Below are 92,705 nucleotides of genomic sequence, written 5' to 3' on the forward strand. Positions count from 1 at the left end.
TATTGATCACGGTCGCATTATCAACATGGACATAAACCACGCCACGAATGTACGAACCGGCATCAGGAACACTATTACCATAGACTAAATTACGCTCGGCCAAACATCCCTCGCCTTCAATGAACGATATCGCCGGACCGTTACCGCCCTGATTACCATAAAAGACATTGCCGACAACTTCGACCGTACCGTTACCTGTACCCAAACGAGCAAATAATCCCGCACCTGTTATCGGAGTGTAATTATTGCGAATCACGTTATCGTGAATCCTGGGGGCGCAATACTGGATAAACAAACCGCCACCGTCACGAGAACCAACACCATTCTGAATAATACACTCACTGATCAAAGGATCGGACTCAATACATGATATACACTGAACCGAATTATTACCATTAATCGTGAAACCGATCAACTCCGTCGTCGCGTCACTACCAGATGTAAAAGACACGACCGGTGATCCGGCACTCAGTGACTTCTGTGATAAATAATCACGTGCCTTCAGCGGGGCCGATAAACTATCAAAATCCAACGGAAGATCATAAACTCCACTGGCTGAACTCGGAGATAAGATTGTCGTCTCTAATGCCCCCGACGCGGATAAGACAACAATGCTTTTACCACCAAAATTAATACTCTCTTCGTAAACACCAGATGCCACTAATACCGTATCACCATCAACTGAGATATTAATTGCCCCCTGAATTGTCGAATACTCGGATGGAACATGATGAATAGATGCGAAAACTGAAGCCCCAAATAGAAATACAAACAGCCCCACAATTATCGAAATCTTACTTGTCTTTCCCATTGCTATCCTCCAGCCCCAGTTTTATATTAAAATGCGTAAATTAAAATCACCATAAAATTGAAAGTAACGCTTTTACTATATGTAGAATAATAAAATATTGTGTTATGTCAATAAAAATAGTCTAAAAAAGCAATTATTCGCTGAATTATTCATAATTCAAGCTTCAAAGTGACACTATATGCCACTTAAAGGGGATAACAGATTTTACTGAGCAAATAAGATCACATATTTACAAATTCTGTACTCAAGTCTTGCTATCAGTCATTGGTAATATTATATTAAAAGCTCAAATTCGGGGAGAGGAATTCTGATATGATGTGCTTTCCTATTTACAAATCAATAAACAAATTGGAATGGAATATTCATAGCATCACGCATAATCTAATTAGATATAAATTTTTGGGGTAATCATGGGACATTTGAGACTTGGTGATATATATAAAACCCGTCGCTGGAAAAAAGTAATAGAGTTACTTAAAGCCGGTGGCGATATTTCGACTATAGCTGAAGCCAGCATGTTAGCGGCCCAATCCGGTCTTGGCCGTATCCCCAATGATGCCGGATTCACTCATACTCTTACGACAATATTCAAGTTCCTCGAATCTGCCGGATCAAAAGATTTCATATCAAATCTTAACGGGCAGGGTTATTCACTATCCAACGACGCATCCTTATTTGATATTGTTAGCGCGTTAAAATCCCGAATCGATTATGACCTTAACAGCCTGCACATAAAATCTGATGCCAGCGAAATCGCCCAGAATGCATTTACCGAAGCATTAATAAAAAACGTCTCGACCGAAACAGGCTCTCTATTTGAAACTACATCCGAATCCATGCAGAAATCAATCTCAAAGTATGCGACCGGCAAGCGGTTGGCCGAGTTGATGCATAACTTTTTGTCTTCGTTTACCAGCAGGTATCTATCATATCATCTGGATCGCGAATTGCCCAGCCATATCGGGCAGGGTTTGAGATTTCAAGATATTAATGACCACGATAAGTTCAATGAGGCATTTAATACTTACATACGAGAAACAGTTCGGATATCAAAAGAGTTTACACCCGGATGGTTCGGCAAGGCGAAGTTTAATCAGGACTTATCCTCTGAATCGGTCGCCAAGTTCGCCCATGTAGCCTTCAAAAAAATCAGCAATGAGTTTGCGCGAGGAGGGGAGTAATATTTCTAAAAAATCTCTCATCCTGTGCGGGCCGTATCCTCATGATAATGTGGATAAATCGGGCTTCAAAAAGATAATTAACCTCGATACGTCATCCATAAGTACGCACAATGTAAATCTGAAACTGTTTGATATAAGTAAGAGACTCGCCCAAAATCCATCTCCCTTGATTCTGGATATGCTGGAAGTTGGCAGCTACGTTTATTGCGCCGATCAGGCTATCACACGCGGCGGGAGAACATGGAAACAGGATGGCAAAGACTGGAACAGGGATTTTGTTTTACATATCCCGGTCCGAAATCCCGAGAGATGGAATGATTCGAAAACTAAAGAATTATTGGAGCAGGCTCTCGGGTTTCTATCGGATGACATGTATGAATTTCATTTTAGCAAATTGAAGGATGAGATACCAATAGATCAGTATTTCGATTTTCAGGATACGATATACTGGTCAGACGCCGAAGAGGTGATTCTCTTCTCAGGCGGTCTTGATTCGCTGGCCGCGACAGTTGATGTTTGCTAAGTTTCTCAAATCGGCCATCGCCATGTTGACCGGTATATTCTGTGGTCGCGCATGCCTTTCCAGCTACAGGGCTCCCACATCGTTTTTCCGTTAGTGAATTTGGCAATTTTGTTAAGCCTTTTGTATACGGAATCTGTAATCCAAGTAGGGTAGTCGGGAGACAGATTGCATAGCTTGGCAGCATAGTTTGCAGCACGTCCCACCCAGACAAGATCATTAGAGCCGCGGATTCCCGTTCGAGCAACAAAGAGCGAACTCGTATCGATTCCTACCGTTTGTTGCATCAAGTACTTGATGTTAGAGTACTGTGCCTGAATTGCAGGATTTATGATCTTCTTTACTGCATAGTTAATCTTTAGTGCGGCACGTACTGCCGATGTGTTCTTGCTTCCTCCAATAAAGATAGACATTATACGATCGCCATCGTATGCTGTGATTATTCCATCTTCAGATCTGACAATTTTCGCAGTGGTGTGAAGATAAGATTTATAGATTTCTGCTGCGAAATAGGATTTGTAACTGTCTACCAACCCAGTGGATTCTGTTAAATCTGCGTATAGTACTGTTGCGTCGAGTTCCACAGCGTCATTGCTGAGTTTGAGTTCTTCGGGTTCGGGTACTTTTTGACCGTTGCGAGTACTCCAGGAATTGCGTAAGATAGTTGCGACCTCCTGTTTGAGATCATCATTTAAAGACATGTGCTTTTTATCCCCCAATGTTGTATAGCAGGTAAAAACCATGGGGCAATAGAAAGATATAATGCAACTATGCCAAGAACCACAATAAAACCCAGCGATTACTCGATAAAGCCTATGAAGATAAAATCAATGGAATGACTACGGATGAATTTTGGCAAAAGCAGCATGAGAATTGGATAGTTGAGCAGAATGCAATTTCACTACGGATTCTTAGACTTGAATCAGCCAATGCCAATTACTATCAAGATAGTGTAGAGTTTTTAGAACTCGCTCAAGGTGTTTATTCGCATTATGTTATGCAAACCGCAGAGGAACAGGGAAAACTATTAAGGAAACTACTTTCGAACTGTACGATAAAAGGTTTAACTCTATATCCCACATACAGAAAACCCTTCAACATGCTCGTCAAAGGGGGCGATTCTGATTTTTGGCTGGGGGACAGGGATTCGAACCCCGATTCTACGGTCCAGAGCCGTATGTCTTGCCATTGGACGATCCCCCAGCGGGATATTATTTTCTATCGGTCAATGCAAAAATCAATTTAAGTGTCTTACTCAATCGAAGCATAGAATATATTGATATTTTCACCGCTGTCAAGATTGATTTCTCAATATAATACAATCAACCGCACAAAAAAAAGCCCGGCCATTTCACCGGGCTTTTCAATTTTTTCTACAACCTAAACCGTTATTTAAGAAGTATCATTTGCCTGGAGGTGCTTTGATTATTTCCCGTCAGGCGATAGGTGTAAACGCCGCTGGGTAATTTATCACCGGAGAATATATACTCATAAGTTCCCGCCGGTTTGTTACCCAGTTCAATCTTGTCAATCAATTGACCGGCAAGGTTAAATATTTCAAACGTATATTGCCCTGTCTTTTTGACCGTATAGGAAATGGTCGTTGATGGATTGAAGGGGTTGGGATAATTCTGTTCCAATACAAATTGAACCGGCAGCGCACCGGGTAGATCATCCGCTGATAATGGGATGAAAGTTATATATCCATCTTGTAGTGTTACGCTTAAAGGATCGCCAGCTTCATCGACCAGTTCAATATTCCCGGAAAATTTCACAAAAGCCGAATCTGCGGCATCGGCCGCCGCCTGAAGATTAAACTGGAAAAGCGGTTCCCCGGCCGGAAGCGTCAGGGGCGATGATAAATCTTCCCATATAACAAATATTTTCCCGTCGGTCACATTGGTTGTCCATGATTGAATATATGACGTCGCCATCGAATGAAACTCAACTTTGGATGTATCAAATTCAATAAAGATTTGAACTCCGGCTACATCCGTGAAATCTTCCGTCATAAGTTTCATCTGGACGATATCCGAAGGCGCCGCCGTCGCATTGGTGATTTCAAGCGTGACCGCGAACGCCGATGATGGGACTACAAGCAGGAGAGCGAAGAGCAATCCCCAAAATTTACGACCCATCTTTTTCATAAAACCTCCACAGGACAGAGAAATTTATTTTCAAGAGGACCGGCCCCATACCGGCCCTCCTTACTTTACAAAAGTTTTATTTCAAAAGCATCATCTTTTTTGTCTGATTGAACGATCCTGACGAGAATTTATATAAATAAATTCCCGAAGTAACGTTCATATCGTTGTCGTCGGTGCCGTCCCAGACAAATTCGATAATACCGGCTTCGTGATAGCCCTGATAAGTTCTAATCTTCTGTCCCATAATATTATAGATCTCAAGCGAATATTCCCCGGCCTCTCTCATGGAAGCCATTATCGTAGTTTCCGGGTTGAAAGGATTGGGGATATTCTGTTCGAGACTATATTGGGCAGGGAGTGTAGTTCCGCCCTTGGTCAGATGACCGTTGATTATATTCAACCGATAGCTGTTTCCATCGGAATCAGCTAATTCAGCATCGGTTACAATAATTTCACTGGATTCATTAAACTCTCCGGTAATCCTGAATGAGATTTCCGCGATTGTATGCGAGCCGGTAAGATTCAAAGGCGCTTCAAAATCATCCCAGATAAGATGGAAAGTATTATCGGCGCCGTTCAAGGTCGTGCCGGATAAGATATCAGAATCGGTTCCAACATATTGAACTTCATTGCCGTTAAATGAAACGTGAAGTTCAATACCCGCCAGATTCTCGACGTCGGCGATATTTATTGGTACCGTGACAATGCCGTTGGGCTGCGTATAGGATTCGCCCAATTCGATTGTAATCGGATCCATCGCGGCAGCAAATAAGGGCTTGGCCGCCAAAGGTGACCAGGTGGCGTTGACATCGCCCAATCTGACGCCGTAAAAATGCGGTACAACGATATCTTCGTTGACAATTGAGATATTCTTGGACCGCGGCGCCAATTGCCAGTTATCAACCGTCAACGCATATTCGCCGTCGATGAAAGTCCAATTGCCACCCGGAAGAGTGCCCAGCATTGCAAGGAAACGGCGGATTGAAATAACATCGGAGACGCTGACCGTATTGGTGAGGTTTACATCCGCAGCGATCAATTGATAACCGAGATCAAACCTTTCGACATAGGCTATGTGACGGCGAATTTTAATTACGTCGGCTACGGATACGCCCGGAGCATCATCATCAAACCACGGAGTTATGGTATAACCGCCGATTTCAAGGTTGACGAAACTGTATTCACCGGCTCCGTCGGTTATATCCGAACCGCTGGCTTGTCCGCCAAAATCGACATTAACACCTTCTATCGGGATATCATTTCCGTAATATACAACGGTTCCCGAAATATCGAAGATCGGATCAATTATCGTAACTTCACCGTCACAGAAACCGAGCGATAAATTCGGATTGCCAAATTCATCGACAATCTCATTTCCATCCAGCCAGACAATCGGAGACGTTTCGCCGACGCTGCCGATCGAGGTGAACCAGAAAGTCATCAAAACATCGCCGTCCGGAACGGTAATTGGATTGCTTAAATTATCCCAAATGTAGTGAATATAACCGTTTCCATCGATATCGGATAAGAAACCGATGGTTGCTCCAATCATATAATTTGAAGTAACCGAATCGGCCGCCAGAACGGCGTTTAAATAAGTAAGATGCAATTCCACTCCGGCCACATCGGCAATCTGATAAGCATACACCGGTACGCCAACCGCCAGTCCCTGAGGCCCGTTAACCTCGGCGATATCAATAGCGCATTCATCACAGTTCGCGATATTGAATGAGAGAGTTAATACTTGAGGTGAATTCGCGGCATCACCGGCGTCGACCGTGATAGTCGTCTGCTGTGGTCCAAAATTAAGATCCGCTGTATTGACCTCAAACGACACGGTTGCGGGTGCCGAGCCTGATGTAGCCGAAAGAGTAACTCCGGTACCGGTGGTCGCCGTCCAATCCATCGCGCCGGTGCCGACATTAGATATATCAAAATCACCGGTTACGATGGTACCCATACACGTGTTGCCGAAATTTATTGAATTTGTCGATAACGCCAATTCAGGCATTCCAAAAACATCGAACAATACTGGAATCTCAGTCGGGCTAATCAGCGAGTTAGACGCGAAGGTAGCGGTCGCTATGTGGACTCCTTCAGGCAATCCGGCCGGATTGACGCTGAATTCAATGAAATCCTCCTCGGTTCCGGAGATCGGGGCCAGCGCCAGCCAGAGGGCATCGTCAGTAACAGACCACGTGAGATTGCCGTAACATGAATTTGTAATTTCGAAAGTCTGAGGCGCGGGAGGTGTTCCAAGTTCAGCGCTGAAATATACCGTGTCAACCGGGAATGAGAAACACGGCAATCCGGTTATATCGATACTGCCGGCGAAAAATTTAGTCGCGCGAGAAGACGCATCCGATTGAACAAATAGATATTCGAATGATGGCGGAATAAAAGCGGAGTCTATCGGAACGTTTTGAGTCGCCGCGGAAGGATCAATCGAAAAATACATTTTTGCCAGCAATCCATTGCCAGTTTCCAAATATGGCTGAGTTACTCGCAATCCCTCGACATTGATAGTCTTGGCGTCATTATCAATAGTCGCGAGATGTTCTTCCCAGGCTTCGACGCGGCTTCCCACAAATGATACGGAATCGCAAATCAGATCGGTTCCGTCATACCGGAGCGGAATATTGAAATGGCCGATTTGGACAAAATTTTGATAATTTAAATCAACCACGACCTGTTCGCCCGCTGTGGCCGATACATTGGATACCCACAAAGTATCAGCGGCCGGAGTGTCATCTATAACGGTCAAATTAATCGTGACATCCTGCGGCGCATTTTCTGTACCCGGATCAGCTGAGAAAGTAACCACATCGCTGTAATCACCGGGAGCCAGTCCGGTAAGATTGGCGAAGAAATTAATCGTCCGATTTCCGGTGCCACTGGTTGGGTTGGCAGATAGCCAGGATTCGTCTATACCGGTGATAGTGAAATTAAGCGTTGGCCCGCCGCAATTGCTGACGTTTATCGCACTATTTAAAATATCACCGGGAAATCCGCTGAAATTAATCTCGTTGGCTGAAAGCGCCAGACAGGGCGGGGGTGGGTCTAAAATCAACGTCACCGCCACTTCCTGTGGTGAATTGGTTGCGGCCGGGTCGCTCACAGTAATAGTACCGTTGTGAGTGCCCGCCAATAATCCGGTCAGGACGATATCGACCGTCACCGTTGCCGGGCCGGCACCCGCTGTCGGATTTAAAGTAATCCAGCTATCGGCCGTGGCAGTCCAATTTAATGTCTCATCGCCGGTATTAGAAATATTAAATGATTGCGATGCGGGAGGAGCGCCGTCCTGAACTGCGGTAAAATCAAGCGAAACCGGATCCAATGCAATCGTCGGGCCCGATACCGGGTCTCCAATAGTTATCGTTCCCGTTTTATACTGCGGCACAAAAGTTGATCCGCCGGTTAGTGTCAGGATAAAAGGTGAAGCCTCGATATACGAAGTAGAATCCAACGTGATCACTTGATCTGCGGCCCCGGGAGCCGGGGTAAACCACGCAGTAAATATATTACCTCTTCCGGCCTGCAAATAAGCTTCCGAAAAGATGATCATACCAACCTGGAACTTCTGCTCGGCGTTATTGATTTCTATAGGTTTGATAAGCACATAGTCAATTCGTGAGCCGCCAAAAGTAACTGAGTCAGCGGTTATGTCGGGAGAATCCCATAAAAATGGTAAACCAAAACCGCCCAGTTCTTCATCATTATAAAGATGAATTGGAACGGAAAAAGGATCGGTGCTTCCGGATGGAATACTAACCGATTCGACCCAGACCGTATCCGCGATACCCGGATCGGGAACCGCATATACGGACGCGCCGAGGGTAAAGATAGCAACTATGACGAATAAGACAATTTTATTCCCCATCGCCCACCTCCGGTGAAAGATTAACGGTTATATCCCCTAAATAAACGAAGGGGGAGTGGCATCCCTGCATGTATTTTTTCTTAAGACATATCTACCAATAATATAAGGAGGTTTTTTTAAATGTCAACATGCAAAAGTTTGCGGATGTCATTTGATAAGATAGGCTTTGGGGAAATTCAATAACCAGATTTCATTGTGGCCTTTCGCTTTGACTGGATATAGATCGACAAAAGTACAACAACGATTCCAATGGTATCGGCAATAAAGTCATAAATATCTGAAAATCTCCCCGGAATATATGCCTGATGCCACTCGTCCAACGCCGCAAAAACTACTGAAATTACTAATACCCAAGGATATAATTTTTTTCGATTCTTAAACGCTGACAATTGGCCAAGCGATCTCAATGCCAAAAATGCGAAAATTCCATATTCAAAAAAATGAGCGATTTTGTCGGCGAATACAATTTCCATATCGGGAGGTTTAAATTGAGGCAAAGATGAGATGCTGAGGATAAGCGCCGCAAATAGATAAAAAGGCAAATGATATCGGACGAAATTATTGGACATTGTCAAACCCTTAATAATATAGACGCGGCAATTTAATTCAACCTGATTAAAACCACAATACTTTTTGAAAGATATAGACTTGCCAAATCGGTGCAAAGTTCGTAACCTGAAGCCTAATTATTCCAAAATAAGGATTAGAGCTGATGGACTCAACTATATTAAGCAGCCCGATTGCGATTATTGTCGTCCTGGCAGGTATCCCTGCGCTTTTCTTCTGGCTGGAGAAAAAAACCGGTTGGCCAATTTTTAATTATTTCCCTCCGCTGATTTTCATTTATTTGCTACCCGTTTTACTCTCTAATACCGGGGTAATTCCCAACGATTCACCGGTTTATGATTTTATGGGAGCCAATATTCTCCCAATGTTTCTGACGATTATGCTGCTTGACGTAGATATTATGGCTACGATTCGAATTATGGGACGGGGCGTTTTTGTAATGCTGGTCGGTACTCTGGGCGTCGTTATCGGGGCTCCCATCGCTTTCTTCCTTGTCAAGACAGGCTTGACGGCCGAGGCCTGGAAAGGATTCGGAGCGTTAGCCGGCAGCTGGATTGGGGGAACCGGCAATATGCTGGCCGTTGCCCAAATGATTGATCTTGATGATGCGTCGCTTTATTACGGTTACGCCGTCATAGCCGATAATGCGGTGTATCTTATCTGGTTGCCGATAATGCTGGCATCCAAGAATTTGGCGGGATGGTTCGGCCGATTCACAAAGGTTTCCAAAGACCGTTTGGAACGCATGGAACGAATGGCCAACGAAATTTCAAAAGATAAGGGGAAAATGCAAATGCGGCATTTTCTGTATCTTATCTTTATCGGATGCGCCGTGACGGCTCTTTCCGCCTGGATATCGCAAATGATTCCGGAGCTGAAATCTTCGGAGGGCACTACGATTTTTTCGGCTAATACTTACAAGATTTTGATAGTGACAATATTGGGGGTCAGTCTTTCATTTACGCGAGCCAGTGGGATTCCCGGATCGCATGCCTTCTCAATGGCCCTAATTTATATGTTTGTCGCTCGTATGGGCGCTCGCGCCGATTTATCGAATCTCGATATGTCGGTTTTCTGGTTTTTACTGGGAGCTTTTATCTGGATATTCATTCACGGCGGGCTTTTGGTAACGGCCGCAAGAATATTCAAAGTCGATGTTCATACCGCCGCGATCGCGTCAGCGGCAAATATCGGTGGAGCTGCTTCCGCTCCGATTGTAGCCGCCTATCATAATAAAAGTCTGGTACCGGTTTCAATTCTGATGGCGATGTTAGGATATGCCGTTGGAAATCCGGCCGCCTTTTTGGCTGCTATGCTTTGTCGGATGATCGCCTGATATTATTGAAGCGAAGCGTCGATAGAGCCGGTGATGCACAGACTATCATAGGCCGGAGTTTTACCGAGCGATAGATATTGATTAAATAATAACCGATGTTTTTCCTTAAATGTCGAATTGCCATAGTCCAGGGGGCAATACCAACGCAAATCGGCGCCCTCCCCGACGAAAATTCCGAGACCTGTTCGCCGCACAGTATCACTCCAGGTCCCGGCCACTCCCAGGGTATCTCCCGGTTCGACTCGCGTTGCCTCCAAAACCTTAACATCCTGAACATGATCATAGACAATCGTATGCTTTGACCCCGGAAGGGCGGTTACTCGTATTTCGAAATCGCCTTCTTCAACCGGATTGGCAATAATTTCTGATATTATTCCAGTCGTGACTGCCTTTACTGCGGCACCGGGAACGGTAAAATAATCGATATATGGCGATAGCTTATTATCCTCAACAAGCGAACCAAAAGATCGGAATACCGGCGAAAGCTCATTGAATGAAATGTCACCCATAGTCTTCATTGCATCATTATATTGGCTCGCAATCACAACCGGAGTTTCTTCAAAAACAGGAGACGTAGACGTGACCGGGTCTTCTTCATCGGAACATGAGAATAATACCGATCCCATCACCATCAGGAAGATACTTGAAAAAATTAATTGGATGTCTTTTAATCGTATCATGATCGTTTCTATTGCCTAATTATTTGATGAACCGGTTGGTTCGTCACTCGCGGCATATTTTCTGAATATCTTAAAAGTCTGATCTTCATAAACCTTTTCCCAATGTTCCATAATCGTTTTAAATCCGTTTTGATTCACGTCTCGGCCTCCAATTACGGCAATCTTTATATTATACTTACGGCAAATTAAATCGACTAATTCCGGTTTTCCCGCAGCCATAAAATCGTTATAATCTCTTAGCATTTCGTCGGCGATTCTGGAGTTTAATTGAAAATATTCCCCGGAATGATGAGCAACTAAAGCCCGAACAGGGAAATAGGGCATAATAAAATTTCTGTAAGTTAAAGTACTCGCCAGAATATAGTCATTCACCGCAACAAAATCAGGCAAATTATCTTTAAGGCCGCGACCGATTTGCCGGTAATTCAAATAATTGACCTTTTCATTTTCCAAATTGATATAAGAGCGATACAAATGTTCACCAATCCCGAATAATATAAAAGCCGTGATAATTCCCAAAGAAACCATTTTGATATTTATGAAATCGCGTAAGTGCCTAATCAAATAGCCTGTTACTAAAAGACCAAAAAAGAAAAATATTCTCGGGCCATACTGATAGGCGTTGTAATGATACGAAGTAAATAGGTAGGCGGTCAGGAAAATATAAATCAGGAAATGGGTTGAACGCGATTTTCGGATTCCGATAATTCCAATAACGAATATCGCCAGTGTGATCAGTACCTGCCAATGACTTATTTTCCCGTCGGCCGGATACAATAAATATCCAATAAATGTCTGAAACCATTCCCAATCGGGCCAGCCCCGCCAGAATGAAAATGCTGAAGTGCCCGCCATTTGATAGCTGGATATGGTGTATGTGTGAATAAGGAAGGGAATGATTGAAATAAGAAAGACGCCAATCAATATCACTATCTGAGACCACTGCCGTTTCCAAATTATTTCATAGATAAATAAAAATCCAACGACAAACAAATAAACCGGAGAAATTATAAATGATAATCCTAATAGAAATCCTGTTAAGGCTCGAGTTAAAACTGTTTGTTTTTCTCTTAGATAAACCCACAATCCGGCAATGAAAATGGGCAGTGAGAAATAGAATGCCGTCGCCAGGAATATATTCCCCGGACCCATATATTGATTAATGTAGGGAATCATAGCAGTCGTCAACAAAGCTGTCGTCTTATCAAAAATCCTACACAACATTAAATATGAAAAGATTAACAAAAGGCATACATTGATCATAGCCATAATCAGGGGAATAATCTCAAGTGAAATTCCAATAGATGCCAGCCACGATAAAAATAAATGATAATACGGCGGATGAAAGGACGGGAAACCGGTGACTGGGTCATCATATAAATTACCGCTCATAACCGCCAGCGTCTTGGCTTTCACATATTGAATATCAGGCGTATGGAAGTATGGCGGAGATTGAAAAATCAAAAGAGGGCCGACAATCACTATAATTATCAGCCCTAAAAATACCTCGTGAGTATATTTATTCATTTAAGCTCGCGTTTGATACCAATCATTATTTCATCCCGCAGCATTTTTTATATTTCTTGCCCGAGCCGCAGGGGCAAGGATCATTGCGTCCGATTTTTGGCTGGGTTCTTTTAATCGGCTTTTGTTTGCCTCTCTCGCTTGCTTCCGCCATCGGGCTAGTTCCCATTCCGCTTTCGGCACCGCCAGCGTTTTGTTCAGCTGAAGCATAACCCATCCCGGTCGTGTCGGCGTGGCTGGCGACAAGATGAGGCATGGGACGTACGGCCTGTTGTTTTTGTTCCGCCGATTGTACCTGCAAGCGAAATACTCTGCCGACCGTATCCCGATCAATATTATCGATCAAAGCCGTAAACAGGGCAAAAGCTTCTTTTTTATATTCCATCAAGGGATCGCGCTGCCCGTATGCCCGCAGACCAATTCCGGTGCGAAGCTCATCTATCTCATTAAGATGATCGCGCCAGTATTGATCGATAGTTACCAGTGCGGCATAACTTTCCAATCGACGCATTAATTCAGATCCATAAGCTTCTTCTTTGCTCTGATAAATTGCCATGGCCGCTTTTTTAATCTGCTCGGTTAGTTTTTCGCGAGTCAAATCCGGGATATCATCGTCTTTAAATTTCAAATCGAGAAGAAATGAATGCAACACCTGACGGCGCAATTCTTCCAGATTCCAGTTTTCAGGGTATTCTTTTTCGGGACAGTTGGCGTCTATGATTGTTTCAATATTGATATCGATCATCTCAATAATGGTTGACTTAATATCCTCATTTTCCAAAATCTGCAGCCTCCGTCCGTAAATCACTTCACGCTGCTGATTCATGACGTCGTCATACTTTAAAGTATGTTTGCGGATAGAGAAGTTTTGCGCTTCGACTCTTTTTTGGGCTCGCTCAATCGCTTTTGATATCATGCCGTGAGTAATGACTTCGCCCTCTTCAACGCCGAGTTTATCCATTATACCGGCGATGCGATCCGAACCAAAAAGGCGCATGAGGTCATCTTCCAACGACAGGAAAAACTGAGATGAACCGGGATCGCCCTGACGACCCGACCGTCCTCGCAACTGGCGGTCAATACGTCGCGATTCATGTCGTTCGGTTCCAAGGATATGCAATCCTCCGGCCTCTATGACCGCCTCACTGAGCTTAATATCCGTGCCTCGTCCGGCCATATTGGTCGCGATTGTCACCGCCCCGGTTTGTCCCGCTTCGGCGACAATTTTCGCCTCTTGCTGATGACGTTTGGCATTCAATACATTATGCTTGACGCCCGTTTTCTGGAGCATTCGCGACAGGATTTCGCTGACCTCGACCGATATCGTACCGACCAATACCGGTCGGCCGATTTTATTCATCTCGATCATCTTATTTATAATGGCCGCGTATTTCTCCCGTCGCGTCCGGTAAATTTCATCCTCCATATCATCACGGATGACCAAGCGATGAGTTGGTATTACGACCACATCCAATTTATAAATATCAAAAAATTCAGACGCTTCCGTTTCGGCGGTACCTGTCATACCGGCCAGTTTGTCGTACATCCGAAAATAATTCTGGAGCGTGATGGAGGCCAATGTCTGGGTCTGGGCCTCAACCCTAACGCCTTCCTTGGCCTCAATCGCTTCGTGTAAACCATCGCTGAAACGGCGCCCCGGCATGAGCCGCCCGGTGAATTCATCGACGATAACAACCTTACCTTCCTGAAGGACATATTCATTATTTTTCTCATAAAGAGAATAAGCCTTCAAAAGCTGGCTGATATTGTGAACTTTTTCAGACCGTTCCCCGTGAATCTTATAAATCGCGTCCGATTTTTGCGCTTTTTCCTGGCCCCCCAGCGATTCATCCCCCTCAATCATGGATAACTCAGTAGAGAGATCCGGAATAACAAATAACTCTTGTACCTCATCGGGAAACTGAGCACGGCCGTTATCGGTCAAATCGATAGAATGTTCCCTCTCGTCAATGACATAGTAAAGCTCTTCATCGAGCTCAAACATTTTTTTATCGCGCAACAACGCCGCCTCGGTTTGCTGAATCAGCTTTTTGATGCCTGATTCTTTTTCCATGCGCATAAGCTTTTTATGCTTGGGAGCGCCGCGTTCGGCCGACAATAACCGCAAACCGGCTTCGTATTCGTTACTCTCCTTGAGAAATTTCTCCGCCTCAGCGATGAATTGTCCTACCAGCTGATTTTGCTTCCTGACCAATTGATCCACATACGGTTTCATCTCTTTGTAACGCCCGGTATCGCTGGACTCAACCGTCCCGGATATAATCAGCGGCGTCCGCGCCTCATCGATTAGAAGCGAGTCGACTTCATCGACGATGGCGTAATTATAACCGCGATGTACCCGATCTTCGGCTGTTTGAACCATGTTATCCCGGAGATAATCAAAACCGAATTCGTTATTTGTGCCGTGCGTTATATCACAATTGTATTCTTTTTTTCGTTCCGCCGGGGTCATGTCATGCTGAATACATCCCACCGCCAGTCCCAGAAATTCATATATTTTGCCCATCCATTGACTATCGCGCAAAGCCAGGTAATCGTTGACGGTGACGATATGGACGCCTTTGCCGGTCAGGGCATTGAGATATACCGGTAGTGTCGCTACCAGCGTTTTCCCCTCACCGGTCGCCATTTCTGTTATTTTACCCCGATGAAGCACAATTCCGCCGATTAGCTGGACATCGTAAGGAATCATATTCCATTCGGTCTCGATTCCGGCAACTTCCCACGATTGCCCATATAGCCTTGTGCAAGCCTGTTTGACTGCCGCGAACGCCTCAGTGAGAATATCATCGAGGATTTCGCCTTCCGCCATCCGTTTCTTGAATTCCCCGGTTTTAGCCTTTAATTCATCATCGGATAGAGAATCAAACTGGTCGAAATAGCCGTTTATCTCTTCAACAATCGGTTTCAACTTTTTTATATCGCGATCGTGCTTGGTCCCGAACACTTTTGTAATCAGACTTCTCATTCAAATAATCTCCCAAAATGTAATCATACATAATAACTACCGCGAGAATGACAGACAAGTCTTTTAAATCGTTGCTATTTTATACAAGTTACAACCATTACAATTCGATAATAGAGAAAAAAAACGAGACTTTTTGTCCAAATTCTCGTACACGAAATTATAGAGTGCATTAAAATATTAAGTTAAACCGATAAATTCTGTCGAACGAGATCGACATCGTCTTTATGGCATGAATAACCTAATTGAGGAGTTTTTTGATGTTCAAGAATTATTTCAAAATTGCGATCCGCAATTTATTGCGTAACAGGTTTTACACCTTTGTCAACGTTTTCGGACTCGGAGTTGCGATGGCTATATGCGTAGTGGGATATGTCAACTACCAATTCAGCCAGGGCTTTGATTTCAATCATGCTAATATCGAAAACATACATTTGGTCCTGGGGTATGATGACAACGCCAAATGGGCGCATACGCCGTTTCCCCTTGCCCAAAATATCAAAGAGCAAATCCCTGAAGTGGAAAATATCTGCCGAATGTCAAATTATGGGGGGCATCTGAGATACGGCAATAGAGTTTTTGGGGAAGGGCTGCATTTTGTAGATAAAGAATTTTTCGATATATTCTCGTTTCCGCTCATCAAGGGAACCGGGACATCATTCCAATCCCGGGACGGCATAGTCTTAAGTGAACGACTGGCTCAAAAGTACTTCGGGGACGAAGACCCGGTTGGTAAAGAAATTATATTAAGCCTCGACGGGGACAAGGAACTGACTCTGAAAGTACAGGGGATAATCTCTACGCCTCCGTTAAATTCCACTCTTCAATTAGATGCGGTTACTTCAATAGAGAATTATGAGTATCTTCGAGAATTTGATTTCCAAGAATGGGATAAATTCGCGCGCGCCACCATCCTTGAATTGAAAGACCCGTCTTTACAGGGCACGGTACAGGATAAACTACAAAAATTCGTCGAGATGCAAAATACGAGTAATCCCGATTTCCAGGTCAAGGGGTTCCAGGTCATGCCATATTCTGATTTAGCCTCAATGAATCGAGAAATAAGCAGCAATCCCTTTGACCAGGGAATGCATCCGGCGGCGATTATGGCCCCCTCGGTGATTGCTATTTTGGTTTTACTATTGGCCTGCTTCAATTTTATCAATACCGCCATCGCCTACGCCAATCGCAGACTCCGCGAAATTGGAATCAGGAAAGTACTCGGGGGTTTGAGATGGCAATTGATTCGTCAATTTATGGGTGAAAATTTGCTATTATGTTTTTTGGCCCTAATCGTTGCGGCGTTACTTTCTGAAATTTTTGTTCCTGCCTACGATAATCTTTGGCCTGAGCTTTCATTGAGAATGAATTATTCCGAAAATTTGGGCCTGGTTGGTTTTTTCATTGGCTTATTGTTATTCACCGCGGTCGCGGCTGGAGCTTATCCAGCCTTATATATCAGTAAATTCCGCCCTGTGGAAATCATCAAAGGTAATCTGAAACTTGGCGGAACCAATCCCTTGATTAGAATTTTATTAACGATGCAACTGGCCATAGCCATGACAACTATCATTGGAGCGGTTGTATTAAGCCAGAACGCCAATTATATCGCCGAAATGGATCTGGGATACGATATGGATAATGTCATCGTGGTTCCGGTAAACGGCGAGCAACAATACTTACTTCTGAAAAATTCCCTTGCAACCAACCCCAATATTACAAGCATCGCCGCCACTCGCCACCTGATGAACAGATTCTTTTCGGGGCGTGATGTTATAGTAGACGGCGAGGAAAAATATGTCCATCTCTTTGAAGTTGGCGAGAATTATTTCAGCACTCTGGGATTTGAATTAACCGATGGCCGGATTTTCAATACCGGCCTCGGAAATAATTCCGGCAATGAGGTAATTGTTAATGAAACACTTGTAAAACAGTTTGGTTTTGAAGAGCCTTTAGGCAAACAGATTTCTCTGAAAGGTTCGGATACCACAGAAGTATGTACAATCATCGGAGTCGTTAGAGATTTTTATCCCAACGGTCTCTGGTCGCGCCTGAGGCCGACCGTGATGCGTCCGGTCGACCCCGAGCAATACGCCTATATGGCCATAAGATGTCAGGATGAGAATCCTGGGGATATTGCCGGAACTATTGAGAGTCTATGGAAAGAATCTTTCCCGCATTTGCCGTATGAGGGATTCTGGTTTGAGGACACTTATGCCGAAAACAACCAAGTCAACGAAAGTATCAAACTGGTTTTTCAATATATCGCCATGATGGTTCTTATCATATCCTGCATGGGGCTCTATGCTCTGGTGTCTCTAAATATTTCCAAACGAACCAAAGAAATAGGCATCCGAAAAGTTTTGGGCGCGACAGTGACGAATATCGGAGCTCTGATGTCACGCGAATTTGTTGTCCTGACCTTGATTGGCAGCGTTCTTGCTTCAGCGATGGGATATTATATGGTGGATATGCTGATGAGCAGTATCTGGATGTATTATACAGACTTCGGCCTTATACCGTTTATCCTTGCTCCTCTTTTGGTGATAGTATTGGCGCTTTTGACCGTAAGCTACAGGATTTATTCAGCCGCTTCGGCCAACCCGGTCGATGCGCTGCGATATGAATAAAATAATTAAATCCTTATTGCGTTATAGAGTGGACAGTAGATTGATTGTTTCGGAAATGTCATTTCCGGTTACTTTATATCAGTAAGAACCGGTAAAGTTGTGTTAATGGCCGGCTTTTTCAAATATATCCTTTAAGGCTTCAGCTTTGACCCAATAATATCGCACATCAGCTTTATTGTATGGTATTCCAATCATTCTTACAAAAAAGAAATATTTACCATCTCGTGAGAATGAGGGAAATCTCTGGATATGTTCAGAATTTATAATGGGTCCCAGATTAACGGGCTTTCCCCAGGTTTTGTCATCCAGCTTGAAGCTGATAAATATGTCGGTAAGTCCAAGTTTCTCTTTGGTAACAATTGAAGAAAACATTACAAATTTCTCGTCCGGATCAACATATACATCTGATTGCTCGCTAAATGATTCGATATCTCCCTTTAGGGGAACCGGCTCCTTGTATGCACCCTCATCGTATTCGGATATGTAAATTATTGGTGAGGAATCGTCTGGGCCTTTGGCGACTAAAAATAGATCGCCTTTTTTTGTCGCGCACACGCTTTTATAAGATATGGGCGAATCTAAATCCGAGAATATCAATTCTGGCTGACTCCAGGAATTATTTTGTCGTTCCACGCACCAAATGCCGGAATACTCTTCCATAATAGTATCACCGTGAGGTTTGTTAGACCAGAAGTAAATTTTCTGACCATCCCATGAATATGATGGGCCACCATAATAAAACGTGTCCGCGAAAGGGGCAAATTCCGGAATTGATAATACACCATCATCAAGGCGGGAAGAAAATATTGCTCTTTTATATTTATCATTTGTGAAAGCCTCCCAATATAATTCAGTATTATCGGGACTAAACGTCATCCTGCCATGAGGACGATATTGGTTAGTTAATATATCATGGGCAAAGGGAATCGGCTCTAAGCCCGGAATTCGTTGGCCAAAAAATGTCTCCGGTTTATAATCACACGCTCCAATTATTGCCAAACATAGAAGTAAAGAAATCGCATGAATTAAACCTCGGGCATTTTCCGATATTATCAATAATCCTAAATTTCGTCTCATATAAACCACCTCCGCAAACGGTGAAAGCATCCGATAATTTTTCGGTTAATAAACTAAACCCAATGTATAGACGTCGTCAACGTAAAAAATATCCATTTTTTATAATTTATAAATCAAGTTCTTTCTAATTCAATAAAATTACCGGATTAACTTCTCTTAGTAACCAGAGCCGGATACAAATACTCACTGAACATGAGATAGCCATTGCAAATAACGTTATTCCGGCAGTCTGATGTATCTATCTTTCATAACATTTTCATGGTATGCCTCGCTATTGACCGAAGGGATTGAATATGATATATTTTCCAGATAAATATTCTCAGGGAGAATAAACACGGACGAAAAAACGGAAAAAAAAGAAGGGATTGTTACCCGGGGGCATGGAAACCGCTTTATAGTTTACGCTGACAACGAATATATTCCCTGCCAGCTAAGAGGTAAAATTAAACACAAGACTTTTCAATCGACTCCGGTCGCGGTTGGAGATAATGTCATAATATCTCTCGTTGAAGACGGCGAAGGAGTTATCGAAGAAGTACTGCCAAGAAAATCAGTTCTGTCTCGACCGGTAATCGGTCGCGAAACACACGAGCATGTATTGGCTGCCAATGTTGATTCACTTATAATCGTTACTTCGATAAAACAACCGCTTCTCAAAACCGGTTTAATCGATAGATTCCTGATTGCCGCTCACATTGGCGATTTGTATCCGGTCATTGTCATAAATAAAATCGATTTCGGCCTTGAACCGCATATTAAGGAAATTATCGAAACCTATCGTGAATTGGGATTTGAATTATTTTTGACGACGGCGATTGAAAAAAAGATAAAACCGGAGAATGAAACTAATTTATTGGGCGAGTATTTAAATAACCACAAATCAATATTGGCCGGTCATTCGGGCGTCGGAAAATCTTCGCTATTGAATCTCCTCATGCCGGATTTGAATTTACCGACGTCAAGTGTATCTAAGGTGACTAATCGCGGACGTCACACGACAAATCGGATGGAGTTAATTCATCTGCCGGGCGGCGGTTTCGTTATTGACAGCCCCGGTATAAAAGTCCTCGGTTTATGGCAGGCTGAAAAAGACAATATTTTCGAGTATTATCCTGAGATGCGGCATTATCAGGACGATTGCCGTTTCACTCCCTGTACGCACACTCATGAGCCCGATTGCGCCATAAAAAAGGCGGTCGAGTCGGGCAAAATAACGAAATTTCGCTACCGTAATTATCTTCAGATTTATGATTCACTCGACACCTAATTTGGTATAAAGGGGCAAAGGATTCATATTTTAGGCCGAAATATTACATAAGGATTTGCATGACCTCAAAAAACGTAGAACTTAAGGTTGGGTTGCTGGTTATCGTCGGAGCGGCGATAGTCGTGTTCGCCATCTGGTTAGCCAGAGGTTATCGCTACGGGCAGGATTACTATCCCGTATCAGTTGTGTTTCCCGAAGTCGGCGCCCTGGCGACCGGCGATCCGGTCGCGGTGTCAGGCGTGACTAAAGGAAAGATTAAAAAAATAAGCCTTTATGAAGGGCAGGTTTTGACGGTTTTGGATATGGCTACCGATGTGCAGTTAAAGGAAGACGCGACTTTTATCGTGAAAAATATCGGCCTGATGGGCGAACGTTTCATTTCGGCCAAAACCGGTGTATCCGATAGACCTCTTGATCTCAGCCGTCCCGCGGCAGGTATCTTTGATCCCGGAATACCTGAGGTTATGAGCATGATGGGTACTGTTATATCAAATATGAATCGCCTCGTCAACTCTCTTGAACAAACGGTAATTTCACCTCAGACTCTGGATAAGTTTTCGCTGACAATTGCAAATTTACAATCTTTAACCGCCAGGCTCGAATCAGCGGCCGAGAATGAGCTGCCCAAAATTGATACCGCCCTGGATAATTTTGTTAGCCTGTCGGAAACATTGAAAGCAGGCGTTGATCGCAATCAACCTCATATCGATTCCGCCGCGCAAAATATGAATGAGGCCGGAAAAAGATTTCTAACCCTTCTCGACGATATGGAAGAGGCATCAAAAAGACTGAAATCATTCGCGACCGATTTAGATAATTCCGACGGTACCCTGCGGATGCTGATGGAAGACCGGCGGCTTTACGATGATCTGCGGGCGACGTCAAAAAAACTCGACAGCCTGGTGTCCGATATTCGCGCCAATCCCAAAAAATACGTTAATTTTTCGCTGGAGATATTTTAATAATGAAATTCAAACTGGCCTTTGCTCTGCATAATCATCAACCGGTCGGTAATTTTTCGGCTGTTTTCGAAGAGGCTCACACCAAATGCTATGACGCATTCATCAGCGAGTTGAAAAAGTATCCCGAATTAAAAATATCGCTGCATCAGTCGGGAATCTTATGGGATTGGCAGAAGCAGCATCATCCCGAATTTTTCTCAGATATTGGGGAAATGGTTGACCGTGGTCAGGTTGAATTATTATCGGGGGCTTTTTATGAGCCCATCCTGACGGTGATTCCGGACAGGGATAAAATCGGCCAGTTAAATTCATTAAACTCATTTTTGAAAAGTCATTTTGAAGTACAGCCGCGGGGTATGTGGTTGGCCGAACGCGTATGGGAGCCGCATTTACCCAGGGTTATAAATCAATGCGGTCTTAGCTATCTTCCTCTCGATGACACTCATTTTTATTATGCCGGGTTACGCGAGGATCAGTTGTATGGCTCGTATATCACCGAAGAAGAAGGACACAGTATTACTCTTTTACCGATTCTGAAAGAACTACGGTATTTAATCCCCTTCGGTACTCCCGAAAAAATCATTGAATTTTTGCGCGACGCCGCGGCTCATCATCCGGGTGGAATGGCCGTCTATGCCGACGATGGCGAGAAATTCGGAGTCTGGCCGGAAACCTATAAGCACTGTTATGCCGATGGGTGGATGGAAAGATTTTTAAATATTCTAAGCGAAAATTCTGACTGGCTGGAAGTCGTCAGTCTGGGGCAGGCCGTGGAAGAAAATCCGCCTCTCGGCAGAATCTATCTGCCGTCGGCTTCCTATTCGGAAATGCTTCATTGGGCGCTACCCGCCGATGGAGTGGAGGCCTATGAAGAATTTGAAAACCGGCTTAAAGAGTGCAATCTGTTTTATGAAAACGAGCGATTCGTCAGGGGAGGGCACTGGCGCGGCTTTTTGACCAAATATCCCGAATCGAATCTGATGCACAAAAAGATGCTGGTCGTTTCAAAGGTGTATGAAGAGGTTTCAAAAATCGACAGCATAGATCCTGAACAATTGGCCAAAGCCAGAAATTTTCTATACGCCGGACAATGTAACTGCGCTTACTGGCACGGAGTATTCGGAGGACTCTATCTGCCTCATTTACGATGGGCTATATATAATAAACTGATTCGAGCGGAAAAAATATTGCGTCAATTGTGCGATCGTGAAATTTTTTATGATTTCGAAGACTTTGACTATGACGGCTTTCGAGAAATAAGACTGGGTAATAAAGAACTATCAATTACTGTTTCGCCCCATAAGGGCGGGCAGATAATAGACTGGTCTTGCCACAACAGCAACATAAACCTCGTTGATTGTATGGCCCGACGCCGCGAAGGCTATCATAAAAAACTATTGGAATTGCATTCCTCGGGACAAAACGAGGAAACACAATCGATTCATAATTCGGTTTCGGCTAAGGAAAATGGTCTGGAAAGGCTTTTGGCACAAGATGATTATTTAAGACGTCCCCTAACCGAGCATTTCTATCAGGAAGGTTTGGAACTCGATTCATTCTTTGGCGGAAACTGTAAAGAGCTCGGAGACTTTGTTAACGGCGCTTTTGAACCGAGTTTCGTAGAGTCAGACGAAAGTTACCGGCTTATTTTATCAAGGCGGGGTCACGTCTGGTATGGGGATTTTCATTGTCCCCTAAAATTGGATAAGGAGATCATCTTTCCCAAGCATGGAAATTCGATTCAGGTAGTATATCGCCTGCTGCAAAACAACCTTGAGATTATGCCGGTCAATTTCGCCGTTGAATTTGACTATAATCTGCTGGCTCCCGAAGCCGAAAACCGTTATGTGAAAATAGACGGCCAGCGCCCCTCCGAAAGATCAAATCTGGGCGCTATCGACGCAGCAGGTCCCGCTTCGAGTATTTCACTTAATGACGAGAATCAGCAAGTGGGTATTCAAATCATCTCCGACCAATCCGGCAAAATTTGGCGCGTTCCCATTTATTCTGTCTCCATCTCCGAGAGCGGATTTGAGAAAGTCTACCAGGGGACGTCGGTGTTATTCTTGTTTGATAATTCCCTTGTTTCCGGCCGGGAACATATTATAAAATTCGATATTTATACCGGTCCGTTGGATTCAATGCCCGCTTTGAATCTATCAGAGCAACCGGCGGTTACCGAGGCAAAATAGTCTGGAATGATTATCTCAGTTTAAATACATCGCTTATATTCCAAGCGTCTATTTCCCCGCCATCTACTTGAATTTTTCAACTTTATACCCAAGCTTTTTGAGCTGGGCGATTACTCCCTCCTCACCCAATAAGTGGGCGGTTCCAACCAGCACGAATTCTGTTTTCGAGGTGTTTAGATATTCCTCGATTTTTGGCATCCAGTCCATATTTCTATCAACAATAATCGACTTAAAAATTTTTGGAAAGAGCTGTTTAATTTCCTTTATAAAAAGATCATATAGAGTTACCTCGTCCCCGGCTTTCCATGCCGTTAACATTTTTGTAAATTTTTCTTCGATCTTTTCCATATCATCAATACTATAAAGAATAAAGGCATTCTCGTTACCATCGCCCAGTGATGTCATCATCTTGACCTGCTCTTCGATCGTTTCCAATCCTTTTATGGATTTCTTGTCGGCTGTAGCCTTACCGTGATAGAAAGCATCAATGCCCTCCTGATCTGCGCCCAGTTTTTTCAATTCCATACCCAGCAGTGTTATTATAATCAATGATGGCTTCAATTGGTTCATTGAAGCCAGGGGAAGGCCGTTTTCCGTGCAGCACTCATCCAATTTTTTATATACTTCCGGGGATAAGACCTTATCCAGTGTCCGGCCATCGGTATACATTGCCTTAGCCATGACAGCCTGCTGGGTTTCAATACTTTGCAATTGGGCAATATCGGTTTCAAAAACAAGTATCTCAGATGCGTTATACGCCCGGTCAAATTCAGGCGGGAAGGGGCGATCAGACTCGCGCAAAATGTGAATGGTGCCGCCGATATACATTACCGATGAATCCGTTTTGGCGATCCAGACCGACGTTTCGCACAAAGCCGGTACCGCGATGAGCAGACTCAGGACCAGAGAGGCAATCATCATCTTCATAATTAGTTTCCTTTTTTCAAAGTTTTCCAAACTAAGGGTTTTAAAAACACGATTTACCCCCTGCAACATTTGAAAAATACAATAGTCTCAATATGTTGTCAATAATTCTCTCGTTTTCTTGAGTGATCGTTCCAATGACTGCAAAAACGATGGCATTTCGCTAAAATATTGCGTATATGTTTATTAAATTGGATTGCGGTTTAAATCGGGAAAAGGAATATTTAATGAATTCATTCGAAATGTGAAAATATATAAGGAGACGTGGAATGCAGAATTTTACATTTTATCTGCCTACAAAAATTATTTTCGGCGCCGGGGCTATCAATCAGGTTGGAATCGAATCGGCCACGCTGGGTAAAAGGGCTTTGATTGTTACCGGCAAACGATCGGCTTCGGCTTTTGGGATAATTAATCGAGTAACCGATTATCTGGAAAAAGAAGGTGTCGAAGCGGTCGTCTTTGATAAAATCGAGCCCAATCCACGGACGACTACGATTGATGAAGCTGGGCGGCTCGCTCGCACCAATAATTGTGATTTTGTAATTGGCCTGGGCGGCGGATCGCCAATGGATGCCGCCAAAGCGATTGCCGCGGCGGCGGTGGAAGCAAAACCGATCTGGGAATTTATTCCTCATGGCACCGGACCGGTAAAAACCGTAAAAAAAGCTCTGCCGATTCTGGAAATACCAACTCTGGCGGCGACCGGTTCCGAAGCCGATGCTGGAGGTGTCTTTACTAATTGGGAAACCCATGAGAAAGCCGTATTATTCAGTCCTTTGTTATTTCCCAGGGTATCAATCATTGATCCGGAGCTGACGATAACAGTGCCGAAAGATTATACGATAGACGGCGGTATCGACATCATCTGCCATGTCATTGAAGGATTTTTCACGGGAGCCGACAATACCCCGATTCAGGATCGATTCGCCTTATCAATCATCAGGACCGTTATGGAAAATCTGCCTAAAGTTGTCGAAAACCCGAAAGATGTTGAAGCCCGCGCCAATCTATCCTGGGCGTCGGCGGTGGCTTTATCGGGTATGGTCAATTCCGGCCGCGGGGGTTCTTACCCCATCCACGCGCTCGAACACTCATTATCGGGACATTATGATATATCACACGGATTGGGTTTAGCCTTGCTCCTGCCGGCCATAATGGAATATGGTTATAAAGCCAGACCGTCCAAATACGCCATGCTGGCACAAGAACTTTTTGATATTCATCGCGACGGACAAACCGATGAACAATTGGCCGAAAAGGCTATTGAGGAAATGAAGAAATTCCTCAAATCCGCAGGAAGACTGCTTTCTCTCAAAGATATTGGTATTGAAAATGACTCCAAATTGACTAAAATGGCCGATGACGCTCTCAAAATCTACGGAGTTGACGGCCAGTATCTGGCCAATCCGAAGAAACTGTACAAAGATGACATTCTTGCGATTTTCGCAAAGCTGGCGACTCAAGGAGCGAGTTAAAAGCCTTTTAGTAATGCAATGGACTATTATATATGGAGATAAGAAGCCGGATTACCGCCCAGAAAGTTGTGAAAAACGGTTGCCATCGAAAACTTTTTAGCGTATTTTTTGTTATATAATGCCTGGAGCGTGATGCGAAGTTCGCATTTACCGATAAAAAGGAGTAGGGATTGAATATACCGATATTGTTGACCAGCCCGCCTGCGGGAGGCGAGGGCGGGGCAGGATCAATGCTGGTGTCGCTTGGGCCGATTGTATTGATCTTTGTGATTTTTTATTTGCTACTTATAAGGCCCCAGCAAAAAAGACAGAAAGAACATAAAAAACTGATTGCGGCTCTTAAAAAGGGTGACAAAGTCGTAACCAACAGCGGTTTGTACGGAGTTATTTCCTCTATTAATGATGAAAAAAATATCGTTGTCCTTAAAATAGCCGAAAATGTGAAAGTTGAGTTTACACGATCTTCCGTTGCGGGTAAGGTCGAATAATTGAATTTATGGAGCAGTAATGGCGATAAGACCAATTGCTAAATATGGAGACCCGGTCTTACGAGAAATTGCGAAACCGGTGGAACAAATAACCACCGAAGTTAAAGAATCAGTGGCCAGTATAAAAGCCACACTACAAGATGCCAAAGGATTGGGATTGGCGGCGGCGCAAATAGGCAAATCGCTGCGTGTTTTTATTGTTGATTTATCGGCGGTAGATATAACCGCGGAAACAACCGTTTTTATTAACCCGGAGATATTAGAAACATCCGGCTCGATTGAGTTTGAAGAAGGATGCCTGTCTTTCCCGGGGATTTACCAGCGATTAACCCGTCCGGAACGGATAAAAGTCAAAGCACTTGATGAAAATGGCAAAGAATTTTTCCTGGAAGCCGACGGACTTGCCGCTCGGGCTATCCAGCATGAATACGATCACCTTGAGGGGGTTTTATTCATAGACCATTTTTCCGCCATAAGCCGGGCATTAATTGACCGCAAACTCAAAAGACTGGCTAAATCCGCATAGATTCCAGTCTTATCGCGTTACTGACAATTGAATGAAAATAGTATTCATGGGGACGCCGGAGTTCGCCTGTGAAGGACTCGTGGCTTTGGCTAATTCCCCTCATGAGGTGCTGGCAATTGTCACCGTGCCGGATAAAAAATCCGGTCGCGGTCAAAAACTGTCGCCCTGTGAAGTAAAAATCAGAGCGCTCGATATGGGCTTAAGGGTTTTCCAGCCGGAAAACCTGAAATCCGGGCCTTTTCTGGAAGAAATGAAGGCGATTGGGGCCGATTTATTTGTCATTATCGCCTTCCGAATTCTCCCCAGGAAACTCTATTCATTACCGCCTCTGGGAGCAATAAATATTCACGCCTCAATTCTGCCCAAATATCGAGGAGCGGCTCCGATTAATCATGCCATTCTCAACGGCGAAACGGAAACGGGATTAACTTCATTTTTCCTGGCCCGAAAAATCGATGGCGGCAAGATTATAGACCAGGAAAGAGCCCAAATTCTACCCAAAGAGAATTTTACATCCCTCTACAATCGCCTGTCACAATTGTCCGGTCCCTTTCTTTTGCGGACATTGGATAAAATCGAAAGGCAGGATTTTTCGCCTATTGAACAGGATAATTCCCAGGCCTCTCCTGCCCCGAAAATTACATCCGAGGATTGCATGATCGATTGGAATAAAAAAGCGAAAGACATATATAATCAAATTCGGGCATTTTCGGAAAAACCGGGAGCGTACTCATATTTTGAAAATAAAAAACTCAAGATATTGGAATCCTGTCTTGAAATCGAAGAGGAGATTAAAAAATTACCGCCGGGTCAGATTGCGGCGAATATGAAAAATCTATACGCGGGTACCGGAGACGGTCTCCTGCGCATACTAAGACTGCAACCGGAGGGGAAAAAGATTGTCGATGCGCCGGCATTCATTAACGGTTACATGACAGCAGAACCAAAACAATTGACTGGCAAGAGAAAGGAGGTGATTTAGATGAAAAAGGAAATTATTGTCAATTCCACCCAGTATGAAACCAGGGTAGCGCTTCTCGAAGATGAAAAGCTGGTTGAGCTCCTGGTAAAAGGAGCCGACGAACATCGCTATGTCGGAAATATCTTCAAAGGTCGGATTAAAACCGTCCTGCCGGGGATGCAGGCGGCCTTTGTCGATATCGGCATGGATAAAGCTGCCTTTTTGCATGCCTCGGATATAGGCAAAATCGGCGGAGGTTTTTATGATGTCGACGATGACGAAGAAGCACCCGCGGATATTGTCCGTAAAACCAGATTCGCAGGTATCGAAACGGTTGTCAAAGAAGATCAGGAGATACTTGTCCAGGTCATTAAGGAACCGATATCCACTAAAGGACCGCGCGTCTCATCGGAAATTTCCATTGCCGGGCGATACGTCGTTCTCGTACCCGATGATCAAGGTGTCCGGGTATCAAAGAAAATTTTCGATTGGGGAGAGAAGAAGAGGCTTCGCTCTATCGTTAGAGAACTGCGGCCGGAAGGATTTGGATTTATCATCCGTACCGAAGCTGAAGGACGAAGCGAATCGGATTTTAAATCCGATATCAAACGACTCTTGAAATACTGGCAGCAACTCAAGAAGCGAGCCGACCGACTCGAACCTCCGGCACTATTGCACCAGGAAATGAGCATGATAACCGGAATTATTCGTGACTTATATTCCGATGAAGTTGACGCGCTCGTAGTGGATAATCGTACGGTTTATCGCGAAGTTCTTTCGTTCGTCCGGGAAATAGCCCCGGCCCTTAAAGGACGGGTAAAACTATACCGTGACAAAACTCCGGTTTTCGATCATTACAATATCGAGCCGGAAATCGAAAAAATGATTGACCGCAAAGTCTGGATTAAAAAAGGCGCGTATCTGATAATTGACCAGACCGAAGCGATGGTCACGATTGATGTTAATACCGGCCGTTTTGTCGGCCGTAAAGATCAGGAATCAACGATTCTAAGAACCAATCTCGACGCCGCCCGCGAGGTCGCGCGCCAAATAAGGCTGCGCGATATCGGCGGCTTGATAGTTATCGACTTTATCGATATGTATAGCCGTGAAAATCGGCGTAAACTTTATGATCATTATTGTCATCAATTAAGAAACGATCGAGCCAAACGAGCGGTCAGTCCGGTATCGGATTTTGGATTGATTGAAATGACGCGAGAAAGAATCCGACCGTCTTTGATGACGGCGCTTTCCGATCCATGTCCGCATTGCGATGGATTGGGCCGTGTTTTGTCGAGACAGACTATGTCTACCAAAATCGAGCGATGGTTCCAGAGAGCCAAAGTCGGAAGTTCTCAAAAGAGATTCAATCTCATTGTCAATCCCATGCTGGCCGATTTTATAACCGATGGTGAGACCAATCGCGTTGCCAAGATGGCTAATCGTCATCGTTTCCATATTAATCTTGTCCGCGATACCACCATCTCGCAACAGACTTTTATGGTCACGGATGTCGAATCCGGTGAAGACTTAACTGAAGCCAACGCGGCTTAGATTTTATCATCAGATAAACAATAAGGGAAGTCCCAAAAGGACTTCCCTTTTTTTCTAACAGCCTTATTTCTTTTTCTTCTTAGTTGGCTGTATTCTAATTCGTTCTTTTTCTGTTTCTCTTGGACGCCTTTCGGCCTCGTTTTGGGTGATAAATTCTCCAGTAACAGAATCACGATAAACAGTTTTTGTTTTTCTTTTACTCATTTATTTGCTCCGTTCATATTGCCAATTAGGCAGTTATAGCTTTCCACTTGACTTATTTAACAGGAAAGCCGATATTATATTAACATAGCGGGCGACCGGGCTCGAACCGGCAATTTGAAAATGGGTAGTCTCACGGTTTACCAATTAGCCTACACCCGCCATTGATATTGTAGAGGCTCAGGCATGTACAACCTGAGCCTTTTTATAGGCATTTTTTGGATTATCTTGGTGGCGGTCGAGCCAGATTAAGGCTTGACAAAATTTTCAATATATCATATAATGTCATAGACCCCTTCCTTAATCACAAAGTATCGGGTTTAAGTTTTGAGCCGGGATTACTTCAACTAATCTCGGCTTTTTCTAAAAGGGCAGATCGTCATCGTCAACATCAGGTATAACATCTCCTGATTCCACCCATGACCAAGAACCATCTTCATTGCGCCTTACTCTTTTTTCTTTTAATAGTTGTTTCAGGGCGCGTCTTATGGGGGCATCACGAAGCCTACGGGGTTTATTTTTCTCAGTCCAGTCCATAATCATTGAAATACTAAGAGCCTCAACGCTTTGCATGGCCTCAATAACCCATTTTTTGGGCACGCCGGGAGAAAGGCGCGGTAATTTCGATTTCTTGGGGGTGGACTTTTCTTTATCATTTTCCACACCAAGTTCGTTAATTAAGGCATCTTTTATTTCTTGTAATTGCCGAATATCTTTCTCAAGGGTGGTGATTCTATCGTTTAACTCTTTGATTAAGATGCGCTTATGTTCGTCGTGTAAATTAACCGTCATACTATAAACCTCTTTCTTTATCTTTCATGTGAATAATATAGTAAAGTTTTCATATTGTTGTCAAGGGAAATCGAAGAAATAATTGCTTGGGGTAGCTATTTTTTTCAATGGGGGGAAGGATGGTGTTAAGGTGGACAAAATTGAACAAAAATGGACAGATTTGGCAATTCTAGACTATTTGAAATTAGGATGCGACCCGATCTCTCATATTTATAAAATTCCCCGAAACTTCTTGACTATTAACAACTTTCGATTAAATTTCCTCAATGAATACCCTGATTTATATCTTTCTCTGTATTGTTTGGGGCACCACATGGCTGGCGATGAAAATCGGACTTCAGGAAATGCCGCCTCTTCTCGGCGCATTCGTGCGGATGCTCCTGGCGGCGCTGATTTTAATAATCTATAATCAAATAACTGCCCAATCACTTCAGGGAAACTGGAAGGACAAACTCAAAATCGCCTGGCCCGGATTATTTATTTACGGAGTTCCATATGCACTGATATATTACGGCATGCAGTATGTCAATTCCGGGATGGCGGCCATTTTCTTCGCGACGCTGCCTTTATTTGTTGTTCCTTTTGTGCCTCTAATGGTAAAATCCGAAATAATAACATTTCAATCCGTAATCGGTGTTATTATCGGCTTCGCAGGAGTTATCGTTATTTTCAACGGCTCCATATCTTTAGATGAAAATTCAATTTTGGGGGCGATTCTCCTTTTGATTGCCTCATCCATTTCAGGATTTTTCACGGTATACCTCAAAGCCTATTTATCAAAAGCGCCTATCGCACCGATGCTTGCCTGGCATTTTGCGATTGGTGGAACGTTTTTATTATTACTTTCGACTGCGACCGAAAACTGGTCGGGCAATTATTTTAATTTCACCGTTATAGGAAGTATTTTGTATTTGACGGTTTTCGGCTCTATTCTGGGATTTGCAGGATTTTACTGGCTTATCCGGCGAATCAGTACTTTAAAAATATCTATGGTCGCGTTTATTACGCCGATAACTGCTCTGATTGTTGGATACTTAATTCTGAATGAGACGCTTGGCCTTTATGACGGCCTGGGATCAACACTGGTATTGGCCAGTATTTTAATTGTCAATCATAAGAAAAATTAAGGTTTTGACAGGGGAAATCGTTCCTTAGACATCATCACACCGTTAGTCCCGCCGATAAAAATTTTACTATCAGTGATACAAACCGTTTTCAAATCCGTCTCAACCCCACACTGGCTTACCGTAAACCGATCGCCGCTATCATTAAAGTATAAGATCAGTCCGTCTTGACCAACGCCGACTCCGGAATATTTATCAAATACCTCGACAGCGAAAAGACTCCTGGTTATTCCCATATCGACTTCTTCCCAATTACGGCCATGATCGGTCGTTCGGGCAAAAAACCCCTTTCTCCCAACTATAAATCCCCAGTCATCAATAAAATCAAAACCCCAGGCTAAACGATTACCGCTATATTTGCCGGGGAAGAAATGCACCCCCCAGCTTATTGAGTGAAAAGCCTTTTTGGACGCCAGAAGATAGACTTTTCTGGGCGGTTGAACGACGAGGTCGGTATAGCCGTTGCCAAGATGTTTCTTCTTTTTCCAGGTTTTTCCGGAATCAAAAGTTTGATAGGCGACACCTACGGTTTTTGACATACTGTTTTGGTCAGTACCGCAGACAATCGTACTGGTATCGTTGACCATCCCGACCGCGATAAATTTGAATTTTATATTTTGAGACATATCGACCCAGGTTGCGCCTCGATTGCCTGTTTTCATAATAAGTCCGCGGTCGCCGGTTAAATACCCCACCTGCCCCCTCATATCTATATCTTTTATCGTGCGCTTGGAGATTTTTTTCCCCTGCCAGGTTTTGCCTCCGTCCCAGGTTGACAATAATTCACCGTCAGAGGTTACCGCCCAGCCGTAATGAGCCCCATCGAAATAAATTTTATTAATGGTTGCGGTTGTGGGAACATCAATCTTTTCAAAGTCGGCTCCGCAGGATAATCCGTAAGAGATAACTACAATTAATGTCGTTAGGATTCGAATGATATTCATGCTTTCTCCATTTTAATCTTGAAAACCGTGCGTCGGTTTATTAACATTTCTAATAATGTAGTACATGTATCCGGCTCTGTCAAATCTCAAGGCTTGCGGCCGTGATTTAACCTGGTCGTCATATACATGTTATACAAAAATTATCGGCCGAGATTGCCGTTTTTTTCGGCTCCACTGCAATATCTTTGTAGAAAATATCGGATATTGAACTGGGGATAGGCCAAAGCAACAATATAGGGGATTTTTACTTGATAAGCATAAAAGATGTATACTTTTCATTTGGTCATCAGGAAATTTTTTCAGGATTGACCTTTGAATTAAAGCGAGGGAATTATTTGGTAATCTCCGGCCCTGATCGATCCGGAAAAACAACTCTGGTGAAAATGCTCACCGCCATGATTCTTCCCGATTCCGGGGAGATTATAATTGATGGTCAGTATCTCGATGAAATCGCCCGTTCCAAGGCCATGATTCGTCATCTGCGCCGGAAGATTGGGGGTGTTGGAGGCGTTTTTTCGCTACTTAATGACCGTACGATCCTTGAAAATGTCGCGCTTTCGGCCGAGATCTGCGGTATTCCGACCCGTAAGGCCCGCAAATTCGCCGTCAAAGCATGCGGTAAATATCGCCTCAGTCATGTTATGTCATATTATCCCGATGCCGTCTCAAAAGTCGAACAAAGGATGGCGCTTATGGCCCGTGCCGCCGCCGCCCGCAAGGAATTGATTATTGCCGATGCCCCCACCGACGGTCTTGATGAAAAAGCGGCTGATTTTATACACGAACGATTACAGTCACTAAGGCTTTCCGGAATTTCGATTTTGTATCTTACGACCGGCATTGGCCCCCCAAGCGGCCCCGACCAATATTTGCGTCTCCGCGAGGGGAGGGTCGAGAAATGAATAATCTGGGGAGATTAATAAGGCAGATTTATAAACATGCCGGACGTGAAAAAAGGCTATCGCTCGGCTCTTTTCTTGTCATACTTATTGTCCTGATGATGGTAGATATCTTTTGGATCGCGACGATTAATATTAACAGCCATTATGATTCGTTGCTGAGAACAGTCAGAATGGAAGCATTTGTTTCCGATAATTATCCTGACAGCCTGCTCTCAATGCTGGAAATTACGCTATATGAATTGACCGATGTCGCCGCCACAGAATATATATCTCGTGAAGACGCTGCCCGGATTCTGGAATCCGACCTGGGATGGGTATTTATGGAGGGACTCGACGAAAATCCTCTTCCGCGTTCATTTATAATTTATTTTCAGGAAGGAAAAACGCTGTCTAAACTGGATGAAATCGCGGCGGTATTGAGCCGTTTGGAAAGCGTGCAGGCGGTCGATTTCGGGCGCGCCTGGATTGAAAAGGTCGAAAACTTCGGCCGCAGTCTCAGCCGAATCGGCTATATCATTGGAGGACTAATCTTAATCGTAGTGTTGCTAACAATGGCCAATACCAATCGCCTCACCGCTCGAACCAAATCGAGCGATTTTTTCCAGTTAAAATTATTAGGAGCCGGACCATCATATCTATTATATCCCTTCCTGGCCGAAGGATTCTTTTCGGCCTTAATCGCAGCGATGATGGGATGGTTGGTAATAATCTATTTATCCCAGCAGATTACTTTTCAGGAATTTGATTTGATCTTTCCCAATCTTGAACAACTGGCGATTTATTGCGCCGCGGCCGCAGGAACCGGGATGATAGGCGCTTATCTGGGTATTCGCAGGTTTTTGCTGTTATGATTAAAATTACCCTTTATATAGTTGCCATCTTTTCCTTCTTTGGCATCACCTCAGCCTTTGCCGATGATGATAATTCACGAATTCAGGATAATAAAAAGGAACTCGACGATTTAAAACAGCAAATATCCCATACCAGGAATAAAATCGACAGCCTGCAAAATATTGAATCGAGTATTTCCAAGACAATCTCATCTTATGGAGACAATGTCAGCCGCAACCGAACTTTGGTCAATCGTATGGGTCAGGAACTTAGAACTGTCCGCGGAGAACTGGCCAAAAATAAGCAGGATTTGATACTGACCGAAGATCGCCTGAGGCGCATCAAAGAAGGATATGTTGGGCTATTAAAAGACTATTATATTCATCGACGAAGCGGGGCCGATTATGCGGGTTGGGATTTTGAAATGCTTTTGTCCAAAAATCGCCTCTCAAGGTATCTGGCCTCGATTTCAAATGTATCAACTCGTGAAATTATAATGGCCGATGATTCTGTCAGACGCCTGACCGATCAGGTCGATAGTTTATCCCGTCAGGGTTCTCAAATAAATCGCATGCGAGAGGAAAAGAAATCAAAGATTAATCTTGATCTGGCCCTAAAGGAAAAAGAAGAAAAAAGCCTCAGTATCGTTCGCCAGCAAACCAACATGATGCGCGACCGTTATGAGTCCCTCTCTGAGATGGCTCAGCAAATGGAGGAGATTATCGCTCAACTCGAGAGAGAACAGGAACAAAAACGATTGGCAGGTAAAATGACTCCTCGATTCGCGTCCGGTTCTTTTGCTTCTTTGAAGGGAAGAATTAATCCCCCTATAAAAGGCCGCATTGTCTCAACGTTTGGGTGGAAAGTCAACAAAACCACGAATCTCAAATCTTTTTCCCCGGGAATTGATATCGATCCCGGACAAGGCCATAAAGATATCCATGTCGTGGCACCCGGCAGAGTCGCCTATGTCGGTAATCTTCGAGGTTATAGCAATTTTGTGATTATTGAGCATGACGACGGTTATTATACTACCTACGCCGGAATGATATCGGTCACAGTCGAAACCGATGATATTGTCCTGAGCGGCGATAAATTGGGCGTGTGCGGGAATAATAATATTCATTTTGAACTACGCCGGGGTCGAGAACATCTCGACCCGGTAGTCTGGTTGAACCTCGATGAATTTTAATAAACTCCTGGGACAGGATAAGGTTCGTGAAATTCTTTTAAAAACCGCCAAAAACGGACAATTACCCAATAGTTATCTATTCTCGGGTCCCGAAGGAGTCGGCAAATGGTCCGCCGCCCTGGGCCTTACAGCTTACCTTAATTGTCAAAAACCCGGTGAAAGCGAAAGCTGCGATACATGTCCCTCCTGCAAACAAATTTCCAAATTGCAGCACCCCAATTTATTTATCGCCATCCCGACTCCGCCTTCGAAAACGGAAAAGGAAGAATTGGGCAATTATTGGGCAATTCTGGAAGATAAAATGGCCGAGCCGTATTCATTAATAACGGGGCAGAGGCAAATGTCTATTCCGGTCGCGACTGTGCGCCAAATTAAGCAGAAGCTGAATCAAAAAGCTGAATTGACCGGTACGCGAGTGATAATTATTGACCAAATGGATCGTATGCTGTCCTCCTCGGCTGACGCTCTCCTGAAATTGGTTGAGGAACCTCCGCCGAATACCCTAATTATAATTACCAGTTCAAATCTCGAAAAACTTCTCGATACAATCGTATCGCGATGCAGGGTGATTTCGTTTCCCCGATTGCCTGATGAAATAATATCCTCTTATTTGATTGAGAAGGAAGTTGCCGCCGATAAAAAAGCGATCCTTCTTGCGAGGTTATCGCAGGGTTCCATCGGCAGAGCTCTATATCTTTCAGATGATGACATTACCCAGGACAGAGAAGTCGCCAGACTAATTTTCAAGGGGATATTCGTCGAACCCTCGATTGACCTGATTACCGAGGCAGGAGATTTACTTCCCTATCGGGATAGATTCCGCATTACCCGAATTATAAGTTTTTGGCAGTCGCTTTTTAGAGATCTAATTCTGATCAAGAATGATTCCGATAATGATAAGCTAATCAATATTGATAATGTCGCTGAACTCGAACGCCTTGCCGCCAAAAATATAGAAGTTGAACATTTGTTAACAATCCCTGCCTATCTGAGTGAAGTTATAAGTGATATCGAACTCAACGTCGATACTCAAACCGCGGTGGCGGCGCTTTTAATTGAGATTCAAAGCCGATTGAATTTACGGGCTAAATAAAATCATCCAATAAAAAATCCGCCTTTGAAGGCGGTTCCAGACTTTTGACAAAGTCAGTCGACACCCTTTTTAGTTGATCGATGTTGTTTTTCCTTCATTATTAGAAACAGTCTATATTATAATTCAGATAAATTAAGGAGTGTAATGTTTCAACGGCAGGAATCGTCTCAGAGCCGGATGTGGCAATCTTTTAAAATTGTTTTTTATCGTCAGTTCACACTCCTCATATGTCGAACCAAGAACTGACGGAACAAATTTAGATCACCACGTCGTCCGTCTTACGCCGGACTCCTCGCGATGACTGGTTTTATTCAATTTTCCAAAAATTATCCACATTTGCATTTTTGAAAATCCCTTGTAATTGCATATTTTATTTTGAGTTGCGGGGAATTGGGTTCGTTTTGTCCTTTTTCGTTTTTGTCCTTTTGGCTCCTTTTATTTTGTGGCATATATGATGCCTCTCCCGATTAAGGTGAATGATCTACGGATTTCCCTTTGTACCGATAATGGCACTGGTTATCGCAGCATATTTCTACCTGCGTTTCCGCTCAAAAATCAAGGTGAAATCGCTCAATGTCTCAGCCATAGTGCGTCAGGCTTCCGACCAGATCGGACCTATGAATCGAAACGAGTATCTCACGGCGGCGGTTCTGATTATCGTCATAGCTCTTTGGATCGGTGCCAGCGATACTTTTGGCATGGGCGGTCCGATCATTCTTGGACTGGTTGCCTTGAATATAATGCGAATACTCAAATGGCGTGACTTTACTTCAATCCACTGGGAAGTGATCGCCCTGTATGCCAGCGCCAGCGCCTTGGGCAAAGGCTTAGCTGAAACAGGCGGAGCGCTGTTCCTGGCCGACAGCTTCCTCGGTATTCTACCGGAATTCATGAGCGAGGGAACAGAATTAGCGATGGCCGCCAGCCTGTTCAGTGGGCTCGCCACCAATTTCATGAGCGACGGAGCGACAGTTTCAGCGATTGGTCCAATTACCGTGCCGATGGCGACTATCAGCGGTACACACCCCTGGATGGTTGGCTTTGCGAACGCATTCGCTTCGTCATCTGCTCACATGCTTATAATCGGTACACCCTCAAATGCAATTGCTTATGCCATGGCTAAAGATCCGGTGACCGGCGAGCAATTAGTAACTCTCTCCGATTTCCTCAAGCATGGCGCTGTTGTGCTAATATTATCGCTTGCGGTTCTTTGGGGATGGACTATATTTGGCTATTGGCGATATATAGGGTTTTAGGTAAAGGAAGGAATGATCCATGTCAGATAAAATCAGGTTGTTGATTGTGGACGACGAGGAAAAGTCCATCGAATCCATCGCCAAGCGATTGGAAATGAGGGATTTCGAGGTCCGTACAGCTACACGCGGCGCGCAGGCTGTCGAGATCGCGCGCGAGGAGAAATTCGATCTTGCTTTGTTGGATCTCAAGATGCCCGGCATGGATGGGAAACAAGTGCTTGAAATACTAAAGCAGGAACACAAGCATATTGAAGTAATAATCTTAACCGGTCACGGATCTGTCGATTCCGCAGTCGACTGCACCAAGCTCGGAGCTTTCGGCTATCTACCCAAGCCATACGAACTGGAGAAACTGCTCGACACCCTGCAACAAGCTTATCAAGTACGTATGGAGAAGAAATTCCAGGTAGTTCAGGAGCGGATGGACAAAATCGCCAAACTGGCACCGGCTCCAGTGCGCTTGCCATCCTGCGGGAACTCAAGAAGCTGGATGATGAAGAAAAGTAATCTCAAGCAATTCAGTGGGATGAATGTACAGCTGTAAACGTCAAACGACGATAAAGCAATATGCATGAATTGGCTTATCTCCAAGACCTCGTAATAATACTCGGTTTCGCGATTATTATAGTAATCGTATTCCATAGGCTAAAGTTACCACCCATAGCTGGTTTCATCCTGTCAGGGATACTCGTAGGTCCCCGGGGTTTTGGGTTGATCAATGATGTTCACCAGGTCGAAGTGCTGGCCGAGATCGGGGTCGCATTACTTCTGTTTGGAATAGGAGCGGAGCTTGCGCTGAAGAAACTACGGCGTTTGTGGAAGCTCGTTGTGGCAGGCGGTTTTCTACAAGTGGGGCTTAGCACAGCCGCTGCCTTCGCAATAGCCAGAATGGCTCATTTGTCAAGCAGCTCGGCCATATTCATCGGCCTTGTTGTGGCATTATCCAGTACTGCTATTGTCTTACGAGGATTGCAGCAGCGAGGGGAAGTTGACGCACCACACGGTCGCTTGATATTGGGGATTCTTGTATTCCAGGACTTCAGCGTCGTACCCATTATGCTGGTTATCCCACTACTGACCGGAACGGACTTGAATGCCGGAGTGTTCTTTGTCACGTTGGCGAAATCTGTAGGAATAATTGTTGTCGTCTTGCTCCTGGCTATACTCATAGTGCCCCGAATCCTAAGCCTTGTTGCCAGGACCAGGCAAAGACAATTGTTCATCCTTTCTGTATTTCTGATTTGTCTGGGAACGGCATGGCTGGTTACCAAATCCGGCGCTTCTCTTGCGGTAGGGGCGTTCCTGGCGGGATTAGTTGTTTCAGGAAGCGAATATAGACATCAGGCACTGGCGGACATGATATCGTTCAGGGAGATCTTTGCCAGTCTGTTTTTTGTGTCGATTGGGATGCTGCTGTCACCTTTGATGATTCTTGACAATCTTGTACCGATCTTTGCCATTCTGGCTGCAATCCTGCTTGGCAAGTCTGTGATTGTCTTCATTACCGCGGCAGTACTGCGCATGCCGATGAGAGTATGTTTAATCGCGGCCGTCGCATTGGCACAGATGGGAGAGTTTTCTTTCATTCTACTGTTCTCCATACAGGGTACAGGGTTGATTGCAAAATCTCTTGAGAGCAGTTTAGTCTCAGCGGCGATTCTCTCTATGTTCTTCACTCCTTTCGCCATGTCTTATGGTCCTCAGCTTGCGGCCGGGCTTGGTAAGTTCAAGCGCCTTAAGAGCCTGCTCAAGGTTGATTCAGCCGAGGACGCACCCGATGCCGTCGGTAAAATGCGCGACCACATAATTGTCAGCGGGTACGGTTTTGCCGGAAGGGAATTATCACAGGTTCTTGAGGGATACAATATCCCATATGTGATAGTGGATCTCAATATTGAGAATGTAAGAAAAGCATCTCGAGAAACAGGAAGAGCAGTATTCGGCGATGTTACAAGCCAGGGTGTGCTCAATAAGTTGGGGATTGAAAACGCTCGAGAACTTGTTCTCCTGATAAACGATCCCAGCGCTGCCGAGCGGGCAGTACGAGTTGCTCGTGGGCTTGCTCCCCGCTTATTTATAACCGTACGAACTTTCTACTTGCTCGATATCGAACCTCTTCTCGCAGCGGGCGCCGATGAGGTCGTACCTGCTGAAAGGGAAGCTGCAGTTCAGGTTGCGATTCAGCTACTGAAGAGGCATCGGGTAGACAATCAACAGATTGCCAAACAGGCATTAGTTATCCGCGACCATTCCGAAGACAGCAGTTCCTGATCCTGGTCACAGCGACTAGCCAGCTTAGCTCGTAAGGATTAGGGCGTTAGTCCCAACTGATTGTTTATCGACACCTTTTTTTCGATCGCCGCCAACTGCAATGGACGCCTGAATCCTGGGGTGAGCGTGTACTATTGATAAGCGGATTGATCGCGGCCATATCTCTTCTTACACTTTTCTAACAGGCCGATCCAAAACAGTAGAATCGCCAGCCAAATAAATAGCTCCACAATTGCAGAATGATTGTGGAGCCAATATTTCAAAATATAAACTAAATGACGCCTATTTTTACATCAATACTCTACCAGGCTATATCACAATCGTCACACGTACCCGGGCCACCTTTGAAAACGACATTAATTATATACACGGCGTCACCCACATTGGTATTTCCATCGCAGTTGGCGTCGCCCTTTCCAATTGGATTCGGAGGCGGTCCTCCCTTAAATATATGACTGATTAGAAATACGGCATCGCCGATATTTACAATTCCATCATTATTGGCATCACCACAATGATTACCCGGATTGGGGTATATATTGATAACATACAGGCAGTCGTAATCGGGTTCGCCAACTGGTTTAATCCGCCAATAATACGTAGTTGTGTCCGTCACATCCAACGGTTCATCGGTGGTGAATTCGTTTCCGTCAATTGTCAAATCATAGAGGATGTTATTGAAATCATAATCACCGGCTAATTGGAAATCAAACTGCCCATCTCCCAGCCACATAAAAGTAGGTGGATTTATATGGGTAATTTTCCCGGGACGAGGTACGGCTGGAAAGTGATCGCCTGCGTAAAACGTAAATTGATAACCTTCCGGTCGCATCGGCATATCTTTGGCCAGACGATAGAGACGGCCGTTAATCGTAAATTCCAATGTGAAACTCTCACCTTCCGTCACGTTTGGTTTGGGAAGGGCGTCAATTGTATATGCTTCATTTTCAACAACGCCCAGGACGAGATAATCATCGATAATATCATTGGGATCGACATTGCGCCGGTAATATTCTCCCGATGGCATTACATTTTTTATCCGATTGAAAACTTTACCATCCGAAGAATTAAGCTCGATTGAGGCGTTATCATATGCTGTCAATGTAAGCGATTGCGGCAAATAACCGGCTGGATTTGTTTGATTTTCCAAATAATATAGCGAATTGCCTTGCATAACAGAAACCGACGCTGCCATTAAATCAAGATCACCATCCAGATCGGCGTCAAAACAATCAATATATTGCGGTACATGGTTGGCGATTTCATATCTCATTTCATTTGAAAATGAACCATCTCCTTCCCCAAATAAAATTCCGATGTATTTCTGGGAACCGTTGACAAAGGCGATATCGAGCTGATTATCGTTATTGAAATCACCGACACAATTACCAAAAACCTGGCCTCTGATGTCATGAATCACATGCTGACTGAAGGTCCCGTCGCCGTTGCCAAGATATATGACTATCTCACTTCGCTCCCCGCCAACAGAAGGTGTGGAGATACACAGATCGTAAATATTATCGTCATTAAAATCGCTGCCATTGTTGGTTATTTCAACATCCAGAGTGGCGTACACTTGTGAATGAAATTCTTCCTCGGTAAATCCGCCGACACCGTCGCCCAGATATATTTTTATTCCACTTTTGGTTCCAATGGCCAGATCATCGACTCCATCCTCGTTAAAATCGGCACAGTTTACGGTAACGGCTGAATCGAAAGTGGGAATTATAGAGATGTATGAAAAATCGCCCTGTTCGTTTCCGGCATAAATCCGAACACCGTCATGCCAGGTTGAGGCGGCATCTATATAATTATCACCCGTAAATTCTCCGCAAATAATATTGCGGGTCACATGGCCGTCATTTGAAAAACCTGATAAAGAAAAAGAATTAGCGCCATCTCCTTCAGCGGTGAGAACCCGATAAGGCCCGTTTTCAAATCCCATCAATAGGACGTCCAAATTGCCGTCATCATTATAATATCCGGTTTGAGAACCAAATTTCGGTTCCATATCTTCGTGAGCAAATACTCTCTGCCAGCCTTCTGACAAATTCAAATCATATAGCGCCATCGTTGGAGTTAAATTACTACCTGTTCCGCTGATAAATAATTCAGGATTGTCATCATCATCGAAATTGCCGTGAGCCAGACCATTGGCATTACAAACACCCGTTATTTCATCAATATCCATATCAACCAAATAATATAAACTTTCGACAACCTGAATCACAACGCTGTTGACTTCACATAATTCTTCTGTGTCACAGATTCTGAATACGGCTGTCCAGACCCCAATGTCATTGGCTGTGACATCCCATTCAAAGAGTGCCGGGTTCGCCTCGCTGAGAGTTGGCGTGTTTTCCGGTAATCTTGTGTCATCGTCGTAACCTGCCAGCTCAATCAGTTCAAGTGTAATCTGTAAATCTTCGGGTGAATACCCCTCAATTTCAAAACCGACGGTTTGACCGGCAATTGAGGAAATATAACTATCGGGAACCGTTAATTCAGGAGGTAATGTTCCCTCGATGATTTCAATCGTGGTTGAAGTAAATTGAGGTGTATAGCTGTTAATGTAATCCCATCGTTGTAATGCAAATGGAGCTCCCGGTGGAAAATAGGAGGAATCAATAGTAATATGGCCGGTACTGATGCCCGTGAAATAAAGAAGAAGAATCGGGTCATTTCCCGGAGGTAATGGATTTCCAAACCATGTGCCATTGACAACATGAAGACTATCGTATCCAATACAAGTTTCTTTTCGCGACCTTATCAACCGAAAATCCATAACAGATGGGTCATTTTGGCGATTGATATAAACGACCGAATCATATTTGGCACAGCCACCGTCATCCGAAAAAATAATAAGACCAGATGTATTTCCCCTGACTAATTCATCGTTTACGACTGTAAACGTGAGTGGAATTGATCTTCCGACAATCAGCGGTCCTCCCTCGATCTTAACGGTATCAGGAAGTCCCGGATCCTGAGCCAAACAATTGGCCCCGGCCACGACAGTTAGAATACATATGACGATATTAATAAATCGTATCCATGATTTCATAACGCCCTCCCGGACAAGTCTCTATTATGGCCGAATGATTAATACTCTGCTATGCCCACAGCCTGTGATTAGTACTCCTGAAATCTGCCTATGTCCCTTATTACTTTCATGATTCAAATACAAATTTAACTGTCAGGTGCCCCAATTCTATCGCACCATAAACGATAGAATTTCATTTGGTGAAGGCAGGCGAGATGGTTACCTATCCAAAGATAGGCATTTGTAAAAATCATGCAACATATTTTTTGAGTCATTATTACTAACAGAAAAATTCTGTTAAAATTAAAAAAGCCCTCTCCAACGCGAGGGCTTTTTTAAGAATATATCGTCTATTCAATTTCCAACGTCATTGGATTACGTAAAGGCAGGATGGTAATTTCGCCAAAATCGGCAAAGCTATCATCGTGCTTGTCTGAACCCTTTTGAACCGCTTCAGGGTCGCCGACTACCAGAAATACTAATTTATTAGGATGCAAATATTTTTGGGCGGCGGCCAGAACATCATCCGGTGTAACCGCTTCCATGTTTTTCTTATAATTCTTCCAGAAATCCCCCGGACGGTTAGTATATTCATCATCGGCAAAAGTGTTGACAATCGTATTTTTATTGGTGAATGGATTGACCATGCGACCTATAAAGCTGGCCTTTGCATTTTCAACAATTTCCGCATCGCATTTTTCGGTGCGAATGCGATTAATTTCCTTGACGATGATACCGGATCCAAATGCGGCCGTAGAATGCTTGGTCTGAAACCATGACCGGAATGTTCCCGGATACAAAATCGGCCGGCCAAAAGCGCTACCGGCATTATATGCCAATCCCTCGTCGGAACGAATTCGCCTGACAATACGAGACGTAAATCCGCCCCCGCCAAGAATATTATTCATCACCCGCAAGGCATATTGATCGGGTATATCGCGTTTAACCCCGAGATGGCCAACCCTGATGCGAGACTGGTTGACGTCATCTTTCTTCACTATATAAACGCCCGGTTTGGCTTCCGAAATCTGTTCCGGAATTTCCGGAAGAACTAAATCCTTATCCGGCCAAATGGTAAAAAGATTATTAAGTTTGGCGAGAATTTCATCGGTTTTGAAATCACCGGACACGGCGATAATAAAATTACCGGGGAAAAAGTATTTTTGATGAAAAGCTGCTAAATCCTCGCGGGTAATGGTATTTACCGATTGCTCAGTACGTCGATAAGGTGTCGTGTGGGGATGATCGCCATATAATAAAAATTGCCATTCTCGTGATTCAATCGCCGAAGTCGAAGCGTTGCGCTGCTCCAAATCGGAAAGGATATCGGTGCGATAGAGATCCAGCGCCTCCTGGTCAAAGACCGGGTAACGGAGAATTTTCTTTAGCAATTCCAGACTTTCATCTATATCTTTGGACAGGCAAAAGAGATTGGCCGAACCGCGCGTGTTGCCAATATTAACCGACAGATCACCGGCCAAGAAGGCGAGACGCTCATCAATTTCTTTCGCCGTCATTCCTTCAACCCCGCCGTTGCGCATTAAATAGCCGGCCATGTCGGCCAGTCCGGCCTTTTCCAACGGATCATAAATCGAACCGGTACGAACAAAAATCGTTAGATCAAAGGTCGGTACTTCGTTATTTTCGGCGATGTACGCGGAGGCGCCGCAATCCAATTTATGATGATATTTTCCCGCGTCAGGAGGCTGATAGTTTAGGTCATCGTATTTAAGTTTGTCGGGATGGTCAACGATATCATCAGCCCTTACGATTGAACCAAAAATTATGACGGCCGTCAACGCCAAAATCACCACAAGCGTGACCGACCGATATAAAAACAAGTTTGATAATCTTCTCATTTTCGTATCTCCTATGGCGTGCGCCTTATTTCTTTTCGGCCGCCTTTAATTCTTTAAGATGATCATTGGCGATTTTCAATATTTCTTCCATCTGGGCTTTCTCATCGGGATTTTCGGTTTGATCGATCCTCGCAGAGAACATACCAATCATTTGACCGAGTCGGTCGGTGTCTGTCATTGATTTTATCATCTGGACCATTTGGACAAATTGCGTATCGCGCGCCCCTTCAGATCCTTCGGTAGCTTTGGCGTTGATTATCAAGATATTTTTCTGATCATCGGCGAAATATATATTGGCCACTCGCTGAATATCTTCGGCCGTAACCAAATCGCACATTTCGGGATTATTATTAACTTCTGTCCAGTCGCCCATAGCCGCATTCATGCCCAGAGTGAATAGAATACCGATACCGGACATGATATCCATGAATTTGATTTTATCTACCCGCATCTGGTTCTTGACTTTTTGCAATTCCTCTTCAGATACGGGATTTTCCTTCAGGTTCGCAATTACTTCATACATCGCCTGTTCGAGTTGTTCGGCATTGATACCGGATAATCCTTCGGCCGATACATAAAACGCCCCGGCGTATTTTCGTGAATCCTGAGTAGCATTAACAGCTAAGCCACTTCCACCAAACATACCGCCTCCGCCTCCGGAACTTTTGGCAATGCCTTTTTCTTCGACCAATTTTTTGTATAGATGCCCGGTTTTGCCGTTTAAGATACCGGCCAGGACCTCAAGAGCATAGCTATCCGGATTCTTCCAGGCAGCGGTATGGTACCAGATTTGAGCTTGCGGATTGGTTTCGGCCTGAGCTATTAGCCGTTTTTCACCGTACTGTTTTTCCTCGAGAGTTATCACGTCGGGAGGTTCGGTCGTCCCGCGGGGAATGCGATCAAAATATTTCCGAACCATTTTAATCATATCGTCAGGATTTAAGTCACCTACCAGAATCATTGTCAAATTATTGGGCGCATAATAAGTGTCATAATAATCCATTGCCTGAGCCCTGGTTATACTTCCCAAATCAGACGGCCAGCCAATAACACCCCAATGATACGATGATGATTTCCAGAACATGGCCTGGAATTCCTCTTCTATCAGTCCCGTGGGAGTAGATTCAATCCCCAACCTTCTCTCCTCACGTACGACATTCCGCTCCGAATAGAATTCCCGGAAAACCGGTTTTTTGAAACGGTCAGATTCCATCCACATATACAGTTCAATTTTGTTTTTGGGGAGTCGAACAAAATACCCGGTGACATCCTCAGAAGTGAAGGCGTTTAGAAAAAATCCACCGTGCTTTGAATATTGTTCATTTAGCTGGTCTTTAATAATAAGTTCTCGCTGTTCGAGAATAAGGCTATCAAACACTTTCTCAATTTCACGGTAGCGCGGGGTTTTGGCGTCTGGGTCCAGCATATCCGTAATTTTTCCCCGTCGCAAATTCTCTCGCATGATGCATTCTTCAGCCTGTAACAATACTCGCAGTGAATCGAGCCGCGCCATAATTTCCCGATCGCGCTTGATGTCTTTGGTTCCGATGATTTCCGTTCCCTTGAACATCATATGCTCAAATAGATGCGAAATTCCCGTTATGCCCGGTACTTCATTGGCCGACCCGACCCGGGCAAATATCGAGGCCATGATAGTCGGAGCCTCGTGTCGCTCGACCATCAAAACCTGCATTCCGTTATCGAGCCGGTATTCTTTGGCGTCAATGTTTTGCGCGGCCGCCGGCACGACGGCGGCAAAAAGCAATAACGCGCCGATAAGAATAAATTCAACATGGCGTCTGATCATGAACCACTCCTTCCTGGATTTATCATTTCCTGGATCAATCTATGCTTCTCCTGCCCCTTCAAGATTTGGAAATTGAAATATAAGTCTAACTCGTCATAAAAATCAAGAGGGCGAGACGATTTTTGAGGATTATCAATTATTTGCTTTAACAGTTGACCTCTTTGGAATAACCATCTATTATCATAATGATATTATGCGATGGTGGAAGATTATAAAAATGATGTTCCTGGTTTTCGGCGGTCTGTTTATTTTAGGTCTGATTGTATTTATCATTTCAACCGATAATCTATCACAATTTGGCGCAAACCCAGCCGGCGTCCGGTTGGAACGAATTAAAAACTCACCCAATTTTGATGGTAAAGGCTTTATCAATCCCAATAAATATGTTGAAGAATTCACGGCCCTTGAAACGATTAAAATGACTTATCGATTCTTTTCTTATTCAGAGGAAAGGGAGCCGTCGGTGGAACTACCCGTTAAACATATCGACTCCGCTACAATTGCCAATAATCCCCAAAATGAATTACGGGTTTCCTGGATGGGCCATTCCACGGCATTAATTGAGATAGATGGTAAACGAATTCTCACCGACCCCATCTGGAGCGAAAGAAACTCACCATCAACCCTTTGGGGACCCAAAAGGTTTCATCCTGTACCGATACAACTTAACGAATTGCCGCCTCTTGATGCGGTAATTATATCACATGACCATTATGATCATCTCGATAAGCCAACCGTTGAATCTCTCTCTCAAACCGGGGTTCATTTTTATGTTCCTCTTGGTGTAGGCGCACATCTGGAAAAGTGGAATGTTCCCTTATCTCAAATTCATGAATTGGATTGGTGGGATGAGATTGATTTACCCGAGTGTTCCGTAAAGATATTGGCCGTACCGGGTATGCATTTTTCCGGACGCCGTCTGCCCGGAAAAAATCCAACCCTCTGGGTATCCTGGATAATTATGGGTACAAAACAAAAAGTCTTCTTCAGCGGCGATACGGGAGAATACTCTGAACACGCTGAAATCGGCCGGAAATACGGTCCCTTTGATTTTACTCTGATTTCAATTGGAGCTTACGGAAAATTATGGCCCGCTATCCATCACACTCCGGAGCAAGCTGTAGCGACTCATTTGGCCTTAAACGGAAAAATATTCCTTCCGATTCACTGGGGAACGTTTAATCTCGCCTTTCATGAATGGTTCGAACCGCCGGAAAGATTGTTGAATGCCGCCGAAGCGGCCAATATTAAGTTCGCTATTCCTAAACCGGGTCAAACAATCACCGATTCAGATATTCCCCCGCATGAAACTTGGTGGCGCGACTACAAATAAATCAGCAGCCCTCACATGGCGCCGGGCCGCCTTTGAAGACATGATTTATAAGATATACGGCGTCTCCGACGTTTGTCGCGTCATCGCAATTGGCATCACCGGCTTCAATTGGATCGGGGGCCGGCCCACCTTTGAATACGTGGTTGATTATGAATACAGCGTCACCGACATTGACGTCGCCGTCGCCGTTAGCATCACCGCATTTATAATCGCATAAATCCCCAATCCCATCACCGTCAGTATCCTCCTGATTGGGATTAGGCGTTGCTGCGCAATTATCACACCCGGCAAGAATCCCATCGGTATCGGCATCACCGAAAGAATAGACATAAACCTTACCGGCGTCACTACCGCTCTCATTATCAAATCCTTCAGAGCCAACAATTAAATCTCTGACTCCATCGCCATTAATATCTGATGAGCCTGAAATGAAGCTTCCAAACCACGAAAAGTGCACTTCCGAGGATAACAGATACAACAAACTACCATCTATGCCTGAATGGATATAAACCCTATGGGCCTGGATTTCGCTATAAGCATAGTCATCATATCCGTCATTATTAAGATCACCCATGCCGCAAACTCTCTCCCCAAGAAGCCCCTGCCAAATTCCTTCATGTGTCCGAAATGTAGAAAGATCATTGGCTGAAATAATATATACTTTTCCGCCATTATTTAATTTTCCCTCAAAACTACCGGCGCCAATAATAATATCATCAAGCGCATCTCCGTCCACATTGCCGACTCCTGCAACAGAACAACCAAACCGATCGCCTGGATTTTCCCCAGTAAAAAAATGTAGTAATGATCCATCGCCTGAGTAAATATAAACCTTCCCGGAGTGGTATCCGTTGTCGCTATTGTGTTGAGCGCCGACTACAAAATCAGGCATTCCGTCATTGTTAAAATCCCCGGCAGATGACAGAGATACTCCAAAATTTTGACCAGTCGCTTCACCGTAAACACTAAAAAGAAAATCCCCGCTGCTCCCCGAATAAGCCGATACCATACCAAGACCGCTGCCGTTTATTTGCAGTGAACCGATCAAAATATCGGATACCCCATCCGAATCAATGTCACCAATACTGGAGACTGAGTATCCCATTAGTTGATCGATAGAACTTCCCAAGAAAGTATGAATGACAGAACCGTCAGCCCCGGAATATGCATAAGCCTTGCCAGCGTTTGCGGCACCTTGGTCATTTCTATAAGCGCCAACGAGGAAATCGTCAATCCCGTCATCATCAATATCTCTAATTCCGCACAGGCTGTAACCAAATCGGTCTACCGCATATTCACCTTCAAGGGCATACAGAGTATCAAAGTCTTTACCTGAAAAGATATATACTTTTCCGATTTCATTGTCGGGCCCTATATCTTTGTAGGGTGATCCGATACCAATATCATCAAAACCATCGCCATTCACATCTCCAACGCCACTGACACATTTTCCTAAATAATCACCGGTAAATTCACCTTCAAAAGAAACTACTTCTTCAAAACACTGGCAATCATCACCAATTCCATCTCCATCACTATCCTGCTGGCCCGGATTATAAACAAGCGGGCAATTATCCAATCCCGATATCAAGTCATCGTTATCATAATCTCTCGAGAATTCAAACATGGCAGCTTCTATGTAACCAATCCCACCGTTCCATATATTTGTCAGAATAATAAATCCTGTGCGCTCTTCAGGATCAAAATACATTCTTGTATCAGCCCCCCAAGACTGCCCTCCATGTCCCCAGGAATCATTATTCAGGAAAAGAAATTCGTACCAGCCCAAACCTTGTAAACGGGTGCTCCCTGCATCTGTATCAGGATAATGAATCGTTCTCATCATTTCTACAGTAGTACTGTCAAGAATTCTGTTACCTTCAATTTGACCGTATTGCATAAAAGCAATCATATGACGGGCCAATTGTTGCGCACTGGAGCGAACCTGCATGCATGGGTAAGGACCGATTCCATAATGCCCAAAGGGTTCATTAGCGCTTCCTGTCCATTTATAGGGAATAGCAACATTATCCTGGTTTAGATTGGAAATAAACCAGGATGTTTCATCCATTCCAATCGGTTGAAAAATAGAATCCTGGCAATATTGCCCCAGCGACATCCCCGATACATTTTCTATAACGCACCCGGCCAAAGCGAAGCCAAAATTGCTGTACCAAAAATATTCACCGGGGCGACGGCTTATGTAATTTAAGACTGAATATCGAGATCCTCCCGAAACCAAAACAGATTCCATATAATCACAATTTGATATTGGAAAATCACTGGTCGTATTGGTGTCAAGCTCGGAAGTCCATATGTCGTTCCTATTGTCAAGGCCTGAGGTATGCGACAAGAGTGTCCGCATTGTAATCGCATCATCCGGGTACCAGGGATTAATAACATCAAAGGGCAGATAATCATTGACATTTGCATCAAGGTCCAAAAGCCCATCCTGCCATAAATGGGCGGCGGCGTTGGCCACAAATGTTTTGGAGATTGACGCCAAATAAAATAGAGTTGTATCTGAAGCTGGTATGCCTTGTGCCAAATCAGCATAACCGTATGATTTGCTGAATACAACCTGATCCTCAAGTATCGCAAGGATTACAACTCCGGGCATATGATACTCCGCCATAGCTGCCTCGACAATTGAGTCAAGCACAGTCTCGGTGAATTTGGATAGTACTTTAAATGCCTTTATACTACCCGTATCGGGTAGAGGACTATCTAATAATCGCTGCTCAAATTCCGAGTTAAAACGAATATAATCCTGCACTGGTGTAAATGGGTCGGGCTCCAATTGCGCCAAACCATTTGCCGTTAGGATAGATGCAATAACTGTACAAAAAACCAGAATCTTAGCCAATTTTTTCATAATTTACTCCAAATTCATCCAAAACATTCCTTTGAGATTACCCACACCCCGCACATGGCACCGGACCGCCTTTGAAGATGTGATTGATCATATAAACCGCATCTCCGACATTGCAGTCTTCATCACAGTTGACGTTGCAGCTTTCAATCGGATCGGGGGCCGGCCCACCCTTGAAAACGTGATTGATAATAAAGACTGCATCGCCGACATTGACGTCACCGCCGCCATTAGCATCACCGCATTTATAATCGCAAACATCTCCAATATTGTTTCCATTGAGATCGATTTGATCCGGATTATACGTATCGGGACAATTATCCAATGCATCGGTTATGCAATCGCCATCACTATCAGGGAAAACTCCCCGGGCCAGTAGGGTTGCGTCGGCGAGAGCGGGATCAAGGTCGTCAGAACCGGTACCGGAAAATATTATCGCCGCCTGGAAAAACTCAGTTTCACCCGGTTCCAGGATTACTTCACCGAATGATATTAGTGTTGATACATCAGTTGAATTCAGCGATCCCGTGCTGCTGGCGGAAACCAATTCACGATACGCATCGTTATCGGTCAAGCCGCTATTGGGATAAATTAAATCCGGGTTGGAGATTATGCGTAAATTTGGGCCAGAACCGCAACTTTGCAATACGGTTAGGGCCACCGATTGAGAGGCGCCATTGGTACCATCTGTCGCGATGACCATGTCACCGCTGATAAAGGCATAGTTATCGCCCGAATTGTCAATATCAAAATCACAGAATATTCCGGCGACTATATTCAGAGCGGTATCGCACGGATTAGAAATAGTATAGTCGATTTCCAAAGCCGAACAACTGTCAAGGTCCAGGTTATTATAACCGTAATGATAGCTCACCGAACCGTGCAGCCTGTTATCATTAGTCACATATCTAATCGTCTGAGTATTACGACCGGCCGCGTCAATATCGCTCACATAAGAATCAATAACAGAAAAATCTTCCGCGCCATACGCATCCATGTATGTTGTCGTATCGGTCCCATCAATGACTCCAATTAGAAGAGAACCGTCGTAGAGAATATTGCCAAATCCGGCCGGTACAAAACCGGTGCCGGACAGATCAGATATTCCCGGCGTGTTGGGTACCGTAAATGTCAGACATGTGGAACCGGTCGTGAGATGCTCGTTGGTCGGAACCGCGTACACGACCGCAGGCGTTATCGGAATTGACGCGATTGTCACTTCGGAGTGAGTTGTATTGAAGATGACAGTATCTTCTCTGGGCCCAAGATCGCATTCACCGGTTAAGGCAGAAGCATTAAAACTGACGATATAAGACACTGTATCATCCTGATTCAGGGTAACTGGTACGGTACCGGATACATTGATAATTCCGATTGAGGTGGAAAAGGATATAACATCAAATGGTGTCTCCGAACTGTTAATAATCTTGATTACCGTATCGGAAGTTTGTCCGGCAAGGGTGGGCAGCGTTTCAATCACGCCCGGCAGCACAATAAAACCGTCGATACTAAAGGCTAACTCGGATCGTAGAGTCAGAAGCGTTGTTCTGAATTTTTCGATTTGCATGTCGCTATGGAAATCACGACAGGATTTCCGGGAATATGACATTATATTTTCGACCTGAGGATTATACGTTTCAGAACCGCATGACGCGGGAGATGTATCAGTTCCGGTATAAGTACAGGTGGCATCTACGAGACCCGAAAGAGTCGGATCAGCGGGGGTGTCGCAAATCAAATCGCCAGCTTCGATACAATTACTTCCATCAGGACATTCATCACCAAAGGCGGTTTCATGAGTATGATAAAGATTAAAATAATGGCCGATTTCATGAACCAGAGTGGAATTTATAATAAGCTCTCCGGCGCAATTATTGCTCATGATTATACCCTGCGTCCCGGAAAACGAAAACGACGAAAGACCGCAATAAGGAAAATCCGATTCATCGGGTAAATAGTAAATATTTACCGCTTCGGGAACGACATTGACGCTTCGGAGTTCATCGTAGCGGTGTCCATCAAAGAAAAATACGTCATCATCGATATAATCCAGCGAATACTGATAAATGCTGACATTCAAGGGCGCGAAAAGTACATTTGCGCTATCAGTCGAAGCGGTCAAATCGGTTAAAGAAAAGCCGCCGGTACCGTCTGAACGACGCACAATATGATAGGCAATCGGGATTTCTATATGAGTGGTCGTGCTTAGAGTCTTGGAAGCAAATTGCATCTCGCGCTCTATTCTCAAGGCCTGCTCAACCTGTTCGGGATTGATGACTGTCCCGCAATCGCTGTCTTGCGCCTGAATATTAAAAGCGGCAATCAAAATAAAAAATAATCCAAAAAAGCTAAAAATTCTCATAATGGCCTTCTGCTGTTTGTAATTTTTGTACATTAGTACGTAAAAAACGTGTAATCATGCAGCCCCATAAGTCAGTATTGGCTAAATATAACGAATTTTGGGAATTATAAAACTCCTTTTTAAGTCCTTCATACCGGGAAAATATTAAAAAATATCTGGAACCGATAAAATATTGGGAAATATAATTCTTATTTAACGGGATAGGGTCGTTGAAGGAGCGGAGGTAGCCTTAAGTCTGTCGGCCTTGACAGATTGGCTTTAGTTGTTTATAATCCCAATCCTGACCGATACAAATTTAATTAGATAATTAACTGTTTGGATTCGTGTGTGAGGTAAATTGATGATAAACGGCAATGATAAACCAATGATTGAGGCGCGAAATCTATCCAAATACTTCGGAGAATTCGTGGCCATCAAGGATATTTCCTTCTCGATTCCAAAAGGACAAATTGTCGCCTTTTTGGGACCCAACGGAGCGGGAAAAACTACCACGATGAGGTTATTGACCGGGTTTATGCGTCCCAGTCAAGGTTCCGCTTTCATCTGCGGGCATGAAGTATCCGGAAATCGACTGGGAGCTTCTCGCTTTTTGGGTTACCTGCCGGAAAACGGCCCTCTCTATGAAAATATGACTCCGCTGGAACTATTACGATTTTTTGGAGAAGTTCGAGAGATGGAGGAGAAATATCTGAGTCAACGAATTGATACCCTGGTTGATCGCTGTGCACTGCAAACCGTGCTCGAAAAACCGATCGGAAAATTATCCCGGGGTTATCGACAGCGGGTCGGGCTGGCCCAGGTTCTTTTGCACGACCCGGATGTCCTGATTATGGACGAGCCAACAGCGGGCCTTGACCCCAATCAAATTCGCGATTTCAGGGATAATATTTCCGAGCTGGCCAATACTAAAACGATTTTACTTTCGACCCATATTCTTCAGGAAGTTGAAGCCGTTGCCGCCCGGGTACTGCTGGTGCATAACGGCCGACTCGTCTTCGATGGTTCTCCGGGAGATTTGAGAAAACAAAACTCCATGGAAGAATCGTTTTACAAAATGACAAATTATGGCCGTTCCTCAGAATTAAATACCGAGGGGGGTATGCTATGATGAAATTGAATCTGAACTGGCGAGTAATTTCTGTCATTAGTAAGCGAGATCTCAAACTGTATTTCAGCAGCCCGACCGGATATCTTTTTATAACGGTCTTTATTTTCCTGAGCGCCGCGGCAGCCTTCTGGCAGGAAAGATTTTTTGCCAATAATCTGGCCAATCTTGATCAATTGAATTCCATGTTCCCGTTCTTGCTGCTTTTATTTATTCCGGCGGTAACGATGAACGTCTGGGCCGAAGAGCGAAGGCAGGGCACAGATGAACTTCTTTTAACTCTGCCAGCCACAGATATCGAAATCGTGTTGGGCAAATATCTTTCGGTTCTGGGAATTTATTCAGCCTCACTTATTTTATCATTTAGCCATATCATCGTTTTGTTCTGGTTGGGTAGTCCTGATTTGGGATTGATGATTGTCAATTATTTCGGCTATTGGCTAATCGGAGCCGCCTTTTTGGGAATCGGGATGCTGGCCTCACTTCTCACCTCCAATGCGACAATCGGTTTTATTTTGGGAATGCTGTTCTGCTCGATATTTATTTTTATAGGCAGTCTCGAATGGCTCACCGGTGAATGGCTGCAAAGCATTTTGGGGCGTATTGCGATCGAGAGATATTTCAAGGATTTTGCCCGGGGCATTATCAGTTTTTCGGGATTATTTTATTTTATCGGTGTCACCGCGATAATGCTGTTTTTGAATGTCATTATTCTCGGAAAACGACACTGGCCCGCCACCGCCGGCGGTTATAAAATGTGGATTCATTATTTTATCCGCACTGTGGCTTTGACAATCGCGGTCTTTTCGTTTGTTGCGATCATCGTAACGATGGCGCTGCGAATCGATGCCACGGCCGAAGGACTGCATTCACTATCGGATACATCAAAACAACTATTAGAGGATTTACCGGAAGGCAGGCAGGTTCTTATTCAAGCTTATATCAGCCCCGAAGTCCCACGCAATTTTGTCGAACCGCGCGCCAATATCATCGGCAAACTGGAAGAAATCGCGGCCGTTAGTGGCGACCAGGTTCAAATTCTTATAAAAGATACTGAACCATTTTCCGAGGAAGCTCGTGAAGCCCGCGAAAAATTCAACATTTTCCCGCAGGAATCTTTTGTGAATGAAGGCGGCCGTTCCGGTAAAGCCCAGGTGTTTTTGGGCGTAGCCTTTACCTGCGGCGCGCGGGAGGAAGTTATTCCGTTTTTTGACGTTGGGCTGCCCGTTGAATACGAATTAATAAGAAGTATCCGATCGGTTGCTCAAAGTAACCGCAAGAAAATTGGGATTCTAAGCACCGGTGTGAAACTGTTTGGAGATTTTAATTACCAGACCGGACAGCAAGTACCTCCCTGGCCGGTAGTGGGAGAACTACGCAAGCAGTATGAAGTTCTCATGGTCAATCCGGAAGAATCGATCGAGCAGGAGATGGATGTTTTGATGGCGGTTATGCCTTCTACTTTGGGTCAGAAAGAATTAGATAATTTGAAGGATTATGTACAAACCGGTAAACCGACTGTTTTGTTGATCGATCCTATGCCGCTTATTGACATATCCCTCTCCCCCATCCTGCCCAGCGACGCTCAGGTTAGCATGTTCCAGCAAAACCAGCAGCAGAAACAACCCAAGGGAAACATGGAACAGTTCATGAAAGAAATCGGCGTCCCGTGGAAAATGTCTGAAGTAATTTGGGATGTGTATAACCCCCATCCCGATCTTTCGGTTCTGCAACAGGAAATTATTTTCATCGGCGAAGGGAATAAGAACAAAAGCGCTATCAACCAGGACAATCCGGTCAGCGCCGACTTACAGGAAGTAGTATTTATGTTTCCGGGATATCTCGAATATCCTCCTGAACCCAATCTGGTATTTGAACCACTTTTGCAAACTGGGTTGGTTTCCGGCGTTCATCACTGGTATAGTCTCGTTCAGCGCGGATTTTTCGGATTGACTCTTAACCAACGGCCCAGACGAATAGCGACACCCGACTTATATACCGTGGCCGCGCGTATATCGGGAACGACATCCGGCATTCAGAAAGAAAACGATCCGGAAAATAAATCCGGCAATTTGATAAATCTGCTGGTTATCGCGGATGTCGATTTTATCTCGCAACAGTTTTTTGAAATCCGCAATCGAGGTATTGCCAATCTCAATTTCGATAATATCAGCTTTTTCTTAAATAGTATCGATTACCTGGCCGACGACGAATCTTTCATCGAGCTGCGTAATCGGCGCGTTAAACATCGCACCCTCACCGCCGTTGAGGCCAAAACTCAGGAATTTATTACCCGACGTCTTGAAGAAGAACGCGAGGCTGAAGAAGAAGCGCGGCAGGCGCTTTCGGAAGCTCAACAAAGGCTTACTGAAAAAGTGACAGAAGTGCGCAATCGCACCGATGTCGATGAACAAACCAAACAAATCATGGCCCAGAATATGCAGGAAGTGGAAAACAAGAGGTTTGAGGCAATTCGAGCCAACATTGAGGCTAATCGTGACGCGACGATCGCTCGCAGTCAGGAAAACACCGAAATCGCTATCCGGGCTATTCAGGCCAACATAAAAACTCTGGCCGTGCTACTCCCGCCCGTCCCTATTTTTATCCTGGGAGTAATGATATTTATCCGGCGCCGACGCCGGGAGCATGAAGGAACTATTGCCGCGAGAAGATTGAGGAGTTAGCGCTATGAACGAAAATAAAACAACATTATGGTTCGCCGTTGCCGCCGCGGTACTTCTTATTATAGCCGTGATCGCCTCTCCCGATCGAATAACCCCCTCGGCGTTCCAGGATCAGGGTGAACCGTTCTTTCCGGATTTCAACGACCCCAACACTGCGGCCATCCTTGAAATAGTAGAATTCGATAATAATACAGAAACGGCTTTACCGTTTAAGGTGACATTTACCAAAAATCGGTGGAGTATCCCTTCCCATCATGATTACCCGGCTGATAATAAAGACCGTTTGGCTCGCATCGCTTCGGGAATTATCGGCATCACTAGGGACGATTTTCGTTCGGATAATATCGCCGATCATGAATCCTGCGGCGCTATCGATCCTCTGGATGAATCCAATTTGGCATCGTCGGGATACGGCACCCGGGTAACTATCAAAGATATTCACGACAATATCCTGGCCGATTTGATTATCGGTATTCCGGTTGAGGGCGGTCAGGGATTTAGGTTTGTGAGATTACCTGACGAGAAACGAGTGTATGCCGTCAAAACATCAATTGATATTTCAACCAAATTTGAGGATTGGATTGATACCGATCTTCTGCAGGTCGACAATAATAAAATCAACCGTTTGTCGCTTCATGATTATTCCATAGATGAGAGATCGGGCCGCCTGAACGAACATGATAAACTTATTCTCTATAAAAAAGACGATGACTGGACGGCGCGGGATATCGGATATGGGAAAAAGGTCGATTCGACCAAGTTAAGTGAATTGAAGACCGCGATTGATAATTTGAAAATTGTCGGAGTACGCCCCAAACCGGCCGGCCTTTCTCAAAACCTGAAAAAGATGAATCAGGAAGGGCAGGAAATAAATCGTGCGGACCTTATGAACCTTCAGGGTAAAGGATTTTATTTCACACGCGATGGCGAGCTCAAATCCAATGAAGGTGAATTGATCGTCAGAACCGATGAAGGCGTTGTTTATACTCTACGGTTCGGTGAAATTCTTTATGGTACGGGATTATCTGTTACCGCCGGAACCGAGGAAGGCGACACCGGTGAGGGAAGCGCCGAGAACAGATACCTTTTTATAACAACCGAATTTGATCAGTCGGCCTTTACCGAACCTCCCAAACCGAACAACACTGATTTTTTGACGATTGATGACAGTCTGTGGACAAATGCCGACCGTGAAAATAAAACCAAATATGACGTCCATGAAAAATGGCACAAGAATGTAACCGACGGCCGGATCCTAAGCGAAACTTTGAATGCTCGCTTCGCCGACTGGTATTATGTGATATCATCGGAGAGTTTCGACAAATTGAATCTGTCCCGAAAAGATCTGATAACCAATAAAGAATAAGTTTGCTAATGAGATAAATTTCTTGAAGACGAGAGAATTTTCACTATCGCCTGTTTTATTCTTACGGAAGATCAGGGGAAGTGTATATATAGAAATAGTAATTATAGGGCAGATTAACCCCCGTAACGCTCCGTACGTCCTTCGAAATTCCGATGCACATCATAATAGCAAATTCAAAGCGTGCGAGTTTGACAATCACTTTGTTGCCATCGCATTCAAATGTCCCCCCAAATCCGGGCCCTATGTCAATCGTCTCGGAGGAAATACTCTCGCAATCAACTTCGTCTGAAAATGTAATTATTATTGAATCTGTTATAAGCAATTCACGATCATCGGGATACAGGGAAATTACGCCAAACTCATATTCGCCGGTATCTCCAGGAGGTGGACCATTTCGGAAAATGTGGTTGATAATATACAATACATCGCCGACATTAACATGGCCGTCCAAATTGGCATCTCCCGCATAAAAAGGAGACGGCGCCTGGCCATCACGAAAAATAAAATTAATAAGATATATGGGATCGCCAACATTTATACGGCCATCAGAATTGGCATCGCCAATCGTATAATTTGCCTCAGCAATTTGAGGCATAAATACTAACGCCCATACCAAAACAGCAATAAATCCTAAAAATTCTGGCATGCCTGCCCGTAAACAGCGCAGGAATAAAGAATGAAACATGGCATCCTCCCGGCTAAATATCGAGTATATCTATAAAAAAGGCGTTAGAAGTATGACATATGATATATATATTACCGATATTAAAATGTCAAGCAATTAAACTTATAGCCGGGTTATTAGCATCGTTCTGATAAGGAATGATTTTTAGCGAATTTGTACAAATAATTAAATATTCGGTCGAATCAATCCCTAAATTTCTTCAAATTTTATTTGCCTGTAATTTTTCCTTTTTCCGATAAATCAATAAAAGGATAGACGTTATGACTAACAAAATGATAACGCCAAATGTAAATTTGACTTTATTGAATCCAACCACATATCCTTGAAAAACAGTTTGACCACCGGCCTGTTTGTGGGGCATAGAAAGATTGGAGATTGTATCTTTCACCAATCCGCACTCGTATAAATATATATAGCCATCCTCAAGTGAAGGCGGATTCCAGATGGGATAATATCCCATATTTCCATCATGTATCCCTTCACTAAAAGGCTTTTTACCGGCATAAAAGGGCGGAAATAAGATCATGATTATCAAGACTATTAACGCCAGGATTAGGATTATTTTTTGCATGCTCTCTTCCTCTTACTTGATGTTTATCGTTTTATCGAGGATTGATTTCTATCGTACTATATTTGCTTAGCGGATAATCCCCGACTCTGCAGGCGCATCTTTTCCCAGGCGGGAAAATTTTCTGGAGGATGTACAATCTCTTCTTCCGGTTTCGGTTCCAATCGAGCCGCGTCTTCGGGACAACCGGTCACGCACAGACCGCATCCGATACATTTTTCGCGGATTACAAAAGAAATGTCTTCACGAGTTTCAATCGCGCCAATCTGACATCTCTCCTGGCAAGTACCGCAATCGGCGCACAAATCGGGATCAATCACGGCATAATAATTGGCATATGCCACCGATTTTTCAACTCCCCATTCGGTAATCCCCCGCAAAATAGCGCAGCAGCAGCCGCAGCAATTGCAGATATATCCAATTCCCGAAGCGATATTACTTACGGTATGGACTAGCCCGGCTTCTTCAGCCTCGTCCAGAAGTTTGAGAGCTTCACTTTGAGTTATGGCATCGTATCCGGGAGGCATTTTGGTCAGGTTAAAAACCAGACAATTATGAACCGGACGGTCACAGGCGTGTTCCAGTTGAGCTCGCTGAACACGGCAAATGCAATCGTGCGTAGCGAATGATTTGGCTTCCTGAAGGATTTTCTTCACGTCATCGTATGGCAAAACCCATTCGCCGTGAATGGCGCCCCGAACTGGAATAACACGATGCAGGGCCGGATCGTATTTCATTATCCCGGCCGCTCCTCCATCGGCCAGATATTCATCGACTAGGCCGGCTAATTCCTCATCCATATTGTCAAGCTGCGATTCATATAATCCGACTACGAAAGGCGCCAGTCTGAATTTCAACATATCCGGAGTTTTCTCAAACCAGATTAACCCACGTTTGGCCATACTTATAAGATTCTCTGACGTAACTTCAGACGGCAAAGATGCCCTCTTCGCGATTTCTGAGGCGGGCTCCATATCAATTGTCAGATACGAAGCCAATAACGCTTCATCCGAGGTAAATATCTTTTTAAGAAGCGGTATCTCGACGTTGGAAGGCGTCCGCGGAAAACCATTGGGAAGCCGGTCCAGCGCTACGGCCAATTTTTCATATATGGCATCTGTCATAATCGCTCCCTCACTAAAAATTCCCTCAACGAATCCAAGGAACGATTATTTAAGCGAAATGTCAAATGACTATTTTTGGATGCCAAAGTGTTTGACTTTTAACGTAAAATGTATATCTTCATATAAGATGACGGGTGGAATTAGCGGGTCGGCATTTATAAAATACAAATCTTATATTTGATTTTGCAGTAACAACAGTAATTCATCCCGGGGGCGGGGGGATTATCCGTTGAATAAATTATAGCATTGTAACTCATTTGCGAATTTGGGATATTTTATCGCTATGGGTTTATTTAAATTTCGGGGAGGTTATATGAAAGACAAGGCTAATGTATTTATTATTACGATGACAGTTATATGTTGCGGTATTTTGATGCTGTTATTGGTGCCTGATGTAAGCACCGAAAATGTTCCGACGGCAAATACTATCATAGGGAAAATCCCTCGATTAATCGATAACGAGAAGAGATTAATGGGAGAGGATTTGTTACCGGGGGAAAAATCTTTATCACCGGATAATATGTCTTATTGTGAGTATCAGGCATATTATTGCAATATGTATTATTACTGGCCTATTCCCAATGCGTACGGCGACGATTTTTTTAATATGCGGTTTACTGCGCCTGATGTTTGCACTCTTGTCTCGATTCATATGAAGTTTTATGAATACGGCAGTACTAATGATTCCGTAAACGGAATTAATGTGCTAATTTGGGATAACGATGAATACGGATTTCCGGGAGACACAATTGATATTATTCATGTTCCGGGATCTGATATTATTTGGTTTCCAAATTGGACAACGATTACTCCATCCGAGCCAATAATTATTTCCGGAGATTTCCACGTCGGATATACAGTCGTTGATCAGGTAAATGACACGATATCAATAACGTCAGACGACGGTTCCTGCGGAACTGGGCGCTCATATGAATATTGGAATAATGTATGGGGCACAATGTTGGGTGATTGGGCAAACGATGTAAACTTTTGTATTGTTATCAATTATTGTTGCCCCGATACGAACGAGGTGCCTTATGTTACCAATCACCCAGAGTTATTACAACGTAGTTTTTGTTCCAATATGTATTATGATTATTTTGGTGAAGACCCGGAGGGAGACGAGATATATTTTGAACTAATCTCCGGACCGGGAACGATGATTGATTCTACCGGTGAATGGATATGGGAACCCGGACCTGAAGATATCGGGACTCACTATATAACCTACCAGGTATGTGATCCGACCGGATGCTCGGAAGAACTAATTACCGAAGTTATCATAGATAATTACCCCCCCGATATGATAAGTAATTGCGATATAAGTATTGAGGCCGAGGCCGGCGATCATATACTGCATATATTTACGGCTATCGGTCCGGAACGTTGTGATAATGTCATCTATACAGTAGTCGGCCCCGGAGACATTGACTCTGTTACGGGAGTTTACGATTGGTACACAGCGCCGTCAGATTTGGGTATGTATGAAGTTATGGTAACGGTTCAGGATATTTTTGGGCAAAGCACTGACTGCGGAATATTAATAAATCTGACTGAAGCCGTAGTTTGCGGAGATGCCAATGGAGATGGCACTACAAATGTCGGCGATGCCGTTTTTATTATAAATCATGTCTTCAAAGGTGGCCCGCCACCCGAGCCGTTATATGCCGGTGATGCCAATGATGATGGTTTCGTTAATGTCGGTGATGCCGTGTATGTCATTAATTATGTTTTTAAAGGCGGCACTGCGCCATGTACAGATGAAACTCCGGTTTGTTGTAATGCCCCAGCCTGTTCACCCAACCCGGCCGTACCTGTTACTTACACGAAAATACCCAGCAAAGTCGCAAATTGCGGCGGTGATTTCGGACTATGGGAAGGACATCCGGTAACAGCTGAATATGACGCTTGCTGTCTTGACGGAGATAATTGGGAGATGCGAGTTAAAAAATGTCTATCAAATTACTCTATTTCGGTCTGTACTCAGGGGAAGACCGATATAACCGGTGTTGGTGCTGTTCCGAATCTGGCGACATGCAAATTAGTCGTGGCCGATTTAGCATTTACGGGAGCCCCTGCTCCTACCGGTCGCCCTACAAGAGCCACCTATACTTCGACTAGTGCAACCCTGGCTCATGAACAAGTGCATCAGGCTGAATGGAAAGCGGCTTTTGACGCACAATGGATAGCGGATGAACCCAAAATTGAGACCCTGACCACCGCATGCATTATACCGGAGGTTGATACCCCAGCGGAAGCCGTTGCCAAAATGAAAGCCGCCGCTGACGCTCTGGTAAAGGCCGCTGATGCCGCCGCATGGGCCAATACGCCTAATCATGGCCCTCCGGATACCAGCGGAGCTTATCCCGCACATAAGGTAAATCATAATGCTTTGATAGCGGCTCTTAAGGCGGCATTTCCGGGATGTTAAGGAAAGAGAATATAATATTCCGGCTTAATGCGAAGTTTTCTAAATCGTATAGGGTGGTTTCTATAATCACCCTATATTTAATTTTTATAGTGATTCCCACATACGCAGATGTTCCTCGGCGGCCAAGTATTGAAGATTATCTGCTGCAAATGGGTTATGAACCTACTCAAGAAAGTCTGACCAGGGCATTTAATAGCGGAGATGCATGGGCTCAAATTTATTCTTTAATGTGGCTTCAGGAAAACAACGATTCTGCATTTTTGGATATGATTCCTTCATTATTAAAGTCCAGTTCAATTAAGGTTCAACTCGAGACCGCCAAACTTCTATCGCAATTTGATCGTAGCGACGGAATTGAATGGCTGCAAAAATGGGAAAATATAGATATTAACTGGGAATCTCCCTACGTCGATACTGCCAATGCCTTATTGGACGCCGCCAGCGCGTTGGCCAAAAAGGGCGATGAAAGACTGGCCAAATTTATTCTCCCGGCTCTGAACCATAAATTTTGGGCCATCCGAATTCATGCTGCCCGCGCGTTGGGAGATTTTAGAAATAATGAAAAGCCGGAATTGAAAGCAATTTGGATTGCTTCTGTCGATGTCGCCCTGGAAGCTTTGAATAACAGTACCGTTCGTGAAGATTTTGTCGAGCTTTATCTGACTTGGCTGGTAAACAGCCTTTTCGAGCAAGAAAGTATATCTCAGGAAATAACCGCTAAGTTTGTAGAATTAGCTTCAATGGAACATCCGGTAATTTGCCGTACGTTTGGCGTAAGAATTTACCAGGAAGATATTCCATGTGAAGAAAAGGATGCAGAAAAGTAAAAATTACTCTGACCTTGACCTGTCTGTTCAGGAATTGAACACCAAAAGCACGGCAAAATTAATCCTGAAAATTTATTTATTGATTTACAACAAGTTACAAAATTTTCCTTGACAAATTCTTTATCTCTGATATAATAAGTGCAAGGAGTTTGTGAGAACAATGAATCAGATCTCGAAATATTCGACTTCATACGGTTTTTACTTCGGTCGCTATTGGTGGTGGCATTATACCACCGGCCGATAGTGGATTCGTTGTTGTTTTAGATTCCCCCCAAAAGAAGAAACAAGGCGAGCCCACTATCAAAACGATGGTGGGTTTCTTTTTAGGGCAGAAAAATGAAGCAATTGACAGACAAGAATAACATATCAAACGAAGTTATCAATCAGGATACCTTCTGTTTTGGCTATTCCTACAGCTATTACTGGTGGTGGTATACCACTTTGCCTGATAGTGGAAGCGAATAGCTAATTAGAAAAAGCATTCCAGCCCGCTATCAGCCGATGATAGCGGGCTTTTTTTGTGTAAGGATTGGAAAAATGGTTGAACACACGAAATTGAAAATTTTGTCGCGAGAAATGCCGGCCGATCTGGAAACGCCCGTCTCGGCGTTTCTAAAGCTCCAAACCATTGGAGCGAAAATTCTTTTGGAGAGCGTTGAGAGCGCAACCAGACTTGGCCGTTACTCCTTTATCGGGATGAAGCCGGAATCAAGAATTACCGTTTATGATAATCGTATTTCCCTTCAAAACGGAACCAAAAGCGAATCATTATTATATACCGAGCCTGATGCTCCCTTAAGTGGACTGCGTTCAATTCTCAATCGCTTTTCGGTAGAAGAGATTGACGACCGTCCTCCCTTGCTCGGGGGAGCGGTTGGGTTTATCAGCTATGATTTCATTCGCTTTTTTGAAAACATTCCCAATTACTCCGGCGACACCCTCCATCTGCCTCCGGCAATGCTGTACCTAATAGATACTCTCCTGGTTTTCGATCATGTCCGGAGAAACATAAAAGTCCTGAGTCTGACGACGGGGGATAAAGATTCTGCCGCCGCGAAAAAGATCGATAGCGTTATCAATACCCTGCGTTCTCCTTTGATTCATCCATCCGGCAATGGAAATATTACCTCGAGCAAAAAACCTGCCTCGAATTTTACGCAAGATGATTTTTGCCGGGCAGTCACCGAAGTGCAAAAACATATTATAGCCGGGGATGTTTATCAACAGGTTATTTCCCAGAGATTGGAAGGCGAAACTGAGGCCGATCCGTTTATGATTTACCGGGCGCTGCGAATGCTTAATCCCTCGCCCTATATGTACTTTTTGGATTTTGATGATATCAAACTGATCGGTTCTTCTCCCGAGGCTTTAGTCAGACTGGAAAATGATATCGCGACGGTACGTCCCATCGCCGGTACTCGCCCCCGTGGAAATACTCCCGAAGAGGATGATAAAATGGCGGTTGAATTATTTAATGATGCCAAGGAACGCGCCGAACATGTTATGCTGGTTGATCTGGGGCGTAATGATTTGGGACGTTGCTGTCGCATCGGTTCGGTCAATGTCACCGAATTTATGAATATCGAACGTTATTCGCATGTCATGCACATGACCTCCAATGTTACCGGGAAATTGAAGGAGGATATGGATCAATTTGATCTCTTCAAAGCCGCCTTCCCTGCCGGAACCGTGACCGGCGCGCCCAAAATCAAATCGATGGAATTAATCGAGAATATTGAAACCACCCGGCGCGGTCCATATGCCGGCGCGGTAGGATATTTTAGCCTCTCGGGCGATATGGATTGGTGCATTAATATCAGGACAATTCTGATGAAAGACAAAAAATATTACCTCCAGGCCGGCGCCGGAATCGTTGCCGATTCAATTCCGGAAATGGAGTATCTGGAGACCAAAAACAAAATCGCCGCCCTCCAAAAAGCGATTGAAAACGCGGAAGGAGGTATCTGATGATTTTGATTATCGACAATTACGATTCATTCACCTACAACCTGGTGCAGTATATCGGGGAATTAGGCAAGGAATGTCATGTTGCCCGCAATAATGAAATCACCCTGGAGCAGGCAATCAATCTCAATCCGACCCACCTGGTTATATCCCCGGGACCGGGACGACCCCGGGATGCCGGAATTTCCCTTGAGATGATAAAGTACTTCTCGGATAAAATTCCCATCCTCGGAGTTTGCCTCGGGCATCAATGTCTCGCGGAGGCGTTCGGGGGAAATATTGATAACGCCGAAATTCTAATGCATGGTAAAATATCCAATGTTTATCACACCGGCGATGGACTGTTCCTGGGAGTTCCATCTCCTTTTGAGGCAACCCGGTATCATTCATTGATTGTCCGTGAGGAGTCTCTGCCCGACTGTTTACACGTCACTGCTCATACCGATGATGGTGAGATTATGGCCGTTCGTCTTTTAGATAAGCCTGTGGTGGGTGTACAATTTCATCCGGAATCGATTCTTACCACTCACGGTAAAAACCTGATATCAAATTTTCTCAGCGCGAGGTAATCATGATTAAGGAAGCGATCAAAAAAGTCATAGAAGATCAGGACTTATCTATCGACGAAAGCCGGGGAGTAATAAATCAAATCATGTCCGGAGAGGCTTCTCCGCCTCACACGGCCGCGTTTTTGACGGCCTTGCGATGCAAAGGAGAAACCGTTGACGAAATTTTAGGGGCGGCGCAGGTGATGCGGGAGAGAGCACGGCGCATTCCTCATAAGCAGGAAATGATTTTCGACAATTGCGGTACCGGCGGCGATGGAGCGGGGACGTTTAATATTTCCACGACGGCTTCTTTTGTCATCGCCGCTTGCGGAATTCCGGTCGGCAAACACGGCAACCGATCAGTCTCCAGTCAATGCGGAAGCGCCGACCTGTTGCAGGAATTGGGAGCCAATCTTGATTTAAGTCCCGAGCAATCCGGGCAAAGCATCGATGAGATTGGAATCGGTTTTCTTTTCGCTCCGGCGCTGCATCCGGCCATGAAAGCAGTCGTTCCCATAAGAAAAGAACTCGGATTCAGGACAGTTTTTAACCTATTGGGCCCCCTGACTAATCCCGCTTTCGCGACTCATCAATTAATTGGCGTTTTTGACGGAGCCTATACCGATAAAATCGCTCAGGTCGCTCGCGCGATCGGGATTAAGTCCACCATGGTCGTGTATAGCCAGTGTCACATTGATGAATTAACCACTGCCGGGCTCAATGAAGTCAGTGTGGCCCAAAACGGCACATGCGATCATTATCAGTTGAATCCTCAAGCCCTGGGATTTGCCTCGTGCGACATGAAGGAACTTGCCGGAGGTGACGCAAGGGAAAATGCCGGTATTACCATTTCAATATTAAAGGGCGAAAAAAGCCCCCGGCGGGACACTGTTTTGCTCAACGCGGCCGCAGCCCTGACTATCGCCGAAAAGTCAGTCAATTTAAAAGAGGGCATCAAAATGGCCGAGGAATGTATCGATTCCCGACAGGCCCTGAGGAAACTGAATGACTTTATAGAATTCAGCAGGAGCTTTGGCGATGCTTGAGCAAATTATCAAACATAAGAAAGACTGGCTGGATCAGCTTAACAGTCGTTCAACCATTGATGATATGGCCAAATCCGTGCGGAATATGCGCCCTGCCAGAGGCTTGCGGACAAATCTCACAAAAGACAACAAACTTGCGCTGATAGCTGAGATAAAAAGAAGGTCGCCGTCGCGAGGAATATTAAACAATACTATTGAGGTGGACCGGTTTGTCAGGCTTTACGAAGAAGCGGGAGCGTCGGCTGTATCAATTTTAACCGAAGATCAGTTTTTCTCAGGTTCCATCGATGATTTGAAAATGGCCAGAGAAAATACATCGCTGCCGATTCTGAGAAAAGATTTTATTATCGAGGAATCACAAATCTGGGAAAGTCGCGCGATAGGAGCCGATGCCGTGCTTCTCATCGCGGCCATTCTGAGCGATAATCAGCTTTATGATTTGCATGCCCTGGCCCGTGAAATCGGGCTGGAAACCATAATTGAAATTCACTCCAAAGAAGAACTCGACCGCGCCTGGCGCCTCAAACCGGAAATTATCGGGATTAACAATCGCAATCTCAAAACTTTTCAGGTCAGCCTTAATACCGTTGAAAACCTATATCCTTTAATCCCATGCAATGCCATTTGCATCAGCGAGAGCGGGATTAAAACCCGTGATGATATGCTCAGGGTCCAGGAATGTGGCGTTGATGCGGTTTTAATCGGCGAAGGCATAGTTACCAGTGAAGATCCATTTGGCAAAATCCGTGAACTCCTGGGAGAGTCGGAATGACAAGAATAAAAATTTGCGGAATTACAAATTATGATGATGCCGCGTTTGCGGTTGTGTCCGGCGCCGATGCTCTTGGTTTTATATTTGCCGAAAGCCCCCGAAGGATAAGTCAGAAAGCAGCAAAGGAAATTACTCAAGCTCTTTCTCCCTTCGTCAATAAGATTGGAGTTTTCGTAGATGAGCCGATTGGAGTCATTGCTGAGACAATTATAGATTGCCGTCTTGATGCTGTGCAGATTCATGGAGATATAAATTTTGATGATCTAAAACAATTACCAATCCCCTTCATCAAAACATTCAGAATTTGCGATGAACGAGACCTTGATATAATTCAAACCAGCAATCTATCATATTTTCATCTCGATACCTACCAACCCGGGAAAATGGGCGGAACGGGAAAACAGTTTGATTGGAATATCGCTAAAGAAGCTTCGCGTTACGGCCGGGTAATTTTATCCGGAGGATTAAATCCCGAAAACATAAGCCAGGCATTGGAAACAGTTCAACCGTATGCTGTCGATGTTTGCGGTGGAGTCGAAGATAAACCGGGGAAAAAAAATCACGAAAAAATAAAGAAATTCATAAATGAGGTACGATCATGGGACAACCGAACAAATTAGGATATTTCGGTCGTTTTGGCGGACGATATGTTCCCGAGACATTGATGGCGGCGTTGATGCAATTGGAAGAAGAGTATCATCTTGCCCGACGCGATCCCGAATTTAAAAACGAACTCAATAATCTACTCAACAATTATGCCGGTCGGCCGACGCCGCTGTATTTCGCCGAAAGAATTACTCGCAAATGGAAAGGCGCGAAGATTTACCTCAAGAGAGAGGATTTGACGCATACCGGCGCCCATAAAATAAACAATTGTCTCGGTCAGGGTCTTCTCGCAAAAAGGATGGGAAAAAAGCGTATAATCGCCGAAACCGGCGCCGGGCAGCATGGCGTCGCGGTTGCCACCGTTTGTTGCCTGTTCGGAATGGATTGTACTGTTTATATGGGGCGCCAGGACATGGAACGCCAGGCTCCCAATGTTGATCGAATTAAACTCCTCGGGGCGAAAGTTATTCCGGTAGATTCCGGGAGCCGGACGCTGAAAGACGCCACCAATGAAGCCATCCGCGATTGGGTAACCAATGTCTCATCGACACATTATATAATAGGTTCAACCGTCGGTCCTCATCCCTATCCGTTAATGGTTCGTGATTTTCAATCGGTTATCGGGAAGGAAACGAAAAAGCAAATCAAGAAAATCGCGGGCCGTCTTCCCGACGCGATCGTCGCCTGCGTCGGCGGCGGCAGCAACGCCATCGGAATGTTTCATGAATTTGTAAAGGACAAAGAGGTCAATCTATTTGGTATCGAGTCGGCCGGAAACGGATTATCTACTCATCTTCACGCGGCAACATTAAAGAAGGGCAAACCCGGAATTCTCCATGGAGGTTTTAGTTATCTGTTGCAGGATAAAGATGGTCAGGTTATGCCGACTCATTCTATTGCCGCAGGGCTGGACTATCCCGGTGTCGGTCCGGAACATAGCCAGATGAAAGATTCGGGCCGCGTATCCTACGAGGCTGTTACCGACGCGCGGGCATTGGAAGCATTTAAGGAATTATCTGTTACCGAGGGTATTATCCCAGCTCTGGAATCATCTTTTGCTTTGGCCTACGCCAAAAAGCTCGCTCCCAAATTGAGCAAGAACGATATCCTGATTATCAATCTCTCCGGCCGGGGCGATAAAGACCTGGCCAATCAAGATGTTATAAATCTGCTTCGAGACAGGGCATCCTCAATAAAACGTAATTTGAGACCTTTTGCATTGGAAAGAGAATTTAATGAAGTCTCTAACGGAAACTTTTGCTAATTGCCGGCGGTACAGCCGGAAGGCTCTGATGCCCTTTTTAACCGCCGGTTATCCGGACGAGAGAACATTTCTCAAGTTGTTATTTGAATTTCAATCGTCGGGAGCCGACATGGTCGAGATCGGCATACCATTTTCTGACCCGCTGGCCGACGGCAAAACAATTCAATATTCATCGCACCGGGCACTTCAGCAGGGAATTAATGTCGTCTCAATTTTCCGTCGTCTGTCTCAGTTGAACGGCAGCTTCAGATTGCCTTTAATAATGATGAGTTATTTCAACCCCATTTACCATTATGGTGTCGATAAATTTATATCTCGCGCTTCCTCTATCGGAATAAAAGGATTGATTATCCCTGATATAATTCCGGAAGAATCCGGAGACCTTGAGTATCAGTGCCGGCAAAATAATATCGATCTGATATATCTTCTGGCTCCTACGTCAAACGCGAAGCGTACCAAATTGATTCTCCGAAGAAGCCGGGGATTTGTTTATTTGGTGACGATCGCGGGAGTAACCGGAGCTCGAGATAAATTGCCTGCGGATCTTGTGCAATGGATCAAAAAAATAAAAAAACAGAGTGATATCCCGGTCTGCTCCGGATTTGGAATATCCCATAAGAATCAGGCCGCGACGGTCTCGCGGGTCGCCGATGGCGTCATTGTCGGAAGCGCCATTATTGATATAATCAGAAATTCGGCCAATCCGGCGCAAGCTGTCGATGAAACCGGAAAATTTATCAGGCAACTACGAAAAGGAATAGACTATGTCAAAGGTTAGAGGCATCCGCGGAGCGATAAGCATCCCGAAAAACACTGAAAAAGATATTCTTGAGGCAACGACAATATTACTGCGAAAAATAATTGAATCCAATCAAATCCAGACTGACGATATCGCCAGCATCTTTTTTACCGTTACCGATGATTTAAACGCGGAATTTCCGGCTTACGCTGTCCGCAACATGAATATGCGCATGGTCCCTTTATTATGCGCTCGCGAAATGCATGTGGATAAGGGTATGCCAGGCCTGATTAGAATTTTAATGCACGTCAATACGGATAAATCACAAAATCAGATAAAACATCAATATCTGGGCAAAACCAAACACCTCAGACCTGATCTGAATGAAGGAGAAAGTGAATGATGATTGTAGTAATGAAAGCAACGGCCACCGCGAAACACACCGGCGCGGTTTTGAAGAAAATTCAGGAACTGGGATTTAAGCCCCATTTATCTTCCGGTGAGAAGAAAACTATCATAGGCATGGTCGGCAACGGCAAAAAAGTCGACCCTGAAATTCTACTGGCGCTCCCCGGGGTTGAAAATGTCGTGCCCATCCTGAAACCGTTCAAGCTGGCTGCCCGCGAATTCAAAAAAGAATCAACGGTTGTATCCATGAACGGCATAAAGATTGGCGGTCGTGAGCTGGTCATGATGGCCGGACCCTGTGCCGTCGAAAATCGGGATCAGATAATGGAAACCGCTGAAGTCGTCGCCAAGGCAGGAGCGAAAATACTGCGTGGTGGAGCATTTAAACCGAGGACCTCGCCTTATAGTTTTCAGGGTCTGGGTGAAGAGGGATTAAAGATTATGCGCGAGGCCGCCGACGCACATGGCCTGGCAATGGTGACTGAAGTAATCTCGCCTCAGTACGTTGACCTGGTTGGAAAATACACTGACATACTTCAAATCGGCGCACGCAACATGCAGAATTTCGCGCTTCTTGAAGCGGTCGGTAAAGCCGCTCGACCGGTGTTGCTCAAACGAGGATTAATGTCAACTATTGAAGAATGGTTGATGTCGGCCGAATATATCCTGTCTAACGGAAATCCCCATGTCATCCTGTGCGAACGAGGAATCCGCACCTTTGAAACATATACGCGCAACACCCTGGATATATCCGCCGTCCCGATAGTCAAGGAACTGAGTCATCTGCCCGTAATTATCGATCCCAGTCATTCCACCGGAAAACGCTCATTGGTCTCGCCTATTTCCAAATGCGGTATCGCCGCCGGGGCCGATGGTTTAATTGTAGAAGTTCATCCCCATCCCGAAGATGCCTTATCCGATGGCCCCCAGAGTCTCCATCCTGAGGAATTTGAAGCATTGATGGACGAATTAAAACCAATGGCTCAAGCCATGGGCCGAGATATATGATACGATTGAAACATTTAAAAGTCTTAATCATTGGCCTTGGACAGATTGGCGGATCTATGGGCCTGGATTTGATCAATCGAAAAATCGTTCGCGAGGTAATTGGCTATGACATAAATTCCCACACCGCGAGAATGGCCAAAAATATCAGTGCTGTTAATAGTATATCCCTCAATTTGACTCACAGCGTTCCCACAGCCGATCTGGTCATTCTTGCCACCCCCATCAGACAAACGATCAAGATACTGCCCTTGATATTACCGGCCGTAAAATCAAACGCCTGCATAATTGATACGGCCGGGATAAAATCAGAAATCCTCAATACCGTAAATTCCTGCTCTCCGTCGGTAAACTATATCAGTTGCCATCCCATCGCAGGTACGGAAGGACAGGGCATCCAGGCGGCACAACCAAATTTATTCGCAGATTCTTTTTTTGCGATGACGGAAAAAAATAAGACCTCACAGGAGTGGATCGAAGCTATTAAATTATTGATTAAAAAATTGGGGGCCGAACCGTTTGGGATAAAGGCGGAGACGCATGATAGAAATATTTCTCTAACTAGCCATCTGCCTTATCTTATGGCCATTTCTCTAACCAATTTAATCGGACATCAAAGTCTCAATGCTAAAAATCTAAAAAAAATGATAGGGGGAAGTTATAAAAGCGCGACCCGCGTCGCCCAATCATCTCCCGAACTTTCTCTCGACATGTTTATGTCGAATCGGGAAAGCGTAATAACGGCGATTGACCGATTTTCATATGAGCTTATGAAAATCAAACGCCTCATAAATTCCGGAGATGAAAAAGAATTAAAAAAAATAATCAGCGCGGCCAATAAACGAGCCACAAAATTCCACACATAGATATTTTTTCATCATTTAGCTTGCGCTTATCAAAATCATCCTTATAATTTATTTCCTTGAAATTTATTTCACCAAAGGAGAACATATGTTTAACCGAATATTACTCGCGGGACTGGGATTGGTGATAATTGTGTCGCTAATCGCCTGCGGCGAAAAAGAAAACCTACCAGGAGCGATCTCAACAACTAATTTATTACCTGACAAATTAACTGAGATTGAAATTACTCGTGCGGGCGAATCCTCCCTTTTTGTTGGTGACTCTCTATATGAGTATATCAACGGCGGGGCGGAAATATATCATCAATACGATTTTGTCGAAGTCGCCACGGCGACCTATACCTATAAACAGATTGAAATCATTGCCGATATATATCGATTCACCGAGAGCAATGGAGCCTACGGATTATATTCGGTTTTGCGACCCGAGGAAGAAGAGTATTTATCGCTTGGAGTGGAAGGTTTCGGTTCGGAATCAAGCCGCGATTTCGTAAAGGGTGAATATATGATTAGAGTTATCGGATACGACGCATCCGATGATACCAAAACGGCAGTAAATGCTCTGGCTGGTTATTTTGCCAAAACCATCCCCGGCACAATTGAAAAACCGAGCATGTATTCGAATCTGCCTACAGATATGATTGTCCCCGGTACAGATAAATATATTATCGAATCTTTTATGGGGCATACTTTTCTTACCCGGGTTTATACTCAAAATTATGATTTGAACGGCAATATATTACAGATTTTTATTTCCACCAATCCGGAGGATAAATTCGCAAAATGGCGAGGTGCCATCGAGGCATCAGGAACTGAATTTTCCGTTGATGATACTATTAATATCCCCCCGGATCGGTCTTTTGTTTTTGAAGACGGATTTTACGGAAATATTGTCGTGGGAATCATGGGAGATTATCTGGTTGGCGCCATTGATTACAAACCGGAACAAACTGAATTTATAAATTCCTGGCTTACTGCCTTAAATAAATAATAGCTATAAAAAAAGGGCCGCCCTTTGAGGGTGGCCCTGACAGATTTCCGAGTATAAAATTTATCCGTAGATAGTCTTCAACTCACTGATATTGTCTCTAATCCTAACCGAATTGGCGCATTGGGCCGTGCACTGATCACACGAACCACATGCATCCAGACTGCTTCCCCGAGGAATATTATTTAATACCCGTCGCGCTTTATAAAAATCGCCGTAACTGGCGGCGTACATATGCGTGCGCATCAGTGTCGGGATATCAGTCTTATGAGGGCAGGAAGCCAGACATTGGCGGCATTGATGACAGAACCCCATACCCAACTGAATAGTCGAATCCGAAAGCAGTTTCTCTTCCTCGGGAGTATATTCGAGACTGTAAGCGATTTCAAAATTATCATTTAGAAAATCATAGTTGGCAATTCCGGGGATAGAGGTCTTAATCTCAGGCATGCGCATAACCCAGCGGAGCATAGCGTTATGTATAGTCTTGTTGGGGTAGCCGGCAATTTGATCGGCTGACAGCCGGGAACCACCCGCCTGGGTTTTCATGGCAACAAATCCGATGCCTTTATTGGCGGCGTTTTTCACGGCCGCCATTAAATCGGCGTTATCGCCCAGAGAAATATTCATTGACGTCAGGATGACATCATAAAAACCGGCCTCGACTGTGTCATTAATAACCGCGGCCATATTACTATGAGTTGAAATTCCGGCGGCCAGTATTTTTTTCTGCTCTTTTAATTCGGCAAACCCCTCCTGTAAACCCGGATTGTTTACGAAGCCTAAAGTAGCGACGCTGTGAATGTAAAGGATGTCAACGTAATCAGTCTTAAGTCTTTTCAGACTTCCTTCGCATAATTCAATCAACTTCTTTTTTACCGCCGCGGGATCTTCTACTCTTTGCCCGGGCGTATAAACTTTCGTACCGATATTGACTTTATCCCGCACCTTCAATTTGTTGACCACTCGTCCAACCATTTGCTCATTTTGCCCATACTGGTAAGAAGCAGCTGTGTCGAAATGCCGAATTCCTTTTTCATAGGCGGCTTGAATAATTCCGGGATTATTAGCGCCACCAGCCCCCATGCTGACGATTGGAACCTTCATTCCGGTTTTACCCAAAGTTCTATAGATTATTTCTGGCTGTGTCGCTTGGTCAGTGTGTTCACCCTCCTGGGCCAGAGATAATTGCGGGGTCAGTCCGGCCAGTCCCGTCGTTGCCAATCCCGCAGCCGCTGTTGATAAAAATTTCCTGCGCGACAAATTCGATTTAGATTTATCCATCTGTTGCCTCCGCATGCAAAATGTATGTTAGTTTTCTTCTATTTGGCTCAAAAAATTCTCGGCTATGTTTCTTAGCTGTTGCCTAAAATCTTCGTTGGCCGACGTATCGTCAGGTAAGGCCTCCAATACATTTTTATAGCACTGGATCGCCATAGTCGTATCGCCCGCAACCAGGCAGGCATCCGCGTAGCTATCCCATGAATTGGCGACATTAGGATAATTATCCGCGACTATCTTAAAAACTCGCAAGGACTCGTCAATTCGATTTTGCTGCAATAGTTGATAACCAAGGACATTAAAATTCTGCATGGGGATATTGTACATATCCGGATACAAAGCAATGAATTTATCATATAAATCCAGACCGGCCGCTATCTGACCGGTGGTAAATAAAGCCATCAATTGATTCTGTGTGGGGGGTAAATCCTCAGCTCCCCTAAATTCACGCCTGACAAATTCTAAATCATAGCCATTGTGTAAAGGCATATTCTCGATAAAAGCCATACTCGCGGAATCATCATTTAAAAAAGCGTCAAAAAACCTATAGACATGATCCGCGATCATTTTGTATCCGTCCAATCTTTGCCGATGCATTTGCTCCGTGCTATCGCTCAACATACTTAATATTGAGCGTCCCATGTTGAAATCCTGATAAGAATTTGACGGGAAAGCAAAAGAATATCTTGACGCGAATATCAAAGAATCGAGCAAAGAAAAATCAGGCTCATGTTCTCCGGTAGGATATAAATTCATTAGCGGACCGCTTAATCTCTCAGGGGAATAGGCAGGGTTTTGCCTTACCAATTCCTGAAGCATTCCAAAAGTAAGCGAACCCGCAAGCGTGGCTGTCGCTTTGACGTTTTGATTTCTCAGCTTTACCAAAACAGCCGTAGCGCCTCCGGCGCCCGAACCTAAAATCCCTATTTTATTATAGTCGACATTTGGAAAGTCGTGCAAGAAGCCAAGTACAAATTCCGCGTCACGCGCGGTCGATTCGAGTCCTATCTGATTATATTCGGGAGTAGCCGACATCTGCCCGAGAGGATGGGTGGTAGCAACGATAAAACCATGACTGGCCAGGTACTCGCACAAGACAGCATTTTCGCAATAACTCGATTCATAGCGGGGACAGTATATTACCAGCGGAAACGAACCTTCTTCAGGATCAGCGTCTCTGACCGCCTTCAAATCTTTGCCCATAATTTCAAGCGCAAAACCAGCCGGTTGTTGGGTTGCGTTGACAATGTAACCTATTTCGCGATTATGCAATTGAGTCAAAAGATTAATAAACTCATCGTTCTCAGGATACGAATATGAGTATTCTCCATAAACCATCGTAATAGAGTTTTCCATAGTTTTGGCCGGATACCAAACACATATTTGTATCGGACGAGCGGTTTCTCCTTCCACCGGATTGCCGAAGTAATCCAATCTCGCCCGGTAAACTCTCGAGTAATCATATCGTTCGAAGGATTTGAATCCGATGCCGTGGGGCCCCGGTTCCAAATTTCCCCAAAGCGTAATATCCTGAGCCGAAGTTGCATTTACACAACAGATCAGGAAAAACGTGATAATAAGATTTGAAATGCCCTGACGGAAGAATTTTGGCATATCTAGGCTCCCTGCAAAGAATTAGTCATTGTAGTATCCAAGATAAAACAAACCGTCGCGTAAATCAAGATGTACTCAATGCTAAGAGAGAGCCGTAATATCAATTAGCGCGATATGTGACATAATTTTCAATATATGTATGCCGAATGAAACCTAATATCCCGATTCATGATCATGACATTCAGTACACAACATTTCTTTCCAGGCTTCATCTATGTCCTCAGGGTGCTCAAAATCGAGACCAATAATACTGCCTGCGATTTCATCCAAATTACTCGACGGTCCTTGCGCAACAATTAGATGACAGGTATTACAGGCATATGATAGTTTCTCGCCCCGCTCATTTTCCTTGACCCGATCATGACAGCGAAAACAACCATCATTTACAAAATGGCTAAGATAGTTGTGTCGAACCCGGTAGTCGGTTTTCATTTCGGGGAAGAAATTTTGTTCGTAAATTTCCAGTAATGCCTTAGAAGCTTCAAATATTGCCGGCTTCATGGTTTTGGCGATATCCGGATATTCAACCTCATAATATTTAGTCAATCCGGATAAAATTTCTGTTCGCGCCTCTTTCATATCCATGTATTCTTTTACCAATATTTCCAGACCTGCTGCCCTGACATGTGGCAAATCTGAAGAAATCCTATCCGCCGAAAGGGCCAGATTGATCGCCTTGGCAGGAGGCATGAACAAATGGCTGGGGCGGTTATGGCAATCCATGCAGTCAAAATGGCGAATTTCGATATTGGGGTCATCAATATCTATCGGTTCCGCATCAGGATCGGTATATGTCAATGTATCGCCATTTTCCTTAATCAGGCGTATCCACGGAATATCATTACGTTTTTCATCAGTGGCGATATATTGAACCTTATTGGACCCAATCATATGCCAGTGAATACCTTCGAGTTTTCCCGTACGGGGATTTCCACCGCCAATCTTAACCAACATTTTAATAGTCCAGGGAGAATTCTCTTCATCCGACTTGTAATAAGTATGGGTCACCATTTTCTCGCCATAGAATTGTTGCGGCCAATGACAACTTTCACAGGTTTCCTGAGCGGGGCGAAGATTATGGACCGGAGTTTCTATCGGGCGCGAATATGAATTATTGGCCGTGGCAAATAACTGCCGGATTCCATCAAATTTGGCCTTAACCCAAAATGACGCTCCCGGCCCAATATGGCATTCAACACAGGCGACGCGGGCATGAGGCGAATTGTGATAGGTTACGTTTTGAGGCCCCATCACTTCATGACAGGTCTCACCGCAAAACCCAACCGAGTCAGTGGCTTCATATGCCCTTGTTCCGCTATAGATCAAAAGAATAATTAAGGTCGAAAAAATACCCAGAAACAACCACAGGTTTTTCATATAGCCGGGATCAGAAGGGTCGATTGATAAATTGAATTTTACATTCTCACCCTTTTTCCGGGCTATGCGAACCTGAAGCCATATCGATATCAGGAACAGGATGAATCCAATCAGCATGATGGCGGGGACGATTACGAATGTCACCAGCGACCGGTAAGGATTTTCTGTTCCTTGCGTAAAATCGATTAAAAGTAAAATTAAAAACAGCGCTCCGCCCGATGTAACCAACGCGCCACCGAGAGCGGCCAGCGGATGTCTGAATAATGTCCGACGACGTCTTCTTTTGGTATTCATTATTACCTTCCTTATAAAATCAAAAGATAATAATCAAAAATTGCGGAAAAGTCACCAAAATTAGTCTTAAATTTCTTGTCAAAAAAGAAATGGTTAGCTTTTTTTATCAATCTCTTTTAATAAATTCTTAAAAATCAAATTATGAAATGGCAATATCATGTACCAATAGAATCTGCCCATAATGGTCAGGGGATCATAATAGGCCCTCAAAGTAATTTTTCTCCGACCGCCTCGTTCCCTGACTGAGAATTCAAGCCACGCCCGGCGTAAGGTTTTCATTTCCGAGCGTAAAAGCAACCTTTTATTGGGCCTAATATCCTCAATCCGCCAAAAATCGATGACGTCATTTATTTGCAGGTGCCCATAACTCTTTCTACCCCTTGATGTTCCCACGCCGGCAAACAACCTGTCAACAGCTCCTCTCAAACGCCACATCCAGGTATTATAAAGCCATCCTTCTTTTCCTCCTATCCGGCAGATGGATTTGAAAATTGAAGTAGCCGACTTTTCACTGAAAATGGCAAATTTCGCCTTAAATCTTTCCCGACCTCTCAGCTCGTGCAGCTTCAGGGCGAGCTCGTGCGCAGGTGGAAAAGCGTCCGACCAACGAGTCGAAACCCGGTCCTGTTGTTCTCTCGTCATAGCGTTTAATAAAGCCTGCCGATACGATACCGGCTCAAAAGGCAAAATCGACTTAATGGCCATATCCTCGCAAATTACCTTATCCTTCAAACCTTCCATCAAACATTGCGTTATGGCATTGGGTACGGGCGTAATCTGACTGGCTAAATAGGCATAGAACTTTATAGAAGAAATTGGGCAATTAAAGTAGATTGTCTTTTTATTCAAAATTTCCGAGAAAATTTTTAGCATTTCCAAATAAGTCAGAATTTCTTTTCCCCCAATTGAAAAACTCAGCCCGACCGATTCGGGAATTTCCAGCACACCAACCAAATACTTAATGACATCTCTGATTGAAATCGGTTGACAATTATTCTGCGCCCATCTCGGTACCGGCATAATCGCCAATCTGCGAATCAAATGCTCAATAATTTCATAAGAAGCGCTGCCCGAACCGATTATAATTGCCGCTCGCAAGATTGTAACCGGAACCGTCCCTTGCTTCAACTCTTCGGCTACTTCCATCCGATTGCGCAAATGCGATGATAAAGGGCTACTGATATCGCCCAGTCCGCCCAGATAAATAATCCCTCTGATGCCTTTTTCTTCAGCTACCAAACGGAAATTTGCCGCAGCCTTGATATCCGCCGCCTCAAATTCTTTGGGACCGAGATACAGGGAATGGATTAAATAGTAGGCGGTATCAACTCCCTCAAGAGCCTTTTCGAGCGTACGGGGCAGTAATGCGTCAGCAACCACAACTTCAACCTCCGGCCACATCTTTCTGTAAACCGAGGAGGCTCCCCTTACCATTGCCCGAACCCGATATCCCCGAGCAATTAATTCGGGTATTAACCGCCCTCCTATATACCCGGAAGCTCCGGTTACTAAAATCCGTCCCAGAAACGGCAGCGGGTTAGTTGGCAAATCGTGACAAAACAAATCATCAGGAGTCGGAATCTTGCCTTTTGGATTTTTTTCTTGCTTATGCATGACAAAAATACTTATTCAAGATAGATGATGTCCTAATTTAATGATTATCAATCGGTATAACAAGACTAAATACATCTGTTATAAAAGATACTAATCGAGGGAAATTTGACCCAGAAGTTCAATCAATCTAATTTTGCCTTCGACGACGAGATCCCGTATTTTTTCATTCGATATATCAGCACGTGCCGGGCGATGTGTAAATATTGCGCCGCCCTGGTTCGATTCCAGCCGCATGTATTTAGGGCGTTGATTATAAGATTCTTCTCGGCTTCATGAAATGTTATATGCTCCGCACCGACTTCGGTATATTTCTTAGTAGCTTTAGTGTCTTCAGCATTGAAGTCATCAGGTAAATCTTCCGGCATTAAAATATCGGAACTTCGCAGGATTGTCATCCGCTCGATAATGTTTTCAAGTTCGCGGACGTTTCCCGGCCAGGAAAATGCTTTCAATTCTTCAATTAAATCCGGCGAAAGAGACAGATTTTTATTACCTCCGGCACGGCGCAGGAAGGTTTCTGCTAATAGCGGAATATCTTCTTTTCTCTCGCGAAGGCTTGGGACTTTTATCGGGATGACATTCAATCGATAAAATAAATCTTCACGGAAGCTTCCTGCGAATATTCTTTCCTTTAGATTGACGTTGGTCGAAGCGATTACTCTGACATCTATATCCTTCCGATGCTCGGAACCTACCGGTTCAATCTGTCTTTCCTGTAAAACCCGAAGCAATTTAACCTGAAGATCCAGGGCCAGATCGCCTATTTCGTCCAACAAAATCGTCCCGCCTTCAGCCAGTTCAAATCGGCCCCGTTTATCTTTGATAGCTCCGGTAAACGCTCCCCTGACATGGCCGAATAACTCGGATTCGAGCAAATCCCTGGGAATAGCGGCGCAATTGACTGCCACAAATTCGCCTGCAGCCCTAAGGCTTTTTTCATGGATTGTCCGAGCTATTAGCTCTTTTCCTGTGCCCGATTCCCCGGTAATCAAAATGGTCGCATCTGACGGCGCGACCTTCTCAATCATCGACATCATTTCGCGAAACGCATTAGATATCCCCACCGGCTCAGAACCTTTGCGGGCGTTTTCGAGTTGATTCTTCAGATTTTGGTTTTCCCGTTCGAGCTTTTCGAATGCCAATGCCTTATCAATCGTAACAAATAATTCATCATCTTCAAACGGTTTGGTTAGGTAATCAAAAGCCCCCTTCTTGACCGCCTGGACCGCCTGAGAGACCTCCCCGTGCGCGGTTATCAGGATTGTTTTTAAATCGGGAATCACTTTTTTTGCCTGCTCCATCAATTGCATTCCATCCAATCCGGGCATTCTGATATCAGATAAGAGCAAATCAAAACGTTGGCTCTTGAGAGCATCCAGAGCTTTTATCCCGTTTTCTACCGCCATCACAGTATATCCGCGCTTTTCCAACTTAAACTGAATTACGCGTCGCACGGAATGATCGTCATCGGCCAGCAAAATTCTCATATTCCCGTTTCCTGTAGAAGCGGCAGAGTGATTTCCACGCGGGTCCCCCGGCCGGGAGTGCTGAAAATATCTATTTGTCCATCATGGCTCTCAACTATCGATTTCACGATCGCCAGTCCCAAACCGGTGCCGTTGGATTTGGTCGTGAAAAACGGTTCATAAACATTTTCCAAATCGGCTTCATTGATTCCCGGTCCGCTATCTTCAAAAACCAGATGCGCGAATTTTCCCTTTATCTCCTCAAGAGTAATTTTGATTGTCTCACCCGATTTGGAAACCTGAAGGGCATTGAGCAGAATATTCAAAGCCATCTCATGCATCTTCAACCGATCACCCTTGATATAGATTTCATCCAGAATATCCTGAAATAGATTAATTCCCTCCCGAGATGCATGAGTCTCCAATTGCCTGATGCTGGCCCGGATCGTATCGGACAAATTCAGCATTTCCAATTTCGGTTGAGGCGGGCGCGCGAAAGCCAAAAATTCGGTAATGGTTCCATCCATTCGCTTTATCTCGCTGAATAATATCTGACGAAATTCTTCCTTCTCTTCCGAAGCGGCCTTTTCATCGGCCAAAATTTCTACCGCCCCCTTGATCGAAGCCAATGGATTTTTTATTTCATGAGCGACTCCGGCCGCGATCTGGCCGACCCGAGATAATTGTTTTGATTTCTCCAGTTGAAGGCGCATATCCTCTTGTTTCTTCCGACTACTTAATTCGCGTTCCGTCAATCCGCCGGATAAAAGTGCAATTCCAAAATAAAAAACAATCTCCACAACTTCTGCGGCAAAATCATGCGGTCCCACGCCGGATGACAATATTAAGGGCAAAATCAGAAGGGAAATTAACGCCGCCGTATACAAGCCGCCTCTCAAACCATACCAGGCCGAGGCAATTACTATGGGGATATAACAGAAACGGCCGTGAACCGCGTGAATCCAATGAGCGTCTCCAAAAATCGGCTCAAGAACCCAACCATAATGGATTCCCAGAGTCAAAACCGAAACTCCGCCGATTATTGATAGCCTGAAATTATTATTCTCCAAAAACTGCATATTATTATTCATCCTCTATCAAATTTCATTCCAATCTTAATGCCTTCTTCAATATTTTACGCCAAACCTCAAACTCAATACATTACAGCGTCTTAGAAATCACTATCGTCATGTATTTTAAATTCATTATATATAATACGCAAAAATTGAATAAAATTAAAGAATATTATTCACCATTGAACAATTTTATTCAAAAATATAAAAACTTGGAGAGCTTCCTTTTTTAAGTTGTTGATATAAATAATCATAGATTTTTGGCATACTATATGATATGGTTGAAATAGGAGAATTGAATTTTGATGAATTTAAATAGAAAAATATCCGGCTTTGTGTCTCACCTTCTTTTGGTGTTCGCACTTTATGTAATTCCTTCGTCTGTATCGGCGGATGAATTTGAACGCTCAAAAAATAGTGCGGATTCGCTAAATTCAGTATACCAACTTTCGAGCGATTTGATTTACAAAAATGGGACAGGCAATAACCTCCCCGATTTGCTCAAATTGGGATTGAGAATTAACCCTTCCATAAAAGAATCATTCTATAACTGGCGGGCCGCGATTGATAGAGCCTCATTTGCCGGAACCTTGCCTGATCCGGTTCTTTCGTTTGGATATTTCATGGAGAGGGTCGAAACCCGGGTCGGCCCGCAAAGATATAAAATCGGACTGAGGCAATCGCTGCCCTGGTTTGGAACCTTGGGCACTAAGAGTGATGTGGCTCGAAGCGAGGCGCTGGCATCCGAGATGAATTACGAATCAAGAAAGCAATCGGTTACTCATGATATCAAAACCGTGTATTATGAGCTCTACTATCTCGGAAAACTGAAATCGCTGACGCTCGCCAATTTTGAAATTTTGAAATTCTGGGAATCGGTCACTCAAACAAAATATAAGACGGCACAAGTTTCACATCATGATTTGATAAAAGTCCAGATCGAACTGGGCATATTGGAGGATCGGTTAATCGGAATTGATAAAATGATCCCGCCTGTTAAATCAAATCTGGCGGCGCTGCTGAACTCATCCGACATATCTGAGATATCAATTCCGGATACGATTTATATTGAAGATATATCAACCGAGATTCAGTTTATTTTGGATCGCATTATTGATGGAAATCCGGCTCTTAAAAGCATAGCGTATGGAGTCCAAAAGGGAAAAGCGGCCGTCCGACTGAGCGGGAAAATATCGATGCCGGCCTTTACAATTGGAGTTGATTATATCGAGACCGGACCGGCCCTGATTCCGTCAATGCCGGAAAGCGGCAAAGATCCATTGATGTTGAACGTTGGCATGACTCTCCCGATCTGGTTCGGAAAAAATAAAGCCGTTAAGAATCAATCCAGAGCCCGCCTTATGGCCGAAGAGAACAAACTTGCCAATGCCCGAAATACCCTGATTGCCAGGGTGGAAAAAATATTGTTTGAATATGACGAAGCAAAAAGAAAATTGGTTTTATATAGAGATGGTCTGATCCCTCGAGCGGAGGAGGCTTTGAATGTCGGCTATGCCGCTTTTCAAGCCGGTCAAATCGATATTGTTAGCCTGCTCGATTCTCAACGCCAACTCCTTCATTTTCAGGAAGTATATGAACGGGCCAGAACTGACCTTGCCATCAAGATTTCCAAAATTGAAATGTTGATGGGTAAACCCTTAACTTTTGAAGAACACAATTAACCATAGGAGTCATTATGAAAACTCTTACAACCATTTCAGTTTTTATCATCGCCGTGCTATTTATGGCGTCTGTAGCTTTCGCCGGTGAAGCCGAAAAAGAGCCGGCGAAAAAAGAATTTAAGAAGCAAACGCATTGTCCGGTCATGGGCGGAAAAATTAATCCCGGAGTTTACACAGACATTCAAGGCCAGCGCGTGTATCATTGTTGCGTCATGTGTACAAAGAACATTAAGGCCGATCCGGATAAGTACTTCAAGAAAGCTGCTGAGGAGAATATCCTTTTTGAAAGTGTCCAAAAGGTATGCCCGGTCTGCAAAATGGAGCTAAAAGATAAAACGCATTTTACTTATCATGAAGGCCGCGGCATTTATTTTTGCAATGAGAAGTGCCAGGAGCAGTTTGCCTCTTACAAGGACAAAAGTAAACTGTTGAGCGAGCTTGATAGTAGTAAACCGGATGAGCCCAAAGAGCGTGAGCATTAATACTCTTTGTTGTCTATCAATGAGTAGGAAATAAAAAATGAGCAAGAATTCTGTCAGGAACATAATAAATCATTGGATGCCTCAATCATGGGCGGCACGGATAGCATTGTTGATTATTATAATCGGAGCTTTCTTCCTGGGATCAATGCTATCGGATGGTGTAGCGCCTGATGGACATGAGCACGCTACCGCCGAATCAGAGTCGACAACCTGGACTTGTTCAATGCATCCTCAGATTAAATTGCCTAAATCCGGCAAATGTCCTATCTGTTTCATGGATTTAATCCCTCTGGAATCGGGATCGGCCGACGACCTGGGGCCTCGACAAATCCGAATGACAGAATCAGCGAAAAAGCTTGCTAAAATTGCGACTACTCCGGCGATCCGGGCTTTTGGCGAGGCGGAAATAACTATAGTCGGCAAAATCTCCTACGATGAAACCAATCAGGCAACAATCACCGCCCGGATGCCGGGGCGGCTCGAACGGCTTTACGCGGACTATACCGGAATTAAGGTAAATCGAGGCGATCATATGGTTGAAATATATTCGCCGGAGCTTTTAACGGCTCAGGAGGAATTGATTCAAGCCCGAAAAACATTGGCATCGACGGATAAATCTTCCAATTCCATTCTTCAACAATCGGCACAGCAAACTCTCGAGGCGGCTCGGGGAAAATTAAAGCTATGGGGATTGACCGACGAGCAGATTAATGAAATAGAGAAAAGCGATGAACATTCCCACACCCTGACGCTTACTGCTCCGGTTGGAGGTGTTGTGGTTGAGATGAACGCGGCCGAAGGCGAATATGTCAAAACGGGAACGCGCATCTATACAATAGCTGATTTATCAAAGCTTTGGGTACTTCTGGAAGCGTATGAATCCGATTTGCCCTGGCTGCGCTACGGTCAGAAATTGACCTTTACTTCGCTGTCATTTCCGGGTGAAGAGTTTGACGCCCTTATCAGTTTCATCAACCCGATTGTTGATCCCGCAACCAGAACCATAAAAATAAGAGCCATTGTCGATAATTCCGACAACCGTCTCAAACCTGATATGTTTGTCAGTGCGGTTGTCAAATCAAAAATCGACAACAAGGGGAATGTGATTTCGGAATACCTGGCGGGAAAATGGATCGGTCCCATGCACCCCGAAGTAGTAAAAGACCGGCCCGGTATCTGCGATGTCTGTGGTATGGACTTGGTCCCCACCGAATCATTGGGCTATTCGGGAAAGAAAGCAAGTATTAGCGAAGCGCCCATTTTGATTCCGGCTTCGGCTCCCCTGATTACGGGAAAAAGAGCTGTTGTTTACGTCGAAATGCCGGGAGGCGACGGGCCTCTTTTTGAGGGACGTGAAATCGAACTGGGGCCTCGAGCCGGTGATTTCTATATTGTTAAATCCGGAATTGAGGAAGGCGAAGCTGTCGTAACCAACGGCGCTTTCCGCATCGATAGCGAACTTCAGATTCAAGCCAGGACGAGCATGATGTCTCCGGAAAGCGCGATTCAGGCCCAATTAACAATTGATGAAATAGTCAACTCCCCGGTTAAATATATCCACGAGGAAAATCCAGCTCTTGAAACGCTGGCACCGGTGTATAATGCCTATTTTGAAATTCAAATGGCTCTCGCCAACGACAATCCCGAATTGGCGGCAACCGGTTTTGGAAAATTGGGGGACATGACTCGGCAGGCAAATATGTCGGTATTTTCACACGACGGACATGAACGATGGATGGAACTTTCCGCCAATATGCTGAAAGCCAGTGAACGCGGTAAAACCGCTGAAAACCTTGAAGATGCCCGGGATGCCTTTTACCATTTATCAATTACTGTTATCGATTTGCATAAAACTTTTGGCCATTTGGAAAACCGGGATTATTATCTGACCTATTGTCCCATGGCCCGCGATAACAAAGGCGCTTATTGGCTACAGACCGAAGACATTGTCTGGAATTCATTTTATGGCGATCTTATGCTCCGATGCGGCGAAATAAAAAAACCATTGAAGCCTGAAAGTTCAACGGAAAGATAAATGACTAACGGAATTCAAAATCATGGCGGAGAAAAATATTCAATAATTGATCGCCTGATAAAGTATTGCCTCGATAACAAGCTCATTGTAAGTTTATTGACTCTGATTATCATTGCCTGGGGTGTAATGGTCGCCCCGTTCGACTGGAATCTGGGAGGTCTTCCCCGCGATCCGGTTCCGGTTGACGCTATCCCCGATATTGGCGAAAATCAACAGATCGTTTTTACCAAATGGATGGGCCGTTCGCCGCAGGATATGGAAGACCAGATCACATATCCCTTGACGGTTTCGCTTCTGGGAATTCCCGGAGTAAGGACTATTCGCAGTTACTCCTTTTTCGGATTTTCTACCATCTACGTCATTTTCGAGGATGATATTGAATTCTACTGGTCGCGATCTCGAATTCTCGAAAAATTAAATTCCCTGCCTTCAGGCTCATTGCCTGACGGCGTTCAGCCGTCTTTGGGCCCCGATGCCACCGCCCTGGGTCAGGTTTTCTGGTACACACTGGAGGGGCGAGATAAAAACGGAAATCCGACCGGAGGATGGGATTTACATGAATTGCGCTCAATCCAGGACTGGACCGTCAGATACGCTCTTATGTCCGCCAAGGGAGTCTCCGAGGTCGCTTCGATTGGCGGATTTGTTCAGGAATATCAAATCGATGTAAATCCTGACGCCATGCGAGCGCATAAGATTGCTCTAACTGACGTCTTTAATAGTGTCCGTATGTCGAACGTCGATGTTGGAGCGCGCACTATCGAAATAAATAAAGCCGAATATGTCATTCGCGGAATCGGCTTTATTAAAACACTCGCTGATATTGAAAATGCGGTCGTCCGGCAATCCGATAATGTTCCTATTCGCATTAGCGATATAGGAATAGTTTCACTGGGGCCGGCCATGCGGCGAGGAGCTCTTGATAAAGGCGGAGCCGAAGCGGTGGGAGGCGTCGTCGTTGTCCGCTACGGTGAAAACCCCCTGGCCACAATTAAAAATGTTAAGCAGGTTATTAAAGAAATTTCGCCCGGTCTGCCCAAAAAGACTTTACCGGATGGCGCCGAATCACAGGTTAAGATAATTCCATTCTATGACCGCACAGGATTGATTTACGAAACCCTCGGTACGCTCAACACCGCCCTCATTGATGAAATTCTGGTAACGATAATAGTCATCCTGATTATGGTAATGCACCTGCGAAGCTCTCTTCTTATATCCGGACTTCTCCCCCTGACAGTACTGATGGTTTTCATAGCCATGAAAGTATTTAAGGTTGACGCCAACATCGTCGCGCTTTCCGGGATTGCTATCGCCATTGGAACCATTGTCGATATGGGGATTGTAGTCAGCGAAAACATATTAAAACATCTTGATCGAGCCGGCCCCGAAGCGGATTTGAAAAAGACTGTGTTTACGGCGGCATCTGAAGTTGGCGGGGCGGTTCTGACTGCCGTATCGACTACGGTTGTCTCATTTTTGCCGGTTTTCACGATGGTCGCCGCCGAAGGGAAACTATTTAAACCACTGGCATATACAAAAACATTCGCCCTGATATCCTCCGTTATTATCGCTCTGGCGATAATACCACCCTTTGCGCACTTTCTTTTTACTCGGAAGAAGTCAAAAGGGCAAAAGACGTTCGTACCGTTTTTACTACTCGCTGTGGCAATTTTTATGTTTGTCAACTCTTTCTGGCTGACCGGGATTCTTCATATTTTCATCGCTGCCTATCTTGGATTCAAGCATCTACTCCCCCAAAAAATACAAAAACGTATGCAGCAGGCTAATATCTATCTTATCGCCGCTTTTGTTGCCTGGTTTCTTGCATCCCACTGGATGCCGCTGGGAGTAGGAGCCGGAAAATTCTTTAACTTTATATTTACCGTCATGCTTCTCGGCGGGATATTATTCCTGTTTCAGATGTTTATGAGAGTCTATGAACCGATATTGCGCTGGTGTTTGGATAATAAAAAGCTGTTTCTTGCATTTCCCGCACTTTTGGTTCTCATTAGTTTATCAATCTGGCTTGGATTTGATTCTATTTTTGGGCATGCGCCCGACTGGGTCCGTTCAACGCGATTATACACCTCTATCAATCACACTTTTCCCGGTTTGGGAAAAGAATTTATGCCGAGTCTTGACGAAGGTTCATTTCTGTACATGCCGACTACTATGCCTCATGCTTCTATAGGAGAAGCTCTGGATGTTTTGCAGACTCAGGATAAGGCCTTTGCGGCCATACCCGAGATTGAATCAGCGGTCGGCAAAATCGGTCGCGTCGATTCACCGCTCGATCCGGCGCCGATTTCGATGGTGGAAACTATTATCAATTATAAATCCGAATATATCGTCGATGAAGACGGTCAAATAAGAAAGTTCAAATTCGAAAACGATGAGTTTGTCAGAGATTCGCTGGATAATCTTATACCGGATGAAAGGGGTAAACCATACCGCCAGTGGCGCGATGAAATATCATCTCCGGATGATATCTGGAATGAGATTGTCCGCGCCGGAAAAATGATCGGAACGACCTCGGCTCCGAAGCTTCAACCTATAGCCGCCCGGTTGGTTATGCTGCAATCAGGGATGAGAGCCCCGATGGGCGTTAAAGTCAAAGGAGCAACGCTTGAGGATATTGAAAGAACCGCATTGGATATTGAGCGTTTTCTAAAAGAAGTTCCTTCGATAGAGCCTGCCGCGGTTATCGCCGATCGTATCGTGGGTAAACCGTATCTGGAAATTGAGATTGACCGAGAAGCGATTGCCCGTTTTGGAATTCATATCCGTAATGTGCAGGATATCATCGAAGTAGCAATCGGCGGCAAAAAGATCACCACTACCGTCGAAGGCCGAGAACGTTATCCCGTTCGCGTCCGGTACCAAAGAGAATTGAGAAACAGTATCGAGTCTTTGGAAAAAATATTAATCCCCACTCCGGGTGGCGCCCAAATTCCATTGAGGGAACTGGCGACAATTAATTTCGTACGCGGACCGATGGCAATAAAAGCCGAAGATACTTTTCTTGTGGGATATGTGATTTTTGATAAAAAGCCTGAATATGCCGAGGTTGAAGTTGTTGAAGACGCCTATTCTTATCTCCAGGCAAAGATTGAAACGGGTGAACTTGAGCTTCCCGCCGGGGTTAGCTTTACTTTTGCCGGAAGTTATGAAAACCAAATCCGTGCGCAGAAAAAACTGATGGTGGTCTTACCCCTGTCTCTCATTATTATCTTTTTGATTCTCTATTTTCAATTCAGAAAAGTACCAACCACGTTATTGGTTTTCTCGGGAATATTCGTTGCCTGGTCGGGCGGGTTTTTGATGCTCTGGCTTTATGGTCAGGACTGGTTTATGAATTTCTCGCTTTTTGGCGCTGATTTAAGAAATTTGTTCCAAATCCAAACTTATAATCTATCGGTCGCCGTTTGGGTCGGATTTCTGGCTTTATTTGGTATTGCCACCGACGACGGCGTTATAATATCCACATATTTAAAACAGGTATTCGATGACAAACAACCAAAATCAATCAGAGATATCCGTGAAGCAACTGTTATGGCAGGAAAACGTAGAATTCGCCCGGCTTTGATGACCGTCGCGACAACCATATTGGCATTATTACCGGTGCTGACATCTACCGGTAGAGGCGCGGATATTATGATACCGATGGCTATCCCCTCATTTGGCGGAATGATGGTGGTTTTGATTACTGTATTTACGGTTCCGGTTCTATATTGCGCTTTGGCAGAGCGGAAAATCCGGAAAATTAAATAAATTATTGTCGAAACCACAGTGGTGGATTAAAGCACGTGTGGGGCACCACTACCTCCGGTCCCATCGATAGTCTCAGTACCTATGGGCTACCCGTGGGAATATCGTAGATTTTACCCGATGAATGTACTGATTGACTGGCAGCTCTTAGATTATAAATAAATACTTAACAATCTCATCTTTCAATCGTCAATAGATTAACTATTCGCGTGTAATATTTTGCCTATTTGGTATTTAAAATTTGGCTGTATTTCGGAGACGGTAATTATTCTTAAGGAGGCATTAAAATGAATCGCAAGTTCCCAGTTTCTACTTTATTGATAACAATTGTACATATATTTATGGTCGTCGCTCCAGGCTCGGCTCAGGACAATCAAAACCCGGCTGATCTACAGGGTCCATATTTTGGGCAGGAACCGCCCGGAATCGTTCCTCAATATTTTGCTCCCGATATTCTGGGGTCCACTATTCATAGCTGTCCAGTTTTTACTCCGGATGGAATGGATGCATATTGGTCAATACTGACAGGTTCATTAACTACTATGAAGTTTTCTGTCGCGGCTGATAATCAATGGACTGCCCCGGCATATTTTGAATTTCCGCTAGAGTTCACTACTTCCGACTCTCCACATATCACTAATGACGGCAATCGTTTATTTTTTATAGCAGTGCTTTCAACTGGTCCGGGCCAAAATACCAAAGAAAATATTTGGTACATGGATCGCATTGGTGATGGTTGGGGCGAACCACAGCTATTGGGACCGATAGTTAACAATGCCGATTTGCACTGGCAGATATCGGTCGCAGATAATGGAAACTTATATTTTAGCGCGTTTCCAGGTGATATAATGTTATCCGAATATATCAATGGTCAATATACTCAACCCCGGATATTAGATTCAAATATCAATAAGGGAGAATTAATATGTGAAATGACGCCATTCATTGCGCCAGATGAAAGCTATTTGATATTTTCCAGGCATGAAGAAAACAGCGCCAATCAGTTTTCAGATTTATTTATCAGTTTTAAAGAATCTGATGGTTCCTGGACTGAAGCCATGGCAATAGAGGAGCTTAATACACCTAAGTGGCACGAAAATTGTCCAAATGTTACCAGAGATGGCAAGTTATTGTTTTTTGTCAGGGATTATACTCATTGGGTCAGCGCATCAATAATTGAAAATTATCGATCTAAGGCGAAATGAGGAGATGCTAATGATGGTTCACTGTATATAATTATTCACCAGGAATAATATTTAATTTAAAAAATAATGATATATCAACCATGTAAGATAACCAGCAGTTGTATATGCAAATTTGTATCCGGCCCTGTCATGATTTTTGTGTAAACAGTTAAATTGGTTTTTCATATCTTCGGTACTCTTTGGCCGAATCGAATAGCAAATTGATGGACTGCCAACGGCCAGTTCCTAATCGGCATGGTCCACTTTT

General features: G+C 44.3%; 70 protein-coding genes and 2 tRNA genes. 43 read left to right on the forward strand and 29 right to left on the reverse strand.

All coding sequences use genetic code 11. The features are described 5' to 3' along the window. On the reverse strand, positions 1-811 hold an 811-nt coding region (locus V3V99_13765; protein MEE9443726.1), incomplete at its 3' end, for a hypothetical protein. Positions 812-1,221: 410 nt separating this feature from the next. Between V3V99_13765 and V3V99_13770 the strand changes: the two genes are divergently transcribed. Both V3V99_13770 and V3V99_13775 read left to right on the forward strand, forming a co-directional pair. After that, the gene (locus V3V99_13770) at positions 1,222-1,992 is read left to right on the forward strand and encodes a hypothetical protein (GenBank protein MEE9443727.1); all 771 of its coding nucleotides are present in this window, start codon (positions 1,222-1,224) and stop codon (positions 1,990-1,992) included. After that, a complete protein-coding gene (locus tag V3V99_13775; protein ID MEE9443728.1) occupies positions 1,967-2,515 on the forward strand; it encodes a hypothetical protein in 549 nt (182 codons plus the stop codon). Before V3V99_13770 ends, V3V99_13775 begins: the two co-directional genes overlap by 26 nt. A gap of 5 nt (positions 2,516-2,520) precedes the next feature. Here the strand turns inward: V3V99_13775 and V3V99_13780 are convergent, their stop codons facing one another. The 5 genes from V3V99_13780 to V3V99_13800 all read right to left on the reverse strand — a co-directional run bounded on the left by V3V99_13780 (position 2,521) and on the right by V3V99_13800 (position 9,111). Continuing rightward, complete coding sequence (locus V3V99_13780; protein ID MEE9443729.1) at positions 2,521-3,213, reverse strand: adenylate/guanylate cyclase domain-containing protein; 693 nt, start codon at positions 3,211-3,213, stop codon at positions 2,521-2,523. A 428-nt stretch (positions 3,214-3,641) separates the two neighbouring features. Next, positions 3,642-3,715: transfer RNA gene (locus tag V3V99_13785), tRNA-Gln, on the reverse strand. A gap of 185 nt (positions 3,716-3,900) precedes the next feature. Then, positions 3,901-4,659 carry a T9SS type A sorting domain-containing protein gene (locus V3V99_13790; protein ID MEE9443730.1) on the reverse strand — a complete coding sequence of 253 codons (759 nt, stop codon included), beginning with the start codon at positions 4,657-4,659 and terminating at the stop codon, positions 3,901-3,903. Between the two features lie 76 nt (positions 4,660-4,735). Beyond that, positions 4,736-8,542 carry a cohesin domain-containing protein gene (locus V3V99_13795; protein ID MEE9443731.1) on the reverse strand — a complete coding sequence of 1,269 codons (3,807 nt, stop codon included), beginning with the start codon at positions 8,540-8,542 and terminating at the stop codon, positions 4,736-4,738. Positions 8,543-8,718: 176 nt separating this feature from the next. Then, on the reverse strand, positions 8,719-9,111 hold the full coding sequence (locus V3V99_13800; protein MEE9443732.1) for a VanZ family protein: 393 nt from the start codon (positions 9,109-9,111) through the stop codon (positions 8,719-8,721). A gap of 143 nt (positions 9,112-9,254) precedes the next feature. On the opposite strand from V3V99_13800, the gene V3V99_13805 reads away from it, so the two are divergent. Beyond that, a complete protein-coding gene (locus V3V99_13805; GenBank protein ID MEE9443733.1) occupies positions 9,255-10,445 on the forward strand; it encodes a DUF819 family protein in 1,191 nt (396 codons plus the stop codon). A 2-nt stretch (positions 10,446-10,447) separates the two neighbouring features. On the opposite strand, the gene V3V99_13810 is transcribed toward V3V99_13805, so the two are convergent. Genes V3V99_13810 through secA form a run of 3 tightly spaced genes read right to left on the reverse strand, consistent with a single transcriptional unit; the run spans position 10,448 to position 15,638 of the window. After that, entirely contained in the window at positions 10,448-11,125 is a 678-nt protein-coding gene (locus V3V99_13810) for a hypothetical protein (GenBank protein MEE9443734.1), read from the reverse strand. A gap of 15 nt (positions 11,126-11,140) precedes the next feature. After that, entirely contained in the window at positions 11,141-12,652 is a 1,512-nt protein-coding gene (locus V3V99_13815) for a hypothetical protein (protein MEE9443735.1), read from the reverse strand. Positions 12,653-12,677: 25 nt separating this feature from the next. Next, the gene (secA, locus tag V3V99_13820) at positions 12,678-15,638 is read right to left on the reverse strand and encodes a preprotein translocase subunit SecA (GenBank protein MEE9443736.1); all 2,961 of its coding nucleotides are present in this window, start codon (positions 15,636-15,638) and stop codon (positions 12,678-12,680) included. 257 nt (positions 15,639-15,895) lie between these two features. On the opposite strand from secA, the gene V3V99_13825 reads away from it, so the two are divergent. After that, positions 15,896-18,265 carry an ABC transporter permease gene (locus V3V99_13825; GenBank protein ID MEE9443737.1) on the forward strand — a complete coding sequence of 790 codons (2,370 nt, stop codon included), beginning with the start codon at positions 15,896-15,898 and terminating at the stop codon, positions 18,263-18,265. A 102-nt stretch (positions 18,266-18,367) separates the two neighbouring features. On the opposite strand, the gene V3V99_13830 is transcribed toward V3V99_13825, so the two are convergent. Further along, positions 18,368-19,342, reverse strand: a complete 975-nt coding sequence (locus V3V99_13830; GenBank protein MEE9443738.1) for a hypothetical protein — start codon at positions 19,340-19,342, stop codon at positions 18,368-18,370. A gap of 364 nt (positions 19,343-19,706) precedes the next feature. Between V3V99_13830 and rsgA the strand changes: the two genes are divergently transcribed. From rsgA to V3V99_13845, 3 genes are read left to right on the forward strand one after another with little or no spacing between them, the layout of a single operon-like run. Next, positions 19,707-20,609, forward strand: a complete 903-nt coding sequence (rsgA, locus tag V3V99_13835) for a ribosome small subunit-dependent GTPase A (GenBank protein ID MEE9443739.1) — start codon at positions 19,707-19,709, stop codon at positions 20,607-20,609. A 59-nt stretch (positions 20,610-20,668) separates the two neighbouring features. Further along, positions 20,669-21,571 (forward strand): MlaD family protein, encoded by a 903-nt coding sequence (locus V3V99_13840; GenBank protein MEE9443740.1) that lies wholly within the window; start codon positions 20,669-20,671, stop codon positions 21,569-21,571. A gap of 2 nt (positions 21,572-21,573) precedes the next feature. Next, complete coding sequence (locus V3V99_13845) at positions 21,574-23,763, forward strand: alpha-amylase/4-alpha-glucanotransferase domain-containing protein (GenBank protein ID MEE9443741.1); 2,190 nt, start codon at positions 21,574-21,576, stop codon at positions 23,761-23,763. Between the two features lie 63 nt (positions 23,764-23,826). On the opposite strand, the gene V3V99_13850 is transcribed toward V3V99_13845, so the two are convergent. Then, positions 23,827-24,690 (reverse strand): TraB/GumN family protein, encoded by an 864-nt coding sequence (locus V3V99_13850; protein ID MEE9443742.1) that lies wholly within the window; start codon positions 24,688-24,690, stop codon positions 23,827-23,829. 266 nt (positions 24,691-24,956) lie between these two features. Here V3V99_13850 and V3V99_13855 point away from each other — a divergent pair, with 266 nt between their 5' ends. From V3V99_13855 to V3V99_13875, 5 genes are all read left to right on the forward strand, one after another. Next, a complete protein-coding gene (locus V3V99_13855) occupies positions 24,957-26,165 on the forward strand; it encodes an iron-containing alcohol dehydrogenase (GenBank protein ID MEE9443743.1) in 1,209 nt (402 codons plus the stop codon). Between the two features lie 170 nt (positions 26,166-26,335). Beyond that, complete coding sequence (yajC, locus tag V3V99_13860) at positions 26,336-26,653, forward strand: preprotein translocase subunit YajC (protein MEE9443744.1); 318 nt, start codon at positions 26,336-26,338, stop codon at positions 26,651-26,653. Positions 26,654-26,672: 19 nt separating this feature from the next. Further along, entirely contained in the window at positions 26,673-27,179 is a 507-nt protein-coding gene (def, locus tag V3V99_13865) for a peptide deformylase (protein MEE9443745.1), read from the forward strand. A gap of 31 nt (positions 27,180-27,210) precedes the next feature. Continuing rightward, entirely contained in the window at positions 27,211-28,161 is a 951-nt protein-coding gene (gene fmt / locus V3V99_13870) for a methionyl-tRNA formyltransferase (protein MEE9443746.1), read from the forward strand. After that, the gene (locus V3V99_13875; protein MEE9443747.1) at positions 28,162-29,694 is read left to right on the forward strand and encodes an Rne/Rng family ribonuclease; all 1,533 of its coding nucleotides are present in this window, start codon (positions 28,162-28,164) and stop codon (positions 29,692-29,694) included. It begins immediately after the preceding gene. A 63-nt stretch (positions 29,695-29,757) separates the two neighbouring features. Here V3V99_13875 and V3V99_13880 read toward each other — a convergent pair whose 3' ends face one another. The 3 genes from V3V99_13880 to V3V99_13890 form a co-directional block, all read right to left on the reverse strand. After that, positions 29,758-29,898, reverse strand: coding sequence for a multidrug transporter (locus V3V99_13880; protein ID MEE9443748.1), 141 nt, complete (start codon positions 29,896-29,898; stop codon positions 29,758-29,760). An 86-nt stretch (positions 29,899-29,984) separates the two neighbouring features. Beyond that, positions 29,985-30,057: transfer RNA gene (locus V3V99_13885), tRNA-Gly, on the reverse strand. A gap of 201 nt (positions 30,058-30,258) precedes the next feature. Beyond that, positions 30,259-30,687: a hypothetical protein gene (locus V3V99_13890; GenBank protein ID MEE9443749.1), complete on the reverse strand. Its 429-nt coding sequence runs from the start codon at positions 30,685-30,687 to the stop codon at positions 30,259-30,261. A gap of 266 nt (positions 30,688-30,953) precedes the next feature. Between V3V99_13890 and V3V99_13895 the strand changes: the two genes are divergently transcribed. Next, complete coding sequence (locus V3V99_13895) at positions 30,954-31,814, forward strand: DMT family transporter (GenBank protein MEE9443750.1); 861 nt, start codon at positions 30,954-30,956, stop codon at positions 31,812-31,814. Here the strand turns inward: V3V99_13895 and V3V99_13900 are convergent. Next, positions 31,811-32,755 carry a YCF48-related protein gene (locus V3V99_13900; GenBank protein MEE9443751.1) on the reverse strand — a complete coding sequence of 315 codons (945 nt, stop codon included), beginning with the start codon at positions 32,753-32,755 and terminating at the stop codon, positions 31,811-31,813. The two genes, V3V99_13895 and V3V99_13900, sit on opposite strands and share 4 nt — an antisense overlap. Before the next feature lie 248 nt (positions 32,756-33,003). Between V3V99_13900 and V3V99_13905 the strand changes: the two genes are divergently transcribed. From V3V99_13905 to V3V99_13935, 7 genes are all read left to right on the forward strand, one after another. Continuing rightward, positions 33,004-33,657 (forward strand): ATP-binding cassette domain-containing protein, encoded by a 654-nt coding sequence (locus V3V99_13905; protein MEE9443752.1) that lies wholly within the window; start codon positions 33,004-33,006, stop codon positions 33,655-33,657. Next, positions 33,654-34,508 carry a permease-like cell division protein FtsX gene (locus tag V3V99_13910; GenBank protein MEE9443753.1) on the forward strand — a complete coding sequence of 285 codons (855 nt, stop codon included), beginning with the start codon at positions 33,654-33,656 and terminating at the stop codon, positions 34,506-34,508. Before V3V99_13905 ends, V3V99_13910 begins: the two co-directional genes overlap by 4 nt. After that, the gene (locus V3V99_13915) at positions 34,505-35,680 is read left to right on the forward strand and encodes a peptidoglycan DD-metalloendopeptidase family protein (protein ID MEE9443754.1); all 1,176 of its coding nucleotides are present in this window, start codon (positions 34,505-34,507) and stop codon (positions 35,678-35,680) included. The genes V3V99_13910 and V3V99_13915 overlap by 4 nt, the downstream gene beginning before the upstream one ends. Further along, the gene (locus V3V99_13920) at positions 35,670-36,773 is read left to right on the forward strand and encodes a DNA polymerase III subunit delta' (protein ID MEE9443755.1); all 1,104 of its coding nucleotides are present in this window, start codon (positions 35,670-35,672) and stop codon (positions 36,771-36,773) included. The genes V3V99_13915 and V3V99_13920 overlap by 11 nt, the downstream gene beginning before the upstream one ends. A gap of 476 nt (positions 36,774-37,249) precedes the next feature. Beyond that, positions 37,250-38,029, forward strand: coding sequence for an SLC13 family permease (locus tag V3V99_13925; protein ID MEE9443756.1), 780 nt, complete (start codon positions 37,250-37,252; stop codon positions 38,027-38,029). Positions 38,030-38,048: 19 nt separating this feature from the next. After that, entirely contained in the window at positions 38,049-38,573 is a 525-nt protein-coding gene (locus V3V99_13930; protein MEE9443757.1) for a response regulator, read from the forward strand. A gap of 23 nt (positions 38,574-38,596) precedes the next feature. Then, entirely contained in the window at positions 38,597-40,300 is a 1,704-nt protein-coding gene (locus tag V3V99_13935) for a cation:proton antiporter (GenBank protein MEE9443758.1), read from the forward strand. A 301-nt stretch (positions 40,301-40,601) separates the two neighbouring features. Here V3V99_13935 and V3V99_13940 read toward each other — a convergent pair whose 3' ends face one another. The 3 genes from V3V99_13940 to V3V99_13950 form a co-directional block, all read right to left on the reverse strand. Continuing rightward, positions 40,602-43,361 carry an FG-GAP-like repeat-containing protein gene (locus V3V99_13940; GenBank protein MEE9443759.1) on the reverse strand — a complete coding sequence of 920 codons (2,760 nt, stop codon included), beginning with the start codon at positions 43,359-43,361 and terminating at the stop codon, positions 40,602-40,604. A gap of 329 nt (positions 43,362-43,690) precedes the next feature. Then, positions 43,691-45,199 carry a pitrilysin family protein gene (locus V3V99_13945; GenBank protein ID MEE9443760.1) on the reverse strand — a complete coding sequence of 503 codons (1,509 nt, stop codon included), beginning with the start codon at positions 45,197-45,199 and terminating at the stop codon, positions 43,691-43,693. A 25-nt stretch (positions 45,200-45,224) separates the two neighbouring features. Next, on the reverse strand, positions 45,225-47,006 hold the full coding sequence (locus V3V99_13950) for a pitrilysin family protein (protein ID MEE9443761.1): 1,782 nt from the start codon (positions 47,004-47,006) through the stop codon (positions 45,225-45,227). Between the two features lie 217 nt (positions 47,007-47,223). On the opposite strand from V3V99_13950, the gene V3V99_13955 reads away from it, so the two are divergent. Next, the gene (locus V3V99_13955; GenBank protein ID MEE9443762.1) at positions 47,224-48,339 is read left to right on the forward strand and encodes an MBL fold metallo-hydrolase; all 1,116 of its coding nucleotides are present in this window, start codon (positions 47,224-47,226) and stop codon (positions 48,337-48,339) included. 1 nt (position 48,340) lies between these two features. Here V3V99_13955 and V3V99_13960 read toward each other — a convergent pair whose 3' ends face one another. Together V3V99_13960 and V3V99_13965 are read right to left on the reverse strand one after the other, a co-directional pair. Then, positions 48,341-51,214: a serine hydrolase gene (locus V3V99_13960; GenBank protein MEE9443763.1), complete on the reverse strand. Its 2,874-nt coding sequence runs from the start codon at positions 51,212-51,214 to the stop codon at positions 48,341-48,343. Between the two features lie 37 nt (positions 51,215-51,251). Beyond that, positions 51,252-53,573, reverse strand: coding sequence for a M43 family zinc metalloprotease (locus V3V99_13965; GenBank protein MEE9443764.1), 2,322 nt, complete (start codon positions 53,571-53,573; stop codon positions 51,252-51,254). A 340-nt stretch (positions 53,574-53,913) separates the two neighbouring features. On the opposite strand from V3V99_13965, the gene V3V99_13970 reads away from it, so the two are divergent. From V3V99_13970 to V3V99_13980, 3 genes are read left to right on the forward strand one after another with little or no spacing between them, the layout of a single operon-like run. After that, positions 53,914-54,681 carry an ABC transporter ATP-binding protein gene (locus tag V3V99_13970; GenBank protein MEE9443765.1) on the forward strand — a complete coding sequence of 256 codons (768 nt, stop codon included), beginning with the start codon at positions 53,914-53,916 and terminating at the stop codon, positions 54,679-54,681. After that, positions 54,678-57,362, forward strand: a complete 2,685-nt coding sequence (locus tag V3V99_13975) for a Gldg family protein (GenBank protein ID MEE9443766.1) — start codon at positions 54,678-54,680, stop codon at positions 57,360-57,362. The genes V3V99_13970 and V3V99_13975 overlap by 4 nt, the downstream gene beginning before the upstream one ends. A 4-nt stretch (positions 57,363-57,366) precedes the next feature. After that, positions 57,367-58,728 carry a DUF4340 domain-containing protein gene (locus V3V99_13980; protein ID MEE9443767.1) on the forward strand — a complete coding sequence of 454 codons (1,362 nt, stop codon included), beginning with the start codon at positions 57,367-57,369 and terminating at the stop codon, positions 58,726-58,728. Positions 58,729-58,789: 61 nt separating this feature from the next. Here the strand turns inward: V3V99_13980 and V3V99_13985 are convergent, their stop codons facing one another. The 3 genes from V3V99_13985 to V3V99_13995 form a co-directional block, all read right to left on the reverse strand. Next, positions 58,790-59,413 (reverse strand): dockerin type I repeat-containing protein, encoded by a 624-nt coding sequence (locus tag V3V99_13985; protein ID MEE9443768.1) that lies wholly within the window; start codon positions 59,411-59,413, stop codon positions 58,790-58,792. A 199-nt stretch (positions 59,414-59,612) separates the two neighbouring features. Beyond that, complete coding sequence (locus tag V3V99_13990) at positions 59,613-59,984, reverse strand: hypothetical protein (GenBank protein MEE9443769.1); 372 nt, start codon at positions 59,982-59,984, stop codon at positions 59,613-59,615. Positions 59,985-60,040: 56 nt separating this feature from the next. Next, positions 60,041-61,105, reverse strand: coding sequence for a 4Fe-4S binding protein (locus V3V99_13995; protein ID MEE9443770.1), 1,065 nt, complete (start codon positions 61,103-61,105; stop codon positions 60,041-60,043). 313 nt (positions 61,106-61,418) lie between these two features. Between V3V99_13995 and V3V99_14000 the strand changes: the two genes are divergently transcribed. From V3V99_14000 to V3V99_14065, 14 genes are all read left to right on the forward strand, one after another. Then, positions 61,419-63,536 (forward strand): dockerin type I repeat-containing protein, encoded by a 2,118-nt coding sequence (locus V3V99_14000; protein ID MEE9443771.1) that lies wholly within the window; start codon positions 61,419-61,421, stop codon positions 63,534-63,536. Between the two features lie 149 nt (positions 63,537-63,685). Then, complete coding sequence (locus V3V99_14005; protein ID MEE9443772.1) at positions 63,686-64,363, forward strand: HEAT repeat domain-containing protein; 678 nt, start codon at positions 63,686-63,688, stop codon at positions 64,361-64,363. A gap of 336 nt (positions 64,364-64,699) precedes the next feature. After that, complete coding sequence (locus V3V99_14010) at positions 64,700-64,828, forward strand: hypothetical protein (GenBank protein ID MEE9443773.1); 129 nt, start codon at positions 64,700-64,702, stop codon at positions 64,826-64,828. Positions 64,829-64,900: 72 nt separating this feature from the next. Then, a complete protein-coding gene (gene trpE, locus V3V99_14015; GenBank protein ID MEE9443774.1) occupies positions 64,901-66,331 on the forward strand; it encodes an anthranilate synthase component I in 1,431 nt (476 codons plus the stop codon). Next, on the forward strand, positions 66,331-66,897 hold the full coding sequence (locus V3V99_14020) for an aminodeoxychorismate/anthranilate synthase component II (GenBank protein MEE9443775.1): 567 nt from the start codon (positions 66,331-66,333) through the stop codon (positions 66,895-66,897). The genes trpE and V3V99_14020 overlap by 1 nt, the downstream gene beginning before the upstream one ends. Before the next feature lie 2 nt (positions 66,898-66,899). Then, positions 66,900-67,922 carry an anthranilate phosphoribosyltransferase gene (gene trpD / locus V3V99_14025; GenBank protein ID MEE9443776.1) on the forward strand — a complete coding sequence of 341 codons (1,023 nt, stop codon included), beginning with the start codon at positions 66,900-66,902 and terminating at the stop codon, positions 67,920-67,922. Next, the gene (gene trpC / locus V3V99_14030; protein MEE9443777.1) at positions 67,915-68,694 is read left to right on the forward strand and encodes an indole-3-glycerol phosphate synthase TrpC; all 780 of its coding nucleotides are present in this window, start codon (positions 67,915-67,917) and stop codon (positions 68,692-68,694) included. Before trpD ends, trpC begins: the two co-directional genes overlap by 8 nt. Next, positions 68,691-69,314, forward strand: a complete 624-nt coding sequence (locus V3V99_14035; GenBank protein MEE9443778.1) for a phosphoribosylanthranilate isomerase — start codon at positions 68,691-68,693, stop codon at positions 69,312-69,314. Before trpC ends, V3V99_14035 begins: the two co-directional genes overlap by 4 nt. Further along, positions 69,293-70,564, forward strand: coding sequence for a tryptophan synthase subunit beta (gene trpB, locus V3V99_14040; protein ID MEE9443779.1), 1,272 nt, complete (start codon positions 69,293-69,295; stop codon positions 70,562-70,564). Before V3V99_14035 ends, trpB begins: the two co-directional genes overlap by 22 nt. Then, a complete protein-coding gene (gene trpA, locus V3V99_14045; protein MEE9443780.1) occupies positions 70,536-71,342 on the forward strand; it encodes a tryptophan synthase subunit alpha in 807 nt (268 codons plus the stop codon). The genes trpB and trpA overlap by 29 nt, the downstream gene beginning before the upstream one ends. After that, positions 71,329-71,706 (forward strand): chorismate mutase, encoded by a 378-nt coding sequence (aroH, locus tag V3V99_14050; protein ID MEE9443781.1) that lies wholly within the window; start codon positions 71,329-71,331, stop codon positions 71,704-71,706. The genes trpA and aroH overlap by 14 nt, the downstream gene beginning before the upstream one ends. Further along, entirely contained in the window at positions 71,706-72,719 is a 1,014-nt protein-coding gene (gene aroF / locus V3V99_14055; protein MEE9443782.1) for a 3-deoxy-7-phosphoheptulonate synthase, read from the forward strand. The genes aroH and aroF overlap by 1 nt, the downstream gene beginning before the upstream one ends. After that, positions 72,716-73,582 carry a prephenate dehydrogenase gene (locus V3V99_14060; protein ID MEE9443783.1) on the forward strand — a complete coding sequence of 289 codons (867 nt, stop codon included), beginning with the start codon at positions 72,716-72,718 and terminating at the stop codon, positions 73,580-73,582. Before aroF ends, V3V99_14060 begins: the two co-directional genes overlap by 4 nt. Positions 73,583-73,667: 85 nt before the next feature. Beyond that, positions 73,668-74,570 carry a DUF6599 family protein gene (locus V3V99_14065; protein ID MEE9443784.1) on the forward strand — a complete coding sequence of 301 codons (903 nt, stop codon included), beginning with the start codon at positions 73,668-73,670 and terminating at the stop codon, positions 74,568-74,570. A gap of 60 nt (positions 74,571-74,630) precedes the next feature. Here the strand turns inward: V3V99_14065 and V3V99_14070 are convergent, their stop codons facing one another. From V3V99_14070 to V3V99_14095, 6 genes are all read right to left on the reverse strand, one after another. Beyond that, a complete protein-coding gene (locus V3V99_14070) occupies positions 74,631-75,851 on the reverse strand; it encodes an aldo/keto reductase (protein MEE9443785.1) in 1,221 nt (406 codons plus the stop codon). 27 nt (positions 75,852-75,878) lie between these two features. Further along, a complete protein-coding gene (locus V3V99_14075; protein ID MEE9443786.1) occupies positions 75,879-77,462 on the reverse strand; it encodes a hypothetical protein in 1,584 nt (527 codons plus the stop codon). A 153-nt stretch (positions 77,463-77,615) separates the two neighbouring features. Beyond that, positions 77,616-79,133, reverse strand: coding sequence for a NapC/NirT family cytochrome c (locus V3V99_14080; protein ID MEE9443787.1), 1,518 nt, complete (start codon positions 79,131-79,133; stop codon positions 77,616-77,618). Between the two features lie 93 nt (positions 79,134-79,226). After that, the gene (locus V3V99_14085) at positions 79,227-80,747 is read right to left on the reverse strand and encodes an SDR family oxidoreductase (GenBank protein ID MEE9443788.1); all 1,521 of its coding nucleotides are present in this window, start codon (positions 80,745-80,747) and stop codon (positions 79,227-79,229) included. A gap of 122 nt (positions 80,748-80,869) precedes the next feature. Continuing rightward, complete coding sequence (locus tag V3V99_14090) at positions 80,870-82,234, reverse strand: sigma-54 dependent transcriptional regulator (GenBank protein ID MEE9443789.1); 1,365 nt, start codon at positions 82,232-82,234, stop codon at positions 80,870-80,872. Further along, the gene (locus tag V3V99_14095; GenBank protein ID MEE9443790.1) at positions 82,231-83,304 is read right to left on the reverse strand and encodes an ATP-binding protein; all 1,074 of its coding nucleotides are present in this window, start codon (positions 83,302-83,304) and stop codon (positions 82,231-82,233) included. Before V3V99_14095 ends, V3V99_14090 begins: the two co-directional genes overlap by 4 nt. Positions 83,305-83,591: 287 nt before the next feature. Between V3V99_14095 and V3V99_14100 the strand changes: the two genes are divergently transcribed. The 5 genes from V3V99_14100 to V3V99_14120 all read left to right on the forward strand — a co-directional run bounded on the left by V3V99_14100 (position 83,592) and on the right by V3V99_14120 (position 92,458). Continuing rightward, on the forward strand, positions 83,592-84,968 hold the full coding sequence (locus tag V3V99_14100; protein MEE9443791.1) for a TolC family protein: 1,377 nt from the start codon (positions 83,592-83,594) through the stop codon (positions 84,966-84,968). Between the two features lie 14 nt (positions 84,969-84,982). Then, entirely contained in the window at positions 84,983-85,450 is a 468-nt protein-coding gene (locus V3V99_14105) for a hypothetical protein (GenBank protein ID MEE9443792.1), read from the forward strand. Between the two features lie 37 nt (positions 85,451-85,487). After that, a complete protein-coding gene (locus tag V3V99_14110) occupies positions 85,488-87,485 on the forward strand; it encodes an efflux RND transporter periplasmic adaptor subunit (protein MEE9443793.1) in 1,998 nt (665 codons plus the stop codon). Further along, entirely contained in the window at positions 87,486-91,256 is a 3,771-nt protein-coding gene (locus V3V99_14115; protein ID MEE9443794.1) for an efflux RND transporter permease subunit, read from the forward strand. A 284-nt stretch (positions 91,257-91,540) separates the two neighbouring features. Continuing rightward, positions 91,541-92,458, forward strand: coding sequence for a hypothetical protein (locus V3V99_14120; protein ID MEE9443795.1), 918 nt, complete (start codon positions 91,541-91,543; stop codon positions 92,456-92,458). Positions 92,459-92,705: the final 247 nt, after the last annotated feature.

It is taken from the genome of Candidatus Zixiibacteriota bacterium (genome assembly GCA_036480375.1).
GTDB lineage: Bacteria > Zixibacteria > MSB-5A5 > GN15 > JAAZOE01 > JAZGGI01.

Excerpts from the sequence above, each read along its gene's own strand:
- fmt (MEE9443746.1), top strand. The coding sequence starts at position 27,211 with ATGAAAATAGTATTCATGGGGACGCCGGAGTTCGCCTGTGAAGGACTC.
- V3V99_13985 (MEE9443768.1), bottom strand. The coding sequence starts at position 59,413 with ATGTTTCATTCTTTATTCCTGCGCTGTTTACGGGCAGGCATGCCAGAA.
- V3V99_13855 (MEE9443743.1), top strand. The coding sequence starts at position 24,957 with ATGCAGAATTTTACATTTTATCTGCCTACAAAAATTATTTTCGGCGCC.
- V3V99_13875 (MEE9443747.1), top strand. The coding sequence starts at position 28,162 with ATGAAAAAGGAAATTATTGTCAATTCCACCCAGTATGAAACCAGGGTA.
- V3V99_14095 (MEE9443790.1), bottom strand. The coding sequence starts at position 83,304 with ATGAATAATAATATGCAGTTTTTGGAGAATAATAATTTCAGGCTATCA.
- V3V99_13895 (MEE9443750.1), top strand. The coding sequence starts at position 30,954 with ATGAATACCCTGATTTATATCTTTCTCTGTATTGTTTGGGGCACCACA.
- V3V99_14110 (MEE9443793.1), top strand. The coding sequence starts at position 85,488 with ATGAGCAAGAATTCTGTCAGGAACATAATAAATCATTGGATGCCTCAA.
- V3V99_14010 (MEE9443773.1), top strand. The coding sequence starts at position 64,700 with ATGAAGCAATTGACAGACAAGAATAACATATCAAACGAAGTTATCAAT.
- V3V99_13800 (MEE9443732.1), bottom strand. The coding sequence starts at position 9,111 with ATGTCCAATAATTTCGTCCGATATCATTTGCCTTTTTATCTATTTGCG.
- V3V99_13925 (MEE9443756.1), top strand. The coding sequence starts at position 37,250 with ATGATCTACGGATTTCCCTTTGTACCGATAATGGCACTGGTTATCGCA.
- V3V99_14085 (MEE9443788.1), bottom strand. The coding sequence starts at position 80,747 with ATGCATAAGCAAGAAAAAAATCCAAAAGGCAAGATTCCGACTCCTGAT.
- V3V99_13780 (MEE9443729.1), bottom strand. The coding sequence starts at position 3,213 with ATGTCTTTAAATGATGATCTCAAACAGGAGGTCGCAACTATCTTACGC.
- V3V99_13805 (MEE9443733.1), top strand. The coding sequence starts at position 9,255 with ATGGACTCAACTATATTAAGCAGCCCGATTGCGATTATTGTCGTCCTG.
- secA (MEE9443736.1), bottom strand. The coding sequence starts at position 15,638 with ATGAGAAGTCTGATTACAAAAGTGTTCGGGACCAAGCACGATCGCGAT.
- V3V99_13830 (MEE9443738.1), bottom strand. The coding sequence starts at position 19,342 with ATGAGACGAAATTTAGGATTATTGATAATATCGGAAAATGCCCGAGGT.
- V3V99_14090 (MEE9443789.1), bottom strand. The coding sequence starts at position 82,234 with ATGAGAATTTTGCTGGCCGATGACGATCATTCCGTGCGACGCGTAATT.
- trpC (MEE9443777.1), top strand. The coding sequence starts at position 67,915 with ATGCTTGAGCAAATTATCAAACATAAGAAAGACTGGCTGGATCAGCTT.
- V3V99_13970 (MEE9443765.1), top strand. The coding sequence starts at position 53,914 with ATGATAAACGGCAATGATAAACCAATGATTGAGGCGCGAAATCTATCC.
- V3V99_14060 (MEE9443783.1), top strand. The coding sequence starts at position 72,716 with ATGATACGATTGAAACATTTAAAAGTCTTAATCATTGGCCTTGGACAG.
- aroH (MEE9443781.1), top strand. The coding sequence starts at position 71,329 with ATGTCAAAGGTTAGAGGCATCCGCGGAGCGATAAGCATCCCGAAAAAC.
- V3V99_14100 (MEE9443791.1), top strand. The coding sequence starts at position 83,592 with ATGAATTTAAATAGAAAAATATCCGGCTTTGTGTCTCACCTTCTTTTG.
- V3V99_13815 (MEE9443735.1), bottom strand. The coding sequence starts at position 12,652 with ATGAATAAATATACTCACGAGGTATTTTTAGGGCTGATAATTATAGTG.
- trpE (MEE9443774.1), top strand. The coding sequence starts at position 64,901 with ATGGTTGAACACACGAAATTGAAAATTTTGTCGCGAGAAATGCCGGCC.
- V3V99_13930 (MEE9443757.1), top strand. The coding sequence starts at position 38,049 with ATGTCAGATAAAATCAGGTTGTTGATTGTGGACGACGAGGAAAAGTCC.
- V3V99_13955 (MEE9443762.1), top strand. The coding sequence starts at position 47,224 with ATGATGTTCCTGGTTTTCGGCGGTCTGTTTATTTTAGGTCTGATTGTA.
- V3V99_13775 (MEE9443728.1), top strand. The coding sequence starts at position 1,967 with ATGAGTTTGCGCGAGGAGGGGAGTAATATTTCTAAAAAATCTCTCATC.
- aroF (MEE9443782.1), top strand. The coding sequence starts at position 71,706 with ATGATTGTAGTAATGAAAGCAACGGCCACCGCGAAACACACCGGCGCG.
- V3V99_14080 (MEE9443787.1), bottom strand. The coding sequence starts at position 79,133 with ATGAATACCAAAAGAAGACGTCGTCGGACATTATTCAGACATCCGCTG.
- V3V99_13965 (MEE9443764.1), bottom strand. The coding sequence starts at position 53,573 with ATGAGAATTTTTAGCTTTTTTGGATTATTTTTTATTTTGATTGCCGCT.
- trpB (MEE9443779.1), top strand. The coding sequence starts at position 69,293 with ATGGGACAACCGAACAAATTAGGATATTTCGGTCGTTTTGGCGGACGA.
- V3V99_13810 (MEE9443734.1), bottom strand. The coding sequence starts at position 11,125 with ATGATACGATTAAAAGACATCCAATTAATTTTTTCAAGTATCTTCCTG.
- V3V99_13980 (MEE9443767.1), top strand. The coding sequence starts at position 57,367 with ATGAACGAAAATAAAACAACATTATGGTTCGCCGTTGCCGCCGCGGTA.
- V3V99_14020 (MEE9443775.1), top strand. The coding sequence starts at position 66,331 with ATGATTTTGATTATCGACAATTACGATTCATTCACCTACAACCTGGTG.
- V3V99_14005 (MEE9443772.1), top strand. The coding sequence starts at position 63,686 with ATGGGTTATGAACCTACTCAAGAAAGTCTGACCAGGGCATTTAATAGC.
- V3V99_13975 (MEE9443766.1), top strand. The coding sequence starts at position 54,678 with ATGATGAAATTGAATCTGAACTGGCGAGTAATTTCTGTCATTAGTAAG.
- def (MEE9443745.1), top strand. The coding sequence starts at position 26,673 with ATGGCGATAAGACCAATTGCTAAATATGGAGACCCGGTCTTACGAGAA.
- V3V99_14000 (MEE9443771.1), top strand. The coding sequence starts at position 61,419 with ATGAAAGACAAGGCTAATGTATTTATTATTACGATGACAGTTATATGT.
- V3V99_13845 (MEE9443741.1), top strand. The coding sequence starts at position 21,574 with ATGAAATTCAAACTGGCCTTTGCTCTGCATAATCATCAACCGGTCGGT.
- V3V99_14065 (MEE9443784.1), top strand. The coding sequence starts at position 73,668 with ATGTTTAACCGAATATTACTCGCGGGACTGGGATTGGTGATAATTGTG.
- V3V99_13960 (MEE9443763.1), bottom strand. The coding sequence starts at position 51,214 with ATGAAAAAATTGGCTAAGATTCTGGTTTTTTGTACAGTTATTGCATCT.
- V3V99_13850 (MEE9443742.1), bottom strand. The coding sequence starts at position 24,690 with ATGAAGATGATGATTGCCTCTCTGGTCCTGAGTCTGCTCATCGCGGTA.
- trpA (MEE9443780.1), top strand. The coding sequence starts at position 70,536 with ATGAAGTCTCTAACGGAAACTTTTGCTAATTGCCGGCGGTACAGCCGG.
- V3V99_13995 (MEE9443770.1), bottom strand. The coding sequence starts at position 61,105 with ATGACAGATGCCATATATGAAAAATTGGCCGTAGCGCTGGACCGGCTT.
- V3V99_13935 (MEE9443758.1), top strand. The coding sequence starts at position 38,597 with ATGCATGAATTGGCTTATCTCCAAGACCTCGTAATAATACTCGGTTTC.
- V3V99_13915 (MEE9443754.1), top strand. The coding sequence starts at position 34,505 with ATGATTAAAATTACCCTTTATATAGTTGCCATCTTTTCCTTCTTTGGC.
- V3V99_13880 (MEE9443748.1), bottom strand. The coding sequence starts at position 29,898 with ATGAGTAAAAGAAAAACAAAAACTGTTTATCGTGATTCTGTTACTGGA.
- V3V99_13825 (MEE9443737.1), top strand. The coding sequence starts at position 15,896 with ATGTTCAAGAATTATTTCAAAATTGCGATCCGCAATTTATTGCGTAAC.
- V3V99_14120 (MEE9443795.1), top strand. The coding sequence starts at position 91,541 with ATGAATCGCAAGTTCCCAGTTTCTACTTTATTGATAACAATTGTACAT.
- V3V99_13840 (MEE9443740.1), top strand. The coding sequence starts at position 20,669 with ATGACCTCAAAAAACGTAGAACTTAAGGTTGGGTTGCTGGTTATCGTC.
- V3V99_13900 (MEE9443751.1), bottom strand. The coding sequence starts at position 32,755 with ATGAATATCATTCGAATCCTAACGACATTAATTGTAGTTATCTCTTAC.
- V3V99_14070 (MEE9443785.1), bottom strand. The coding sequence starts at position 75,851 with ATGGATAAATCTAAATCGAATTTGTCGCGCAGGAAATTTTTATCAACA.
- V3V99_13795 (MEE9443731.1), bottom strand. The coding sequence starts at position 8,542 with ATGGGGAATAAAATTGTCTTATTCGTCATAGTTGCTATCTTTACCCTC.
- V3V99_13910 (MEE9443753.1), top strand. The coding sequence starts at position 33,654 with ATGAATAATCTGGGGAGATTAATAAGGCAGATTTATAAACATGCCGGA.
- trpD (MEE9443776.1), top strand. The coding sequence starts at position 66,900 with ATGATTAAGGAAGCGATCAAAAAAGTCATAGAAGATCAGGACTTATCT.
- V3V99_13990 (MEE9443769.1), bottom strand. The coding sequence starts at position 59,984 with ATGCAAAAAATAATCCTAATCCTGGCGTTAATAGTCTTGATAATCATG.
- V3V99_13770 (MEE9443727.1), top strand. The coding sequence starts at position 1,222 with ATGGGACATTTGAGACTTGGTGATATATATAAAACCCGTCGCTGGAAA.
- V3V99_14075 (MEE9443786.1), bottom strand. The coding sequence starts at position 77,462 with ATGCCAAAATTCTTCCGTCAGGGCATTTCAAATCTTATTATCACGTTT.
- V3V99_13890 (MEE9443749.1), bottom strand. The coding sequence starts at position 30,687 with ATGACGGTTAATTTACACGACGAACATAAGCGCATCTTAATCAAAGAG.
- V3V99_13790 (MEE9443730.1), bottom strand. The coding sequence starts at position 4,659 with ATGAAAAAGATGGGTCGTAAATTTTGGGGATTGCTCTTCGCTCTCCTG.
- V3V99_13920 (MEE9443755.1), top strand. The coding sequence starts at position 35,670 with ATGAATTTTAATAAACTCCTGGGACAGGATAAGGTTCGTGAAATTCTT.
- V3V99_14035 (MEE9443778.1), top strand. The coding sequence starts at position 68,691 with ATGACAAGAATAAAAATTTGCGGAATTACAAATTATGATGATGCCGCG.
- V3V99_14105 (MEE9443792.1), top strand. The coding sequence starts at position 84,983 with ATGAAAACTCTTACAACCATTTCAGTTTTTATCATCGCCGTGCTATTT.
- V3V99_14115 (MEE9443794.1), top strand. The coding sequence starts at position 87,486 with ATGACTAACGGAATTCAAAATCATGGCGGAGAAAAATATTCAATAATT.
- V3V99_13940 (MEE9443759.1), bottom strand. The coding sequence starts at position 43,361 with ATGAAATCATGGATACGATTTATTAATATCGTCATATGTATTCTAACT.
- V3V99_13945 (MEE9443760.1), bottom strand. The coding sequence starts at position 45,199 with ATGAGAAGATTATCAAACTTGTTTTTATATCGGTCGGTCACGCTTGTG.
- V3V99_13950 (MEE9443761.1), bottom strand. The coding sequence starts at position 47,006 with ATGATCAGACGCCATGTTGAATTTATTCTTATCGGCGCGTTATTGCTT.